The 112870-nt window shown below is 73.8% G+C and carries 100 protein-coding genes and 1 pseudogene (2 of these 101 only partly in view); 48 read left to right on the top strand and 53 right to left on the bottom strand.

Translation table 11 applies throughout. The features are described from left to right. Positions 1–10 carry the 5' portion of an aldo/keto reductase gene (locus JAO84_RS34040; RefSeq protein ID WP_370416306.1) on the bottom strand. It extends 986 nt beyond the left edge of the window, so only the first 10 of its 996 coding nucleotides appear in the window; its start codon is at positions 8–10; its stop codon lies off the left edge, out of view. A 252-nt stretch (positions 11–262) separates the two neighbouring features. Here JAO84_RS34040 and JAO84_RS34035 point away from each other — a divergent pair, with 252 nt between their 5' ends. Further along, entirely contained in the window at positions 263–3097 is a 2835-nt protein-coding gene (locus JAO84_RS34035; protein ID WP_370416305.1) for a hypothetical protein, read from the top strand. Between the two features lie 102 nt (positions 3098–3199). Beyond that, positions 3200–3451 (top strand): EF-hand domain-containing protein, encoded by a 252-nt coding sequence (locus JAO84_RS34030; protein WP_265863527.1) that lies wholly within the window; start codon positions 3200–3202, stop codon positions 3449–3451. Between the two features lie 8 nt (positions 3452–3459). On the opposite strand, the gene JAO84_RS34025 is transcribed toward JAO84_RS34030, so the two are convergent. The 3 genes from JAO84_RS34025 to JAO84_RS34015 form a co-directional block, all read right to left on the bottom strand. Continuing rightward, positions 3460–3741 carry a hypothetical protein gene (locus tag JAO84_RS34025; RefSeq protein WP_370416304.1) on the bottom strand — a complete coding sequence of 94 codons (282 nt, stop codon included), beginning with the start codon at positions 3739–3741 and terminating at the stop codon, positions 3460–3462. 175 nt (positions 3742–3916) lie between these two features. Continuing rightward, complete coding sequence (locus tag JAO84_RS34020) at positions 3917–4858, bottom strand: SigB/SigF/SigG family RNA polymerase sigma factor (RefSeq protein WP_370416303.1); 942 nt, start codon at positions 4856–4858, stop codon at positions 3917–3919. Between the two features lie 208 nt (positions 4859–5066). Next, entirely contained in the window at positions 5067–5270 is a 204-nt protein-coding gene (locus JAO84_RS34015; RefSeq protein WP_370416302.1) for an antitoxin, read from the bottom strand. 179 nt (positions 5271–5449) lie between these two features. On the opposite strand from JAO84_RS34015, the gene JAO84_RS34010 reads away from it, so the two are divergent. Continuing rightward, the gene (locus JAO84_RS34010) at positions 5450–6646 is read left to right on the top strand and encodes an alpha/beta hydrolase family protein (RefSeq protein ID WP_370416301.1); all 1197 of its coding nucleotides are present in this window, start codon (positions 5450–5452) and stop codon (positions 6644–6646) included. Positions 6647–6686: 40 nt separating this feature from the next. Here the strand turns inward: JAO84_RS34010 and JAO84_RS34005 are convergent, their stop codons facing one another. The 4 genes from JAO84_RS34005 to JAO84_RS33990 form a co-directional block, all read right to left on the bottom strand. Then, on the bottom strand, positions 6687–7982 hold the full coding sequence (locus JAO84_RS34005) for a sugar ABC transporter permease (RefSeq protein ID WP_370416300.1): 1296 nt from the start codon (positions 7980–7982) through the stop codon (positions 6687–6689). Then, the gene (locus tag JAO84_RS34000; protein ID WP_370416299.1) at positions 7979–8779 is read right to left on the bottom strand and encodes an ATP-binding cassette domain-containing protein; all 801 of its coding nucleotides are present in this window, start codon (positions 8777–8779) and stop codon (positions 7979–7981) included. The genes JAO84_RS34005 and JAO84_RS34000 overlap by 4 nt, the downstream gene beginning before the upstream one ends. A gap of 42 nt (positions 8780–8821) precedes the next feature. Then, positions 8822–9925, bottom strand: coding sequence for a substrate-binding domain-containing protein (locus JAO84_RS33995; protein ID WP_370416298.1), 1104 nt, complete (start codon positions 9923–9925; stop codon positions 8822–8824). A 188-nt stretch (positions 9926–10113) separates the two neighbouring features. Next, positions 10114–11535 carry an aminopeptidase P family protein gene (locus JAO84_RS33990; RefSeq protein WP_370416297.1) on the bottom strand — a complete coding sequence of 474 codons (1422 nt, stop codon included), beginning with the start codon at positions 11533–11535 and terminating at the stop codon, positions 10114–10116. Between the two features lie 152 nt (positions 11536–11687). Here JAO84_RS33990 and JAO84_RS33985 point away from each other — a divergent pair, with 152 nt between their 5' ends. The 6 genes from JAO84_RS33985 to JAO84_RS33960 all read left to right on the top strand — a co-directional run bounded on the left by JAO84_RS33985 (position 11688) and on the right by JAO84_RS33960 (position 19424). Next, positions 11688–12671 carry a LuxR C-terminal-related transcriptional regulator gene (locus JAO84_RS33985; RefSeq protein WP_370416296.1) on the top strand — a complete coding sequence of 328 codons (984 nt, stop codon included), beginning with the start codon at positions 11688–11690 and terminating at the stop codon, positions 12669–12671. Between the two features lie 367 nt (positions 12672–13038). Next, positions 13039–13278: a hypothetical protein gene (locus tag JAO84_RS33980; RefSeq protein WP_370416295.1), complete on the top strand. Its 240-nt coding sequence runs from the start codon at positions 13039–13041 to the stop codon at positions 13276–13278. 169 nt (positions 13279–13447) lie between these two features. Further along, complete coding sequence (locus tag JAO84_RS33975) at positions 13448–14218, top strand: HlyD family efflux transporter periplasmic adaptor subunit (RefSeq protein WP_370416294.1); 771 nt, start codon at positions 13448–13450, stop codon at positions 14216–14218. A 62-nt stretch (positions 14219–14280) separates the two neighbouring features. After that, positions 14281–16449: an NHLP family bacteriocin export ABC transporter peptidase/permease/ATPase subunit gene (locus JAO84_RS33970; protein WP_370416945.1), complete on the top strand. Its 2169-nt coding sequence runs from the start codon at positions 14281–14283 to the stop codon at positions 16447–16449. A 1-nt stretch (position 16450) separates the two neighbouring features. Beyond that, positions 16451–17410, top strand: a complete 960-nt coding sequence (locus JAO84_RS33965; RefSeq protein ID WP_370416293.1) for a hypothetical protein — start codon at positions 16451–16453, stop codon at positions 17408–17410. Beyond that, positions 17397–19424, top strand: coding sequence for an NHLP bacteriocin export ABC transporter permease/ATPase subunit (locus JAO84_RS33960; RefSeq protein WP_370416292.1), 2028 nt, complete (start codon positions 17397–17399; stop codon positions 19422–19424). Before JAO84_RS33965 ends, JAO84_RS33960 begins: the two co-directional genes overlap by 14 nt. Positions 19425–19439: 15 nt before the next feature. Here JAO84_RS33960 and JAO84_RS33955 read toward each other — a convergent pair whose 3' ends face one another. The 6 genes from JAO84_RS33955 to JAO84_RS33930 form a co-directional block, all read right to left on the bottom strand. Beyond that, a complete protein-coding gene (locus JAO84_RS33955) occupies positions 19440–21026 on the bottom strand; it encodes a glycoside hydrolase family 13 protein (RefSeq protein WP_370416291.1) in 1587 nt (528 codons plus the stop codon). 32 nt (positions 21027–21058) lie between these two features. Further along, the gene (locus JAO84_RS33950; protein ID WP_370416290.1) at positions 21059–21934 is read right to left on the bottom strand and encodes a carbohydrate ABC transporter permease; all 876 of its coding nucleotides are present in this window, start codon (positions 21932–21934) and stop codon (positions 21059–21061) included. A 19-nt stretch (positions 21935–21953) separates the two neighbouring features. Further along, on the bottom strand, positions 21954–22910 hold the full coding sequence (locus tag JAO84_RS33945) for a carbohydrate ABC transporter permease (protein WP_370416289.1): 957 nt from the start codon (positions 22908–22910) through the stop codon (positions 21954–21956). 110 nt (positions 22911–23020) lie between these two features. Next, complete coding sequence (locus JAO84_RS33940) at positions 23021–24433, bottom strand: extracellular solute-binding protein (RefSeq protein ID WP_370416288.1); 1413 nt, start codon at positions 24431–24433, stop codon at positions 23021–23023. Between the two features lie 197 nt (positions 24434–24630). Then, on the bottom strand, positions 24631–28923 hold the full coding sequence (locus JAO84_RS33935) for a discoidin domain-containing protein (RefSeq protein ID WP_370416944.1): 4293 nt from the start codon (positions 28921–28923) through the stop codon (positions 24631–24633). A gap of 177 nt (positions 28924–29100) precedes the next feature. Next, complete coding sequence (locus JAO84_RS33930) at positions 29101–30111, bottom strand: LacI family DNA-binding transcriptional regulator (RefSeq protein ID WP_370416287.1); 1011 nt, start codon at positions 30109–30111, stop codon at positions 29101–29103. A gap of 86 nt (positions 30112–30197) precedes the next feature. On the opposite strand from JAO84_RS33930, the gene JAO84_RS33925 reads away from it, so the two are divergent. After that, a complete protein-coding gene (locus tag JAO84_RS33925; RefSeq protein ID WP_370416286.1) occupies positions 30198–30623 on the top strand; it encodes a hypothetical protein in 426 nt (141 codons plus the stop codon). Between the two features lie 61 nt (positions 30624–30684). Here JAO84_RS33925 and JAO84_RS33920 read toward each other — a convergent pair whose 3' ends face one another. From JAO84_RS33920 to JAO84_RS33910, 3 genes are all read right to left on the bottom strand, one after another. Then, on the bottom strand, positions 30685–31332 hold the full coding sequence (locus JAO84_RS33920; protein WP_265863546.1) for an alpha-ketoglutarate-dependent dioxygenase AlkB: 648 nt from the start codon (positions 31330–31332) through the stop codon (positions 30685–30687). A 61-nt stretch (positions 31333–31393) separates the two neighbouring features. Then, positions 31394–32266, bottom strand: coding sequence for an NAD(P)H-binding protein (locus JAO84_RS33915; RefSeq protein ID WP_370416285.1), 873 nt, complete (start codon positions 32264–32266; stop codon positions 31394–31396). A 108-nt stretch (positions 32267–32374) separates the two neighbouring features. Beyond that, positions 32375–33733, bottom strand: a complete 1359-nt coding sequence (locus JAO84_RS33910) for an aldehyde dehydrogenase (RefSeq protein WP_370416284.1) — start codon at positions 33731–33733, stop codon at positions 32375–32377. Positions 33734–33857: 124 nt separating this feature from the next. Here JAO84_RS33910 and JAO84_RS33905 point away from each other — a divergent pair, with 124 nt between their 5' ends. Genes JAO84_RS33905 through JAO84_RS33885 form a run of 5 tightly spaced genes read left to right on the top strand, consistent with a single transcriptional unit; the run spans position 33858 to position 39515 of the window. Next, positions 33858–35621 carry an ABC transporter substrate-binding protein gene (locus tag JAO84_RS33905; protein ID WP_370416283.1) on the top strand — a complete coding sequence of 588 codons (1764 nt, stop codon included), beginning with the start codon at positions 33858–33860 and terminating at the stop codon, positions 35619–35621. A gap of 6 nt (positions 35622–35627) precedes the next feature. Beyond that, positions 35628–36578 (top strand): ABC transporter permease, encoded by a 951-nt coding sequence (locus tag JAO84_RS33900; protein WP_370416282.1) that lies wholly within the window; start codon positions 35628–35630, stop codon positions 36576–36578. Between the two features lie 5 nt (positions 36579–36583). Then, complete coding sequence (locus JAO84_RS33895) at positions 36584–37570, top strand: ABC transporter permease (protein ID WP_265863698.1); 987 nt, start codon at positions 36584–36586, stop codon at positions 37568–37570. Continuing rightward, positions 37570–38544 (top strand): ABC transporter ATP-binding protein, encoded by a 975-nt coding sequence (locus tag JAO84_RS33890; protein ID WP_370416281.1) that lies wholly within the window; start codon positions 37570–37572, stop codon positions 38542–38544. The genes JAO84_RS33895 and JAO84_RS33890 overlap by 1 nt, the downstream gene beginning before the upstream one ends. Then, entirely contained in the window at positions 38541–39515 is a 975-nt protein-coding gene (locus JAO84_RS33885) for an ABC transporter ATP-binding protein (RefSeq protein WP_370416280.1), read from the top strand. Before JAO84_RS33890 ends, JAO84_RS33885 begins: the two co-directional genes overlap by 4 nt. A gap of 52 nt (positions 39516–39567) precedes the next feature. Here JAO84_RS33885 and JAO84_RS33880 read toward each other — a convergent pair whose 3' ends face one another. The 3 genes from JAO84_RS33880 to JAO84_RS33870 form a co-directional block, all read right to left on the bottom strand. Continuing rightward, positions 39568–41244, bottom strand: coding sequence for a carbohydrate binding domain-containing protein (locus JAO84_RS33880; protein ID WP_370416279.1), 1677 nt, complete (start codon positions 41242–41244; stop codon positions 39568–39570). A gap of 171 nt (positions 41245–41415) precedes the next feature. After that, entirely contained in the window at positions 41416–42516 is a 1101-nt protein-coding gene (locus tag JAO84_RS33875) for an LCP family protein (protein ID WP_370416278.1), read from the bottom strand. A 141-nt stretch (positions 42517–42657) separates the two neighbouring features. Further along, on the bottom strand, positions 42658–43317 hold the full coding sequence (locus JAO84_RS33870) for a hypothetical protein (RefSeq protein ID WP_370416277.1): 660 nt from the start codon (positions 43315–43317) through the stop codon (positions 42658–42660). 580 nt (positions 43318–43897) lie between these two features. Between JAO84_RS33870 and JAO84_RS33865 the strand changes: the two genes are divergently transcribed. Further along, positions 43898–44677, top strand: coding sequence for an NPP1 family protein (locus tag JAO84_RS33865; RefSeq protein WP_370416276.1), 780 nt, complete (start codon positions 43898–43900; stop codon positions 44675–44677). A gap of 102 nt (positions 44678–44779) precedes the next feature. After that, on the top strand, positions 44780–47692 hold the full coding sequence (locus JAO84_RS33860) for a BTAD domain-containing putative transcriptional regulator (protein ID WP_370416275.1): 2913 nt from the start codon (positions 44780–44782) through the stop codon (positions 47690–47692). Positions 47693–47766: 74 nt separating this feature from the next. On the opposite strand, the gene JAO84_RS33855 is transcribed toward JAO84_RS33860, so the two are convergent. Beyond that, complete coding sequence (locus tag JAO84_RS33855) at positions 47767–48702, bottom strand: MerR family transcriptional regulator (RefSeq protein WP_370416274.1); 936 nt, start codon at positions 48700–48702, stop codon at positions 47767–47769. A 98-nt stretch (positions 48703–48800) separates the two neighbouring features. Between JAO84_RS33855 and JAO84_RS33850 the strand changes: the two genes are divergently transcribed. The 5 genes from JAO84_RS33850 to JAO84_RS33830 all read left to right on the top strand — a co-directional run bounded on the left by JAO84_RS33850 (position 48801) and on the right by JAO84_RS33830 (position 53661). After that, positions 48801–50306: an alpha/beta hydrolase gene (locus JAO84_RS33850; protein WP_370416272.1), complete on the top strand. Its 1506-nt coding sequence runs from the start codon at positions 48801–48803 to the stop codon at positions 50304–50306. A gap of 78 nt (positions 50307–50384) precedes the next feature. Then, positions 50385–51071 carry a hypothetical protein gene (locus JAO84_RS33845; RefSeq protein WP_370416271.1) on the top strand — a complete coding sequence of 229 codons (687 nt, stop codon included), beginning with the start codon at positions 50385–50387 and terminating at the stop codon, positions 51069–51071. Between the two features lie 90 nt (positions 51072–51161). After that, a complete protein-coding gene (locus tag JAO84_RS33840; protein WP_370416270.1) occupies positions 51162–51875 on the top strand; it encodes a molybdopterin-dependent oxidoreductase in 714 nt (237 codons plus the stop codon). Further along, positions 51859–52557, top strand: a complete 699-nt coding sequence (locus JAO84_RS33835) for a cytochrome b/b6 domain-containing protein (protein ID WP_370416269.1) — start codon at positions 51859–51861, stop codon at positions 52555–52557. Before JAO84_RS33840 ends, JAO84_RS33835 begins: the two co-directional genes overlap by 17 nt. A gap of 54 nt (positions 52558–52611) precedes the next feature. Beyond that, the gene (locus JAO84_RS33830) at positions 52612–53661 is read left to right on the top strand and encodes an NAD-dependent epimerase/dehydratase family protein (protein WP_370416268.1); all 1050 of its coding nucleotides are present in this window, start codon (positions 52612–52614) and stop codon (positions 53659–53661) included. Positions 53662–54656: 995 nt separating this feature from the next. Here the strand turns inward: JAO84_RS33830 and JAO84_RS33825 are convergent. Both JAO84_RS33825 and JAO84_RS33820 read right to left on the bottom strand, forming a co-directional pair. Further along, positions 54657–55769, bottom strand: coding sequence for a sensor histidine kinase (locus JAO84_RS33825; RefSeq protein ID WP_370416267.1), 1113 nt, complete (start codon positions 55767–55769; stop codon positions 54657–54659). Next, positions 55766–56458 (bottom strand): response regulator, encoded by a 693-nt coding sequence (locus tag JAO84_RS33820; protein ID WP_370416266.1) that lies wholly within the window; start codon positions 56456–56458, stop codon positions 55766–55768. Before JAO84_RS33820 ends, JAO84_RS33825 begins: the two co-directional genes overlap by 4 nt. Positions 56459–56870: 412 nt before the next feature. Between JAO84_RS33820 and JAO84_RS33815 the strand changes: the two genes are divergently transcribed. Genes JAO84_RS33815 through JAO84_RS33805 form a run of 3 tightly spaced genes read left to right on the top strand, consistent with a single transcriptional unit; the run spans position 56871 to position 58881 of the window. Then, entirely contained in the window at positions 56871–57563 is a 693-nt protein-coding gene (locus tag JAO84_RS33815) for a glycosyltransferase family 2 protein (RefSeq protein WP_370416943.1), read from the top strand. Further along, positions 57560–58192: a DUF2064 domain-containing protein gene (locus JAO84_RS33810; RefSeq protein WP_370416265.1), complete on the top strand. Its 633-nt coding sequence runs from the start codon at positions 57560–57562 to the stop codon at positions 58190–58192. Before JAO84_RS33815 ends, JAO84_RS33810 begins: the two co-directional genes overlap by 4 nt. Beyond that, positions 58189–58881, top strand: coding sequence for a class I SAM-dependent methyltransferase (locus JAO84_RS33805; RefSeq protein WP_370416264.1), 693 nt, complete (start codon positions 58189–58191; stop codon positions 58879–58881). Before JAO84_RS33810 ends, JAO84_RS33805 begins: the two co-directional genes overlap by 4 nt. Here the strand turns inward: JAO84_RS33805 and JAO84_RS33800 are convergent. Both JAO84_RS33800 and JAO84_RS33795 read right to left on the bottom strand, forming a co-directional pair. Further along, positions 58842–59276 carry a hypothetical protein gene (locus JAO84_RS33800; RefSeq protein WP_370416263.1) on the bottom strand — a complete coding sequence of 145 codons (435 nt, stop codon included), beginning with the start codon at positions 59274–59276 and terminating at the stop codon, positions 58842–58844. The genes JAO84_RS33805 and JAO84_RS33800 overlap by 40 nt on opposite strands. Next, the gene (locus tag JAO84_RS33795) at positions 59273–60493 is read right to left on the bottom strand and encodes a molybdopterin-dependent oxidoreductase (RefSeq protein WP_370416262.1); all 1221 of its coding nucleotides are present in this window, start codon (positions 60491–60493) and stop codon (positions 59273–59275) included. The genes JAO84_RS33800 and JAO84_RS33795 overlap by 4 nt, the downstream gene beginning before the upstream one ends. Positions 60494–60606: 113 nt before the next feature. Between JAO84_RS33795 and JAO84_RS33790 the strand changes: the two genes are divergently transcribed. Next, positions 60607–62097 (top strand): glycosyltransferase 87 family protein, encoded by a 1491-nt coding sequence (locus tag JAO84_RS33790; RefSeq protein ID WP_370416261.1) that lies wholly within the window; start codon positions 60607–60609, stop codon positions 62095–62097. On the opposite strand, the pseudogene JAO84_RS33785 reads toward JAO84_RS33790, so the two are convergent. Further along, positions 62034–62951, bottom strand: a pseudogene (locus JAO84_RS33785) (AraC family transcriptional regulator ligand-binding domain-containing protein); the annotation flags it as partial. The gene JAO84_RS33790 and the pseudogene JAO84_RS33785 overlap by 64 nt on opposite strands. 208 nt (positions 62952–63159) lie before the next feature. Between JAO84_RS33785 and JAO84_RS33780 the strand changes: the two are divergent. The 6 genes from JAO84_RS33780 to JAO84_RS33755 all read left to right on the top strand — a co-directional run bounded on the left by JAO84_RS33780 (position 63160) and on the right by JAO84_RS33755 (position 70470). After that, positions 63160–64542 carry a DUF1254 domain-containing protein gene (locus JAO84_RS33780; protein WP_370416260.1) on the top strand — a complete coding sequence of 461 codons (1383 nt, stop codon included), beginning with the start codon at positions 63160–63162 and terminating at the stop codon, positions 64540–64542. Positions 64543–64621: 79 nt separating this feature from the next. Further along, complete coding sequence (locus JAO84_RS33775) at positions 64622–65995, top strand: MFS transporter (RefSeq protein ID WP_370416259.1); 1374 nt, start codon at positions 64622–64624, stop codon at positions 65993–65995. An 80-nt stretch (positions 65996–66075) separates the two neighbouring features. Next, positions 66076–67662, top strand: a complete 1587-nt coding sequence (locus JAO84_RS33770; RefSeq protein ID WP_370416258.1) for a long-chain fatty acid--CoA ligase — start codon at positions 66076–66078, stop codon at positions 67660–67662. An 81-nt stretch (positions 67663–67743) separates the two neighbouring features. Further along, positions 67744–68631, top strand: coding sequence for a M24 family metallopeptidase (locus JAO84_RS33765; protein WP_370416257.1), 888 nt, complete (start codon positions 67744–67746; stop codon positions 68629–68631). A 145-nt stretch (positions 68632–68776) separates the two neighbouring features. Continuing rightward, positions 68777–70135 carry an ammonium transporter gene (locus JAO84_RS33760; protein WP_370416256.1) on the top strand — a complete coding sequence of 453 codons (1359 nt, stop codon included), beginning with the start codon at positions 68777–68779 and terminating at the stop codon, positions 70133–70135. Continuing rightward, positions 70132–70470, top strand: coding sequence for a P-II family nitrogen regulator (locus JAO84_RS33755; RefSeq protein WP_265863578.1), 339 nt, complete (start codon positions 70132–70134; stop codon positions 70468–70470). Before JAO84_RS33760 ends, JAO84_RS33755 begins: the two co-directional genes overlap by 4 nt. 77 nt (positions 70471–70547) lie before the next feature. Here JAO84_RS33755 and JAO84_RS33750 read toward each other — a convergent pair whose 3' ends face one another. Continuing rightward, positions 70548–71213 carry a Tat pathway signal sequence domain protein gene (locus JAO84_RS33750; RefSeq protein WP_265863579.1) on the bottom strand — a complete coding sequence of 222 codons (666 nt, stop codon included), beginning with the start codon at positions 71211–71213 and terminating at the stop codon, positions 70548–70550. A gap of 423 nt (positions 71214–71636) precedes the next feature. Between JAO84_RS33750 and JAO84_RS33745 the strand changes: the two genes are divergently transcribed. The 3 genes from JAO84_RS33745 (at position 71637) to JAO84_RS33735 (ending at position 73702) form a co-directional block, all read left to right on the top strand. After that, a complete protein-coding gene (locus tag JAO84_RS33745; protein ID WP_370416255.1) occupies positions 71637–72380 on the top strand; it encodes a TetR/AcrR family transcriptional regulator in 744 nt (247 codons plus the stop codon). 180 nt (positions 72381–72560) lie between these two features. Next, positions 72561–73217 carry a DUF6230 family protein gene (locus JAO84_RS33740; protein ID WP_370416254.1) on the top strand — a complete coding sequence of 219 codons (657 nt, stop codon included), beginning with the start codon at positions 72561–72563 and terminating at the stop codon, positions 73215–73217. Between the two features lie 2 nt (positions 73218–73219). Beyond that, positions 73220–73702, top strand: a complete 483-nt coding sequence (locus tag JAO84_RS33735) for a DUF6114 domain-containing protein (protein ID WP_370416253.1) — start codon at positions 73220–73222, stop codon at positions 73700–73702. Between the two features lie 144 nt (positions 73703–73846). Here JAO84_RS33735 and JAO84_RS33730 read toward each other — a convergent pair whose 3' ends face one another. Continuing rightward, positions 73847–74200 (bottom strand): winged helix-turn-helix transcriptional regulator, encoded by a 354-nt coding sequence (locus JAO84_RS33730; RefSeq protein ID WP_370416252.1) that lies wholly within the window; start codon positions 74198–74200, stop codon positions 73847–73849. Positions 74201–74270: 70 nt separating this feature from the next. On the opposite strand from JAO84_RS33730, the gene JAO84_RS33725 reads away from it, so the two are divergent. After that, positions 74271–75161: an NAD(P)-dependent oxidoreductase gene (locus JAO84_RS33725; RefSeq protein WP_370416251.1), complete on the top strand. Its 891-nt coding sequence runs from the start codon at positions 74271–74273 to the stop codon at positions 75159–75161. A gap of 8 nt (positions 75162–75169) precedes the next feature. Here JAO84_RS33725 and JAO84_RS33720 read toward each other — a convergent pair whose 3' ends face one another. Continuing rightward, complete coding sequence (locus JAO84_RS33720) at positions 75170–76342, bottom strand: alpha-hydroxy-acid oxidizing protein (protein ID WP_370416250.1); 1173 nt, start codon at positions 76340–76342, stop codon at positions 75170–75172. 126 nt (positions 76343–76468) lie between these two features. Then, on the bottom strand, positions 76469–77050 hold the full coding sequence (locus JAO84_RS33715; protein WP_370416249.1) for a Type-2Aa cytolytic delta-endotoxin: 582 nt from the start codon (positions 77048–77050) through the stop codon (positions 76469–76471). Positions 77051–77297: 247 nt separating this feature from the next. Here JAO84_RS33715 and JAO84_RS33710 point away from each other — a divergent pair, with 247 nt between their 5' ends. From JAO84_RS33710 to JAO84_RS33690, 5 genes are all read left to right on the top strand, one after another. Then, positions 77298–78425, top strand: coding sequence for a beta-propeller fold lactonase family protein (locus JAO84_RS33710; protein WP_370416248.1), 1128 nt, complete (start codon positions 77298–77300; stop codon positions 78423–78425). 76 nt (positions 78426–78501) lie between these two features. Further along, positions 78502–78987, top strand: a complete 486-nt coding sequence (locus tag JAO84_RS33705; protein ID WP_370416247.1) for an NUDIX hydrolase — start codon at positions 78502–78504, stop codon at positions 78985–78987. 25 nt (positions 78988–79012) lie between these two features. Continuing rightward, positions 79013–79879, top strand: a complete 867-nt coding sequence (locus JAO84_RS33700) for a DUF6585 family protein (RefSeq protein ID WP_370416246.1) — start codon at positions 79013–79015, stop codon at positions 79877–79879. Then, entirely contained in the window at positions 79876–81027 is a 1152-nt protein-coding gene (locus JAO84_RS33695) for a phosphodiester glycosidase family protein (protein ID WP_370416942.1), read from the top strand. Before JAO84_RS33700 ends, JAO84_RS33695 begins: the two co-directional genes overlap by 4 nt. Before the next feature lie 111 nt (positions 81028–81138). Next, the gene (locus JAO84_RS33690) at positions 81139–81936 is read left to right on the top strand and encodes a VOC family protein (protein WP_265863590.1); all 798 of its coding nucleotides are present in this window, start codon (positions 81139–81141) and stop codon (positions 81934–81936) included. 79 nt (positions 81937–82015) lie between these two features. On the opposite strand, the gene JAO84_RS33685 is transcribed toward JAO84_RS33690, so the two are convergent. The 11 genes from JAO84_RS33685 to JAO84_RS33635 form a co-directional block, all read right to left on the bottom strand. Beyond that, positions 82016–83608: a hypothetical protein gene (locus tag JAO84_RS33685; RefSeq protein WP_370416245.1), complete on the bottom strand. Its 1593-nt coding sequence runs from the start codon at positions 83606–83608 to the stop codon at positions 82016–82018. 119 nt (positions 83609–83727) lie between these two features. Next, positions 83728–83922 carry a hypothetical protein gene (locus JAO84_RS33680; protein ID WP_370416244.1) on the bottom strand — a complete coding sequence of 65 codons (195 nt, stop codon included), beginning with the start codon at positions 83920–83922 and terminating at the stop codon, positions 83728–83730. 125 nt (positions 83923–84047) lie between these two features. Beyond that, positions 84048–84719, bottom strand: coding sequence for an ABC transporter ATP-binding protein (locus JAO84_RS33675; RefSeq protein WP_370416243.1), 672 nt, complete (start codon positions 84717–84719; stop codon positions 84048–84050). Further along, positions 84712–85704: an ABC transporter ATP-binding protein gene (locus tag JAO84_RS33670; RefSeq protein ID WP_370416941.1), complete on the bottom strand. Its 993-nt coding sequence runs from the start codon at positions 85702–85704 to the stop codon at positions 84712–84714. Before JAO84_RS33670 ends, JAO84_RS33675 begins: the two co-directional genes overlap by 8 nt. A gap of 11 nt (positions 85705–85715) precedes the next feature. Further along, complete coding sequence (locus tag JAO84_RS33665) at positions 85716–86552, bottom strand: ABC transporter permease (protein WP_370416242.1); 837 nt, start codon at positions 86550–86552, stop codon at positions 85716–85718. Continuing rightward, positions 86545–87510 (bottom strand): ABC transporter permease, encoded by a 966-nt coding sequence (locus tag JAO84_RS33660; protein WP_370416241.1) that lies wholly within the window; start codon positions 87508–87510, stop codon positions 86545–86547. The genes JAO84_RS33665 and JAO84_RS33660 overlap by 8 nt, the downstream gene beginning before the upstream one ends. A 23-nt stretch (positions 87511–87533) precedes the next feature. Next, positions 87534–89144, bottom strand: coding sequence for an ABC transporter substrate-binding protein (locus JAO84_RS33655; RefSeq protein WP_370416240.1), 1611 nt, complete (start codon positions 89142–89144; stop codon positions 87534–87536). A gap of 88 nt (positions 89145–89232) precedes the next feature. Further along, the gene (locus JAO84_RS33650; RefSeq protein ID WP_370416239.1) at positions 89233–90342 is read right to left on the bottom strand and encodes an acyl-CoA dehydrogenase family protein; all 1110 of its coding nucleotides are present in this window, start codon (positions 90340–90342) and stop codon (positions 89233–89235) included. Further along, positions 90339–91541 carry an acyl-CoA dehydrogenase family protein gene (locus tag JAO84_RS33645; protein WP_370416238.1) on the bottom strand — a complete coding sequence of 401 codons (1203 nt, stop codon included), beginning with the start codon at positions 91539–91541 and terminating at the stop codon, positions 90339–90341. Before JAO84_RS33645 ends, JAO84_RS33650 begins: the two co-directional genes overlap by 4 nt. After that, positions 91538–92506 carry an NADPH:quinone oxidoreductase family protein gene (locus tag JAO84_RS33640; RefSeq protein ID WP_370416237.1) on the bottom strand — a complete coding sequence of 323 codons (969 nt, stop codon included), beginning with the start codon at positions 92504–92506 and terminating at the stop codon, positions 91538–91540. Before JAO84_RS33640 ends, JAO84_RS33645 begins: the two co-directional genes overlap by 4 nt. Positions 92507–92587: 81 nt before the next feature. Further along, positions 92588–93202 (bottom strand): helix-turn-helix domain-containing protein, encoded by a 615-nt coding sequence (locus JAO84_RS33635; RefSeq protein ID WP_370416236.1) that lies wholly within the window; start codon positions 93200–93202, stop codon positions 92588–92590. 65 nt (positions 93203–93267) lie between these two features. Here JAO84_RS33635 and JAO84_RS33630 point away from each other — a divergent pair, with 65 nt between their 5' ends. Both JAO84_RS33630 and JAO84_RS33625 read left to right on the top strand, forming a co-directional pair. Continuing rightward, positions 93268–94263 (top strand): NAD(P)/FAD-dependent oxidoreductase, encoded by a 996-nt coding sequence (locus JAO84_RS33630; RefSeq protein ID WP_370416235.1) that lies wholly within the window; start codon positions 93268–93270, stop codon positions 94261–94263. 234 nt (positions 94264–94497) lie between these two features. Continuing rightward, positions 94498–95277, top strand: coding sequence for a VOC family protein (locus JAO84_RS33625; RefSeq protein ID WP_370416234.1), 780 nt, complete (start codon positions 94498–94500; stop codon positions 95275–95277). Between the two features lie 33 nt (positions 95278–95310). Here JAO84_RS33625 and JAO84_RS33620 read toward each other — a convergent pair whose 3' ends face one another. The 12 genes from JAO84_RS33620 to JAO84_RS33565 form a co-directional block, all read right to left on the bottom strand. Next, positions 95311–96030, bottom strand: coding sequence for a PIG-L deacetylase family protein (locus JAO84_RS33620; protein ID WP_370416940.1), 720 nt, complete (start codon positions 96028–96030; stop codon positions 95311–95313). A 122-nt stretch (positions 96031–96152) separates the two neighbouring features. Next, entirely contained in the window at positions 96153–97046 is an 894-nt protein-coding gene (locus JAO84_RS33615; RefSeq protein WP_370416233.1) for an SIS domain-containing protein, read from the bottom strand. Between the two features lie 94 nt (positions 97047–97140). Beyond that, positions 97141–98289, bottom strand: coding sequence for a substrate-binding domain-containing protein (locus JAO84_RS33610; protein ID WP_370416232.1), 1149 nt, complete (start codon positions 98287–98289; stop codon positions 97141–97143). 181 nt (positions 98290–98470) lie between these two features. Further along, the gene (locus JAO84_RS33605) at positions 98471–99784 is read right to left on the bottom strand and encodes an alpha/beta fold hydrolase (protein WP_370416231.1); all 1314 of its coding nucleotides are present in this window, start codon (positions 99782–99784) and stop codon (positions 98471–98473) included. 105 nt (positions 99785–99889) lie between these two features. Beyond that, a complete protein-coding gene (locus tag JAO84_RS33600; protein WP_265863704.1) occupies positions 99890–100276 on the bottom strand; it encodes a VOC family protein in 387 nt (128 codons plus the stop codon). A gap of 156 nt (positions 100277–100432) precedes the next feature. After that, on the bottom strand, positions 100433–101266 hold the full coding sequence (gene nadE, locus JAO84_RS33595; RefSeq protein WP_370416230.1) for an ammonia-dependent NAD(+) synthetase: 834 nt from the start codon (positions 101264–101266) through the stop codon (positions 100433–100435). 120 nt (positions 101267–101386) lie between these two features. Next, positions 101387–102532 carry a sulfite oxidase gene (locus JAO84_RS33590; protein WP_370416229.1) on the bottom strand — a complete coding sequence of 382 codons (1146 nt, stop codon included), beginning with the start codon at positions 102530–102532 and terminating at the stop codon, positions 101387–101389. Positions 102533–102867: 335 nt separating this feature from the next. Then, positions 102868–104448, bottom strand: a complete 1581-nt coding sequence (locus tag JAO84_RS33585) for a molybdopterin-dependent oxidoreductase (protein WP_370416228.1) — start codon at positions 104446–104448, stop codon at positions 102868–102870. A 66-nt stretch (positions 104449–104514) separates the two neighbouring features. Continuing rightward, a complete protein-coding gene (locus JAO84_RS33580) occupies positions 104515–105429 on the bottom strand; it encodes an amino acid ABC transporter permease (RefSeq protein ID WP_370416227.1) in 915 nt (304 codons plus the stop codon). Then, positions 105426–106091: an amino acid ABC transporter permease gene (locus JAO84_RS33575; RefSeq protein ID WP_370416226.1), complete on the bottom strand. Its 666-nt coding sequence runs from the start codon at positions 106089–106091 to the stop codon at positions 105426–105428. The genes JAO84_RS33580 and JAO84_RS33575 overlap by 4 nt, the downstream gene beginning before the upstream one ends. 10 nt (positions 106092–106101) lie before the next feature. Next, positions 106102–106941, bottom strand: coding sequence for a glutamate ABC transporter substrate-binding protein (locus JAO84_RS33570; RefSeq protein ID WP_370416225.1), 840 nt, complete (start codon positions 106939–106941; stop codon positions 106102–106104). A 61-nt stretch (positions 106942–107002) separates the two neighbouring features. Further along, the gene (locus JAO84_RS33565) at positions 107003–107758 is read right to left on the bottom strand and encodes an amino acid ABC transporter ATP-binding protein (RefSeq protein ID WP_265863612.1); all 756 of its coding nucleotides are present in this window, start codon (positions 107756–107758) and stop codon (positions 107003–107005) included. A gap of 317 nt (positions 107759–108075) precedes the next feature. Between JAO84_RS33565 and JAO84_RS33560 the strand changes: the two genes are divergently transcribed. The 5 genes in view from JAO84_RS33560 to JAO84_RS33540 are tightly spaced (each overlapping or abutting the next) and all read left to right on the top strand, a layout consistent with a single transcriptional unit that may run on beyond the window. After that, complete coding sequence (locus tag JAO84_RS33560; RefSeq protein ID WP_370416224.1) at positions 108076–108687, top strand: bacilysin biosynthesis protein BacA; 612 nt, start codon at positions 108076–108078, stop codon at positions 108685–108687. Then, positions 108684–110006 carry a DUF6421 family protein gene (locus JAO84_RS33555; protein ID WP_370416223.1) on the top strand — a complete coding sequence of 441 codons (1323 nt, stop codon included), beginning with the start codon at positions 108684–108686 and terminating at the stop codon, positions 110004–110006. The genes JAO84_RS33560 and JAO84_RS33555 overlap by 4 nt, the downstream gene beginning before the upstream one ends. Further along, on the top strand, positions 110003–111070 hold the full coding sequence (locus JAO84_RS33550) for a DMT family transporter (protein ID WP_370416222.1): 1068 nt from the start codon (positions 110003–110005) through the stop codon (positions 111068–111070). The genes JAO84_RS33555 and JAO84_RS33550 overlap by 4 nt, the downstream gene beginning before the upstream one ends. Next, a complete protein-coding gene (locus tag JAO84_RS33545) occupies positions 111067–112344 on the top strand; it encodes an ATP-grasp domain-containing protein (RefSeq protein ID WP_370416221.1) in 1278 nt (425 codons plus the stop codon). Before JAO84_RS33550 ends, JAO84_RS33545 begins: the two co-directional genes overlap by 4 nt. Then, positions 112341–112870, top strand: the 5' portion of a protein-coding gene (locus JAO84_RS33540; RefSeq protein ID WP_370416220.1) for a branched-chain amino acid aminotransferase. It continues 349 nt past the right edge of the window; only the first 530 of its 879 coding nucleotides appear in the window; its start codon is at positions 112341–112343; the stop codon falls past the right edge of the window. The genes JAO84_RS33545 and JAO84_RS33540 overlap by 4 nt, the downstream gene beginning before the upstream one ends.

Raw genomic sequence — 112870 nt, 5'->3', positions numbered from 1 at the left:
CGGCCGGCATGACGGTGTCCCTTCGCTGGTCCGCGGACGACGGCGGCGCGCCGACCCGTATCCCCGACCCTAACCGCGCCGCGGGAACCGGCCGGTGAGCGACCCCGCCTCCGCCACCAGGCACCAGAACCGGCCACCCCTCCCCCGCCGGGCAACCCCGTCTCTCCCTCCCCCGTCCTCCGGGGTCAAGAGGGGTGCCCCGGGGGAACGCAGGGCGCCCGTAGGCGTGCTGGACGAGAACGAGATCGTGAGGAAGAGCGCTTTGATACGTGTCACACGCGGCGTGACCACCGCCGTGACGCTGGTGGCCCTGGCGGGCGTGTCGCCGGGGCTCGCGTACGCACAACCGGATCCCGCCAAGACCGGGGTCGCGGGATCCGCCGCGGCGGGGCTGCCCGAGGGGTGGCGGGTCGTCGGGTCCGGCGCCGGGCGGGAGTTGGTGTGGAGGACGGCCGGGGAGGCCGTGCCGATGGGCGATGCCCGGGTGGAGTTCCGGGCCGACGGAAGGCTGCTCGGGTATCCGGAGGCCGCTGCGGACGGGCGGTCGTTCCGGCTGCGGCACGGGGATCAACGGGTCGACGGCGGGGCGCGGTTGAGCGTGACGGCGGGCGGGCGGCGGCTGGACGCCGCCGGGGCGCCGTCCCTCGCGCCCCGCCTGCGGCCGCCGAAGGCGCCCGCAGTTCCCCCGGCTCCGGAGGCACCGCTGCCGGCCAACCCGGTGGATCCCGGCGTACCCGGCCCGTACCGCACCGTGTCCGGCGAGTACGCGCTGAAGGACGTCCGGCTGCCCGGCTTCCCCGAGCCCGTCGAGATGCGCGCCGCCGTGACGGCGCCGGCCGGTGCGCCGGGGAAGCGGCCGGTGGCGCTGTTCCTGCACGGCCGGCACGGCACCTGCTACAAGCCGGGCACGGAGGAGGACTCGGGCGCGTGGCCTTGCCCGGCGGGGATGCGGCCGATACCGAGTCATCAGGGGTACGGGGCGGCGCAGCGGCTGCTCGCCTCGCAGGGGTACGTGACGGTGTCGGTGTCCGCGAACGGCGTCAACGGGCAGGACCACGCGGCGGACGACGGCGGTGCGCAGGCCCGTTCCTCCCTCGTCCGGCAGCATCTCGCCCGCTGGGCGGAGTGGGGCGCGCACCCGGACAAGGCACCGGCGGTGGTACGGAAGGCGGCGGCGGCCGCCGATCTGTCCCGGGTCCTGCTCGTCGGGCACTCGCGGGGCGGCGAGGGCGTCAACCGGGCCGCGCTCGACAGTCTCTCCGCGCCGCCCGCGAGCCAGGACGGGTACCGGGGGCCGGTGCGGTGGAAGATCCGCGGCAACGTCCTCATCGGGCCGACGATCTTCGGCCAGAACCCGGTTCCGGACGTGCCGTCGATGACGATCCTGCCCGGCTGCGACGGCGATGTGTCCGACCTGCAGGGGCAGATGTATCTGGACGCCACGCGCGGCGTCGGCCGGGGCGCGGCGCTGCACAGCGCGGTGTACGTGGTGGGCGCCAACCACAACTTCTTCAACAGCGAGTGGACGCCGGGCCAGGCGAAGGCGCCGGCCGTGGACGACTTCTGGTCCGACGGGGAGCAGCCCGACCCGGTCTGTTCCCCCGGCACCCCGACGCGTCTGACCGCCCCGCGGCAGCAGACCGCGGGCGCCGCCTACATCGCGGCCGCCGCCCGGCTGTTCGTGGCGGGCGACGACCGGGTGCGGCCGCTGCTCGACGGCACCGGCCGGCGGGCGCCGTCGGCGGGCCCGGCGCGGGTGCTCGCGCACGCCGTCGGGGCCGGCCGCACCCCGGCGTTCGTCCCGGGTTCGCCCGACACCGGCGCGGCGCTGACCGTGTCCGGCGCGGGTCGGCTGTGCGCGCAGATCGACCCCGACGCCGCGCGCTCGTGCCTGTCGCCCGACGAGGGCGGGCAGTCACCGCACTTCGCCTCCTGGGAGACCTCGCCCGAGCCGGGCCGCGACGCCGTCGCGCTGCGCTGGACCCGTACCGGCACGCCGGTCACGGTGCGTACGGCACGGCCGGTGTCCCTCGCGGGCGCCGAGTCGCTCGCCCTGCGTCTGGTCGTGCCGCCGAACACCAAGGGCACGGAGCTCGACGTGACCGTGGCCGACGCCTCGGGCCGCCGCGCGGCGCTCGGGCGGGTGCGGGTGGACGGGCTGCCGGGCAGTGAACGCACCGCCTCGTACTGGGCGCGGGAGGTCCGGGTCCCGCTGTCCCCGGCGGTCCGGGCGCGCCTCGACCTGAGGAAGGTCGCCGCGCTCGAACTCACCCCGCGCACCGCCGGGGGCCGGGCCTGGCTGGTGGACTCCTGGGGCTTCCGCCCGGGTCTGCCGGCGGTGCGTCCGGCCCCGCTGCCGCGCGTGGATGTCGGGCGGCTCACGGTCGACGAGGGCGACTCGGGGGTGCGGACCTACCGCGTCCCGGTCACGGTGTCCGGCTCCGGCAGTGGTCAGGTGCGCCTGTTCACCCCGACGCCCGGGGCCGACGGGAATGACGGGTTCACCTCCCGCGTGGTCACGGTCCGCCCGGGGCGCCAGGACATCGACGTGCGGGTGCCGGTGGAGGGGAACACGCGGTACGGCTGGGAGGTGAGCCACGACGCGTTCGTGAAGGCCGTGCGCGGCACCGTCGTCGGCGCGCACCGCGGCGGTGTGACGGTGCGCAACGACGACCCGATGCCCGAGGTGCGGGTGACGCCCGTCGCCGACGCCGTCACCGAGGGGCAGGCGCTGGTGTGGCGGGTCACGCTGTCGCAGCCCGCCGACGCCGATGTCCTCGGCGGCGTCTCCTTCCTGGCCCCGGCCGGCGGGGCGCCGGAGCTGTCCACGGCCGACGTCGACCCGGAGTGGGTGCGGGACACCTTCGGCTCCGTGCCCGATCCGGCCCGGCCGTTGTCCCGGCCGGAGTATCCGGACGCGTACGCGGGGTTCGCCGTGCCGGCCGGGGAGACGGTCACGGAGGTGCGGGTGCCGACCGTGCGGGACGGGGCCGCCGAGCCGGTGGAGACGTTGCGGGGCGTGCCCTTCACGTACGACGCCGAGTGGCGGCAGGTGCCGGGCGCGGAGTTCACGGGGACCGTACGCGACGCCTCGTAGCGTGGTGTGAGGGGCGTACGGACGCCGGGACGCCGGGGGCAACTCGCGAGGTGCCCCCGGCGTCCTTCCGTACGACGGCAGGTACGACAGGACGGACACGCGATGAGCGACAAGGCCCGGGTTCTCTTCGACGCGCTCGATCTCGACCACGACGGCACCCTGACGCGCGCCGAGGTCATCGCCGCGCTGCACGCCAAGGGGCCGACGCTGGTCGCGCAGGGGGTGGTTCCGGCGTGGGGCGTCGGGGACGCCGACGCCTCCTCGGCGCTGTTCGACGAGGCCGACGCGAACGGCGACAAGGTGCTCAGCTTCGAGGAGTTCGCCGCGATCGTGAACCGCCGCTTCGGCTGGTGAGGGGGCCGCTAGGCGGCCGTGGGGTGCGGGGGTGCGGGGGCGACGCGGACCGGGCCCACGACGGTCAGCGGGATCCCGAGGTGCTCGCAGAGGCGGCGGGCGCGGGAGAGGGCGCTGAGGGAGGCCGGGGAGGGGTCCGCGGTGGGCAGCTGGACGCGGACGAGCCGTGGCCGGTGGGACAGCAGGAGGGCCTCGGTCTCCAGGAAGGCCGCGGCCCTGCTGGTGACGTCGAGGTCGCGCAGGAACGACAGGTGCAGGACGCCGTCCTCGAAGGCGTGGCTGATGAGCATTGACGATCTCCTTCCGCCGCCCGGTGGCCGCCCCCGCCTCGCGGCATGCCGGACGGCATGAGCGGGGCGGACGACGGCTCACCCAGTATGCGGAGAAGCATGCCGGATGCACCCTTTCGTGCGTCGTGTCGGAGGACGGCCGCACGAAAGCCACGCGGACCGGCCGAGCGGCCGGTCAGGCGTGGCGGGGCGGGACGGCGGCGCCGTCGTCGGCGAGCAGGCCGGCCCTGAGTTCGTCCAGGATCCGGGTGAGCAGCCGGGAGATGTGCATCTGCGAGAGCCCGAGGCGTTCGCCGATCTGGGCCTGGGTGAGTTCCTGGCCGAAGCGCAGGGAGAGGATGCGCCGGTCGCGTTCGCCCATTCGGGCGATGAGCGGCTTCAGCGCGGTGAGGTCCTCGATGAGGTCGTACGACGGTTCCGGCGCGGCCAGCCGGCGGCTGACGAGGGGCGGGGTGTCGTCGTCCTCGGAGAACGCGACGTCCAGGGAACGGGCGGTGTAGCCGCGGGCCGCGAGCTCGCCCTCGGCGACCGCCGCCACGCCGATGTGGAGGTGGTCGGCGACCTCGGCCCGGCTGGGCCGGTGGCCGTGCCGCTGCTCCAGGAGGTCGCTCGTCCTGGCCAGGTCGATGCGGAGCTCCTGGAGGCGCCGGGGCACCCGTACGGCCCAGCTGGTGTCCCGGAAGAAGCGCTTCATCTCGCCGACGACGGTGGGCAGCGCGAAGGCCGAGAACTCGATGCCGCGGTCGGGGTCGAAGCGGTCGATGGCCTTGATCAGGCCGATGGTGCCGACCTGGACGATGTCCTCGCGCTGCTCGGGCCGGTTGCGGAAGCGGCGGGCGGCGAAGCGCACCAGGCTCAGGTTGAGCTCGACCAGGGTGTTGCGGACGTACGCGTGGGCGGGCGTGCCGGGTTCCAGTTCGCGCAGCCGGACGAGGAGGGCGGCGGAGAGGGTCTGCGCCTCGTCGGTGGAGACCCGGGTGGGCCGGTCGACCTCGGGCAGCCCGGCGAGGGCTGCGCGCCGGGTCTCGGCGGCGGAGGCGGGGGCGGGAGCCGGGGCGGATGCGGGGGCCCGGGCGGATGCGGGGGCCCGGGCGGAAGCGGAGGCGGTGGCGGACATGAGGCTCCTTCGACGGTGGCGGTGGGCCTGCGCCGCCGGCCGGTGGGGGCGGCGGCGGGGGTCCGTCGGTCGAGCGTCCTGTCAGAAGGATTCCCTGTTTGGTCCGGTTTGACACGAATGGAGCAGCAGGGAGGGGTGGCCGGCATCCGGGTACACGTGCGTCCGGCCGGGCGATGGGGCCCGGCCGGACGCATGGGGGCGCGGCTCGCTACTGCGGCGGGGGCTGGTCCCGGCGCTCGGTGCCGGTGTCGCCGCCCAGTTGCTCCTTGAGCTTGTCCTGGGCCGTGTCGACCTGGCTGCTGTACTTGCCCTGGGTCTTGTCGTCGACGAAATCGCCGGCCTTGTCGATGCCCTTGCCGGCCTGGTCCTCGTGCCCCTTGAGCATCTGCTTGAGCTTGTCCATCACGGACATCGCGGCCCTCCTCGGACGGCCCCCCTGGTCCGTCCCAGCATCCCGGACCTGTCCGGGGTGCGCATCCGCTGGCCGCCGTGAGACGGAGGGAACGGTCCGACCGGGGGTCTACGACCGGCCGTAGGACTCCGCCCGTGGTCTGACGCGGGGCGGGTACGGGGCGCCGTAGCGTCCTGGGCATGATCGCATTCAGCCGGGCGGCCGCGGCCGCCCTTCTCGCCTGTGCCGTCGCGTTACCCGCGACCACCCTGCCCGCCCACGCCGCGACGCCCGCCGCGCCCGCGGCATCCCTCCGCGCCGCCGCCCCCGCCGTACCGGCGCTGGAACTGCCCGCCCCGACCGGCCGGTTCGCGGTCGGCAGCTCCGTGCTCCATCTCGTCGACCGGTCCCGGCCCGACCCGTGGGTGCCCACGGCGGACGGCCGGGAACTGATGGTGACGATGCACTACCCGGCCGCGCGCGGGACACAGGGTCCGCCCGCTCCGTACGTCTCCGAGGAGGTCGCCCGGACCGTCCTGTCGGGCGTCGGGGTGACGGATCCGGCCTCGGTGAAGGCCGTGGCCGGGATGACGGCGTACAGCAGTCTCGACGTGCGCCCGGCACCCGGCCGGCATCCGCTGGTGGTGCTGTCGCCGGGCTTCGGGATGCCGCGCTTCACGCTGACGAGCCTGGCGACGGAGCTGGCATCGCGGGGTTACGCGGTGGCGTCCGTCGACCACGCCTACGAGGCCTCGGCGATCGTCGTCCCGGACGGGCGGATGCTCGGCTGCGTGGCCTGTGAGGCGTTGGAGGCGGGCCGGATCAAGGGGGCCGACGTGACGGCCGCGCGGGCGGCGGACGTGCGCTTCCTGCTCGACCGGCTGACCGGGCCGCGGGCCGCCGCCACCTGGCCGTACGCGCGGACCATCGACCAAAGCCGGGTCGGCATGGCCGGGCACTCGATCGGCGGGGCGGCCGCCGAGGCGGCGATGCTGGCCGACCGGCGGGTGGACGCCGGGGTGAACATGGACGGCTCGTTCTGGGACAAGCTGCCGGCCGGCGGGCTGGGCGGGCGTCCGTTCCTGATGCTGGGCACCGACGACGAGATGCACCGGCCCGGTGGCGTCGACAAGAGCTGGGACACCACCTGGCGGGCGCTCGACGGCTGGAAGCGCTGGCTGACGGTGTCCGGCGCCGACCACTTCACCTTCACCGACGCGCCGGTGATCCAGCAGCACTTCGGGCTGCCCGCCGGGGACATCCCGGCCGACCGGGCGCTCGCGGTGACCCGCGCGTATGTCACGGCCTTCTTCGACCGGCAGTTGCGCGGACTGCCGCAGCCGCTGCTCGCGGGGCCGAGCCCGCTGCATCCGGAGGTGCACTTCCAGCAGCCGTAGGACGCTGCCCGGGCGGTCGGGGGTCGCGGGGCGGTGCCGGTCAGGCGCGGCCCGCGGCCTTCTGGCTGCGCCGGGAGAGGGAGTCGACGACCACGGCGGCGAGCAGCACCGAACCGGTGATCATGAACTGGACGGCGTTGCTGACGCCCATGATGTTCATGCCGGACTGGATCGAGCCGATGACCAGCGCGCCGAGCAGCGCGGACCACACGGAGCCGCGTCCGCCGAACAGGCTGGTGCCGCCGATGACGGCGGCGGCGATGACGTTCATCAGGAGGTTGCCGCCGCCGGAGGTCTGGCTCGCCGACTGGATCTGCCCGGCGAGGAAGAGGCCGCCGACCGCGGCCATGGTGCCGGCGATGGTGAAGACGCTCATCCGTACGAAGGGCACGCTGATGCCGGCCCGCCGGGCGCCCTCGATGTTGCCGCCGACCGCGAAGATCTGCCGCCCGTAGCGGGTGCGGCGCAGCACGAAGTCCAGCACGACCAGCAGGATCAGGAAGATCAGCAGGGCGAGCGGCAGGCCCTGGTACTGGTTGAGGATGTACGCGGCGACGAAGGCGATGGCCGCGATGACGACCGTGCGGAGCACGATCTCGGCGATCGGCCGGAACGGCACCCGCGCGGCCTGCCGGCGCCGGGCGTCGAGCAGCGAGGCGAGCAGGAAGAGGCCCACGCCGACGGCGGCCGTGATGTAGGCGGTGGCCGGGCTGTGGAAGATCGTCGAGTACATCTCGGCGACGATGGTGTCGCTGGGGATGTTGACGGTGCCGGTGCTGCCGAGCACCTGGAGCATGAGTCCGTTCCAGGCGAGGTTGCCGGCCAGGGTGACGACGAAGGCGGGCACGCCGACCTTGGCGAAGAAGAAGCCCTGGATGAGGCCGACCGCCGCGCCGCCGGCGACGGCGACGAGCACCGCCAGCCATTGGTTCATGCCGTTGTTGACGTTGAGCACGGCGAAGATGGCCGCGCACAGGCCGCTGACGGAGCCGACGGACAGGTCGATCTCGCCGAGCAGCAGCACGAAGACGATGCCGACGGCGATCATGCCGGTGCCGACGATCTGCTGGCTGAGGTCGGAGAGGTTCTGCGCGGACAGGAAGGTGCTGTCGAGGCTGCCGAAGACGGTCCAGATGATGATCACGGCGATGACGACGGGCAGGGAGCCGAGTTCGCCGCTGCGCATCTTGCGCCGGAACTCGTTGAGGTAGCCGCGGACGCCCTCCTCCCGGGCGATCAGCCGGCTGTCGACGGCGGGAACGGCCTCGGGCGCGGGGGCCGGGGTCGTGTCGTTCTGGGGGCGCTCGTTCCCGCCCGCCTTCCGGTCGCGGCTCATGGCAACTCCTCCCCGCGGGCCTCCCGCTCCTCGCGTATGCGGGCCTGACGCCGGGTCACGGCGCTCTCGGTGGCTCCGGTGATGGCGGAGATGATCTCCTCGGTGGTGGTGGAGCGTTTGTCGAAGACGCCGTTGTTGCGGCCGAGCCGAAGGACCGCGATCCGGTCCGCGACGGCCATCACGTCGACCATGTTGTGGCTGATGAGGATGGTCCCCAGGCCGTGCCCGCGGAGCCGTTCGACGAGGTCGAGGACCTCAGCGGTCTGTTCGACGCCGAGCGCGGCGGTGGGCTCGTCGAGCAGGACCACCTTGGGGTCGCCGATCAGCGAGCGGGCGATGGCCACGGTCTGGCGCTGGCCGCCGGAGAGGGAGGCGACCGGGATGCGGACCGAGGGGATGCGGATGGACAGGGTGTGCAGCAGCTCGCGGGAGCGCTGCTCCATGCGGACCTCGTCGAGCACCCCGAAGCGGCGCAGTTCCCGCCCGAGGAACAGGTTGCCGACCACGTCGAGGTTGTCGCACAGCGCGAGGTCCTGGTAGACGGTGGCGATGCCGAGGTGCTGGGCGTCGTGGGGACGGCCGATGGAGACCCGCCGGCCCTCCCACTCGATGACGCCCTCGTCGGGCGGGTTGACCCCGGCGATCGCCTTGATGGCGGTCGACTTGCCGGCGCCGTTGTCGCCCACGAGGGCGACGACCTCTCCGGCGTGCACCTCCAGGTCGAAGCCCGACAGGGCCTGGACCGCGCCGAACCGCTTGGAGATCCCCCGTAGTGACAGCACAGGTGCTTCCGGCACGCCGACCGCCTCCGACCCCTGCCAGGCCCGTTTCCCGGGCGGTTACTTCAGACCGGCCTGCTGGCACGCGGCCTCGTACGTCGGCGTGCAGATCTCGTTCACCGTGTAGAGGCCCTGCTTGACGACGGTGTCACCGATGTTGCTCTTGTCGACCACGATCGGAGTCAGCAGGTTGGCCGGGACCTTGTTGCCGCTGCCGCTGGTGACGGTGGTCGGCACCAGGTCCTTGGTGAGCGGCTTGCCCTGCGCGAAGTCGACGGCCATCGTGGCGGCGATGTCGGCCTCGGGCTTGTACGGCTTCATCACCGTGATGGTCTGCGTACCGATCAGAATCCGCTGGATGGCGTCGAGTTGGGCATCCTGACCGGTGAGCGGCACGCTCAGGCCGGCCGCCTTGAGGGCGGTGGAGATGCCCGCGGCCAGTCCGTCGTTGGCCGAGTAGACACCGACGATGTTGTCCTTGCCGAGTGCCGCGATGGCGCCGGACATCTGCTGGTTGGCGTTGTTCGGGTCCCAGTTGGGGGTGTCGTACTCCTTGCCGATCTTCACCTTGCCGTCCAGGACGGAGTGCGCGCCGGCCTTGAACTCGGCCGCGTTGGGGTCGGTGGGCGACCCGTTGTGCATCACGATCACGCCGCTCTGGGCCTTGCCGCCGAGCGCGTCGAGGAGTGCCTGGCCCTGGAGCTGGCCGACCTTCTTGTTGTCGTACGAGACATAGGAGTCAACCGGGCCCTGCGCGAGCCGGTCGTAGGCGACGACCTTGACGCCCGCGGCGTTGGCCTTCTGCACGGAGGACTGGATCGACTTGGAGTCCACCGCGTCCAGGATGAGTACCTTGTCACCCTTCGCGAGCGCGGTGTTGACCTGCTGCTGCTGGGTGGTGGGGCTCTCGGCCGCGTTGTAGTAGTCGATCTGGGCGCCGGGCGCCAGTTCCTTGATCTTGGCCTCGATGTAGGGGCGGTCGAACTTCTCGTACCGCGTGGTCTTGCTCTCCGGGAGCAGCAGGCCGATCTTCACCTGCCCGGCCTGCGCCGCGCTCGTCCCCGAGTTCGTCGCCTGGTCGGCGTCGGAGCTGCAGGCGCCCAGGCTCAGGGACAGCGCCACGGCTCCCGCGACGCTGATCGCCGCTCGCAATGTACGGGTCATGGTCGGCTCCTTCCGCGCGCCCTCCGTCCCTTCACCGCGGGACTGTGGGGCTGCGGAATCCGCCCGACCGCGGGAGCGTCGGCGCACTTATGGCCTACGTATCGACATTAGCCCCAACCCGTAGTGCCTTCCATTCGCGGCGCCGCGCCCCCGTGACGCGGCGCCGCGAGCGGGACCGGCCGGGCGGGTCAGCCGGCGACGCGGGCCATCCAGGCCTCGACCTCGGCGGAGGAGCGGGGCAGGGCGGCGGACAGGTTCTCGTGGCCGTCCTCGGTCACGAGCAGGTCGTCCTCGATGCGGACGCCAATACCGCGCCACTCGTCGGGAACGGTGAGGTCGTCCGGCTGGAAGTACAGGCCGGGTTCGACGGTGAGCACCATGCCGGGCTCCAGGACGCCGTCGACGTACTCCTCGTTGCGGGCGTGGGCGCAGTCGTGGACGTCGAGGCCGAGCATGTGGCCGGTGCCGGCCATGGTGAAGCGGCGCTGCAGGCCGAGTTCGTAGGCGCGGTCGGCGGGGCCCTCGATGAAGCCCCACTCGACGAGCCGGGCGGCGAGGTGGCGCTGCGCGGCCTCGTGGAAGTCGCGGTAGGCGGCGCCGGGCTTCACGGTGGCCATCCCGGCCTCCTGGGCCTCGTACACCGCGTCGTACACCCGGCGCTGCACGTCGCTGAAGGTGCCGCTGATGGGGAGGGTGCGGGTGACGTCGGCGGTGTAGAGGGAGGTGGTCTCCACGCCCGCGTCGAAGAGCAGCAGCTCGCCGGGGCGGACCGGGCCGTCGTTGGTGGTCCAGTGCATGATCGTGGCGTGGTCGCCGGCCGCGCAGATGGAGCCGTAGCCGACGGAGTTGCCCTCCAGTCGGGCGCGGCGGTAGAAGGTGCCGTCGATCCAGCGCTCGGAGGTCTCGACGGCCCGGGACAGCTCACCGATGGCGTCGGTGAAGCCGCGGACCGTGGAGTCGACGGCCCGGCGCATCTCGCCGATCTCCCACTCGTCCTTGACCAGGCGCAGCTCGCTGAGCGCCTCCTCCAGCTCGTCGTCGCGGTCCTCGTCGGTGGTGACGGCGGCCTCCAGGGCCGGGTCGACGCCGCGGACGATCCGGGTGGGGACGGTGCCGGCCGAGGTGGCGGCGGCGAGGTCGGCGGCGGCGCTGCGGACGTCGCGGCAGGGCAGTCCGAGGACGGTCTCGGCCTCGGCGAGGGAGTGGCGGCGGCCCATCCAGAGCTCGGCGGTGTAGCCGCTCCAGAACTCGTCGTTGTCGCGGGCGTCGCGCGGCAGCTGGTAGCAGTAGGCGTCGTGGCCGCCGTCGGCGCGGGGTTCGAGCACCAGGGCGCCGTCGCGGGCCTGGTCGCCGGTCATGTGCACATAGCCGGAGTACGGGCGGAACGGGTAGGTGTCGTCGTTGGAGCGGGCCTTGAGGTTGCCCGAGGGGATCACCAGGCGCTCGCCGGGGAACCGGGCGGACAGCGCGGCCCGGCGGCGCGCCGCGTACGGGGCCTGCGGGTCGGGCGTCAGGTCGTGCCGCTCGGTGTCCGCCCAGCCGCTGCGCATGAGCGCGGACAGCTCCTCGGAGATGCCCGTGTAGAGACCGTTCTTGCGGGCCTTGGCCACGTCGTACCCCTTCGTCCGGGTGGAGGGGACCGCTCCGGTCGGTGTGCGGTCCGACCCGGACGGTAGTGGGCGCGGCGGCCCGTGGGTGCACGGAAGTGCCAGTGGCACGGATCGGACACCAGCGGTGCCCGCGGCGTCCGAGAATGGGGGGCATGACGAACGCGAGACTGGGTGAGGCCCTGCGACTGCTCGGGCTCGGGGCGGCGGCCGGGCGGGTGTACGCGGCGCTGCTCGACGAGGCGCCGGCCCCGCTCGGGGCGATCGGGCGGGCGGCGGGGCTCTCCGGTGCGGAGCTCGCCGCCGCGTACGAGGAGCTCGTCGACGCGGGTCTGGCCAGCGCCGGCGGCGGCGAGGGCGAGCCGGTCGCGCCGGTGCCGCCCGCGGCGGGCCTCGAGGTGCTCGCCCGGCACCGGGCGGCGGCCGTCGAGGAGTCGCGGATCGCGGTGGGCGGCGCCTTCGAGTCGTTCCGGCGGCACCGGCTGGCCGCGTACAACGACGACCTGGTGGAGGTGGTGACCGGCGACGCGATCGGGCCGCGGATGCGGCAGGCGTGGGCGAGCGCGCGGGAGCAGATCCGGCAGTTCGAGTCCCCGCCGTACGTGAAGCTGCCGGGCGCCACCGAGGACGCCCTCGCGACGCTCGCGCGCGGGGTGCGGCAGCGGGTCGTCTACTCGCGGGAGTCCCTGGAGCACCCCGGGCATCTGCGGGACTCCATCGAGCCGACGGTCGCGGCGGGCGAGCAGGCCCGGGTGCTGCCCTCGGTGCCGGTGAAGCTGCTGATCATCGACGAGGCGTACGCGCTGGTGTCGCTGTCGATCCGGGAGGCGGACGTCGTCAACTCGATGCTCGTGGTGCAGCCGTGCGGGCTGCTGTCTGCGCTCGTCGCGCTGTTCGAGCAGAGCTGGAACGCCGCCCTGCCCCTGCACGGCGGCGCGGCCCGCCCGGCCGGCCTCGCGCCCGCCGACCGGCGGCTGCTGCGGCTGCTCGCGGGCGGTGCGAGCGACGAGGCCATCGCCCGCGAACTGGGCGTCAGCCGCCGCACCCTGTTCCGCCGCCTGCAGATCCTGATGGCGCGTCTGGGCGCGGCGAACCGCTTCCAGCTGGCGCTGCAGGCGCAGCGGGCCGGGTGGTTGTAGGGCGCCGCTTCCGGCACCCGCCCAGGTGCGCGGGGCGCGCGGCGGGGTCTGCCGAGAACCTGCACATTGTGTACGTGACCTGGACCGGGGCTCCCCCGCCGTCTCCCGGTCCGGCACAAGGCGGCGACCGTACTGTCGGAATTCACCCCGGTTCGTCCTGCCCCTTCCGCGAGGCGCCCGACTTTGTTACTCGTTCCTGCGGAGAAGGTGTCGGTGTTCCGTGAAAAACGCTGCACGCGGGGCCTCTCCCGGTGTTGTTCCGGTACCGACGAGGCGTCAAGGAAATTGGCTCGCATAGGCGTTCGCGTGCTTTGATCTGGCCCGCCGCGGCAGTGGATTCCCCCCATCAGATGAAAGGTGCGCTTTCATGCGTAACAACCTCGAGACCCGTGAGATCGCCGACACCGAGCTCGACGCCGTCTCCGGCGGCCTCGTCAGCATCCAGGGCGGTCTCGTCGGCGCCGTGGCCGGCGACGTCACCAACATCCTCGGCACCGTCGGCAACCTGCAGACCGTGCAGAACGTCGAGGGCCTCGTGCAGGGTGTCCCCGGCCTGGTGCAGGGTGTCACCGGTGTCTCGGTGCACGCCGGTGTCGCCGGTCTCTGAGCGGACCGAGCGGACTGACCGGTCCGGCCGGGCGCTTTCGGGGCGTTGACCGCCCCGGGGTGCCCGGCCGGCCGGGACGCCCGCCGCGGAAGGACCGTCCGGGCCCGCCGGAGCGGTCCTTTCGCGGCGGGCGGAGAAATGCGGTCGAAGGCAGTCGAAGGAATAGTCCATGCAGTTTCGCCAAAAGGCTCTTTCCAAGCTGCAATCGCCCGAAGAACTTGATCTGCCGGTGCGTTTCGCGCGCCCGCAGGGGCGGCTCGTGCTCGCCGTCACGGTGCTCGTGACGGCTGCGGCCGCGTTCTGGGCGTTCACCGGGACGGTGACGTCCAAGGTGCCCGCCACCGGCATCCTCAGCCGCGCCGAGGGGCGCTATCTGCTGCAGAGTCCGGTCGCGGGCCAGGTGACCGAGGTCCTGGCCGCCGAGGGCAGGCCGGTCGCGGCGGGCGATCCGCTGATCGTGGTCCGTACGGCCGACGGCGACCGCCAGGTGCGGGCCGTGGCCGCCGGGCGGCTCGCCGTCCTGTACGCCCGGACCGGCGCCGTCGTGACGGCCGGCGCCGATGTCGCCGCCGTCGAGCGCGGCACGGACCCCGACGAGCCGCTGGTGGCGGTGCTCTACGTGCCGGCCGGCGCCGTCGCCGGGATCCGCCCGGGCGCCACGGTCGACGTCACCGTCCGCACCGCCGGCCAGGGCCGGGGCGGGGCGCTGCGCGGCCGGGTCGCCGCCGTGGGCCGGGCGCCGCAGTCGCGGGCGCAGATCGGCGGCTTCCTCGGCGACGACGGACTGGCCGCCGAGTTCACCCGGCAGGGCAACCCGGTCGCGGTCCTGGTCCGGCTCCCCGCTCCCCCGGCGGGCCCCGAGGCCGCCGACTCCGGCACGCCGGTCACGGCCGCCGTCCATCTCTCCGCGCAGCGCCCGATCGACTGGCTTCTCCCGTGAACCCGCGCAAGAAGAACGCCCGTTCCGCCCGTGCCCGGCGTGGCTCGGCCCGCCCCCTGGCGCTGCCGAAGGGCCGCCGGCCGCGCCCCGTCCGTACCCCCACCGTGCTTCAGATGGAGGCGGTGGAGTGCGGCGCGGCGGCGCTCGCCACCGTGCTCGGGCACCACGGCCGGTTCGTGCCGCTCGAAGAGCTGCGGATCGCCTGCGGGGTGTCCCGCGACGGCTCGCGGGCCAGCAACCTCCTGAAGGCGGCGCGGAGTTACGGTCTGACGGCCAAGGGCATGCAGATGGACCTGGCGGCGCTCGCCGAGGTCCGGGGTCCCGCGGTGCTGTTCTGGGAGTTCAACCACTACGTCGTGTACGAGGGCATGGGCCGGCGCCTCGGACGCCCCGGCGTGTACGTCAACGACCCCGCGAAGGGGCGCCGGTTCGTACCGATGGAGGAGTTCGACGGGGCCTTCACCGGGATCGTCCTGGTCATGGAGCCCGGCCCCGGGTTCCGGCGCGGCGGGCAGCGCCCCGGCGTGCTCGGCGGGGTGTCGGGGCGGCTGCGCGGCACCTCGGGCACGATGGCGGCGGCGATCCTGGCGAGCGTGCTGCTCGTGGCGGTCGGCGCGTGGGTGCCGGCGCTGAGCCGCACGTACATCGACACCTTCCTCATCGGCGGCCAGCCCTCGCTGCTCGGCGTGCTGTTCGCGGCGATGGCCTGCGCCCTTGTCCTCACGGCGGTGCTCACCGCGCTCCAGCAGGGCAATCTGCTGCGCGGCCGGATCGTCTCCTCGACCCTGGGCGGGGCCCGGTTCCTGCGACATCTGCTGCGGCTGCCCGTGGCCTTCTTCGCCCAGCGCAGCCCGGCCGACCTGGTGCAGCGGCTGCGCTCCAACGACCAGGTGGCCGAGACGCTGGCCCGTGACCTGTCGGCGGCGGGCGTGGACGCGGTCGTGGTGCTGCTGTACGCGGCGCTGCTGTGGACGTACGACCCCCAGCTGACCCTCGTCGGCGTCGGGGTCGCGCTGCTCAATGTGGCGGCGCTGCGGATCACGGTGCGGGTCCGGGCCACCGGGGCGCACAAGCTGCGCGCCGAGAGCGCCCGGCTCACCAACACCTCGTACGGCGGCCTCCAGACGATCGAGACGATCAAGGCGACCGGCGGCGAGGACGGCTTCTTCCGGCGCTGGTCGGGGCAGCACGCGGTCACCCTCGACGTGCAGCAGCGGCTCGGCGTGCCCGGCGCGTGGCTGGCGATCGTCGCGCCCACCCTGGCCGCCCTGAACAGCGCGCTGATCCTGCTGGTCGGCGGGTTGCGGGCGGTGGAGGGGCATCTGACGGTGGGTCTCCTGGTCGCCTTCCAGTCCCTGGTGACCGGCTTCACCGCGCCGGTGGCGCGGCTCGGCGGGGTCGCGGGCCGGATCCAGGACCTCACCGCGGACGTGGCACGGCTCAAGGACGTGGAGAACTTCCCCGTCGACCCCGTGCACACCCGGCGCGAGCCGGCCACCGGCGCGCGCCGGCTCACCGGCCATGTCGAGCTCGACGGTGTCACCTTCGGCTACAACCCGCTGGACGCGCCGCTGCTCGCCGACTTCTCGCTCACGGTGGGTCCGGGCCGGCAGGTGGCCCTGGTCGGCGGCTCGGGCAGCGGCAAGTCCACCGTCTCGCGGCTGATCGCGGGCCTGTACGCGCCGGGGGAGGGCACGGTCCGGATCGACGGGATGCGGATCGCGGACGTGCCGCGCGGTGCGCTCGCCGCCTCGGTCGCCTTCGTCGACCAGGACGTCTTCCTCTTCGAGGGCACGGTGCGCGACAACGTGGCGCTGTGGGACCCGTCGGTGCCGGACGAGGCGGTGCGCGCCGCGCTCGCGGACGCCGCCGTCCTCGACGTGGTGTCACGGCGTCCCGGCGGCATCCACAGCCGGGTCGAGCAGGACGGCCGGAACTTCTCCGGCGGACAGCGCCAGCGGCTCGAACTGGCCCGGGCCCTGGTCCGCGACCCCAGCGTCCTCGTGCTCGACGAGGTGACCAGCGCGCTCGACGCGGTCACCGAGCGGGAGGTCATCGACAATCTGCGGCGGCGCGGCTGCGCGTGCGTGGTCATCGCCCACCGGCTGAGCACCGTGCGCGACAGCGACGAGATCCTCGTCCTGGACCGGGGCACGGTCGTGGAGCGCGGACGGCACGCCGCACTGGTGGCGGCGGGCGGCCCGTACGCCGAACTGGTCAAGGAGCACTGACATGACCACCCCCGCCACCCCCTCCCCCTACGCGGCGGAAGCCACGGCGCCCGCGCCGGTCGGCCCGGCCGATCCGGTGCTCACCGCGCTCGGCGGCCTCGGCGCCCCGCTGGACTGCTCGGGTCTGCGCAGCCTGTCCCTGGAGGGGCCGTCGGTGCTCTGGCTGGTCGTGCACGGCAGCCTCGACCTGTTCGCGGTGGACGCCGGGCAGGCCGGTGCCTGGCATTTCCTCGGGAGGGTGGAGAGCGGCGCGCTGCTCCTCGGTCCCGCGGAGGGCCCCCGGCACACCCTGGTCGGCCGCCCGTCCCGGGAGTGCCTGCTGCGCCGGGTCGAACTGCGCGAGCTGCACCGGCCGGAGACGTACGCCCAGGGGTACGAGGGCCAGGGGTATGAGGGCCATGGGTTCGACGGCCAGGGGTACGGGAGTTACGGCTACGCGGGCGGCTGGGACGCGTACGGCACCCCGCAGGCCCCGGTCGCGAGCCCGCTGGAGGACGCCTTCGCGCTCGGCATCGGCCGCGGTCTGCGGGTCCTTTACGAGGCGCCGCTCGACGCCCGGCCCGGCGACGGGCGGGCGGCCGGCGACGACGAGGTCATGTGGATGCAGGTGCCGCCGGGCAGCGTGGCGTACGGCGCCGCGTACGAGGCGGGCGCGGCCGGCGGGCTGCTCGTCGACGCGGCTCTGTGGCAGGGCATGGTGGAGCAGCAGTACCGGCTGCTCTACGCCCTCGACGACTGGATCGAGGAGCGCGAGCGCGCGCAGGAGGACCGGACGGCCGCCGGTCTCGCGGCCGGCCGGGCGGCCGGCAGCGAGGCGGACCGGACACTGCTCTCGCCGCCCTCGGGCGGTCCGGCGGCGGGGGGGCGGCCGGCGCGGGGCCGCGGGCACCGCCGCCGGGGTCGACGCGACACTCGCGGTGTGCCGGCTCGTCGCCGCGGACGCCGGGGTGGTGCTCGCTGAGTCGGCGGCCGGCGTGGAGGCGGGCGCCGGCGTGGACGGCGAGCGGCTCGACCCGGTCGAGCGGATCGCGCTGGCCGCGCGGGTCCGCACCCGTGAGGTGGGGCTGCACGGCCGCTGGTGGCGCGAGGACTGCGGGCCGCTGGTCGGGCGGCGGGAGGCCGACGGGGCTCCGGTGGCGCTGCTGTGGCGGCGCGGCGGCTATGTGGCCGTCGACCGGGCGGGCGCCCGCCGGGAGCGGGTCGGCGCCGACAACGCGGCGGAGTTCGAGCCGCGGGCGGTGATGTTCTACCGGCCGCTGCCGGAGGGCCGGCCGACCCTGCTCCGGCTGCTTCGCTTCAGCGCCGGCGGCACCCGCCGTGAGCTGCGGGCGCTGCTGCTCGGCGGTCTGGTGTCGGTGGTGCTCGGGGCGACGGTGCCGCTGGCGACGGGCCGGATCCTCGGTGCGTACGTGCCGGCGGGCGAGCGCGGTCTGATCGTGCAGACGGCGGTGGCGCTCGGCGCGGCGGCGGTGCTGCAGGCGGCGTTCATGCTGCTGCAGAACGTGGCGCTGCTGCGCATGGAGGGCCGGATCGAGGCCACCCTGCAGCCGGCGGTGTGGGACCGGCTGCTGCGGCTGCCGGCGCCCTTCTTCGCCGGCCGGTCCACCGGCGAGCTCGCCAACGCGGCGCTCGGCATCGGGGTGATCCGGCGGATGCTGTCCGGGATCGCGCCGGTGTGTCTCCAGTCGACCGCGGTCGGCGCCGTGAACCTCGTGCTGCTGCTCGCGCACAGCGTCGCGCTCGGGCTGCTCGCCCTGGCGATGCTGCTCGTGGTCGGGGCGGTGCTGCTCGGCCTGGGGCTGTGGCAGCTGCGCTTTCAGCGGCGCCTCGTCGAGCTGGGCAACCGGCTCGACAACCAGGCCTTCCAGACCCTGCGCGGGCTGCCCAAGCTGCGGGTCGCGGCGGCGGAGAGCTTCGCCTACGCGGCCTGGGCGCGGGAGTTCGCCCGCACCCGGGTGCTCCAGCAGCGCGTCGGCCGGATCCAGAACACGGTCACGGTGATCGGCGCGGTCTGTCTGCCGCTGTGCACCCTGGTGATGTTCGCGCTGCTGGCCGGCCCGGCCCGGGGTGCGATGTCGGCGGCCGGCTTCCTCACCTTCTCCACCGCGCTCACCCTGCTGCTCTCCTCGGTGACCCAGCTGACCGGTGCGCTGCTCTCGGTGGCGGCGGTGCTGCCGGTGTACGAGCAGGTCGAGCCGATTCTGGCGGCGGAGCCCGAGGTGCGGGCCGGGACGGTCCGGCCGGGTGTGCTCAGCGGGGCGATCGAGGCCCGCCAGGTGTCGTACCGCTACACCGAGGACGGGCCGCTGGTCCTCGACGGGGTCGATCTGTCCGTCCGGCCCGGGGAGTTCGTGGCGATCGTCGGCGCGAGCGGCTGCGGCAAGTCGACCCTGCTCCGGCTCCTCATCGGCTTCGACCGGCCCACCGAGGGCAGTGTGCTCTACGACGGGCAGGACCTGGCGGCGCTCGACCGGGCGGCCGTGCGCCGCCAGTGCGGTGTGGTGCTGCAGGACGCCCGCCCGCTGACCGGCTCGATCCTGGACTGTGTGCGCGGGGCGGAGGCGTACACCCTGGAGGAGGTGTCGGAGGCGATCACCCTGGCCGGGCTCGCCGAGGACGTGCAGGCCATGCCGATGGGGCTGCACACGATGCTCTCCGACGGCGGCGGCACCATCTCGGGCGGCCAGCGCCAGCGGCTGATGATCGCCCAGGCGCTCATCCGCAAGCCCCGCGTCCTCTTCCTCGACGAGGCCACCAGCGCCCTCGACAACGAGGCGCAGCGCGTGGTCATCGAGTCCACCCGGGCGCTGCGCACCACCCGGGTGGTGATCGCCCACCGGCTGTCCACGGTGATGGGCGCCGACCGGGTGATCGCCATGGCGGACGGCCGCGTGGTGCAGCACGGCTCGCCCGCCGAGCTGCTGGCGGACCCGACGGGCCTGTTCCATGAGCTGGTCCGGCGTCAGCTGACGTGAACGCCGCCCCGGTTCTCAGTCCTCGCGGAGCCAGACCGAGGTGTCCGGCGGGAGTTCCCCGGCCTCGGTGAGCGGGCCGCTGGCCAGGAGCAGCAGCGCGTGCGGGGGCAGCGGGACGGGCTCGGCCGACAGGTTGGTGACATGCAGCAGGCCGTACGGGCGGTGGAAGGCGAGCACACCGGGGGCGGCCGGCAGCCAGTCCATGGGGCCGTCGCCGAAGCCGGGTTCGGTGCGGCGCAGGGCGAGGGCGGTGCGGTAGAGGGTGAGGAGCGAGCCGGGGTCGGCGCTCTGCCGGTCGACGGCGTAGTCGGGCCAGTCGGCGGGCTGCGGCAGCCAGGGTTCGGTGGTGGAGCCGAAGCCGGCCCAGGGGGCGTCGGCGGTCCAGGGCAGCGGGACGCGGCAGCCGTCGCGGCCCGGGTCGGTGCCGCCGGAGCGGAAGTGCATGGGGTCCCGGACGCGGCCGGGCGGGATGTCGGCCTCGGGCAGGCCGAGTTCCTCGCCCTGGTACACGTACACGGAGCCGGGCAGGGCGAGGGTGAGCAGGGCGGCGGCGCGGGCGCGGCGGGTGCCGAGGGCGAGGTCGGTGGGGGTGCCGTAGGCCTTGGTGGCGAAGTCGAAGGCGGTGTCGGCGCGGCCGTAGCGGGTGACCGTACGGGTCACGTCGTGGTTGCAGAGGACCCAGGTGGCGGGGGCGCCGACGGGGGCGTGTTCGGCGAGGGTGGCGTCGATGCCGGCGCGCAGCCGCTCGGGTTCCCAGGGGCAGGCGAGGAAGGAGAAGTTGAAGGCGGTGTGGAGTTCGTCGGGGCGGAGGTAGCGGGCGAAGCGTTCGGCGTCGGGGAGCCAGACCTCGCCGACGAAGACGGCGCCGTAGCCGTCGGCGACGGTCCGCCAGGAGCGGTAGATGTCGTGGAGTTCGTCCAGGTCGATGTACGGGTGGGGGTCGACGCCCTCCTCGAAGTCGGCGAGCGCGGGGTCCTTGGCGAGGAGCGCGGCGGAGTCGATGCGGACGCCGGCGACGCCGCGGTCGAACCAGAAGCGGAGCACGTCCTCGTGTTCGCGGCGGACGGCGGGGTGGGCCCAGTTGAGGTCGGGCTGTTGGGGGGTGAAGAGGTGGAGGTACCACTCGCCGTCGGGGACCCGGGTCCAGGTGGGTCCGGAGAACTGGGAGGGCCAGTTGTTGGGCGGGAGTTCGCCGTGCGGGCCGCGGCCGGGCCGGAAGTGGAAGAGCTCGCGTTCGGGGCTGCCGGGTCCGGCGGCGAGGGCGGCCCGGAACCAGGCGTGCTGGTCGGAGACGTGGTTGGGGACGATGTCGACGATGACCCGCAGGCCGAGGGCGGCGGCCTCCTCGATGAGCTTCTCGGCCTCGTCGAGGGTGCCGAAGGCGGGGTCGACGGTGCGGTAGTCGGCGACGTCGTAGCCGCCGTCGACCAGGGGCGAGACGTACCAGGGGGTGAACCAGACGGCGTCGACGCCGAGTTGCGCGAGGTAGGGCAGTCTCGCCCGGACGCCCGCGAGGTCGCCGGTGCCGTCGCCGTCGCCGTCGGCGAAGCTGCGGGGGTAGACCTGGTAGATGACGGCGTCGCGCCACCAGTCGGCTGACACGTGAGGTCCTTTCCGTCGGGTGCGGGGTTTGTTCAGCCCTTGAGGGAGCCGGCGGTGAGGCCGCTCATGATGTTGCGCTGGAAGATCAGGAAGAGGATCAGCGTCGGCACGGAGGCGATGGTGAGCGCGGCGATCAGGACGTTGACCGGGACTCCGTTGGACAGTGAGTAGATGCCGACGTTGAGCGTCTGTTTCGCCGGGTCGGGCAGGGTGAGCATCGGCCAGAGGAAGTCCTTCCAGACCCCGACGACGGCGAAGATGGACACGACGCCGAGGATCGGGCGGGAGATCGGCAGCACGACCGACCACAGGACGCGCATCGGGGAGGCGCCGTCCAGGCCGGCGGCGTCGAGGAGCTCCCGGGGGATCGAGTCGAAGAAGCGCTTCAGCAGGAAGATGTTGAAGGCGTTGGTGACGGACGGCAGCCAGATCGCCCAGGGCGTGTTGAGCAGATTGCGTTCGACGATCGGCACGTCGAGCACGGTGAGGTATTGCGGGACGACGAGGACGGTCGCCGGGATCATCAGGGTGGCGAGCATCATGCCGAGGATCGCCTTGCCGAGGACCGGCCGGAGCTTGGAGAGCGAGTAGGCGGCGGCGACGTCCAGGACGAGCTGGAAGAGCAGTGCGCCGGCCGCGTAGTAGAGCGTGTTGAGGAGCAGCGAGGAGAGGTCCATGACCTCCCAGGCGCGGCGGTAGTTCTCCGGCTCGAAGCTGCCGGGGACGAGGGTGGGCGGGGTGGCGACGGCTTCCTGGGTGTCCTTGAGTCCGCTGGAGGCCATCCAGTAGAGCGGGCCGAGGAAGACGAGGGTGAAGCCGGCGAGTACGAGGGTGAGGGCGGCCCGGTAGAGGGCCTTGCCGCGGGGCCGGTTGAGCCGGGCGGGTGCGATGAGGGTGCGGGTGGTCATGCCGGTCTCCCCCGGGTTCCTAGGCGTCCTCGGCGCGGCTGAGCTTCACGTACACCGCCGAGAATCCGGCGAGGAGTACGAGCAGGAGCAGGCCGAGGGCGGCCGCCGCGCCGTAGTCGTTGAAGTTGAAGGCGTACTGGTAGATCAGGTAGACGACGGTCGTGGTGGAGCCCTCGGGGCCGGCGCCGCCGGTGAGCAGGAAGGGTTCGACGAAGACCTGCATGGTGGCGATGACCTGCATGAGCAGCATCAGCGAGAGCACCAGCCGGGTCTGCGGGATGGTGACGTGCCAGATCTTGCGGAGGAGGCCCGCGCCGTCGAGTTCGGCGGCCTCGTAGAGCTCGCCGGGGATGCCCTGGAGGGCGGCGAGGTAGACGAGGGTGGCGCCGCCCATGTTCATCCAGGTGGCGGCGATGACGACGGAGAGCAGGGAGAGGGCGGGGTCCTGGAGCCACTGCTGTTCGGGCAGGTGGAGCAGGCGGAAGAGTTCGTTGAGGAGTCCGTAGCCGGGGTCGTAGAGGTATTTGAAGAGGAGGACGGAGGCGACCGGCGGGAGCATCACGGGCAGGTAGACGAGGAGCCGGAGGTAGCCCTGGCCGTGCCGGAACTCGTTGATGACGAGGGCGGTGACGAAGGGGACGGCGAAGCCGAGGACCAGGGCGAGCAGGGTGAAGAGGAGGGTGTTGCGCCAGGCCTGCCAGAAGGCGGGGTCGGCGGCGACGGTGGCGAGGTTGTCGAGGCCGGTCCAGGTGCTGTGGCCGTGTTCGGTCTTCTGGAAGGCGAGGAGGACCTCGCGGACCATCGGGTACCAGGAGAAGAGCGCGAAGCAGACGACGGCACCGATGAGGAAGCCGTGGGCGGTGAGGTTGCGGCGCAGGCTCCGGGCGAACCGGCCGGCGGGCGCGGCCGCGGTGCGGGGCGGCGGGGCGGGTCGGGGGGATCCCTTGGTGCGCGGGGTCAGGCCGGTGACCGACATCGGCGCTCCTTGTTCCTCGGTACGGGTCGGGGTTCCTCGGTGCGGGTGGGGTGGGGCGTGGTGCGGGGCCGGCGGGGCGGTCCGGCGGGCGGCCGGACCGCCCGGGCGGGTCACCCGTGGGCGAGGACCTGGTCGACCTGGGCCGCGGCGGTGGCGAGCAGCTTGTCGATGTCGGCGTCCTTGTTGGTGAGGATTCCGGACATCACGTTGTCGAGGACCTTGTAGATCTCCTGGGCCTGCGGCGGCTCGGCCTTGCCGGGGACCGGGTTGTCCATGAAGGTCTTGAAGTTGGCGACCGGCATGGTGGCGTTCTGCACGCGGGCGGCGTCGTCCTCGGTCTTGGACCGGCCGCGCCAGAAGTTGGGCTGCGGGACGCCGACCGGGAGGCCGTCGGCCTTGGTGCGGGACCAGTCGAACTGGCCCTTGCCGACGGTGAGGTTCTTGAAGTTCAGCCAGGCGACGGCGGCCTTGATCTTGTCGCCGGAGATGCCCTGCTTGATCATGTAGTTGTTGCCGCCGGCCAGGGTGTTCTTGCCGCCGGGGATCGGGCCCATGCCGAAGTTCTCGTACTTCGCGCCGAGTTGCTGGACCATGTACGCGATGTCGTCGGGCGCGGCGAGGAACATGCCGAGCTTGTCGGTGGCGATCTGCTTCTGCAGGTCGCCCCACTTGAGCAGCTGGGTCTTGCCCATGCTGTCGTCCTCCCAGCGCATGGCGTGGAGGTTCTTGGCGACCTGCTTGCCGAGCTCGTTGTCGAAGGCGGCCTTCTTGCCGCTCGCGTCGACGACGTCGCCGCCGAGGCTGTACATCTGGGCGGTGAAGTGCCAGCCGCCGGTGTTGCCGGCGCTGTACTCGCCGTAGCCGGCGATGCCGCCGCCGAGGCCGGCGATCTTCTTGGCGGCGGCGCGGACCTCGTCCCAGGTGCGCGGCGGGTTGTCGGGGTCGAGACCGGCCTGGGTGAAGAGCTTGCGGTTGATGAGCAGGCCCATCGTGTAGTTGCTGGTGGGCAGCCCGTAGAGCTTGCCGTCCTGCTTGAGCGAGCCGAGGACGTCGGTGTCGATGTCGGCGAGGGCCGGAACGGTCTTGTCGTTGACGTAGGCGCTGATGTCGGCGGCGCCGTCCTCGGCGAGGACCTGGGGCAGGTCGGTGAAGTAGGTGTAGAAGACGTCGGGCTGGGACTTGGCCTTGAGCATCGCGGTGAAGCGCGGGGGCTCCAGGCACTGGCCGGGGGTGGAGCGGCCCTCGATGGTGACGTTCGGGTAGAGCTTGTTGAACGCGGCGACGTCCTCCTTCCACTCCTTGAGCTCGGCCGCCTTCGCCGCCGGGGGCATGCAGTCGATGGTGAGGGTCACCTTCGTCCTGGGGTCCAGCGGCGCGGACGGGTCGGTCGATCCGCTCCCCTCGGATCCGCCGTCGTCGCTGCTGCTGCTCGTGCCGCAGGCGGCGAGCGCGGTGAGCGCGAGGGCGGAGACGAGGGCGGCCGCGCCGGCGCGGCGGCTGCGGCGGAACCGGGCAACTCTCATGGGGGTCCCCTTCGGGCTGGGCGTGCGTGGCGTGCGGGGTGCGGCACACTCAACCACCGCCGACAGATGGACGCAAGATATCGCGCTGATTTCGTAAATGCTCGACAGAGCCATGCAACTCCCCATGCACGCAAGGCCGGTGCGCGTCGCGCGAGCGGCGTGCACCGGCCTGCGAGAGCCCCCTTCGGGTACGGGGCTTACGGGTTGCGGTGGATGGTGAAGGTGGAGGTGGTGTTGCGGATGTCGACCGCGTTTCCGCTCAACTCAAGGCCGTTGAACGTCACTTCGCCGACCGCCGGGCCCTGGCCCGCCTCCGGCAGCTCGTTGGCCCACAGTCCGAAGCCGGACTTCGCGTCGTACGCGTCACCGCTCTTGCGGGCGCCCGTCACCGACACGTCGGTGAACACCGTGTCCTTGATGGGGAATTGCGGCTGCCCGCCGACATAGTTCGTCTGGAACATCACGCCGCTGTAGGTCGGGTCGACGATGTCGACATGGTTGACCCGGATCCCCTGGAAGACCTTCGAGGCGGAGAACAGCCAGATCCCGGGGAAGGTCTGCCCGCCCCAGAAGTGGCCGCCGGCCCGGACCACCGAGATGTTCTCGAAGGTCGTCGGTCCGGTCCCGAAGCCGTTCATCGGATAGCCGAAGTCCAGCGAGGAGATGGTGATCCCCGAGTAGACCAGGGTGTCGGCGATGTGGATGTTGCGGAAGGTGTTGTCGTAGCCGCCGTAGACGGCGACGCCCGCCGCCCGCCAGGTCAGGGTCGTCGTCAGGTTCTCGTAGACGTTGTTCTTCTCGTCCGCACCGCCCGCGTCGATCGCCGAGAACAGCGCGAAGCTGTCGTCGCCGGTGGCCCGGGCGTCGTTGTTGGTCACCAGGTTGTCCGTGGAGCCGTTGGTCATGTTGACGCCGTCGGCGAACATGTCACGGATCCGCGAGTTCTTGATGGTCATCCGGTCGGTGTTGGCGCCCCAGTAGAGGCACACCATGTGCTCGTTCCAGATGTCGTCGATGACGATGTCGGAGACGTTCGAGAAGTCGAAGACCTTCCCGGGGCCGTCGATGCGCGAGGTGTAGTTGCCGAAATAGGCGAAGCCCTTGAAGAGCGAGCCCTTCGCGGTCGCCTCGGCGCGGAAGCCGACGTCGGTGTTCTCCTGCCCGGCGGGGGCGTGGAACACGGTGTACCAGGGCCCGGCGCCGACGACCTGGACGGCCTTGCCGTACACCTGGAACTTGTTCGACGTCTGGTAGTCGCCGGGCGGCAGATAGACGCCGGTGAGCTTGCCGGTGGTGTCCATGCGCACCTTGTCGAGCGCGTTCTGCACGTCCTGGTGGGTGAATCCGGCCGGCACCGTGTACGTGGCGGGGTCCGGGTTCGCGGCCGGGGCGACCTGCTCCAGGTTGACGAAGTCGATGGCGTACGGATGCGGGTTGGCGGCGTCCTTCTGGAGCCGGATCCGGCTGCCGGCGGGGATCGTCTCGCCGAACATCAGATGCGCCTCGTCGTAGATGTGGCGGGGCGCCCCGGCGCTCGGGGAGTTGCCGGGCGCGGTCTCCGCCCCGTACAGCCAGGCGTACTTCGAGGTGACGGGCAGCGCCTTCTTGAGGACACCGTCGACATAGACGTCGATGGTGGAGTCGATTCCGCCGCCGCCCGGTGCGTCGGGCAGCGAGACGCGCGCGACCAGGGTGTTGGTGGCGGCCCGGGTGGTGAACTCGACGTACTCGCCGGTCGCGTCGAGGCTGACGGCCTTGCGGCCCGAGGCCTCGCCCGCGATGTCGCCGACGGTCCGGTTGGGGCCGACGACGGTGGCGCCGCCGCCCGTGGCACCGTCCTCGGCCTCGTACATGTCGTACGGCATGTGGGCACCGCGTCCGACGAACAGGCCTTGCACGGCGGTGTTGTTGGCGCGCTTGACGGCGGGTTCGTTGGCGTCGTCGGCGAGCACGGTCTTCACCGTGTACGAGCCGTTGACGGCGGTCCACGGGCCGAGGGTGACGTCGGCGGAGGCGCCGGGCGCGAGGGCGCCGGAGTGGGCGCCGGTCAGGGTCTTGACCACGGTGCCGCGGTCGTCGGCGAGGGTGAGGGTGACGCCGTGGCTGCCGGAGGCGCTGGCGTCGGTGCCCTGGTTGCGCACGGTGACCTTGAAGGTGACGTTGTCGCCGGCGGCCGGGCTGGACGGTGTGGTGGTGACGGTGGCGGGGAGCAGGTCGGAGCCGGCGATCGGCTTGACGACGAGGCCGGTGGGGCTGGTGTAGGTGTTGTTGGTCTCGTTCTGTTCGATGACGGCGCCGGGCTCGTCGGCGACGGCGCTCAGCGCGTACGTACCGGCCTCGCGGGTCCCGATGGCGGCGCTGACGGTGGTCTGGGCGCCGGCCGCGAGGACGCCGACCTGGGCGGTGGCGACCTTGCCGCCGCCGAGGCGGACGGCGAGCGTGCTGGCCGGGGCGGCGACCGGGCCGCTGTTGCGGACGGTCGCGGTGACGGTGACGGGGTCGGACTCGACGGGTGCGGCGGGGCTGACGGTGAGTCCGGTGACCTCCAGGTCGGGGTTGGGGGCGGGGGTGCCGATCGCCTGGAGTTCGGCCAACTGGCCTGCCGGGGCACCGGAGTTGGCGGTGAACTTCAGCTGCACGTCGGCGACCCGGGCGGTCAGCGGGACGGTGACGGAGTTGCCGCCGCTCGCCGGGTCGAAGGAGTAGCTCCTGGCGGCGACCAGGCTGGTGTAGCCGGTGGCGTTCTGCTCGCGGCCGAGGACCTCGACGGTCTGGGTGCGGGCGGACCAGGCGGCGTCGGGGTTGAGCTTGAGGACGAGCCGGGTGAGGTCGGCGTTGGCGCCGAGCTTCACGGTGAGGGTCTGCGGATAGCTGCCGCCCGCGCCCTCCCAGTAGGTGGCGGGGTTGTTGTCGTTGGCGTTCTCCGCCGCGTAGATGTGCACGGTGGAGCTGGCGGTGATGGGCTTGCCGACGGCGAGGTCGGAGCCGGTGCCGCCGGTGCCGTCGCGGGTGACGGCGTTGCTGGGCACGGACCGGTTCCCGGCGGCGTCCTTGGCGCGGACGGTGTAGGTGACGGTGGCGGTGGTGGGCTGGGTGTCGGTGTAGGTGGTGACGGTGCCGCCGACGGTGGCGCGCAGCGTGTTGTTCGCGTAGATCTCGTAGCCGGTGACGCCGGTGTTGTCGGTGGCGGCGTTCCAGGTCAGCTGGATCTGGCCGGCGGCGGGTTCGGTGAGGGCGAGGTTCGCGGGCGCGGTGGGCGCCTGGGTGTCGCCGGCGTCGCCGATCCGGGTGACGGTGTTGCTGTCGCCGGACTGGTTGCCGGCGGCGTCGCGGGCGCGGACGGTGTAGGAGACGGTCTGTCCGGCGGGCCGGTTGTCGGTGTAGGTCGTGGTGTCACCGGCGACGGTGGTGAGCAGGGCTCCGTTGGCGTACACGTCGTAGCCGGTGACGGCGGTGTCGTCGGTGGCGGCGTTCCAGGTGAGCCGGATCTGGCCGGTGGTGGGCTCGGTGTAGGCGAGGCCGGTGGGGGCGGTGGGAGCCCGGGTGTCACCGCCGGCCGGGCCGTAGATCTCCAGCTCGGAGATCTGGGCGGCGTTCTGGACGCTGTTGGCGGTGACCAGGACCCGGACGTGGCGGGTGGTGACGGCGTCGAAGGTGATCGTGGCCGTGTTCCCGGTGCCGGGGTCGAAGGCGTAGGCGCGGGCAGCGGTGAGGTCGGTGTAGGTGGAGCCGTCGGTGCTGCCCTGGATCTTCAGGGTCTGGCTGCGGGCCTCCCAGCCGGCGGGCAGCGCGAGCACCACGCGGTCGACCCGGACGGCGGAGCCGAGGTCGGCGTTCAGCCACTGCGGGAAGGCGCCGCCGGCGCTCTCCCAGTAGGTGGCGCGGTTGCCGTCGTTGGCGCCCGGCGCGGTGTACGTCTGGGTGTGGCTGCTGGCGGTGAGGGTGCGGCCGGCGGCGAGGTTCCCGGAGGAGCCGTCGGCGGCGTGCACCTCCAGTTCGGCGAGCTGGGCGGCCGGCCAGCCGGTGTTGGCGGTGACGTCGATCCGTACGAAGCGGGTGAGGGCGGCGGGGAAGCCGACGGTGACGGTGTTCCCGTTGCCGGGGCCGAAGGTGTGGGCGGCGGAGCTCTTGAGGGTGGTGAAGGCGATGCCGTCGGCGCTGCCCTGCACGGAGAGGGTCTGGCTGCGGCTCTCCCAGCCCGCGGGGAGCTTCAGGACCACCTCGTCGATGCGCTGGGTGGTGCCGAGGTCGGTCTGCACCCATTGCGGCAGTGCGCTGCCGGGGGCGCTCTCCCAGTACGTGCCCTGGTTGCCGTCGGTGATGGCGCCGGCGCCGTACCCGGACTGGGAGCTGCTCGCCGCGGCCGGGTCGCCGAGGGCGACGTTCGGTCCGCCGGCGGCACCGGCCGGTGCGAGCGGGCCGCCGAGCATCAGGAGGCAGGTGGCGACGAGCGCGCCCGTGGTGCGGGCCCATAGTGTGCGTAGTCTCATCAGTTCCTCGATCTCGTCTACGGGAAACACGATGCTGTTCATTCCTTGCAATGAACGCTCAGAGAGTTCCAGAGGACTGTCGAGTCGTCTACGCCCCCGGACAAGACCGGGACAAGAAAAAAGACGCCCCGCTCCGGAAGGGAGCGGGGCGCCGGGCGAGCGGCCGGGGACGGCGGATCAGCCGAGCGGCGGCGGCGCGGTCGAGCCGCGCACCACCAGCTCCGGCTCGAAGAGCAGCTCGCCGGAGTGGGTCTGGCTGCCCTGGATCTGGGCGCACAGCAGCTCGACGGCGGCCCGGCCCATCGCCTCGATGGGCTGGCGGACCGTGGAGAGCGGCGGCTCGGTGCAGTTCATGAAGGCGGAGTCGTCGAAGCCGACGACCGAGACCTCGCCGGGGACGGCGAGCCCGCGCCGGCGCGCGGCCCGGATCGCGCCGAGCGCGAGCGGGTCGCTCGCGCACACGATCCCGGTCACGCCGCGCTCCAACAGACGTCCGGCGGCGGCCTGTCCGCCCTCCAGGGAGAACATCGAGCGCTCGACGAACTCCTCGGCGAGCTCACGGCCCGCCGCCCGCGAAGCGCCGTACGCCGCTTCGAGCTTGCGCCGGGAGGGCACGTGGTCGGCCGGGCCGAGCACCAGGCCGATCCGCTCGTGCCCGAGCGAGGCGAGATGGCGCCAGGCCTGCTCGACCGCGACGGCGTCGTCGCAGGACACACAGGGGAAGTCGAGCCCCTCGATGGGGGCGTTGACCAGGACCACCGGGATCTTGCGCTCGGCCAGCCGCCGGTAGTGCTCGTGCGGGGCGTCGGCCTGGGCGAAGAGACCGCCGGCGAACACCACGCCGGAGACCTGCTGCTGGAGCAGCAGGTCCACGTAGTCGGCCTCCGAGACGCCGCCCTTGGTCTGGGTGCAGAGCACCGGGGTGAGGCCCTGCTGGGCCAGGGCCCCGCCGATGACCTCGGCGAAGGCCGGGAAGATCGGGTTCTGCAGCTCGGGCAGGACCAGGCCGACGAGCCGGGCGCGCTCGCCGCGCAGCTGGGTGGGCCGCTCGTAGCCGAGCACGTCGAGCGCGGTGAGGACGGACTGCCGTGTCGCCTCGGAGACCCCGGGCTTGCCGTTGAGCACCCGGCTGACGGTGGCCTCGCTGACCCCCACCTTCTTGGCAACCTGAGCAAGTCGTCGCGTCATGAGCGCAAGGCTAGCGCAAATCCCGCAAAAGAATTGCGTTGCTGCGTCAGGACCGCTCGGGCGTTCGAAATGAGAGGATCTTGGTCATGTCGCTTCCCGAACCCGCCGATCTGACCTCGCTCGTGCTGCGTACGGACTTCGCCGACGAGCCGACCTGGGAGGCGGTCCGCGCCGCGCTCGACGCCGTGGACGCGTACCCGCACGCCACCTGCGTGGCCGAACGGCGGTTCGCCGACGCGCGCGTGGCGGAGCTGGTCGCCTGGGACTCGGCCGCGCCGGAGGGAGAGCGGATCCACTACGTGTTCCTCGCGGACGCGGCCGCGCTGGCCGATCCGGAACACCCGCTGCTCGCGGTGGACCTAGCCGACGAGCCGGGGCGGACCTTCCGGGTGCCGGTGCGCTGGTTCCCCGACGTCTCGGCGAACCTCTCGCTCGCCAACATGGACTTCGCCGAGTTCGCGGACACGGCCGACGAGGGCGACGGGACCTACCGCGGCTTCGGCGAGGACTGACGACCGAGGACCGAGGACCGGGGCTGAGGTCCCCGCGAGCCCCGCCCCGCCGGGCGCGGGGTCAGCGCACTCCGCGCGGCCGGAACTGCACGCTGATCCGGGGGCCGACGGCCCGCGTGGTCTTCGGTACGGCGTGCTCCCAGGTGCGCTGGCAGGAACCGCCCATGACGAGCAGGTCGCCGTGCCCGGACGGCAGCCGCAGGGCCACCGGCCCTCCGCCGCGCGGGCGGAACACCAGGTCGCGCGGGTCGCCGAGGGCGAGGATGGCCACCATCGTGTCCTGGGTGGCGGACCGTCCGGTGCGGTCGCCGTGCCAGGCGACGCTGTCCCGGCCGTCGCGGTAGAGACAGAGCCCGGCGGTGGCGAAGGGCTCCCCCAGCTCGCGGGCGTAGTGGGCGCCGAGCGCGTCGCGGGCCTCGGCCAGCGCGGGGTGCGGCAGCGGGGCGCCCTCCCGGTAGTGGGCCAGCAGGCGCGGGACAGCGACCACGTTCTCGTACATCCGGCGCTCCTCGGCCTGCCAGGGCACTCCGGCGGCCAGCTCCTCGAAGAGCGCGTCGGCGCCGTGCAGCCAGCCGGGCAGATGGTCGACCCAGGCGCCGGCGCCGAGCACGGTGCGCCGGAGGCCCGTGAGGGGGCCGGGTCCGATCTCGGCGCCCTGGTCGAAGAGGGAGCCCTGGAGTCCGGGGATGTCGGGTCGTGCCGTGGTCATGGCTACAGCCTAGACCAGAAACCGAACACATGAGCGAATCTCTTCGGTCACGGCCTCGCCGTCAGTGCGGGAGCAGATGCCGGTAGCACTCCGGGTGGGTCGCGAGGAAGTCGGCGAAGGCCTGCGGCGAGTGCCCGGTCAGGGTGCGCACGTCGTCGGAGACGTCGGCCATCTCGCCCGCCGCCACCGCCTCGTACGAGGTGACCCAGCCCTCGACCTCCCAGTCGGGCGCCTCGTAGACCGCCCGCGAGGCGTAGGCCTCCTCCCGGGTCTCGGGCACATAGGTGACCGGGCGTCCACTGGCCAGGGTGAGCGCGGCGGCGATCTCCGCGAAGCTCAGCGCCTCGGGGCCGGTCATGTCGTACGTGGCGCCGTCATGGCCGCCGCCGGAGTCGAGCAGCACCGCGGCGGCCGAGTCGGCGATGTCGTCATGGGCGACGGCACCCACCCGGCCGCCCCCGGCGGGTCCGCGCAGCACGCCCTCGGGCGAGGTCATCGCGGCCAGGTCGGCCTGGTAGGTGCTGTCGCGCAGGAAGGTGAAGGCAAGGCCGGTGGAGCGGATGTGCTGTTCGGTGTGCCAGTGGTCGCGGGCGTAGGTGAAGGTCGCGTGGGGTGCGGCGTTGAGGTACGAGAGGTAGACGATCCGCCGCACCCCGGCGGCCACGGCGGCGTCCACGGCGCCGGCGTGCAGCCGGACCCGGCCCGGCGCCTCGTGGGCGGAGACCAGGAAGAGCGTGGCCGCGCCGTCCAGCGCGGCCTCCATCGCGCCGGCGTCGGCGTAGGACGCGGCCCGGGTGTCGCCGGTGGCCAGGGCGGCCAGCTTCTCCGGGTCGCGCCCCAGGGCGCGGACGGTCGCCCCCGCCTCGGCCAGCCGGCGCACCACCCGCCGGCCGATCCGCCCGGTGGCCCCGGTCACCGCGATGAGCTCGCTCATGTCCTGCCCTTCCGCCGTGGGTCCCGCCGCGGGGCCCGCACCCCATTCGACCGCGTGGACCCCCGCCGCGCACGCCCGCGCGCCCGCGCACCCCCGGAGTCGGTCCGGTCAGCCGGGCGTGAGGGTGTAGGTCCGGGAGGAGGTGTAGAAGTCGAGCGCGGCCCTGCCCTGTTCGCGCGGGCCGGAGCCGGAGGCCTTGGCGCCGCCGAACGGCAGGTGGAAGTCGACGCCGGTGGTGGGGGCGTTGATCCGGATCATGCCGGTGTCGAGCCGGTCGAGGGAGTCCAGGGCGGCGCCGAGGCCGGCGGTGTGCACGGAGGTGACCAGGCCGTAGCGGGTGCCGTTGCCGATCCGCACCGCCTCGTCGAGGTCACGGGCCGGCAGCAGGGCGGCGACCGGGCCGAAGACCTCCTCGGTGAGCAGCCAGTGGCCGGGCGGGGCCTTCTCCACGAGGGTGGGCGCCGCGTACCAGCCGGGCCGGTCGGGGACGGTGCCGCCGGCGAGCACGGAGAGGCCCTGCCAGGCGTCGGTGACGGCCTCGCGGGCGGCTTCGCCGATCAGCGGGCCGCAGACGGTGGTCTCCTCTGCGGGGTCGCCGACCGGGAGGGCCCGCAGGGCCTCGGCGAGGGCCTCGCGCAGCGGGTCCAGGGCCGCGCCGACGGCGATGACCCGGCTGGTGGCGGTGCACTTCTGGCCGGCGTATCCGGCGACGGCGGCGGCGATGTGCGCGGCGGCCCGCTCGGTGTCGGCGTCGGGCAGCACGATCGCCGCGTTGAGTCCGCCGGTCTCGGCCTGCACCGGGACGCCCCGGGCGGTGGCGGCGCGGACGACCTCGCGGCCGACGCCGGTGGAGCCGGTGAAGGAGACCGCGTCGGCCGCGCCGACCAGGGCCCCGCCCTCGGCGGCCCCGCCGGGCAGGACGGTGAACACCCCTTCCGGCAGGGCGCCTTGGACGAGTTCGGCGAGGCGGAGGGCGCAGGCGGTGGCCTCGGGAGCGGGCTTGAGGACCACCGCGTTGCCGGCGGCGAGGGCCGGGGCGGCCTTCCAACTGGGGATGGCGAAGGGGAAGTTCCAGGGGGTGATCAGGCCGGCGACGCCGTGCGGGCGGCGGCGGGTGAGCAGCAGTCCGGGGCCGGTGGCGGTCTCGTGGACGGCGCCGGTGGGCTCGTAGGGCGCCTGCGCGTAGTAGCGCCAGACGGCGACGGTACGGGCGAGTTCGGCGCGCGCCTCGGCGGCCGGCTTGCCCACCTCCCGTACGGCGAGCGCGGCGAGTTCGGCACTCGCGGCCTCGACGGCGGCGGCGACGGCGGTGAGGGCGGCGGAGCGGGCGGCGGCCCCGCCGAGCAGCCATCCGGGCTGTGCGGCGCGGGCCCGTTCGACCGCCTCGGCGGTGAACCGGGCGCCGGGGGCGGGGAGTTCGACGAGGACGTCGGACGGGTCTGCGGGATTGCGCGAGATGACGCTCATGCGGCGAACCTTCTCCGGGGGTGCGAGGGCTTGGTCATGTCCAAGGGCTTGCGCAGTACAATTTCACATTACTATTTTACGGGTCACATTTTCTGCTTGAACTCCCCACCCGGAAGTGACCCTGATGGACAAGCACCCTCGCATCACCCTCGCCGCGGCCCTGTTGACGGCCCTCGCGCTCGGCACCACCGCCACCGCCTGTTCCGGCTCCGGCACCGGCGGCGCCTCGGACCGGGGCCGGTCCGGCACCAACCCCGCGACCGGCAACCTCGGCCGGGTCGTCGGCGGCACCCCGGCGAAGGGCGGCACCCTGAACGTGCTGTCCAACCAGGACTTCACCCACCTCGACCCGGCCCGCAACTGGGTCATGGGCGACATGGACTTCGGCACCCGGCTGCTCTACCGCACCCTGCTCACCTACAAGGCCGAACCCGGCGCCAAGGGCAGCGAGCTGGCCCCCGACCTCGCCGAGGACCTGGGCACCTCGTCCAACGGGGCCAAGACCTGGACCTTCCGTCTCAAGCAGGGCCTGAAGTACGAGGACGGCTCCCCCGTCACCGCGCAGGACGTCAAGTACAACGTCGAGCGGTCCTTCTCCCCCGACCTGCCCGGCGGCCCCGACTACGCGGCCCGCTACCTCGCCGGCGCCGAGGGCTACAAGGGCCCGGCCGGCGGCAAGCACCTCGCGTCGATCAAGACGCCCGACGCCCGCACCATCGTCTTCGAACTCCGCGCGCCCTTCGCCGAGTTCCGCTACGCCACGGTGCTGCCCACCTTCGCCCCGGTGCCGGCCGCCCAGGACAAGGGCCCGCAGTACGACAACCGCCCGTTCTCCTCGGGGCCGTACAAGATCGAGTCGTACGCCCGGGACAAGCGGCTGGTCCTGGTCCGCAACCCGCACTGGGACGCCGCCACCGACCCGGTGCGCAAGGCCTACCCCGACCGGATCGTCGTGACCATGGGCCTCAAGGGCGGCCAGGTGGACGACCGGCTCGTCGCGGGCGCGGGCGCCGACGCCTCCGCCGTCCCCTGGGCCGGGCTCCGCCCCGAGTCCACCCCCAAGGTGCTCACCAAGCCCGACATCCGCGCCCGGCTGCTCGCCGAGTCCAAGAACTGCACCGAGATGGTGCAGATGCACACCGGCCGCGCGCCGTTCGACGACGTGCGGGTGAGGCAGGCCGTGCAGTACGCCCTCGACCGCGAGGCCATCCTCACCGCCTCCGGCGGCCCGGCCCTCAACGACCCGGCCACCGCGCTCATGCCCGGCTCCCTCTTCACCGGCGGCAAGCAGCCCGACACCCTGAAGATCCCGCTCACCGGCGACGTGACCAAGGCCAAGCAGCTGCTCAAGGAGGCCGGGAAGGCCGACGGCCTCACCACCCGGCTCACCGTCGCCACCGGCGACAAGGGCGTCGCCGAGGCGATACAGGAGTCCCTCGGCCGCGCCGGGATCAAGGTCGTCATCGAGACCGTCGACCCCTCCGCCTTCTACGACACCATCGGCGACACCAAGAACCGCACCGACCTCGTCTACACCGGCTGGTGCCCCGACTACCCCTCCGGCTCCACCTTCCTGCCCTTCGTCTTCGACGGCCGCTACATCAAGGAGAAGGGCAACTCCGGCAACCACTCCCTCTTCCGCGACCAGCCCACGATGCGGCGGATGGACGAGATCGCCGCGATGACCGACGCCACGCAGGCCAGCAAGGCCTGGCAGGAGCTCGACGGACAGATCCTCGCCAAGGCCCCGACCGCGCCCGTCGTCATCGAGCGCATGCCGCTCCTGGTCGGCCCCAACATCGCCGGCGCCTTCGGCCACACCTCCTTCGGCGGGCAGATCGACTACGCGACGATCGGCCTCAAGGACCCCGCGAAGAGCGGGAGCTGAGCCGCCGTGACCACCACCGACACCCGCCCCGAAGCCACCGCGGCGCCGCCACCGGCTGCCGCCGGCAGCCCCTGGCGGCTCGCCCTGGCCGAGCTGCGCCGCCGTCCCTCCGCCCTCGCCGGGCTCGCCGTCGTCGTCCTCTTCGCCGTGCTCGCCGCCGGCGCCCCGCTGATCGGCGGGCTCGGCGGCTGGCGCCCCGACGAGTTCGACAAGGCGGCCGTCGACCCGTACCTCGGCGGACTGCCGATCGGGCCGCTCGGCGGGGTGTCCGCCGACCACTGGCTCGGCGTCGAACCCGTCACCGGCCGCGATCTGTTCGCCCGGGTCGTGCACGGCGCGCAGGTCTCGCTGCTCATCGCCTTCGCCGCCACCGCCATCGTGGTCGTCGTCGGGGTCGCCGCGGGCGTCGTCGCCGGCTACTTCGGCGGCCGCACCGACACCGTGCTCTCCCGGCTCATGGACCTCACCATGTCCTTCCCCTCCCTCATCTTCATGATCGCGGCGATGTCGGTGGCCAGGGACGTCAACCGGATCCTGCTGATGGTCCTGGTCATCGGCCTCTTCGGCTGGCCCGGCATCGCCCGGATCGTGCGCGGCCAGACCCTCTCGCTCAAGCACCGCGAGTACGTCGACGCGGCCCGCGTCGGCGGCGCCTCCACCTGGCGGGTGCTCACCCGGGACGTGCTGCCCGGGGTCGCCGGGCCGGTCATCGCCTACACCACCCTGATCGTGCCGGGCATGATCGCCACCGAGGCCGCGCTCAGCTATCTCGGCGTCGGGGTGCGCCCGCCGACCCCGTCCTGGGGGCAGATGATCGCCGAGAGCGTCGCCTTCTACGACACCGACCCGATGTACTTCATGGTGCCGAGCCTCTGCCTCTTCCTCACCGTCCTCGCCTTCACCCTGCTCGGGGACGCGCTGCGGGACGTCTTCGACCCGCGCGGAGGCCGCGCGTGAGACAGCTGATCCCCTATGTCGGCCGCCGGCTCCTCGGGATGCTCGGCGTGCTCCTCGCCGTCGCCGCCATCACCTTCCTCATCTTCTACGTGCTGCCCTCGGACCCGGCCGCCGCGGCCTGCGGCAAGTCCTGCAGCACCGAACGGCTCGCCGCGATCCGCGCCCACATGGGCCTGGACCAGCCGCTGTGGCGCCAGTTCGGCGACTTCGTCACCGGCATCTTCACCGGACGCACGGTCGGCAGCGGCCCGTACGCGCTGCGCTGCGACTTCCCGTGCCTGGGCTACTCGTACGAGAACAGCCAGCCCGTCTGGGACCTGCTCGTCGACCGGATGCCGGTGTCCGCCTCGCTCGCCGTGGGCGCGGCCGTGATCTGGCTGGCGCTCGGCCTGGGCGCGGGGGTCACCGCGGCCCTGCGCAAGGACACCCTGACCGACCGGACGCTGATGGTCGGGGCGGTCGCCGCCGCCTCGCTGCCGGTCTACTTCACCTCGGTGATGCTGATCTACGGCTTCATCCGGGTGGCGGGGCTGCTGCCCTATCCGCAGTACGTGCCGTTCGGCGCCGACCCGCTCGACTGGGGGCGGAACCTGCTGCTTCCCTGGCTGGCCCTCGCCCTGCTGTACGCCGCCATGTACGCCCGGCAGAGCCGGAGTTCGATGATCGAGTCGATGGCGGAGCCGTACATCCGCACCGCCCGCGCCAAGGGTCTGCCGCGCCGGACCGTGGTGGTCAAGCACGGGCTGCGGGCCGGGATGACGCCGATCCTCACCCTGTTCGGCATGGACCTCGGCGGGCTGCTCGCCGGCGCGGTGATCACCGAGTCGCTGTTCGGGCTGCCGGGCGTGGGGCGGCTCTTCTACGGGGCCCTTTCCACCGGCGACCAGCCGGTGATCCTCGGGGTGACGCTGCTGGCCGCCGCCTTCATCGTCGTCGCCAATCTGTGCGTCGACCTGCTCTACGCCGTCGTCGACCCGCGAGTGAGGTTCTGATGCCGCCGCTGCTGTCCGTGCGCGACCTGTCGGTCGTGTTCCCGACCCGGCGCGGGCCGGTGCGCGCCGTGGACGGTCTCTCCTTCGACGTGCCGCGCGGAGGGACCCTCGGGATCGTCGGCGAGTCGGGCTCCGGCAAGTCCGTGACCTCGATGGCGGTGATGGGTCTGCACACCGGCGCCGAGGTGTCCGGCTCGGTCGTCCTCGACGGCCAGGAGCTGACCCGGTTGCGCGAGCGGGAGCTGAACCGGCTGCGCGGCCGGCGGATGGCGATGGTCTTCCAGGACCCGCTGTCCAGCCTCCATCCGTACTACACCGTCGGCGAGCAGATCGCCGAGCACCACCGGGTGCACTTCGGGTCACGGCGGCGGGTGGCCCGCGAGCGGGCCGTCGAGGCGCTCGCCGAGGTCGGCATCCCCGAGCCGCGGCGGCGGGCCGGCGAGTATCCGCACCAGTTCTCCGGCGGGATGCGGCAGCGCGTGATGATCGCGACGGCGCTTGTGTGCGAGCCGGACCTGCTGATCGCGGACGAGCCGACCACCGCGCTCGACGTCACCGTGCAGGCGCAGATCCTGGACCTGATCGCCCGGGTGCAGCAGGACCGGGGGCTCGGCGTCGTGCTCATCACCCACGATCTGGGCGTGGTGGCCCGGGTCGCCCACGAGGTCCTGGTGATGTACGGCGGGCGGGCGGTCGAACAGGCCCCGGTGGACGCCCTGTTCGCCGCCCCCGCGCACCCCTACACCCAGGGGCTGCTCGACTCGCTGCCCCGGCTCGACGACCCGGCCGACACCCCGCTGCGGGCGATCCCCGGTTCGCCTCCGTCCCTGCTCGCCCCCGCGCCGGGCTGCGCCTTCGCGCCGCGCTGCGCGCGGGCCCGGGACCGCTGCCGGGAGGAACGCCCGGTGCTCAGCGGTCCGGCGGACCATCCGACGGCCTGTCACTTCCCCGCGTACGAAGGCGTCGCCTCATGAGCACACCTCCCCTCCTCTCCGTCCGCGACCTGACGATGACCTTTCCCGGGCGCGGGTCCCGCTCCGCCCGGGTGCGGGCCGTGGACGGCGTCTCCTTCGACATCGCCCAGGGCGAGACCCTGGGCCTGGTCGGGGAGTCCGGCTGCGGCAAGTCGACCACCGGACGGATGATCGTCCGGCTGCTCGAACCCACCTCCGGCACCGTCACGTACGACGGGCGGGACATCAGCCGGCTGTCCGCGCGGGCGCTCAAGCCGCTGCGCCGCGAGATCCAGATGGTCTTCCAGGACCCGCACTCCTCGCTCAACCCGCGCCGTACGGTGTCCCGGATCATCGCCGATCCCCTGCTGGTGCAGGGGAGTTCGGCCGCCGAGGCCCGGGCGCGGGCGGCCGAGCTCCTGGAGCTCGTGGGGCTGCTCCCGGAGCATCTGGACCGGTTCCCGCACGAGTTCTCCGGCGGTCAGGCGCAGCGGATCGGCATCGCGCGCGCCCTGGCGACCGGGCCGCGCCTGGTGGTCGCCGACGAGCCGGTGTCGGCCCTGGACGTGTCCGTACAGGCGCAGATCGTCAATCTGATGGGGCGGCTGCAGCGGGAGCTCGGTCTCTCGTACCTCTTCGTCGCCCACGATCTGTCGGTGGTGCGGCGGGTCTGCGACCGGGTGGCGGTGATGTATCTGGGGCGGATCGTGGAGATCGGCCCGAAGGAGCGGGTGTACGGGGCGCCCGCGCACCCCTACACCCGGGCGCTGCTCTCGGCGGTGCCGCTGCCGGACCCGGCGGCCGAGCGGGCCCGGGAGCGGATCACCCTGCTCGGCGACCCCCCGAGCCCGGCGGCGCCGCCCCCGGGCTGCACCTTCCATCCGCGCTGTCCGAAGGCGCAGGCACTGTGCCGGACGGAGTCTCCCCCGCTGCGGCGGACCGCGGCGGGGGAGGCGAGGGAGGTGGCCTGCCACTTCCCGGAGACGGGCTGAGTCCTGGGGCCCGGCCGGTCACGGGGGGCCGGCCGGGCCCCGGGGACTCGGGTCAGCCGGTGAAACCGGCGGTGATCCGGGTGAACTCCCAGTCGCTCTGGGCGATGCCGGAGCAGGTCTCGGTCACGCCGCCGCCCGCGCAGCCGCGGTCGCGGTTGACGGACCAGAAGGCGAGCCGGGCGATGTGGTTGGCGTTGGCCCAGTCGCGGATCTGCGTCCAGATCTGCTGCGTGGTGACCTCCTGCTGGTCGGAGAGGCCGTTCATGCCGGAGATGCCGACGTGGGCGTAGGCGGTGGCGTCGTCCCAGCCGTAGACCGACTTCAGCTTGTTCTTCAGGCCGTTGGCGGCGTTGACGGTGTTGCCGTACATGTCGGCGCCGCCGCCGAAGTCGAAGGGCATGATGGTGAAGACGTCGATGTTCGCGTTGAGCGCCTTGGACTGCTCGATCAGCCGGTTGCCGTAGTAGGTGGGGCCGGTGGTCGAGGTGCCGAAGGTGAGGATGGTCCGCAGGCCGGGGTTGTTGGCCTTGACGATCTTCAGGGCGCCGAGGATGCGGTCCTGGACGGCCGCGTTCTCGAACTCGTCGGTGTTCTCGATGTCGACGTCGATCGACTTCAGGCCGTAGGCGTCGATGACCTTCTGGTAGGCGCCGGCCAGGGCCTCGGGGGTCGAGCAGTTGGGGCCGAGCTTGTTGCCGGACCAGCCGCCGATGGACGGGACGATGTCACCGCCGGCCGCGCGGACGGCGGCGATGGTGGACTGGTCGACGCCGCCGGTCAGCGGGCGCTGCCCGTCCCAGGCCGGGTTGCAGCCGCCGGAGGAGAGGATGAAGGCCATGGTGAAGGTCTTGATGCCGGTGGCGTTCATGACGGTGGCGGGCGCCGGCGGGTTGCCCCAGCCGAGGTAGAGGTAGGGCGCGGCCTGCTTGAAGCCGGTGCCGCCGCCCCCGCCGCCGGCCTCGGTGGTGACGGTGGCGGTGTTGGAGGCGGGCGAGACGTTGCCCGCGGCGTCGCGGGCCTTCACGGTGAAGGTGTACGAGGTGCTCGCGGCGAGCCCGCCGACGGTGGCCGAGGTGCCGGTGACCGTGCTGACCTTGGTGGCGCCCTGGTAGACGTCGTAGCCGGTGACGCCGACGTTGTCGGTGGCCGCGGCCCAGGTGAGGGTCACCGCGGAGGCGGTCTTGGACGCCACCTGGAGGCCGGTGGGCGCGCTCGGCGCCTGGGTGTCGGTGCCGCCGCCTCCGCCGCCGGGGCCGTCGAGGCTGATGTCGTCGGCGTAGTAGGTGCCCTGGCCGTACCAGCCGTGGGTGTAGACGGTGGCGCTGGTCTGGCTCGCGCCGGTGGTGAAGCTGAGCGACAGGCGCTGGTACGAGGGCGCGGACGCGGTCCAGGTCGAGGTTCCGCCGTCGACGCCGAGGTACACGTAGTTGCCGCGCACCCAACCGGACAGCGTGTAGGTGGTGTTGGGCTGCACGGCGACGGTCTGGGCGCAGCGGGCGTTGTCGGACGCGCTCGCGGCACCGGCGAGGGCCTTGGTGCCGCTGTGCACGGGGCTGGTGACGACGGAGCCGGTGCCGCCGGAACAGCTCCAGCCGGACAGGGTGCCGGACTCGAAGCCCGGGTTGCTCAGCAGTTCGGCGGCCTGAGCGGGGGCGGGCAGGGCGACCAGGGCCGCCGCGCCGAGGAGCGACGCGCCGAGCGTCGCCACCAGGCGGTTGCGGACAAGCACCGTACCTCCAGGGGGAGTTGTGGGGGCGGGGGCGTGCGGGGACTGCCGGGGAATGCGGGAGGACAAGCGCGTCACAGATTGGACTGGACCAATGCGTCCGTCAAGCCCCCGTCTCACTCCCCGCCCGTTTTCCGCACCCCACCGGGGGCCACAACTCCCCCTCTGACCTGCCTAGTTGGTGGCGGGGCGAAGGCGGTCGATCGGGTGGGTGTCGACGTACTCCCCGACCTCGTCGTCCTTGTACGCCTGCCAGAGCGCCGTGCAGCGCGCCCGGTCGAGGTAGACCACCGACTGCCCCTTCTCCATACCGGTGCCCTTCACCGGAGCGTTCATGAAGGTCATGTCTCCGGACCGCACCTCCCGCATGTTCCAGACCAGTTCGCGCATCTCGTCGTCGCCGAAGCGCTCGTCGACCGAGACCGTCTCGGTGAAGATGTCGAGAGTCTCCTTCAGTCGCAGCGGGTCCTTGAGGGAGGCGGAGTCCATCACCTTCTCCAGGACCGTGCGCAGATAGTTCTGCTGCCGGTGGGTGCGGTCGAAGTCGCCGTTGGGGAGATCCTTGCGCTCCCCCACGTAGTCCAGGGCCTGTTCGCCGTTCAGGTGCCGGCGCTCGCCGTCCGACATGATGATGTCCACGCCGCCGACGGCGTCGGTCAGCTTGCGGAAGCCGTTCCAGTCGATGACGGCGAAGTGGTCGACCCGGACGTCGGTGAGCCGCTGCACGGTGTCGATGAGCAGCGGCGGGCCGCCCCAGGAGAAGGCCGCGTTGAGCTTGGCCCGGCCCCGGCCGGGGATGTCCACCCAGGAGTCGCGGGGCAGCGAGACGACATAGGCGGCGGAGTGGTCGGCCGGGATGTGCACCAGCATCATCGCGTCGCTGCGCTGGTCGCCGTACTTCCACAGCCTGCCCTTGGCGTCGCTGCCGGTGGTGGGCACCTCGGAGCGCGAGTCGAGGCCCATGAGCAGGAAGTTCTGTCCGCCCTTGGACGCGGCGGGCACCGGCGCGTTGGTCGGGAAGGTCTGCGGGATGCGCTGCACCCGGTCGGTGTAGTGCTGGTACGCCCAGTAGCCCGCCCCGGCGGTCAGGAGCACCGCCGCGACGAAGAGCGCGAGGGCGCTCAGGAGGACGGTCCGCCCCTTGGGGCGGCGCCGCTTCCTGGGCGCGGGGCCCTGCGGGGCGCCGTCCTGTTCGGCACCGTCCTGCTCTGTGACGTCCTGCTCGGCGGCGGGCTCCCGCTCTTCCGCCTGCTCCTGCATGTCGTGCGCGCTCATGGTCGCGCCTCCCCCCTCCGCGGCCCCCGCCGCGGATCACCCCACCGGGCCCCCAACGCACCCTGCCGGGGGCGTACTTCAAGCCACCAGGATGCCGAAGATCGGCGGGGTGCGCATCGGGTCGGGGGAACCGGGCGGTTGTTACCCGGTCACGGTGATCTGCTGGGCGGGGTCGGTGGTGTCGGTGATCTGGTACGTGGCGCTGAAGGTCGCGGACTGGTTGCCGGTCGGGCAGAGGAAGCCGCCGGTGACGGTGGCGGGGACGGGAGCGCCGCTGATGGCGAGGGCGGACGGGGCGCCGTTGGTCCAGGTGCCGTTGACGGCGGTGGGGCCGGCGGGCGAGGCGGTGATGGTGCAGGTGGCGAAGCCGCTGGTCTTGAGGACGACACCGCCCTTGGGGATGGTGAAGCCGCCGGTGGCCGGGGCGCCGTTCTGCGCGGACAGCGTCCAGGCGCCGTTGGTGGCGTTGGCGGTGACGCTCACGCTGACGCCGAAGACGCTGGTGGTGCAGCCGCTGAAGGTGGGCGGATTGATGGTGGCGCTGACCGGCCCGGCGTCGTTGTGGTTGGCGGGTGCGGCCGGGACCTGGTTGTTGGCGCCGGTGCCGGACACGGACGCGGAGACCGTGCAGGTCATGGTGGTGGACCCGGCCACGAAGGTGGCCTTGCCGGTCAGCTTGGCGGCGAAGGAGTGGCCGGCCGGCAGCAGCGTGGTGGAGGCGGCGGCCTGGGTGCCGGCGCCGCCGAAGGCGAGGGCGGCGGCCGCGGCGAGTCCGGTCGCGGAGACGAGCAGCTTGGACATGGGGATCTCCTCGGTTGCGGTGTGTGGGGAGCGAGGAGGTGCGGATGCGCGTGGGGTGGGGGGACACGCGCAGTGGCTCAAGAGAAGTGACTTGAGAGTAGAACCGACCGGTAGTGACGTCCAGGCAGGTTTTCCGCCATGGCTGACGACTTGTCAGAAAGTTGGCGCAGCTGCGCACTTGACCGGGATCCCGTGCGCCGGATTCGACTCGGACACGCCACCGCCCCCGGAGCGGAGCCTCGTCCCGGGGGCGGCGATGAGCGGCGATGTCGGCGCACGACGCTCGGCACGGGATCCGAGAGCCCCCACGGCTCTCGTTCGGAAACGACCCCGGCACGTCCGATCCTGCCGTGTCCCGGCGCCCGGTTCGATGATCGACGGGCCCCTCCCACACGATCCGGGGAAGCCGGGGGCGCGCCTTGACGGCTCACGCGCCCCGCCGCGCGCCTGTCGTACCGGCGAGGCACCGACGTTCCGGGTGGCGGTTCCGGAGTCGTAACTCCCTGTTCCCTTCAGGGTGGTTGACGCTCCGTGCGGGCGGCTGCGAAGGTCTGGCACCACCCCCACCCAAGGAGTTGACGTGCACCTGACCTCCACGCCGAGGCGGCGCCGCCGTACGGCGCTCGCCGCCCTGCTGTGCGCCCTCGGACTCGTCGTCGGCGTCCCTGCGACCGCCCAGGCGGCCGTGCTCCCGCCGCTCCCGCAGAACGCCGACGGCCTCGACCAGACCTTCGCCCCGGCGTACGACTTCGACACCGACGGCTGCTACATGACCGCCGCCATCGGCTCCGACGGAACGCTCAACCCCGGTCTGAAGCTCGGCGGCACGGTCAACGGCAAGTGCCACGACCCGGCCCAGCTGGCCGCCGCGAACAGCTACTCCCGCGCCAAGTGCAACAACGGCTGGTGCGCCGTGGTCTACGCCGGCTACTACGAGAAGGACCAGGCGACCTGGGGCCCGCTGGCGATCGGCCACACCCACGACTGGGAGCACATCGTCGTCTGGATCAGCGACAACCAGGTGAAGTACGTGTCGGCCTCGCAGCACAGCGGCTACCAGATCGCCGACCGCTCGACCATCCGCTTCGACGGCACCCACCCCAAGATCGTCTACCACAAGGACGGTCTGTCCACCCATTGCTACCGCTTCGCCAACTCCTCCGACGACCAGATCGAGAACTCCACCGGCGGCTGGTTCTACCCGCGCCTCGTCGGCTGGAACGGCTACCCGGCCGGACTGCGGGACCGGCTGACGGCGGCGAACTTCGGTTCGGCCACCCTCAAGATCGACGACGCCGACTTCTCGTACACCCTGTCGAACGCCAAGCCGGCGGGCATCCCCTTCGACCCGAACGCCTAGACACGCCCGGAAGGGGCCGAAACCGGCCGCTTGTCGAACGACCCGGTCCCGGCATTGGGGATACTGGAAGGCCCACGGGATCGAGGCGACAGGGAGGGCTGGGTGGAGTTCCGCCTGCTCGGGACGGTGTCCATCACGGCCGAGGCGGGTGAGCTGCCGCTCGGCCCCGCCAAGCGGAGAAGCGTGCTCGCGGCGTTGCTGCTGCGCGCCAACTCCGTCGTACCCGTCGACCGGCTGATCGACACGGTGTGGGCGGAGGACCCGCCGGCCCGGGCCCGCACCGTGGTCCAGGGGCATGTCTCCCGGCTGCGCGCGCTGTTCGAGCAGGGCGGCGCGGACGACTACGGGGTGGAGCTTGCCACCCGTTCCCAGGCCTACGAGCTGCGCATGCCGGACCAGCTCCTCGACACCCACCGCTTCGAGGAGCTGGTCCAGCTCGCCGGGCACCAGAAGCACCCGGGCGACGCCGTCCTGATGCTGCGGGAGGCGCTCGCGCTGTGGCGCGGCCCGGCGCTGACCGGGACGGTGGCCAGCGAGCCGCTGCTCGTCGCCGCGCAGGCCCTGGAGGAGACCCGGCTGGTCACGGTCGAGCAGCTCGCGGCGGCGTACGGGCGGCTGGGCGAGCACACCCGGGCCGCGGCCGTCCTGCGCGCCGAGGCCTCGGCGAACCCGCTGCGCGAGTCCCTGACGGCGGCCCTGATGCTGTCGCTGTACCGCGCGGGCCACCAGTCGGACGCGCTCGACTGCTACCACCGCACCCGGGGCCTGCTCGCCGACGAGCTCGGCGTGGACCCGGGCCCGGCGCTGCGCGCCGCGTACGAGGCGGTGCTGCGCGGCCTGACGACCACGCCCCCGCAGACGGTCGCCGTCGCCACCGTCGCCGACGGGCCGGGGCCGGCCGAGCACCCGCCGCGGCCCGCCGCGACCGACGAGATCACGCCCTCCTCGGCGGCGGTACGGGACGCGGACGCCGGGCCCGGGACGCGCCCTGGTGCGGGTACTGGTGCCGGCGCCGTCCCCGGCCCGGCCGGTCATCACGCCTGGGCGGAGATGCCGGTCGACGGTGCGGCCACGCGTACGGGAACGGGTCCGGGTCCGGTCGCCGGTGCCGGGGCCCCGCAGTGGCCCGCGCCCGATCTGCTGCCCCGTACCCCGCGCGGCTTCCTCGGGCGCGAGCGCGAACTGGAGGAGCTGGACGCGGCCGTGGACGCCGCCCGCGTCGCGATCGTCACCGGGCCCGCCGGGGTCGGGAAGACGGCGCTCGCCCTCCAGTGGGCGCACCGGCGGGCGCCGCGCTTCCCCGACGGTGTGCTCTACGCCGACCTGCGCGGTTTCAGCCCCGACGAGGGTCTGGACGCGGGCGATGTCCTGCGGGAGTTCCTGCTCGCGCTCGGCGTGCCGCCGCGCCGGGTGCCGGAGTCGCCGACGGCCGCCGCCGCGCTGTACCGCTCGCTGACCGAGGACCGGGCGCTGCTGGTCGTCCTCGACAACGTGCGCGGCGCCGACACCGCCGGCCCGCTGCTGCCGGCCGGCGCGCGCAGCGCCGCCGTGGTGACCTCCCGGCTGCGGCTCGGCGGGCTCGTCGTCTCCGAACTGGCCCGGCCGGTGCCCCTTGGCGTGCTCGGAGTCGACGAGTCGGCGGCGCTGCTCGCGGCGGCCGTCGGCGCCGACCGGGTGGCCGCCGAGCCGGCCGCCGCGCGGCTGCTCGCCTCGCTCTGCGACGGGCTGCCGCTCGCGCTGCGGGTCACGGCGGCGCAGCTGGCCGCACGCCCGCACTGGCGCCTGTCCGATCTGGCCGCCGAACTCGCCGACGAACAGCGGCGGCTCGCCCTGCTTTCGGTGGACGGCTGCGCGGGCCCCGACGGGCAGGGCGTGGCCGCCGCGCTGCACCTCACCGTGCAGGGGCTGCCGGAGGAGGCGGCCCGGCTGTTCCGGCAGATCGGCGCGCTGCCCGGCCCCGATCTGGACCGGAATGCGGCGGCGGCGCTCCTCGAACGGCCGCCGGCGGTCGCCGCCGAGGCCCTGGACCGGCTCTGCGACGCGCACCTGCTCACCGAGTACGCGCCGGGCCGGCACACCCTGCACGATCTGGTCCGGCTCTACGCGCGGCGACTGCGCCCCGACGACGCGGCGCTGCTGCGGCTGCTCGACCACTACATGTACACGGCGATGGCGGCGACGAAGACGGCCGAGCCCGACGACCTGCCGTGCTGCACGCTGCCCGGGGACGCCCACCGGCCGCCCGCCACGCCGCACTTCGCGGGCCGGGACGCGGCGCTGCTCTGGTACGCGGCCGAGCGCGACAACCTCGCCGCGGCGGTCGCCGCCGCCCGGGCGGCCGGGCACCACGACCGGGCCTGGCGGCTCGCCCTGCTCCAGTGGCCGTACATGCTGTGGAACAGCCACGACGGCTGGGTGCCGCTCCTGGAGGCGGCGGTCGACTCGACCGCCCGCGAGCACGACCCGGACGCCGAGTCCCGGGCCCGCGCGCTGCTCGGCTGGCTCCTCACCCAGGAGGAGCGCCTTCCCGAGGCCCTGGTCCACCTCCGCCTCGCCCCCGGCCTCGCGGCCCGCGCCGGCGAGCCGTCCAGCGAGGCGACCGCCCTGGTCAACCTGGCGGTCGCGCTCGACGCCTCCGGCGTCACCGAGGAGTCCCTCGCGCACACCGCCCGCGCGATCGCCCTCGTCCGGGACGGCGACGACGTCATCACCGAACTCCTCGCCCTGGAGCACCGCGCCCAGCAGCTCCTCGCCGCGGGTGACCCCGCCGGCGCCCTCGCCTGCGCCCGCCGCGGCCTCACCCTCGACGGCGACACCGTCAACGGCCTCCTCGGCGTCCGCCACAGCATGCTCACCGCCACCATGGGCGCCGCCCTCCTCGACCTCGGCGACCCCACCGCCGCCGCACCCGCTCTCACCCGCGCCCGCGAACTGGGCCTGGCCCACGGCTACAAGGAAACGGTTCAGCGCGCGGAGAAGGAGCTCAGGCGCCTGCGAGAGACGGTCGAGGGCTGACGGGCGGGGGCTGACGGGCGGGGGCTGACGGGCGACGGATGGCGGGCGGCGGAGGACGGGAGGGGCGGGGGGGGCTACTCGCCCCACACCCCGGCCGACGGATCCGGCCATGGTTCCGTCCCCGCGCCCGCCTCCGCCGTGACGTCCCGTTTGAGGGCCAGGCACATGCGGCCGTGCAGGGCGCCCGCCGTGGGGCCGTGTTCCGGGGCGCGGAGTTCGCCGACGAGGTGCCAGTAGCGGCCGATCAGGGGGTCCGCGCCCGTGGCGAGGAGACGGGCGAGGCGGCGCCGGAAGGCGGGGGTGTCGCGGGTAGTGAGGGCGTCGGCGTAGGCGGCGACGAAGCGGTCCAGGGCCTCGGTCCGGTGCGCCGCCGCCAGGTCGTACGCCTCGGCGAGGCCCTCGTAGAGCGCGCTCGGGCGGTGCGGTACGCCGGCGAGGTGGACGGCCGGGGCGGGTACCGCGGCGACGAGGGCGTGGAGCCGGGCGTACGCCAGGACCTGCGCGGGGGTGGGGTCGGCGGGCGGTTCCGGGACCGCGACGTCCACGACGGCGGCCGCGAGCCGCGCCGGGAACCGTACGGGCAGGGTGCGCCGCCAGAACCGGGCCAGCGCGGTCGTGTCCGGCGGCGTCGCCAACCCGCCGAGCAGCCGCAGGCGTTCGGCCCGTTCGGCCGCTGGGGCGTCGCGGAGCAGCCGCAGCGAGGCCTCGTGCCAGCGCAGCGCCGTCATCCGCCGTTCCACCTCGCGCAGCCGGCCCGCGACGACGTCCTCCCAGGCGGCCCCCTGGTCGAGCACTCGGCCCACGTCCGTCACCGGGAGCTCCAGGGCGCGCAGCGCCCGGATCGAGCGCAGCCGCTCCAACGCCCCCGGCCCGTACCGCCGGTGTCCGCCGCCGGTCCGTCCGCCCTCCGGCAGCAGCCCGCGCTCGGAGTAGTAGCGCACGGTCTTGACGGAGACGCCCGCCCGTTCGGCGAGCTCCCCGATGCTCCACACCTCGTTCTCGGCCCCCACGCTCCCGACCCTAACGGCGCTCGCCTTGAACCTCCCCCTGGGGGAGTTCCTACGGTTCCCCGCGAACGGAACGAACGACGCGAGGAGAGGAGAGGGCGATGACCGCTTTCGTGTTGGTGTCCGGGCCCTTCACCGGCGGCTGGGTCTGGGACGAGGTGGCGGAGCGGCTGCGGAGGGCCGGGGCCGCCGCGTACCCGGTGACGCTCACCGGCATGGCGGGCGACGAGCGCGCCGGTACGCAGACGGAGACGGACCTGGAGACGCACATCGGGGACGTGCTGCGGGCGATCGACGAGGCGGGGACCGGCCCGGACGCGGGCGAGGTCGTCCTCGTCGGGCACGACTACGGCATCCACCCCGTCCTCGGCGCCGCCGACCGGCGGGCCGGGCGGATCGCGCGGGTGGTCTACCTGGACGCGGGGCTGCCGGGCGACGGGGATCCGGCCAGCGCCTTCGTCCCGGACCCGACCGCCGTCGGGCGGGCCGGCGCGGACGGGCTCGTACCCCCGCCGTCGGGGGCGGAGTGGGCACGGTGGGGCAGTACGGAGGGCCTGTCGGCGGCGGATCTGGCCCGGCTCGACCGGCTGGCCGCGCCGCAGCCGGTGCGCACCCTGACCCAGCCGCTGCGGCTGACCGGCAGCCCGTTCGACCGGCCGACGACGGGCGTGCTGTGCACCGCGAACGGCCCGGGGATCTCGGGCGTGGAGATGCTGCTCGCCGCGGGCCCGCCGCGGTTCCGGGTGCTGGCCTCCCCCACGGTGACCTTCTTCGAGCTGGAGACCGGTCACTGGCCGATGCTGTCCGCGCCCGGCCCGCTCGCCGAGGCACTGCTGGGGGCGGCGGCGGACGAGGGCGTGCGGCTCTCCGTACCGGAGACGGCGTCCCCCTTCGAGGGCGGGGGCTTCCTGCTCGACGTACCGGAGCGGCCGTCCGAGCGGCACGGACCGATCGACCTGTACCTCCCGGAGGCCGAGGGGCCGCGCCCGGCCGTGCTGTTCGTGCACGGCGGGCCGGTGTCGCCGGACCAGAAGCCGACGCCGCGGGACAGCGCCTTCTTCCAGGGGTACGGGCGTTACGTGGCGGGTCTCGGCGTCGTGGGCGTCACGCTCGACCACCGGCTGTACGGCCTCGCGGACTATCCGCACGCCGCCGGGGACCTGGCGCGGGCCCTTGAGCTGCTCCGGACGGACCCGCGGGTGGACCCGGACCGGATCGCGCTGTGGATCTTCTCCGGCGGCGGCCTGCTCGCGGCGGACTGGCTCGCGGCCCCGCCGCCGTGGCTGCGCTGCGTGGCGCTGAACTATCCGGTGCTCGCGCCGCTGTCCGACTGGCGCCAGGTGGACGCCCGCTTCCGTCCGGCGGAGGCGCTGACGGCGGCGAGCCCGCCGGTCGTGCTGACCCGGGCGGGCCTGGAGCATCCGCCGTTCCAGGAGACGGTCGACGCGTTCCTGGCGGTCGCGGAGCGCACGGGCGCGGAGGTGGAGCTGATCGACGTGCCGCTCGCCCACCACGGTTTCGAGGCGATCGACCACCTTCCCGAGACCCGGGAGGCGGTGACCAGGGCCGCCGCCTCGGTCGTACGGCATCTGACGGCGGGTCGCTGAACCCCGGGCCACGTCCGGGCCGCCCCGCGCGGCCCGGACGTGGCCGCCACCAAGATCACCAGTCGATAGTGTGTGTCCATGTCACGCATACGTCTCACCCTCGCCACCGCCCTCGTCGGGATGGCCGCGCTCACCGCCTGTTCCTCCGGCGGCGACGGGTCCGCCCCGGCCGACGGCACGCAGAAGAAGAAGGAGGACAAGCCGGCGGCCGCTCCGCGGCCGATCACCGAGGAACTCAGCCAGGCCCACCTCTCGCAGGCCCTGCTCGGCGACGGCGAGACCCTTCCCGGCTGGACCCTGCACGACGACAAGTCGGTGACGGACGGGCAGTACTGCAACGGCACGAAGGGCGCCGACTCCGCCCCGGCGGGCTGGCTCCGCGGCAGTGACGCCTCGTACGAGTACAACGGCTCCACGATCGACATGACGCACATACACATCTGTCTGTTCAAGACGGCCGAGGACGCCCACCGCCAGTACGTGGCCTGGAAGGGCACCGAGACGAGCAAGCAGCAGAGCCCGAAGGTCCCCGTGGGCGACGAGAACACGCTCGTCGTCAACCCCGGTCTCAGCGAGGACTCCGTCTACGGGTACGTGCGTTCGGGCAAGGTCAACATCCGGGTGCGCACCGAGGGCGGAACCGCGGGCGACCCGTCGGGCACCCAGGCCGTGCTCGCCGCGACGCTCAAGCGCCTTCAGGAACTCCAGGAAGGCAAGGCGGCGACCGTGACGGCTCCCGACGAGCAGGCCGCCGCCCGGCAGTAGTGGCAGCAGCCGCGAGGGACTGATGACGAAAGTCTGACGGAACGGCGCCGGCCCTGTTCCCGGGCGGGGAGAGCTGGTCGTATCGGGGGCGTGAACAGCACAGACGAACACCCCCGAGGCACCCCCGTGGGCCGCCGCGTCGTCCTCGGTCTGCTCGGGCTCGGCGCCGCCGGCGTCGCGGCGGGACCGTACCTCCAGCAGGCCCAGAGCGCCGTCGCCGCCAAGGATCCGACCGGGCTGACCGCGCTGCTGCCGGGCGGCGGCGGCTTCCGCTACTACTCCGTGGTCTCCTCGGTGCCGGCCCGCACCGAGCGGACCTACGCGCTGACGGTGGACGGCCTGGTCGACCGGCCGGCCCGCTACCGCCTGGCCGACCTGCGGGCCATGCCGCAGCGCCGCATCGTGCGGGACGTGCAGTGTGTGACCGGCTGGCGGGTGCCGGACACACCGTTCGAGGGCGTCTCCCTCGCGCACCTCCTGGACGTCGCGGGGGTCCGGGCGGGGGCCGGCGCGGTGCGGTTCACCTGCTTCGACGGCACGTACACCGAGAGCCTCACGCTCGATCAGGCGCGCCGTGACGACGTCCTGCTGGCGCTGCGGATGCAGGACGCCCCGGTCTCCCATGCCCACGGCGGGCCGGTACGGCTGTATGTGGCGCCGATGTACTTCTACAAGTCCGCCAAGTGGCTGTCGGGCATCACCGTCACCCCGACGGTGCGGCCGGGCTACTGGGAGCGGTACGGCTACGACGTCGACGCCTGGGTCGGCCGGTCGAACGGGCGGGACGATGCGCCGACTGCCTGACTCCGCCTCCGACTTCGAATCCGGCTCCGACCCCGAATCCGGCTCCGAATCCCGCTCTGGCCCCGGCCCCGGCCCCGGCCGTCTGCTGCGCTTCGCCCGCCCCGTGCGCTGGGCGCATCGCACCACCGCGGCGCTGATGCTGACCTGCCTGGCCACCGCCGCCTGTCTGTACGTGACGCCCCTGGCCGAACTGGTCGGGCGCCGCCGGCTTGTCGTGACCGTGCACGTGTGGTGCGGTCTCGCCCTGCCCGTACCCCTGCTGCTCGGACTGCTCTTCCGGGCGCTGCGCGCGGACGCGGCCCGGCTCAGCCGGTTCACCCCGCTCGACCGGGCGTGGCTGCGGGCGGTGCGGTCCCGTGATCCGTACCGCCCGGCGGGGAAGTTCAACGCCGGGCAGAAGCTGTATGCGCAGTGGACGCTCGGGACGATGCTCGTGCTCGTCGGTACCGGGCTGCTGATGTGGCTCACCCACCTCGCGCCGCCGTCGGTGCGGACGGGTGCGACGTTCGTCCACGACTGGCTCGCCGCGGCCGTCGCCGTGGTGGCGGCCGGGCACATCCGGATGGCGGCGCGGGATCCGGAGGCCCGGCTCGGGATGCGCACCGGTCTGGTGGACCGCGACTGGGCCGCGCGGGAGCACCCGTACTGGAGACGGGAACGGCGAGCTCTTACGGAAAAGTGACGGGTGGTCGTGGTGCGGCCGGACCGGGGCCTCGGCCCTCTAGCGTGGGGCGGTATGCGGGTATTGGTCACCGGCGGAGCCGGATTCATCGGAACCCAGATCGTCGACGCGCTCCTCGCGCGCGGCCATGACGTCGTCTCCTACGACGTCCTGCTGCCGTCCGCGCACTCCGGTCCGCCGCGCGCGGCGCGCCCCGGTGAGGAGCTGGTCGTCGCGGACGTCCGGGACGGCACGGCCGTCGCGGAGGCCCTGCGGGGCGTGGACGCGGTGTGCCACCAGGCGGCGATGGTGGGCCTGGGCAAGGACTTCGCGGACGCGCCGGAGTACGTCGGGTGCAACGATCTCGGCACGGCGGTGCTGCTCGCCGCGATGGCCGGGGCCGGGGTGCGGGAGCTGGTCCTCGCCGGCTCGATGGTGGTCTACGGCGAGGGCCGCTACGAGTGCGCCCGGCACGGTGTGGTCCGGCCGGCCCCGCGCCACGAGGCGGATCTGGCCGCGGGCCGCTTCGAGCCCGGCTGCCCCCTGTGCGGGGCCGCGCTCACGCCGGGCCTCGTGACCGAGGACGCGCCGGCGGACCCGCGCAACGTCTACGCGGCGACGAAGCTCGCACAGGAACACCTCGGCGCCGCCTGGTCCCGCGCGACCGGCGGCCGGACGGTGTCGCTGCGCTACCACAACGTCTACGGCCCCGGCATGCCCCGGGACACCCCCTACGCCGGAGTGGCCTCCCTGTTCCGCTCCGCGCTCGCCCGCGGCGAGGCCCCCCGCGTCTTCGAGGACGGCGGCCAGCGCCGCGACTTCGTCCACGTCCGCGACGTCGCCGAGGCGGCGGCCCTGGCCCTGGAGGCCGCGCACGGCCTGGCCGCCGGCTCGTTCACCGCGTACAACACCGGCAGCGGCGATCCCCGCACGGTCGGGGACATGGCCCGCGCGCTCGCCCACGCGTACGGCGGGCCGCCGCCGATCACCACGGGCGAGTACCGGCTGGGCGACGTCCGCCACGTGACGGCGGACTCGTCCCGGCTCCGCCGGGAGCTCGGCTGGAAGCCGCAGGTCGAATTCGAGGCGGGAATGCGGGAGTTCGCGCGCGCGGAGCTGCGCTAGCGGGTGCCTTGTCGATCAGGCCGGATCGGGGAGCGGCTCCCCCGGAGCCCCGCCTGGGTGGGGGCACCGTCGGGCCCGCAGGGCCCAGGGGCGCGCCCCGGTCCGGTGCGCCGCAAGGCGTCGGAGCGTCGCGACAGCGGAGCTGTCGGGGCGGCTTCGGCGCGGGGTCTCCCCGGGCCCGCCGGGGTCTAGGGCCTGTCCGGCGGATCAGGGTCGGACAGGCCTCGGCGTCTGGTGCATAGGGTCTCCCCAGGCCCGCCAGGGCCGAGGGGAAGCATGGCAAGGCGCCGGAGCGTGTGGAAAGCGGAGCTATCGGGGCGTTTCGGCTTGGGGTCTCCCCAGGCCCGCCAGGGCATGGGGGAAGCAGCCTGGGGGTCCGCCCCCTGGCTTCGCCGGAGGTACCCCCACCGGGCCCGCAGGGCCCAGGGGGAGTGCCGTGCTGGGGGCACCACCCAGGCGAAGCTCTGGGGGAGTCGCGGACCCGGCCATGATCCGCCGGACAGGCCCTGGGGGAAGCGGCGGCGGGGCCGCCCCTGGCTTCGCCGGGGGTACCCCACCCAGGCGAAGCCCTTGGGGAGTCGCGAGCCCGACCAGGTCGACGAGACACCCCCTAGCGGCCCGGTCGCCGGAGCAGCACGAGCCCCTCCGGCCCTGGCGGGCCTGGCCGAGGCCGAGCGCTAGGCGGAGGAGGGCGAGGCCGGCCGGGCCAGGGGTCGGCCAGGCCCGGCGTCGGGTACAGGGCTGCCCGGCCCCGGCGACGGGCGCGGGCCGGCCGGGCCTCGGCGGAGGACGGGGCAGCCGGAGGCCGGCGGGGCGCGGGCCGGCCGGCCCGGCAGAGGGCTCGGGGCAGCCGGGCCCTGGCGGCAGGCGCGGGGCAGCCGGATGGCCGGCGGCGGGGCTCGGGGCAGCCGGGCCCTGGCGGCAGGCGCGGGGCAGCCGGCGGCGGGGTGCGGGGCGGGCCGACCGTCTGCCCGCGGCAGCGGGGTCGGCGGCGGTCAGTGCGGCGCGGCCGGGAGGGTGACCTCGAAGCGGCAGCCGCCGGGGACGTTGTGGACCTCGGTGCGGCCCGCGTGGGCCTCGACGATGCCGCGGACGATGGCGAGGCCGAGGCCGGCGCCGCCCGGTGGGGTGCGGGCCTCGGTGCCGCGCCAGCCGGTGTCGAAGACGCGGGGCAGGTCGTCGTCGGCGATGCCGCCGCAGCCGTCGGTGACGGACAGGACGACGGCGCCGGCACGCCGTTCGGCCGCCACCGCGACCGTGCCGTCGGCCGGTGTGTGGCGGATGGCGTTGACGAGCAGGTTCGCGAGGACCCGGGTCATCTCCTTGCCGTCCACCTCGACGGGCACCGCTTCGACCTCCTCCCCCACCAGACGCACCCCGTGCTCGCGGGCGAGCGGGTCGGCGCCGCTCAGGGCGTCGCCCACGAGGTCGTACACGGACATGCGGCTCGGGCTGATGGCCAGCGCGCCGGCGTGGATGCGGGAGAGCTCGAAGAGGTCGGTGACCATGGTCGTGAGGCGCTCGACCTCGGTGCGGATCTGCCGGTGGTAGCGGGCGGGGTCGGCGGCCATGCCGTCCTCCAGGGCCTCGGCCATGGCCCGCAGTCCCGCCAGCGGGGTGCGCAGGTCGTGGGAGATCCACGCGACGAGTTCCCGGCGGGAGGCCTCGAGCGAGCGCTCACGGCGCCGGGAGGCGTCCAGCTTCGCGCTGGTGGCGGCCAGTTCCCGGGTGAGCGCGGCGAGTTCGGCGGTGGCGGCGCCGTCCGGGGCAGCGAAGCTGCCGCCGTCGCCGAAGTCGCGCGCGGCGCGGGCGAGGGCCCGGCTGCGGGCCACCACCCAGCGGCCCAAGACCAGGGCGGTGCCGAGCGAGACGAGCGCCGCCATGGCCACGACGACGGTCACCACCCACAGGTCGTGCGCGGACAGGAACATCGCCTGGGCGACCGCGAGCGTCCCGGCGAGCATCGCGGTCACCGTGACGGCCGCGACCACGGTCAGGGAGACCGCGACCGAGCGGCGCCGTACGAGGCGGAGCACCAGCGCTCCGCCGAGCCCGGCGCACACGGCCCCGGCCAGGGCGAACACCGCGATCAGCAGGAGGTCCTTCATGACACCACGCCCCCGTCCGTGCCCTCCGGCTCGAAGCGGTAGCCGACGCCCCACACCGTCCGGATCAGCCGGGGCCTGGCCGGGTCGTCCTCGATCTTGGCGCGCAGGCGCCGGACGTGGACCGTGACCGTGGACAGGTCGCCGAAGTCCCAGCCCCACACCTGCCGCATCAGTTCCTCCCTGGTGTGCGCGGCTCCGGGGTGCTCCAGAAGATACGCGAGGAGGTCGAACTCCCTGAGGGTGAGAGCGAGTTCATGCCCCTCCCGGGTGGCCCGGCGGGTGACCGGGTCGACGGTGAGGCCGGCGGCGCGCAGGACCGGCCGGGGAGCCGCCGGTCCGGTGGCCGCGCGGCTGCGGCGCAGCACGGACTCGACCCGCAGCACCAGCTCGCGCGGGCTGAACGGCTTGGTGACGTAGTCGTCCGCGCCGACCTCCAGGCCGGTGATCCGGTCCTCCTCGTCGCCGCGCGCGGTCAGCATGATCACCGGAACAGGCCCGGTCTCCCGCAGCCTGCGGCACACCTCCAGGCCGTCCAGGCCCGGCAGCATGAGGTCGAGGAGCACGAGGTCCGGCCACCGCTCACCGGCACGCAGCAGGGCCTCGGGGCCGTCGGCCGCGTGCTCCACCGCGAACCCGGACCGGTCGAGGTAGCCGGTCACCACCTCGGCCACGGTCGGATCGTCGTCCACGACCAGGATCCGGGCCGCGGGCCGGGTCTCAGGCCGGACCTCGGGCCCGGGCTCGGACCGGGCCCCAGACCGGGGCGCTGCCTGGGGCCCGGACCCGAACTCGGCCCGGGGCTCGGCCCGGCTCGCGGGCCCGGGCTCGGCCCGGGAGTCAGGCCGGAAGTCGGACCAGGACCCCGGCCGGCTCGCGGCCCGGGACTCCGGCCGGGCCTCGGACCAGGTCGCGGGCCCGGGCCCGGGCCCGGGCCGGGCCGCGGACCCGGGGGTGCTGTGCTCGTTCATGCCGCCCAGCGTCGCATCCGCCCCGCACGGGGTCACCGCCACCCGGGCGTACGAGGGCCGACGTCCGCGTTTCGTAAGGACTTCCGCGCCCCCGATCCACCGGCTGCTTCCTACGGTGGGAGCCGTGACACTCATGACCGTAGATGTCGTCCTTCCCTGTCTGGACGAGGCCGAGGCGCTGCCCTGGGTGCTCTCCCGCATCCCGGCCGGCTGGCGGGCGATCGTCGTCGACAACGGCTCCAGCGACGGCTCCGCCGGCATCGCGGCCGGCCTCGGGGCCACCGTGGTGACCGAGCCCCGGCGCGGTTTCGGTGCCGCCTGCCACGCCGGGCTGCTCGCCTCCGACGCCGAGTACGTCTGCTTCTGCGACTGCGACGCCTCCCTCGACCCCGGCCTGCTGCCGGGCCTCGTCGCCGCGGTGGCCGACGGCTCCGCCGATCTCCTGCTCGGCCGCCGCCGGCCCACCGCGCGCGGCGCCTGGCCGGTCCACGCCCGGGCGGGCAACCTGGCGCTTTCCTGGCTGCTGCGCCGCCGCACCGGCCTCCGGCTGCACGACCTCGGCCCGCTGCGGGCCGCCCGCCGCGAGGCGCTCCTCGGGCTCGGGCTCACCGACCGGCGCAGCGGCTACCCGCTCCAGATGGTCGTGCGGGCGGCCGACGCGGGCTGGCGGGTGCGGGAGGTCGACGTGCCGTATCTGCCCCGGGCCGGACGGTCGAAGGTGACCGGCACCTGGCGGGGCACCTGGCAGGCGGTCCATGACATGCGCAGGGTGCTCGACGAGCCGGCGCCGACGCGCGGGACCACGACGGCCGGAGTGCGCCCGTGACCACCCTTCTCGTCATCGCGAAGCAGCCCCTGCCGGGCCGGGTGAAGACCCGGCTCACTCCCCCGTTCACGCCCGACCAGGCCGCGGCGCTCGCCGAGGCGGCCCTCGCCGACACGCTGACCGCGGCCGCCCGCGTACCGGCGGACCGGCATGTCCTCGTGCTCGACGGGGAGCCCGGCCCCTGGCTGCCGCCGGGGTTCCAGGTCGTCCCCCAGGTCGCGGGCGGGCTCGACGCACGGCTGGCGGCCGCGTTCGCCGCCTGCGCCGGGCCGGCCCTGCTCATCGGCATGGACACCCCACAGGTCACCCCCGCACGGCTCGCCCCGGCCCTGAGCTGGGACGCGTACGACGCCTGGTTCGGTCCGGCGGCCGACGGCGGCTTCTGGGCCCTCGGCCTCGCCCGCCCCGACCCTTCCCTGCTGCTCGGCGTGCCCATGTCCCGGCCGGACACCGGCGCCGTGCAGTACGCCCGGCTGCGGAAGGCCGGGCTGCGCGTCGGCCGGCTGCCGGTGCTGCGGGACGTGGACACCGCGTCGGACGCCCGGCAGGTGGCGGCCGCCGCGCCCGGCACCCGTTTCGCCGCCCGGTACGCCGAGTCGACCGCCGCGACGGCGGGAGCCGTCCGTTGACCACCACGACCACGGCGACGACCACGGCGTGGCGGGCCGATCCGTACACCGACGCCCTGCGCACCGGCCGGGGGCCCCTCTTCCTCCGCCGCCACGACGGCTGGCTGCTGCCCCTGGAGGTCGAGCGCTGGTGCGAGGCGCCCGATGCCGCCGACCGCTCCGTGCTCGACCGCTGCCGCGGCACGGTCCTCGACATCGGCTGCGGGCCGGGACGGCTCGTCGCCGCACTGGCCGCCGAGGGCCGGCGGGCCCTCGGCATCGACATCAGCCCGGCGGCGGTGGCCCGCACCGCGCGGCTCGGCGCCGCGGCGCTGTGCCGGTCGGTCTTCGACCCGCTGCCCGCAGAGGGGCGCTGGGACACGGCGCTGCTGATCGACGGCAACATGGGCATCGGCGGCGACCCGGCCGCGCTGCTGCGCAGACTGCGCCAGGTCGTGTCGCGCTCCGGGCACGTCATCGCCGAGTGCGCGCCCGTCGACGTCGACGAGTGCTGCGACGTACGCGTCGACGACGGCCGGGGCGGACGGGGAACGCCGTTCCCCTGGGCCCGGGTGGGCGTCCGCGCCCTGGCCGCGCACGCGCGGAACGCGGGCTGGGCCGTCCACGAACAGTGGACCGTGGACGGGCGCCCCTTCCTGTCCCTCGCGCTTCAGTCCTCCGCTCGGTCCTCGACGGCGGGACCCCGCTGAGGACGCGCCCGCCATCGTCGTACGAGATGCACCACTCCCGCCGCCACGGCGACACCCGCCAGCACGAGCGCGAGATTCCGGCCGTACGGGAGGGGCAGCGCCGACGGGTTGGGCGGGGCTCCCGGCCGTACGAGCAGGGGCAGGGCGATCAGGATCACGCAGCCCGCCACCAGCAACGCCCCGCGCCACAGGCCCCGTTGGCGCCGGCCCACGAGCAGCAGCCCCACGCCGAACACCAGCGGGGCCAGGATCCCGTCGTGCAGCACGAGCGCGCCGGCCAGCCACACCAGCACCCCGAGCGGATCCGGCTCGGCCACCACCAGCCAGGCGCCGAGCCCGATCAGGGCGAGACCGAGCCCGCCGACCGCGTACCGGAACACATTCCCCGTACTCACAACACCTCCAGCCGGTGCACCCACTTGGTCTGCAGGACCCCGGGCCGGCCGGGGGCGATGATCCGGGCCGGGAAGCCGTGGTCGAGCGAGAGGGGCTGCCCGTTCAGGGTCAGGGCGAGCAGGGTGAGCGGGTCGTCCGCGTACTCCGCGCCCATCTCCATCACCCGGTAGGCGCCGCTCACTTCGAGCGAGGTCACCCGAACCCCGTCCCGGCCCGGCCGCCCGCCGGCCCGCTCGACCAGGTCCCGTACCCGTACCCCGCCCCAGTCCGCGTCGACGCTCCAGCCCTCGACACATGCGATCGGCAGCCGGGCCCTGTCCCGCGCCATCGCCCGCAGGGCGTCGAGCGTGAGGACGTACGGGCGGGGCCCGGCGACTTCGAGGCGCCACCCGGCCAGTCCGCGCGCCGTGACACCGGCCGCGGTGGCGGTCCGGTTGACGGGCAGCCCCTGCGGGCCGTGGTCGGGGTGCCGGGGCGCGAGCAGGTCGAGCGCCTTCAGCGGGGTGAAGGACTGGCCGACCGTCGTCAGCGTGATCACGCCGACGGCCGCGCCCGTGGCGAGCAGCAGCGAGCGTCGGTCGACCGCGTCCTCGGCCGGCAGGGCGCGCGTCCCGGCCGAGCGGCGGCCCCAATGGTCCCTGATCTCGGGGGCCTTGACCGCGATGTGCAGCAGGAGCGCGCCGGTGACCACCCAGGCGACGGCGAAGTGGACGGGGACGAAGCCGAAGGGCCACGGATACCACTCGACGATGTTGAGCAGTCCGGTGAGCACCTCGAAGACGGCGGCGGCCACCAGGACGGCGACGGACAGGCGCTCCAGGGCGTGCCGCACGGACCGCACCGGCGGCCATGCGAACAGCCGGGGGTACACCGCCCACAGCTTGACGAGGAGCAGCACGATCGCCGCGAGTCCGGTGCCGACGTGCAGGCCCTGGGTGAGCGCGTAGCCCCACACCGGCCGGGCGGGCAGCCGGTCGGCGAGCCAGTCGGGCGGCTGCTGGAGGTAGTGGCTGACCAGGCCGGTCGCGAAGCAGACGGCGAAGGCCGCGCCGAGCCACCGGCCGACGGCCGTCGCGGTCCTGGCGTCGTGCAGCCGCCCGGTGAAGGCGGGCGGCCGGACGGCCGGGAGCCGGAACGCGGGGCGCGGCAGGTGAGGCAGGCGCGGCAGGTGCGGCAGGCCGGGCGAGCGCGGCAGCCTGGGCTTGCGGAAGGTCATGCCGTCCATGACACCGCCGCGAGCGGCCGCGCGGAGCGCCCGACACCTTACGAAACCCGAACGCCTCGCCGGGTCTCCTCCTCGTCCGCCGCCCGCACTGCCAGTCTGCGCCCATGACCCGCGCCCGCCGTCTCCCGCTCCCCGGCCCCCTCGCGGCCCCCGTCGCCGCCCCCGTCCTCGTCACTCTGTTTCTGCTCTGGCTCCTGGCCGTCTCGCTGGTCCTGCTGCTCCGCGGGGACGCCCACGGGCCCGCCTTCCTGGCCGGGTACGCGGGCGCGTGGGCGGTGTTCGCGGCGGCGGTGGGCGCCCTGCGCCGGGTCCCGCGCCGGCAGGTCGTACCGCTGCTGCTCGCGGGGGCGGTCGCGGTGACGGCGACGGGGCTCGCGGCGGCCCCGCGGACGAGCACCGACTCGTACCGTTACGCGTGGGACGGGCGCGTGCAGGCCGCCGGCATCTCCCCGTACGACCACGCGCCCGCGGACCCGGCGCTCGACGGGCTGCGCGACGACTGGCTCTTCCCCGGGGCCGCGGCCTGCGGGCGGGGCGACTCCGACCTGGCACCGCTCGACGCCGGCGGATGCACGCGGATCAACCGGCCGGCCGTGCACACGATCTATCCGCCCGTGGCGGAGGGCTGGTTCCTGCTCGTCCACGAGCTGTCCCCGGAGGGCGTGCGCCACAAGGGGCTGCAGGCGGGCGCGGCGCTGCTCTCGCTGGCCGTGAGCGGTCTCCTGATCGGCGTGTTGCGCCGGCGGGGCGATCCGCGCGGGGCCGCGCTGTGGGCGTGGTGCCCCGCGGTCCCCGTGGAGGCCGTCGACAACGCCCACGTCGACGTCCTCGCCGTGCTGCTCTCGGTCGGCGCGCTCGCGCTCGTGGCCCGCCGCCGTCATCTCACGGGCGGGGTGCTGCTGGGTCTGGCGGTCGCGGCCAAGCTGCTGCCCGCCGTGCTGCTGCCGGGCGCGCTGTCCGGCGTCCGGCGGCCCCGTACGATCGCGGCCGTCACGCTGTCCGCAGCGGCGGCCGTGGCGCTGGCCTACCTGCCGTACGTGCTGCTCTCCGACGGTTCCGTCCTCGGCTATCTGGGCGGCTACGCGCGGGAGGAGGGCTACGACGACGCGGGCGCGGGCGGGCGGTACGCCCTGCTGCGGCTGGTGCTGCCCGACGCGTGGGCGCTGCCCGCGGCGATGCTCGGGACGGCGGTGGTGTCGGTGGCGGTGTGGTGGCGCGGCGACCCCGAACGCCCCTGGCACGGAGCCCTGCTGACCATCGGCACCGCGTTCCTGCTGCTGACGCCGGGCTATTCCTGGTACGCACTGCTGCTCGTCGCCCTGGTCGCCCTGGACGGGCGCTGGGAGTGGCTCGGCGTCGCCTTCGCCGGCGCGGTGGCGTATCTCGCGGGCCCGGTCACCGGCCCGGTGGGCGGCACCCTCGCGTACGGGGCGGCGGCGGCCGCGGTGACGGCTCAGCCCCTGACCGCCTGGGTGCGCCAGATGCTGGGGCTGGTGTCGAAGCGGGTGCGGAACCAGCGGGAGAAGGTGGCGAGGGAGGAGAAGCCGAGCAGGCCGGCGATCTCGGTGAGCGGGCGGTCGGAGCCTCCCACGTAGCGGCGTCCCAGTGCCGTACGGACCGAGTCGACGATCGAGGAGTAGCCCTCCCCGCTCTCCGCGAGGCGTCGCTGGAGGGTTCTCGGGTCGATGTCGAAGGTGCGGGCGACCTGTTCCAGGGAGCAGCGGCCGGTGGGCAGGAGCGCCTCGACGACCTCCTGCACGCGGTCGGTGAAGGCGCTGGCGGGCGAGGGCGCGATGTTCTCCAGGAACTGGCGGGCGTAGGGCCGCAGCCGGGGGTCGGCGAGGGTGTTGGGCGCGTCGAGGTCCGAGGGGTACAGGATGATGCCGGAGCGCGGCTGCCCGAAGGTGACGGCGGGGCCCAGGACCCGGTGATGGGGGCCGGGGTCGTCAGGGGCGGTGTGGCCGATCGGGACGCCGACCGGTGTCCAATCGGCGCCGAGCAGTCGGCCGATGAGCGCGTGGCAGACCCCGACCAGCATGTCCGTCGCCTGGGGGCGGCTGTCGGGCGGTGAGTCCAGGGCCAGGTCCAGCCAGAGCCCGGCCAGGCCGTTGCTGAGGGTGATCTCGGCGCGCAGGGCCTCGTTGTAGAGGTGGAGGTGCTGGATCAGCAGCTCCAGGGCACTGCGCACGGAGGGCTCCTCGCGGGCGACGAAGCCGATGGGGCCGAGGTTCGAGAAGCGGGCGAGCTCGGCGAGCCGCAGGCCGAAGTCGGGGCATCCGGTGGCGGCGGCGGTGTCCTCCAGGAGCCGGGCGACCGCGGCCACGGGGAGCCAGCGGTCGGCGGCGGCCAGCGCGGCCGGGTCCAGGCCCACGCCGCGCATCAGCGCCGACGGGTCCGCCCCCAGGGAGCGGGTGAGGTCGACGTAGTTGGCCAGGCCGGTGGTGCGCATCCGCAATTCCACGGTGGTCTCCCGAGTGGTCTCCAGAGCGCCGACGGGTGTCGCGAAATGCTAAACGATTCGTCGTCTGGCGCAAAGCACGTCGTCTTTCGGCCGGGTAGCGTCCGGATCCAGGCGCTCCGGCGTCCGAGCCGCCCCTCGATCCGGGGCGCGCCGGCCGGGCCACTGCCCACGCCACCCATCCACCCGAGGAGATCCCGTGACCACGACCGAGACCCAGGCCACCGGGGAGTCCGCCGCGCTGACGGCGCTGGCCGCCGAGGCGTACGTCTTCGCCTATCCGCTGGTCACCATGGAGCTGACCAGGCGCCAGATGACCGCTCCGGGTGCCGTCGTCCCCGGCAGTGCCGCGCCGAACACCTTCGCGCACCTGCCGGTCACCCCGGACGCGTCGTTCGAGGGCGTGGTCAGCCCGAACGCGGACACGCTGTACTCGCTGGCCTGGCTGGACCTGTCGGCGGGGCCGGTGCGGCTCTCCGTGCCGGACACCCGCGGGCGGTACTTCCTGCTCCCGCTGTACGACGCCTGGACCAACGTCTTCGCCTGCCCCGGCTCCCGTACGACGGGAAGCACCGCCGGTGAGTTCGCCCTGGTCGGTCCGGGCTGGGCGGGCGAGCTGCCGCCCGGGGTGGAGCGGATCGACGCCCCCACCTCGATGGTCGCGATCATCGGCCGGACCCAGGTCAACGGTGTGGCGGACCACCCGGCGGTGCACGCCGTCCAGGCCGGCTACCGGCTGACTCCGCTCACCGGCACCTGCCCCACCACCTGCGCCGACTCCGCCAGGGCCACGGCCTCTCCCGCTACCTCGGCCGTGGCGGCGGGCCCCGGCCCGGTCGACCTGGTGACCGCTCCGGTCGACCAGGTGGCCGCGCTGGATCCCGCCACGTTCTTCGCGATGACCGCCCACCTGATGGCGGCCAACCCGGCGAAGCCCGACGACGCCCCCATGGTCGAGCGGCTGGCACGGCTCGGTGTCGTCCCCGGCCGGCCCTTCGACTGGGACTCCCTGAGCCCCGAGGACCGGCAGGCGATCGCCGAGGGTGCCGCCGAGGGCATCGCCCGGGTGGAGGCGGCCGGCCGCAGCCCGCGGGCGCGGGTCCGCGACGGCTGGATGACCCCGGTCGAGATCGGCGCCTACGGGACGGACTACCTGCAGCGGGCCGCGGTCACGCTGATCGGCCTGGGCGCCAACCTCCCGCAGGACGCGGTCTATCCGGTCTGCCGGGTCGACGGCGACGGCGAGCCGCTGCACGGCCGCCACCGCTACCAGCTGCACTTCGCCGCCGACGGCCTGCCGCCGGTCAACGCGTTCTGGTCGCTGACGATGTACAACGACCGCCAGTTCTTCGTCGACAACCCGATCGACCGGTACGCCATCGGCGACCGCGACGCGCTGAGGTTCAACGCCGACGGCTCGCTCACGCTGCTGATCCAGCACACGGCGCCGGCCGAGGGCCTGGAGTCCAACTGGCTGCCCGCGCCGGAGGGTTCCTTCAACCTCATGATGCGCCTGTTCTGGCCCCGGCCCGCGGTCCTGGGCGGCACCTGGCACGCACCGGCCGTCCGCCGCGTCGGCTGACCCGGCCACCCGACGCCCGCCACCCACCACCCGACGCCGCACAGCCCCCTGCCCCCTGCTCCTGCCCCGGAGGTCTTCCATGGACAGCCCCTCGCCCCACCCGGCGGTGCTCCCGGCGCCCGGCTCGCCGGACGCACCGGGTTCGCCGGGCTCGGAGAAGCTGCCGGTGTCCAGGCGCTATGCCTGGACCGTGTTCGCGCTCGCCTTCGCGCTGATGCTCACGGACTTCGTCGACCGGCAGATCATCGTCGCCACCTTCCCTCTCCTCAAGGAGGAGTGGGGACTGTCGGACACCCGGCTCGGGGCCCTGGTCTCGGTCGTCTCCGTGACCGTGGCGCTCGGTGCGCTGCCCTTCGCGCTGGTGGCCGACCGCTGGAGCCGGGCGAAGTCCATCGCCGTGATGGGCACGGTCTGGAGCCTGGCGGCCATGGCCTGTGCCATGGTGGGCAACTACGCCCAGCTCCTGGCGGCGCGGGCGGCCATCGGGCTCGGCGAGGCCGGGTACGGGCCGGCCGGCGGCGCCCTGATGGCCGGTCTCTTCCCGCAGCGGCTGCGGGCGACGGTGGTGGGCGCGCTGCAGGCGGCCGGACCGCTCGGTGTCGTCCTGGGCGTCTTCCTGGGCGGGCTGATGGTGCCCTCGCTCGGCTGGCGCACGACGCTCGCGGTGTTCGCCGCGCCCGGTCTGCTCCTGGCCCTGCTGTTCCTGAAGGTACGGGAGGGGCGTGAGGTACGGGAGGGGCGTACGCCGGTGGCGGGCCCGGCCGCCGCGGCCGCCCCCGCCGACGCGGCGCCGATCCGTACCCGGGGCGCCCTGGCCGAGCTCTTCCGCAGCCGTACCGCCGTCGCCTCGTACCTGGGGGGCGCCATGCAGCTGGTGGTGCTCTCCACGCTCTACGCGTGGCTGCCGAGCTACCTCACCCGTACCCACGACCACACCAGCGCCGAGGCCGGCGCGGTGTCGGCGGCCGCGGTCGTCGCCAGCGCGGTCGGCACCGTCGTCCTGGGCTACGCGGCCGACCGGGCCGGAGCGGCCCGGGCCCGGCGCAAGCTGACCCTGCCGGCGGGGCTCGCGCTGCTCGCGCTCGTCCTGCTGACCTCCGCCTTCGCGTGGGCACCGGCCGGCCCCGTGCAGCTGGTCCTGATCGTGGCCGGTGCCTTCACGGTGACGGCCGCGGTGGGCCCGGTCCCCGCGGTCGTGATGGACGTGGTCGACCCGGAGCTCCGCGCCACCGCGCTCGGCATGGTCACGCTGATCCAGAACCTCTTCGGCCTGGCGGTGGGCCCGCTGCTCACCGGTTGGCTCTCCGACACCCTGGGCATCGCCGCCGCGCTCGCCCTGATGCCGCTGTTCTGCGCCGGTGCCGCCGCCGCGCTGTGGACCGCCTCGCGCAGCTACGAGCGCGAACTGCGCACGGACGCCGACGGCGCCACCCCGCAGGCCGCCGCCCTCTGACCCCCGGTCCCAGGACCCCCTCGATCCCCCGGCCCCGCCGTCTCCGCCCACCCGCACCCTCGCACCCGTACGGAGTTCCCATGTACAACCTCGCCGTGATGCTGGAGGACAGCGCTCGCGCCGTCCCCGACCGTGCCGCCGTCGTCCTGGGCGAGCAGCGGCTCAGTTACGCCGAACTGGACACCGAGGCACGCCGGGTGGCCGGCCTGCTGCGGGCCCGCGGCATCCGGCCGGGCGACAAGGTCGCCCTGTCCTGCCCCAACCTGCCGTGGTTCCCGATCGTCTACTACGGCATCCTCAAGGCCGGTGCCGTGGTCGTCCCGCTCAACGTGCTGCTCAAGGGCCGCGAGATCGCCTACCATCTGGCCGACTCCGGGGCCAAGGCCTACTTCTGCTTCGAGGGCTCCGCCGAACTGCCCCTCGGACAGGAAGGATTCTCCGGCTTCGAGCAGACCCCGGGCTGCGAGCACTTCTTCCTGATAATGGCCGACGCCGCGAGCTCCGAATCGCCCGTCCCCGGCGCCGAGTCGCTCGGCGCGGCGCTCGCCGACCAGCGCGGCGACGTCGACACCGTACCCACCGAGGCCGACGACACCGCCGTCATCCTCTACACCTCCGGCACCACCGGCCGCCCCAAGGGCGCCGAGCTCAGCCACGCCAACATGGCGTTCAACGCCCTGGCCTGCCACAAGCTCTTCGGCGAGGCCGAGCACGACGTCCATCTCGTCACGCTGCCGCTCTTCCACTCCTTCGGCCAGACCGTGCAGATGAACGCCGGACTGTCCGCCCGCGCCACCCTGGTCCTGCTGCCCCGCTTCCAGGCCGCCGACGCCCTGGCCCTCATGCGGCGCCACTCCGTCACGTTCTTCGCCGGCGTGCCCACCATGTACTGGGCCCTGCTCGGCGAGGACTCCAGCGCCGACACCGACACCGACACCGCAAGCGCCGACGCGGAGCGGATCGCCGCGCACCTGCGCACGGCCGTCTCCGGCGGCGCCGCCCTGCCGGTGGAGATCCACCGGCGCTTCGGCGAGCGGTTCGGCGTGACCGTCCGGGAGGGGTACGGCCTGTCGGAGACCAGCCCGGTCGCCACCTTCTCGCCCCGTGGCGAGGCCGTCCGCCCCGGCTCCATCGGGCGGCCGATCTGGGGAGTCGAGGTGGCCCTGATCGCCGAGGACTGGTCCCCCGTCGGGGGCCCCGACGCCGTCGGCGAGATCGCCGTCCGCGGCCACAACGTCATGAAGGGGTACCACGGCCGGCCCGACGCGACCGCCGAGGTGATCCGCGACGGCTGGTTCCGCACCGGCGACCTGGCCCGCCGGGACGCCGACGGCTGGTACTACATCGTCGACCGCGCCAAGGACCTGATCATCCGCGGCGGGTTCAACGTCTACCCGCGGGAGATCGAGGAGGTCCTGCACACCCACCCCGCGGTGAGCACGGCCGCGGTCATCGGCGTCCCGCACGAGCGGCACGGCGAGGAGATCAAGGCCTGCGTCGTACGGGCTCCCGGTGCGGCGCTCACCGAGGACGAACTCGTCGCCTGGTGCAAGGAGACCATGGCGAGCTACAAGTACCCGCGCCTGGTGGAGTTCCGCGACGCCCTGCCCACCAACGCCACCGGCAAGATCCTCAAGCGCGCGCTCCGGGACGCCCCCGCCTCGTAACCCCCCGCGTCGTCCTCCCTCGTAGCCCCCGCTTCCCGCAGACCCCACCCACCCGTCACTCCTCCGAGAGGCTCCCCTCCCATGGCCAAGGAACACTTCACCCCGCAGGAACTCGCCGACTTCAAGGCGGCCCAACGACTCGCCTACGAGGCGGTGGCGGCCGTCGAGGCGCAGCTGTACGAGGGGATCACCGAGAAGCAGGCCGCGCGGGCCGTCGAGGACTGGCTCCGGGACCACGGGGTGAAGCGCTTCTTCCACTACGGCTTCGCGTGGTTCGGGGAGCGCACCCGGTTCCGGGACTTCGCCAAGCCCAAGGGCGGCGCGCTCGGCAGCCTGCTCAACCCGAAGATGGCCCACTTCGGCAAGCAGTTCCAGCCGACCGACCGTCCCCTGCGGCACGGCGAGGCCGTCATCCTCGACGTCGGTCCGGTGGTCGGCGACATCGCCTGCGACATGGGGTACTCGTGCACGCTCGGCGGCGAGGACAGCGAGGAGTTCCACGAGGCGCGCATGGCGCTCGAGCCGCACCGCGCCCTGATCCTGGACCTGGTCAGGAGCGGCGCCACGCAGGCCCGGATCTATAGGGAGGTCGACGAACTGATCGCCGACCAGGGCTTCGAGAACATCCACAGCTACTACCCCGGCTCGGTCATCGCCCACCGGGTCGGCAAGGTCCCGGGCACCCGCCTGCCCACCTTCCGGATCAACGGCTTCAGCCCGCAGGCCCTCGCCTATCTCAGCGGCCATCTCCTCTCCTCCGCGATCCGTCCGCGCCTGAACCGGACGCCGCTGTGGAACGAGGGCTCCGACCGGCCGTGCGAGCCCGGTCTGTGGGCCGTCGAGCCGCACATCGGCAAGGGCGAGATCGGGGTGAAGTGGGAGGAGTTGTTGGTGGTCACCGAGGACGACGCCTACTGGCTGGACGACGACCTGCCGCACACGCGCTACTGGGCCCGGCACAACGCCTGATCGTCTCGCCTGCGCCGGTCCGCCGCCGCCCCCGGTGAGGGTCCGGTAACCCCCGTGCAATGAAACACGGCGGAAACTCCGGCGTAGGCAACGCGAAACGCGCGGCCGTGAGGCTCTCCCCCGACCCCGTAGGAGGAGACCGTTGATGCCCCTCGCCGCCGCACCCCGGCTCGACACCGGCGACACCGCCTGGCTGCTCGCCGCCACCGCGCTCGTACTGCTGATGACCCCGGGCCTGGCCCTGTTCTACGGGGGCATGGTCCGCACGAAGAGCGTCCTCAACATGCTGATGATGAGCTTCGTGTCCATCGCCCTGGTCACGGTGGTCTGGCTGGTCGCGGGCTACTCGCTCGCGTTCGGCGACGACGCCTTCGCCGGCCTGGTCGGGGGTCTGGGCCACCTCGGTCTGGCGGGCATCGGTCCGGGCACGCTCACCGGCACGGTGCCCACGTTCCTCTTCAGCACCTTCCAGCTCACCTTCGCGATCATCACGGCGGCGCTGATCAGCGGCGCGGTCGCGGACCGCACCAGGTTCGCGGGCTGGCTGGTCTTCGTACCGGTGTGGACGCTGCTCGTATACGTTCCGGTGGCGCACTGGGTGTGGGGTCCCGGCGGCTGGATCTCGCACTCGCTGGGCGCGCTCGACTTCGCGGGCGGGCTCGTCGTCGAGATCGCGTCGGGCGCGTCCGGTCTCGCGCTGTGTCTGGTGCTCGGCCCGCGCATCGGCTTCAAGAAGGACGCGATGCGGCCGCACAACCTGCCGATGGTGCTGCTCGGCGCGGGTCTGCTGTGGTTCGGCTGGCTCGGCTTCAACGGCGGTTCGGCGCTCGGCGCCAACGGTCTGGCCGCCGCCTCCCTCCTCAACACGCTCGTCGCCGGGTGCACCGGCCTGCTCGGCTGGCTCTTCGTCGAGCAGCGGCGCGACGGGCATCCGACCACCTTCGGCGCGGCGTCCGGCGCGGTGGCCGGGCTCGTGGCGATCACTCCGGCCTGCGGGGTCGTGGGGATGCCGGGCGCGGCCGCGGTCGGTCTGGCAGCGGGCGTCGTCTGCTCGTACGCGGTCGCCTGGAAGTTCCGCCTCGGCTACGACGACTCCCTCGACGTGGTGGGCGTGCACTTCGCCGGCGGGGTCGTCGGCACGCTGCTCATCGGCCTGTTCGCGACCCCGGTGATGACCGGTGGCGCGGCGGGGCTGTTCTACGGCGGCGGGCTCGGCCAGCTCGGCCGGCAGGCCCTCGCGGTGGTGGCCGTGGCGGCGTACACCTTCCTCGTCACGTACGGGATCGGCAAGGCGCTCGACCGGGTGATGGGGCTGCGGGCCTCCGCCGAGGAGGAGCTGACGGGACTCGACCAGACGGTGCACGCGGAGACCGCCTACGATCACGGCGTGCTCGGGCACGGCGGCGCGCCGCTGCACACGGCGTCCTCCGTCGTCTCGTCCGTCACGTCGCCCGTCGCCCCGCCCGCCAGCTCCCCCGTCAAGGACAGGAAGCCCTCCGCATGAAGCTGATCACCGCGATCGTCAAGCCGTTCCGCCTCGACGAGGTGAAGACCGCGCTCCAGGCGCTCGGCGTCCACGGGCTCACGGTCACCGAGGCCAGCGGTTACGGGCGCCAGCGCGGCCACACCGAGGTGTACCGGGGCGCCGAGTACCGGGTGGACCTGGTGCCGAAGGCCCGGATCGAGGTCGTCGTCGAGGACGCCGACGCGGAGCCCGTCATCGACGCCATCGTCCGCGCCGCCCACACGGGCAAGATCGGCGACGGCAAGGTGTGGGCGGTGCCGGTGGAGACGGTGGTCCGGGTGCGCACGGGTCAGCGGGGCCCGGACGCGCTCTGACCGGGTGCCGTGCCGGTGCCGTGTCCAGGGGGCGGCCCCGGAGCCCGCGGGCTCCGGGGCCGCCCTTCGCCGTGGCGTCAGTTCACGAACACCGCGGGGCTGCCGGCCTGGCTGGTGTCGAGGACCGGGCCGTACTTCGCGCTGAAGTAGCCGCTGCCCGGACAGGTGCCCGGGCCGCTGTACTTGGTGAAGAGCTGGTTGGAGAAGGTGAGCGAGTTGTCGGCGTTGTTCGGGGTGGCGGTGAGGCTGCCGGCCCGGTAGACGCAGGTGGACGTGCCGAGGATGGTGCTGACCTTGAGGGTGGTCTGGATCGGACCGGCGGCGCCGGCCGTGACGGTGAGGCTGCCGCCGGAGCTGACCGCCGCGTTGAACGGCAGGTTGTTGACGGTGATGCTCTGCACACCGGTGGCGCCGATGATGTTGGTGGTGCAGTTGCTCAGGGTGTGCGCGGTGACGGACTCGGTGGCGGTGCCGGGCGCGGCGGGGTTGGCGGTGGCCGTGGCGGTGAAGGCCGAGGTGTTGCAGGTGATGCCGGTGCTGCCGCCCGAGGTGGTGGCGATCCGCGCCTGGGTACCGGTGGCGAGGGAGGCCGACAGGACGTCGCCGACGGCCACGGCGGGGCCGCCGGAGCTTCCGGTGGTGAGGACCTCGCCGGCCGCGGCGGTCGCGGAGGCGGAGGCGGTCACCGCGAGCACGGCGGCGACGGCGGCACCTAAGGCAGCGGAGAGAGCACGCTTGTCCATGGGGGTTCCTTTCGCACGATGGCGGAGGGTGAGAGAGAACTCGGCGGATCGCGTGGCTGCGCGGGCCCGTGCGCACGGGGGACGTGGGCACGGGGGGAGGTACGAAGGGGCGCGCCGCGCGGGGGATCACGTCAGGCCCGTCCGCCCGGCCGTGGCGGGGCGTTGATGCGGGTGACATGGTGACGCGGCGGCGCCGTGCGGCGACGGCCACCGCCGGAACGATCCGGCGCCACGGATCTCCGGCAGCGGTGTCGCGATACGGGGTGGAGCGTAATACTCGGTGTGCGGTGCGCGGCGGCGCCGCATCCCGTCCCACGGGGGTGCGGTTCCACCGGTGTTCGCCCGGAGCACCGAGAGGAAAACCCATGAGGGTTGTAATCCTGCCGGGTATGTGACGTCAACAACCGCCGAAGGATGTGGCCGATGACGAGCGTTCGGGGCGCCGAGGAGGAACTGGTCCTGCCGGGGGCCCGCACGGGCCGCGAGCCCGAGCGCTCGCTGCGGCCCGGGCCGCGCCGGATGACGCCCGAGGAGGTGGCCTCGCGGCAGCGGGAGCGGCTGCTCGACGGGGTGGCGCGCACGGTCGCCGCCAACGGCTACACGGGCGCGCGGATCAGCGACATCTGCCGGGCCGCCGGAGTGACCCGTCCGGTCTTCTACGAGCTGTTCTCCGGCAAGGAGGACGCGGTGCTCGCGGCCTTCCGGGGCGGCACCGAGACGGTGCTGCGGGCCATGCAGCGGGCGTACGAGGAGACCGGCGGCGCGGTCGACTGGCCGGGGGCGGTACGGGGCGGGCTCGGGGTGCTCCTCGGTCTGCTCGCGCGCAATCCGGCCTTCGCCACGATGGTCGCGGAGATCGAGTCGGTGGGCCCGGCCGGGCGCCGGGCGCGCGCCGAACTCTTGGCCAGTTTTCGACTGTTCTTCGCGGACGCGCCGGCGGGTCCGCCGGGGGTGCCGCGGGGCGAGCTGGTGGACACGGTGGTGGGCGCGGTGCACGCGGCACTGCTGCGGGCGGTGGACGAGGGGCGGTTCGGGGAAGACCGGATCACGGAGGGGGCCGAACCGGCACCGGGCGAGGGACTCGGGGCGCTCCTGGACGTGCTCGTGCATGTGGTCGTGGCGCCCTTCGGATGGCCCGGCGGGACCGCGCCCTCGATTCCTGAGTGATCGTCAACAGGCATTTGTTACTGGGTAGTTGACGCGCCTTATAACGGCGCGTACGGTCCGTTTCGGTTCCCTGCGGCACCGCCGCCTCCGCACGATCCCGGGAAGACCCAGGTGGATGGGGAACCGTCCGCGCCAGGACGTCGCCGCGCTCCGTTTCCTCATCCATGTCAGGAGCAACGCATGGCCCTGTCCGAAGGCACCATCGACCCCGGCGCGAAGCCCGCACGCGCCGCCGCATCCGACAGACGGGGCGGGGTGCGCTACCGCCGCGCCGCCCTGATGGGCGTCCCCGCATTCCTCGCCGCGTCGACCCTGGTGGTGCTCACCGCCCAGGGCGCGCTCGCCGCCCAGTTCGCCATCTCCGGCATGCCGTTCGTGGTCTCCGCGGACTCCCTGGAGGGCACCGGATTCGGGCAGTTCGGCGCGCTCGACAACATGGCCGAGGGCAGCCCCAACGCGGGCGACACCGGCGGCCAGGTCCTGGTCATCGTGACCGCGATCCGCGAGGCGAAGCTGACCAACCTGTGCCAGAGCGTGGAGCTCGGCGGCACCTATCTGCACATCACCGCCGGCAACAAGGGCACCCCGGTCAAGGCCTCCGGGCTGACCACCGACTCGACCGACATCACCGGCAAGCTCGCCGACTTCGACAACATCGAGATCGGCGGCGACGCCAGCACCTTCGAGAAGCCGCCGGTCAAGGGCCCGCTCGGCTCTTTCGGGCAGCAGGCGGACACGGTCCGGCTGAATGATCTGCGGCAGACCAACTACGCCACCACGGCGGTCCGCTTCACCCTGCCCGACCTGCACATGAACTTCAGCTCGGAGGGCTGCTGACCATGGCACCGGGCACGGACGAGGCCGTCGCCGAGGCCCCCGGGACCCCGAGCGGCGAGCCGGCCGGCAGCCGCCGCCGGCATCCCTGGCGGGCCTTCCGGCGCTGGCGGCACCGGCGGCCCTTCGGGGCCGGCCTCGCCCTGGCGCTCGGCGGCGCGGAGATCCTGCTGACCCAGCGGGCCAGCATCTCGGTGGTCCTCGCCGCCGGCGCCGACAGCCTGGCGGGCTATGTGCTGCCGATCGTGATGACGGTCTGCGGACTGCTCATCGTGTTCAACCCCCGCCAGCGGCTTTTCTATTCGGTGATCGGCGTGCTCGCCTCGCTGGCCAGCTGGGTCACGTCCAACCTGGGCGGCTTCTTCGTCGGCATGCTGCTCGGCCTCGTCGGCAGCTCGCTGGCCTTCGGCTGGCTCCCGGACCGGCCCCGGCGCCGCCGGTGGCTGCGCCGGAGCCGTACCCGTACGGAGGCGGTGCAGGCGGAGTAGTACGGCGGCAGGTACCCACAAATAAGTGGGTACTTGTCGCCCCTCCGCCCCCGGGAGAGGCTGAGCACGACCGAGGGAACGGACCGAAGGAAGAACGAAGGGACGAACGAAGGAACCACCGCACCACCAGAAGCCGCAGAAATATCAGGACGGTACGACGTGCTCCGCGACCAGCCGGTCGATCCGGCGGTGGCCCCACGCGGCAACCGGGGCGAGCGCCACCGAGAGCGCGCGACCCTCCTCGGTCAGCGAGTAGACGGTCTTCGGCGGCACCACGTCATGCACCTCACGGTGCACCAGCTCGTCGGACTCCATCTCGCGCAGCGCCTGGGTCAGCACCTTCTCGCTGATGTCCGGGATCTTCCGGCGCAGTTCGCCGGGCCGGTGCGGGCCGGCCTCCAGGAGCCACAGCAGCAGGGTCTTCCACTTGCCGTCGATCACCGCGACGGCCGCGGTCACTCCGCACACGTCGGTGTCCCTGGCCCGCTTGCGCGTCATCCGTCCCGTCCTTCGTCTTCCTCTGTCATGCCCTGAACCCAGTCTTTCCTCGTTACAAGGGAGTTCCGCCATGTCTTCTTCCCCGCTGTCCGCCTCCGCCGTCACTGTTCTCGGGCTCGGCCCGATGGGCCGCGCCCTCGCCGGCGCGTTCGTCGCCGCCGGGGTGCGGACGACGGTGTGGAACCGTACGCCGGGCCGCGACCGCGAGCTTGTCGAGCGCGGCGCCGTCGGGGCGGCGAGCGCCGCCGAGGCGGTCGCCGCGAGCCCGCTGACCGTGATCTGCCTGGTCAACTACGACGCCACGGACGCGGTACTGCGCCAGGACGCGGTCACCGCGGCGCTCAAGGGGCGCACCCTGGTCAATCTGAGCGCCGACGTCCCCGAGCGGGCCCGGGACACCGGGCGCTGGGCCGGCGAGCACGGCATCGGCTATCTCGACGGCGCCATCATGACCCCGACGCCCACCATCGGCACCCCGCACGCGGTGTTCCTGCACAGCGGCCCGGAGGAGCTGCACCGCGCGCACCGTCCGGTGCTCGACGCCCTCGGCGGCACCCACAGCCACCTCGGCGAGGACGTCGGCCGGGCCGCCGCGTACGACATCGCGCTGCTCGACGTCTTCTGGACGGCGATGGCCGGCTATGTGCACGCCCTCGCGGTGGCGCGCGCGGAGGGCATCACGCCGCGCGAACTCGCCCCGTACGCCCAGGGCATCGGCGCGATCCTGCCGTCGCTGTTCGAGGAGCTGGCCGGGGATGTGCAGGACGGCGGTTTCTCCGGCGAGGGCAATCCGCTGACCTCGGCGGTCTCCACGATGGCGCACATCGTGCATGCCGCCGAGGCGCACGGCATCGACACGGGCGTGATGCGGGCGGCCGAGGGCCTGGCCCGCCGTACAGTCGCCCTCGGGCACGGCGCGGACGGCTTCTCCCGGATCGCCGAGGTCCTCGGCCGCCGCTGAGGGATCCGCTATGACCGGAGCCGCCGCAGGGCGCCCTCCGCGCGCAGGTCGGCGAGGGCCGGGTAGCCGTCCACCGCCATGATCAGATCGGTCTCGGCGAGCAGCGAGCGCAGCACGTGGACGATGCCGTCGGTGCCGTCGAGGGCGAGCCCGTAGGCGTACGGGCGGCCGACGGCGACGGCGGTGGCGCCGAGGGCGAGGGCCTTGACGACGTCGGCGCCGCTGCGGACGCCCGAGTCGAAGAGCACGGGCAGTCCGTCGGCGGCGGCGACCACGTCGGGCAGCGCGTCGAGGGCGGGCAGTCCGCCGTTGGCCTGGCGGCCGCCGTGGTTGGAGCAGTAGACGCCGTCGACGCCGCCGTCCCGGGCGCGGCGCACGTCCTCGGGGTGGCAGATGCCCTTGAGGAGGAGCGGAAGCCTGGTGAGGGACCGCAGCCAGGGCAGGTCGTCCCAGGTCAGCGGGTTGCCGAAGATGCCGGTCCACTCCAGGACGGCGGCCTGCGGGTCCTCCTCGGGCGCCTTGGCGAGCCGGGCCCGGAAGACCGGGTCGGAGGTGTAGTTGGCGAGGCAGTGGCCGCGCAGCTGGGGGAAGTTGCCGGTGGCGAGGTCGCGCGGGCGCCAGCCGGTGACCCAGGTGTCGAGGGTGACGACGATGCCGCGGTAGCCGGCCTCCTCGGCACGCCGCACCAGGCTCTCGGCGAGGGCGCGGTCGGTCGGGGTGTAGAGCTGGAAGAGGCCCGGGGTGTCGCCGAGGGAGTCGGCGACCTCCTCCAGGGGGTCGACGCTCAGGGTGGAGGCGATCATGGGGACGCCGGTACGGGCGGCGGCGCGCGCGGTGGCGAGGTCGCCGTGGCCGTCCTGGGCGCACAGGCCGATGACGCCGACCGGGGCCATGAGCAGTGGGGTGGGCAGCCGCATCCCGAACAGGTCGACGGAGAGGTCGCGTTGCGCGGCGCCGACCATCATCCGGGGCACCAGGCCCCACTGGTGGAAGGCCTCGGTGTTGGCGCGCTGGGTGCGTTCGTCGCCCGCGCCGCCGGCGACGTAGGACCGGATCGAGGGCGGGAGCGCGGCCTGGGCGCGCCGTTCGAGTTCGGCGAAGTCCATGGGGAGCTTCGGCAGGGTGCCGAAGAGTCCGTTCAGGTAGATCTCGTTCTGGTAGTCGCCGAACCGCTGGTTCATCGTGCCCTTCGCCCTTCGCCTGCCGACCGGGTCTCCCTGGGGCACGGACGCTACCGTCCGGTACGGCGGTTGGCCATGGCCCGGGACGGCGGGCCGGGACCTGTGGCGTACGGCGACTCCGTGCCGTCAGGCGGCGGCGAGGGCGAGGTCCTGGCGGACGACGATCGCGTTGAGGCGGAGCGCGAAGGGCACGGTGTCGGTCATGGCGAGCGCGCCGACCCGGGCCTTGTCGAGGCCGACGGTGACGTCGGCGCAGAAGGCGATGGCGTAGAGGTAAGCGCCGGTCTCCGCGTCCTGGAGGGCGAAGAAGAGGTCGCGGTAGTAGCGGGTGCGGTCGGGGCCCTCCTCGTAGTAGGAGAGGCCGGGCCGGCCCTCCTGCCCGGCGAGGCCGGTGAAGGCGGACACCAGCTCGCGTTCGATGGTGTCCCAGAACCCGGCCTCGGCCGCCTCGGGCGGCAGCGCCTGGCGGACGGCCTCCTTGAGGGAGAGCACCATCACCAGGACGGGCGCCTCCTCCTGGAGGCCCCAGCCGCGGACCATCCGGACGACGGTGCTGTCGGGGAGCGCCGCGGCGGCGGTGTGGATGTGCTCGAAGTCGAATTTGACGGTGGCGGGGGCGATCGCGTCCTGGAAGGCGCGGGCCAGGCCCTCGGCCTGGGCGCGGTGGGCGGCGCCCACCTCGATGACGGTCTTGAAGCTGGCGGCCAAGACTTCTCCTTAAACAATCTGTTGATCAAGGCGGCGTCAGTATGCCGCAGGGGTGGTGTACGGGCGGGCGCGGGGCCGACAGGTGGACGGCCGGGCGCCCGACGGCTGACGGCCGGGTCGGCCGATCGGTTGACCCGGGTGGGGCGGGAGCGGACGGAGCATGGGTGGCGGGGGCGGACCTGCCGCCCGTCACCCCGTCCGCCCGTCCGCCGCCTGTCCGTCCGCCCGTGCCCCTGGGAGCCCGCCGATGAACCGATCCCGCGCCCTCGCCGTGCTCGCCGCCTCCGTCGCGCTGCTCGCCGGCTGCGCGCGGGGCGGCGGCGAGCCCGCCCGGTCCGCCGCCCCCGCCATCACGGCTCCCACCACGACGGCCCCGGTCCCGGCCCCCGCCACGGGCGGCACCCCGCCCGGCACCCTGCTCGTCGCCGACTTCGGTGCGGACACCGTGAGCTTCGTCGACCCGGCCCGGGGCGCCTTCGCCGCGGTCGAGGTCGGCACCGCCCCGTACGGCCTGGCCGTCGGCGCGGACGGGCGGGCCTGGGTCGCCACCGCCGAGGGCGTCGCCGTCGTGGACACCGAGTCCCGCACGCGCCTCGCGCTCATCCCGTACCGCACCGCGAGCGGCCCGGCGACCACCGGCGAGTACCGGGGCGGCGGCATGGGCATCGCGCTCTCCCCCGACGGGCGCCGGGTGTACGTCGGCGTCAACGTGCCCGGCGGCAACGGCACCCTGGAGGTCGTCGACACCGCGTCCCTGAAGGTCGTCGACCGTGTCCCGGTCGGCCGGCGCCCGTTCGACGTGGACGTGTCGCGCGACGGCTCCGAGGTGTACGCGACGAACCACGACTCCTTCGACGTGACCGTGGTGCGGGCCGACGACCTGACCACCCGGCGGATCGAGGTGGCGCCGTACGGCACGGAGGGCGGCCTCGGTTCCTGGCTGAAGCCGCACTACGCGGCCGTACGCCCGTCGGACGGGCGGCTGCTGCTGCCGTTCGAGGGCGAACGCCTGGTGGTGGTCGACCCGCGCACCGGCCGCTCCGAGATCCAGAAGATGACCGCCAACACCCACCAGCACGGCACCACGATCACCCCCGACGGCACCCTGCTCACCGTCGGCACCGGCCCCATCGACCCGGCCACCGACCGCGGCCCCTCCCTCACCGTCCGCGCCCCCGACGGCACCGAGCGGGTCTTCCCGCTGGACGGCCCGCACGAGGACGTTGCGGTGTCGAAGGACGGCCGCACCGCGTACGTCACGGGCGGCTTCACCCGCGACGGCTCCTGGGACGGCCTCACGGTCGTCGACCTGCGGACCGGCGCGACCCACCGCCTGCCGGCCGGCTCGCGCCCGCTGGGCATCGCCGTCCTGTGACGTCCCGCGGGAGGGGGCTGTCAGTGGCCTGGTGTTGGGTGGGGGCGTACGTGTACGTCCCCGGCCGAGGAGTCCGATGAGCATCGCCGACCGCAACGCCACCCCGCCGCCCGCCCACGCCTCGCTCGGCGCGGGCGTCGTCGTGACCGACCCGGAGGGCCGGGTGCTGCTCGGGCTGCACCACTCCGGGGTGTGGGAGCTGCCGGGCGGGAAGGTGGAGCCGGGCGAGTCCCTGGAGGCGGCGGCGGTCCGTGAACTCGCCGAGGAGACCGGCCTGGTGGCCGACCCCGCCGACGTCTCCGTGCTCGGTCTGATCCTCGACACCGCGAGCTTCGCCGCACTGACCTGCGTGACGGCGGCGACGGCGGTCCGCGCCCACACCGGCACCCCGACGGTCACCGAACCGGACAAGATCGCCCGCTGGTCCTGGTTCCCCCCGACCGGCCTGCCCGCCCCGCTCTTCCACCCCTCGGCGCAGACCCTCGCCTTCGCCTATCCCGAACTCCCGCTCGCGCAGGGTTCGTTCCACCGCTACCCGATGGCGCCGGCCGCGGGGCGCTGACATCATGGCGTCGGGGGGATGCGCGATGGAGCGGATCGACCGGGTGACGGTGCCGCCGCCGGACGAGGCGGCGACACGGGCCGCGCGCGAGGCGGGGCTCGGGGTGTATCTGCGCGGCTTCCGGGCGCGGCACGGGGACGGTGCGCAGGAGTTACGGGGGCGGGGGCGCCGTTGTCTGCCGGTGCTGCTGCTCGCGGCGGCCGGTCTGGCGCTGCCCGCGCTCGCCACCCGGTGGGCGGGGCCCTGGCTGGGGATCCCGCTGCTGCTCGTACCGTTCGGGGCGCTCGGCTGGTTCCTGTGGCGCGCCTTCCGCCCGCCGGCGCCGCCCGCGCTGCGGCCCGGCGAGTACGTGTACCTGTACGAGCGGGGTCTGGTGTGTCCGGGCGAGGCGGGCGAGGCGCGGGCGGTGCCCTGGCGGTCCGTCACGGCGATGCACCAGGACGTGACCCGCACCTACGTCAACGGCGGCTACACCGGCACCCACTACGCCTACCGGCTGCTGACCGACGGGCGGGCGGGGGTCACCGTCGGCGGGTTCCTCAACGAGGAGGTCGTGGCGCGGCCGGCGGACTCGCAGATCCGCGAGCTGGCCCAGATCGTCCTCGACGAGACGGTGCGCCGTGCGCTGCAGCCGGCGGTGACCGCCCTGGAGGCGGGCGAGCGGGTCCCGTTCGGCGAGGTCGCGCTCGCCGGCGAGGGCATCGCGCTGCCGTCGGGGACAGCGCCGTGGGAGCGGGTGCGGGGCTGCGAGTGGCGCGGGGACGGCCTGGTGGTGGTGCGCACGGCGGGCGCGGGCCGCTGGGCACGGGAGGCGAAGGACATCCCCGATTTCCCGGTGTTCTGGACGCTGGTGAAGGAACTGTTCCCGCAGGCCCGGGAGTTCCGCCGCTGACGGTTCACCCGATCGGGTGCCTGGTCAGCCCTCAGGAGCTGGCGCCGAGGGTCGCGTACCGCACGTACGCGACGAGCGCCGCGCACGGCCCGGTCCGGGTGCATCTGCTCTCCGTGGATCTGCGGGCCGAGGGCGTGGAGGTGGACCTGCTGCATCCGGGGGCGGTGGCGGCGCGGGCGCCGCTGTCGGAGCTGGCGGACGCGCGCGGGGCGATCGCCGGGGTGAACGGGGACTTCTTCCACATCTCGGAGGCGCAGCACCCGGGCGTGGACGCCACCGGCGCGCCGGTCGGCCCGGCGATCGGCGGGGGCCGGGAGCTGAAGGCGGCCGTCCCGGCGGGGCAGCGGTTCGGTCCGGCGCTGCCGCCGGGGACCGACACGCGTGAGGTGTTCGGGGTGGGTGCGGACCACCGGGCGCGGATGGGCCGGCTCGCCCTGGACGGCGCGGTCACCGACCCGGCGGGCTCGTTCCCGCTGGGCGGGCTGAACCAGTACGCGCTGCCGGTGGGCTCGGTCGGTGTCTTCACCGCCGACTGGGGCGCCGCCTCGCGGGCGCGGGCGGTGTGCGGGACGGACAGCGACCGGGCGGCGGCGTGCTCGGCGGAGACGTACGAGGTGACGGTGCGCGCCGGACGGGTGGTCGCGGTCGCGGACGCCCCGGGGCGCGGCCAGGTCGCCGAGGGCACCGAGGTCCTGGTGGGCCGGGAGGAGGGTGCCCGGCGGTTACGGGCGCTGGCAGTCGGCGACCGGGTGCGGGTGCGGCACCGCCTTGTCGCGGAGAGCGCGGGCGTGCCGTACCGCTTCGCGGTGGGCGGCTTTCCGCTGCTGCGGGACGGGACACCGCTGCCCGGCCTGGACGCGGTGACGGCGGCCGTGCGGACCGCGGCGGGGATCACCCACGGCGGGCGCGGGCTGCTCCTGATGGCCCTGGACGGCGCGCCGGGCCTCCGGGCGGGCATGACGCAGGCCGAGGTGGCGGCGCTGTTCGCCGGGTCCGGGGCGAGCGAGGCGTTCGGCCTGGACGGCGGGGGCTCGTCGACGCTGGTCGGGCGGGCGGCGGGCGAGCCCGCGGTGACGGTGCGCAACCATCCCAGCGGGGGCGCCGAGCGGCCGGTGCCGAACGGCATCGGAGTCTTCTCCGGCGGCTGAGGTGCCGGGACTCCGGCCCGGCTACCGTGCGTCACCGAGCGGGCCGGGACGGACCTGGCTAGCGTGGCAGGCGAGACAAGGACGTCATCGAGCGGAAGAGAGAGTCTCGTCATGGCCTCACGACCTGAAGGCACGCCGGTCTGGACCGACGCGATGTTCACCGACCTCGAGGGTGCCAAGGAGTTCTACGGCGACGTGCTGGGCTGGACCTTCGGCGAAGCCTCCTCGGAGTTCGGCAACTACACGCAGGCCCTCAAGAACGGCAAGGCGGTCGCGGCGGTGGTGCCGCCGATGCCCGGGCAGGACGGCGAGGCGCAGTCGGCCTGGTGTCTGTACTTCGCCTCGCCCGACGTCGCCGCCACCGCCGAGAAGATCAAGGGCGCGGGCGGCACGCTGCTGATGGAGCCCATGCAGGTCGGCGACTTCGGCTCCATGTGCCTCGCGCAGGACCCGACGGGCACGGTGTTCGGCGTCTGGCAGGCCGGTCAGCACGAGGGCTTCGAGCTGCAGGGCGAGACGGGCAGCTTCGTGTGGGCCGAGGTGTTCACGCGGGAGCCGGCGAAGGCGGACGCCTTCTACACGACGGTGTTCGGCTACGGCTCGAAGAAGATGAAGGACGACCAGATCGACTACCGGATCTTCGATCTGGGCGCCGATCCGTTGCTCGGCCGGATGGTGATGACGGCGGACGACTTCCCGCCGGAGATCCCCTCGTACATCCAGATCTACTTCGGCGTGGACAACTGCGACAAGGCCGTCGAGAAGGCGGAGGCGGCCGGCGGCCGCAAGGTCTTCGGCCCGATGGACAGCCCCTTCGGGCGCTTCGCGGCGCTGCTCGATCCGCAGGGCGCGGCGTTCGCGGTGATCGACGTGCGGACGACGGTCGGCGAGATGCCCGAGATGGAGTGACCTCGCCCTCCGCCACGCGAGGGTGCCCGGGACCGCGGGGTCCCGGGCACCCCTGTGCATGAAGGGTGGGGCGGCCGCATCAGGTGCCGTCGTGGACGGCGACGATGCCGTTGAAGACGCCGGCGTACGCGGTGCCGTCGGGGCCGATCGTGATCGGCGCCCAGTTGTTGTCGTAGGCGGGGCCGGTGCCGGTCAGCCGCGACCAGGCCCGGGCGCCGGTGCGGAAGTCGACGGCGGTCAGGTACCAGGCGTCGATGCCGAGGGGGTGGGGCCGCTTCTCGTAGAAGTAGAGCAGCCCGTTGGCGGTGGAGAGCTTGGGGACGGTGGACGGCGAGCGGACGTCGCTCTCCCAGACGGTGTCGCAGCCGCTGCCGTCGGGGCGCACGTCGACGCGGGTGACGCCGCCGACGACGCTGCGGCCGAAGGTCAGGGTGGTGGGGTTCTCGTAGCCGTAGTTGTTCTCGACGACGAGGCTGTTCCCCCAGCTGATCAGGGAGTTGTCGGTGGTGGAGGCGCCGGCGCCGAAGACCGGGACCTTGCAGACCAGCCGGTCGGCGGGGGCGACGTCGGTGCCGCGCCGGTAGACGAGGACGTTCATGCGGTCGTCGGCGTTGTCGGTGATGGCGACGTACCGGGCGCCGTGCTGGCCGAACAGGTCGGGTGTGGTGCCCGAACCCTGGTTCACGGAGCCGGGCTTGGTGCCGGTGCCCCGGTCGTAGCTCTGCCGCCACTGGACGCGCGGGGTGCCGTCGGCGTCGGCGCGGAAGCTGTAGAGGGCGTGGTCGGAGACGATCGACACGCCGTCCTCGGCGACGGAGAAGGAGTTCTGGATCTCCTCGCCGTCCAGCCGGATCGCCCGCAGGGCGCCGGTGCCGGGGTCGACGGTGCCGACCCGGCCGAGGCGGGTGACCCACCAGATGCGGCCCTGCCAGTCGGGCATCACCGAGGTGACCGGGTCGCAGACGCCACTGGGGAAGAGGTTGGTCCAGCTGACGCAGTCGTGCGGGACGAGCGGGGTGAGGTCCCAGTCGTCCTCGACGGCGAACTCCCAGGTGCCGTCCGGCTTCTGGCGGTGCGCGATGCGCAGCACGTGCTGGCGGGAGTCGGCGAGGACGACCCGGTCGCGGTCGTCGAGGTAGAAGTAGGCGCCGCCGGAGGTGTCCTTGAAGATCTTCCCGAAGTCGAGCCGGGTGACGGCCTCGACGGTCGAGGAGCGCTGCGGCAGCTTGTACTCGGCGAGGGTGTCGAGGGTGTGCGGGTCGAGCAGTTTGAGCAGGAAGCCGCTGAAGGTGCCGCACACGGTGACGAGCCGGCCGCCGGCGTCGAAGGTGGCGGTGGCGCACTCGCCGCCGAGCGGGGCGATCTTCTCGCTGGTCACCTGCGGGTTGCGCCCGAGCGGGCCCGGGTAGGGGTGGGTGCCGCTGCCGGCGGCGTCGGCGTGCATGCCGCTGCGCCCGTTGGGTGCGAGGTACGGGTGCTGGGGCGGGGCCTCGGCGGGGACCGGCCGCGCGGTGGCGGGGGCGCCGAGGTAGGAGTCGACGAGGCGGTGTCCCGGGGCGAGCGGGATCTCGTCGGCGAGGGCGACGGGGGTGGAGAGCGCGAGCACGGTCGCGCTCAGCGCGGCGACCAGCGCGAGGGTGCGGGCCCGCAGGTCGGGGGGTCGGGTGGTCAATGCGGCTCCTCGGGTCCGTGCGTACGAAGGTCGCGCCGGTCGACGAAGCTAGGCCCGAGTGCGTGAGATGTACATGGAAGTGCCCGCCGTTTCATGGGCACTTCACGCGTGCGCAACGGTCAGGGTTTGAGGTTGGAGACCACGTTGGCGGTCGCGGCGACCCCGTTCTGGATGGTCGGCGCCATGCTGGTGCTGGCCAGGAAGAAGCCGAGCAGGGCGCAGACGATGGCGTGCGAGACCTTCAGGCCGCCGTTGCGGAGAAAGATCACGGCCAGGATCAGCAGCAGCAGGACGACGGATACGGAAATGGCCACCGGGCTCACCCTCCTTGCGCCGCACCGGAATTGCGGCGTTCGGCGGACAGTGTGACGGAAGGGACGATCCGGACGGCGGTATGGCGTGGCGGCCATCCGGGTGACGTTCCGGAGCAGGCCGTTCCCTAGCCGTTGGCCAGGGCTTTCGTGAGCTGGTCCCAGTCGGCGGTGCGGTCGGTCCAGCGTTCGAGGAGGACCCGGTCGTGGCCGACGGCGAGCAGTCCGGCGCCGGTCTCCGCCCGGTAGTTCTCGACGGCGGCGACGAGCGCCGCCGTGGTCGAGGCGTCGAGCATCGCGGTCATCTCGTCGCAGATCAGCCAGCGGGGCCGGAGCACCAGGGCGCGGGCCAGGCAGGCGCGTTGCAGTTGTCCGTCGCTGACCTCGTGCGGGCGTCGGGCGAGCAGGTCGGGGGTGAGGCCGACGGCGGGGACGAGCGCGTCGAGGCGTTCGGGGATCTCGTCGCGGCGCCCGGTGGCGCGCAGCGGCTCGGCGATCAGGTCGGCGAGCCGCAGGCGCGGGTCGGCGGAGAGCCGCGGCTGCTGGAACACCACGCCGATGGCGGTGCGCAGGGCGCGCGGGGCGCGGTGGCGCCAGCCGCGTACCTCGGTGCCGTCGACCACGACCCGCCCGGCGTCGGGTTGGTGCAGCAGGGCGGCGACCCGGGCGAGGGTGGACTTGCCGCAGCCGCTGGGGCCGAGCAGGCCGACGGACTCGCCGGCGGCGACGGTGAGCGAGACTTCGCGGACGACGGGCGCGCGCCGCTCGTAGCCGGCGGTGACGGAGTGGAGTTCAAGCACGGACGGCTCCCGGAGCTCCGTGGGGGTGGTGGCAGGCGACGCCGGCCCGGAACGCGGGCCGCTGCGCGCACGCCTCGGTGGCGCGGGCGCAGCGCGGGGCGAAGGCGCAGCCCTCGGGCAGGTCCGACAGCTCGGGCGGGAACCCGGGGATCGGGGTGAACTCCCGTTCCGGGAGGGCGTCGAGCAGACCGCGGGCGTACGGGTGGCGGGGGCCGGGCGCGCCGAAGAAGCGGTCGGCGGGGGCGAGTTCGACCATCCGTCCGGCGTACATGACGGCGACCCGGTCGGCGACCCGGCGGGCCGCCGCGAGGTCGTGGGTGATGAGCAGCAGCGCCTTGCCGCGGTCGGCGTGCCGGCGCAGTTCGTCGGCGGTGCGGTCGACGAGGGCGCGGTCGAGTCCGGTGGTGGGTTCGTCGGCGAGCAGCAGCGGCGCGTCGCCGATCAGCGCGAGCGCGGTGGCGGCGCGCTGCGCGAGCCCGCCGGACAGCTCGTGCGGGTGCCGGTCGAGATGCCCGGCCGGGAACGCGGCCCGCTCGGCCGCGGCCTCGGCCGCCGCGCGCCGCTCGCCCCGCCGGGTGCCGGTGAGCGCCCGTACCGTCTCCTCCAGATGCGCCCGTACCGTACGCACCGGTGTGAGGTGGGCGGCGGGGCTCTGCGGTACGAGCCCGATGCGCCGGCCCCGTACGGTGCGGGCGAGGGTCTTCTCGTCGGCGGCGAGCAGATCCGTACCGTCGAGGAGGGCGCTGCCGGAGGTCTCGGCGTTCCCGGGCAGCAGCCCGAGCAGGGCGGAGGCGAGGACAGACTTGCCGCAGCCGCTCTCGCCGACCAGGGCGAGGCACTCCCCCGCCGCGAGGTCGAAGTCGGCGTCGGTGACGGCGGCGACCTCGCGTCCGCCGCGCAGCCGGAAGCGGACGGTGAGGCCGCGCACGCTGAGCAGGGCGTCCTCGGCCCGCTCGGCGGAGACGGCCCGGAGGGCGCGGAGCACATGGTCGGCGGTCACAGCATCAGCTCCGATCGGCGGCGCGGGTTCAGCCGGTCGCGCCAGACGCCGGCGAGGCCCGCGACGGCGAGGGTGGGGGCGATGAGGAGGAGGCCGGGGAAGAGGGTGGGCCACCAGTGGCCGGTGAGGAGAGAGGAGCGGGCGGTCTGGACGAGGTTGCCGAGGCTGGCCTGGTGGCTGGGGAGGCCCAGGCCGAGGAAGGACAGGGCGGACTCGTGCCACATGGCGTGCGGGATCATCAGCACGGCGGCGAGGCCGGCCTGCGGGAGGACGGCGGGGAGCAGATGGCGGACGGCGATCCGCCATCGGGTGGCGCCGCCGGAGATCGCCGCGTCGACGAACGGCCGGGAGCGCAGGGACAGCACCTCGGAGCGGACGATGCGGGCGGTGGAGAGCCAGTGGGTGAGGGCCACGGAGACGATCACCGGCCAGACCCCGGGTCGGAACATGGCCACGACGAAGATCCCGAGCAGCAGGTGCGGCACGGAGGAGAAGGCGTCGACGATCCGCATGAGGAGGCGGTCGGCGCGGCCGCCGAGCGCGCCGGCCGTCGCGCCGACGGCGGTGCCGATGACGGTGGCGACGAGGGCGGCGACCAGTCCGACGAGGAGCGAGACGCGCAGTCCGTAGACGCAGCGGAGCAGCAGGTCGCGGCCGACGTCGTCGGTGCCGAAGGGGTGTGCCCAGGAGGGCGGGAGGAGTTTGGCGCCGAGGTCGACGGCCTGCTGGTCGAGGGGGACGAGCGGCGGGACCAGGAGGACGGCGAGGACGACGGTGCCGGTGACGAGGGCGGAGCTCCAGAGCCGGAGGCGCCGGGTGCGGGGGTCAGCCATCGAAGCCCACCCTGGGGTCGGCGAGCCCGTACAGGAGGTCGGAGAGCAGGTTGCCGAGCAGGACGGCGGCGGTGGCGAGCACGGTGAGCGCGGCGAGCAGCGGGAAGTCGGCGGAGACGGCGGCCTGCACGGTGGCGGCGGCGATGCCGGGCCAGCTGAAGACGGTCTCCACGAGGAGGGCGCCGGTGATGAGTTCGGGGATCCGGGAGCCGACGAGGGTGAGCATGGGGAGCATTCCGGAGCGCAGGGCGTGGCCGGTGAGGACGGTGCGTTCGGCGAGGCCGCGCGCGCGGGCGCCGCGTACCGGGTCCTCGTCGAGGGCGTCGCCGACGCCCTGGCGTACGTACAGGAAGAACCAGGGCAGTTGGGAGAGGCCGAGGACGAGGGCCGGCAGCACCAGGTGGGTGGCGACCTGTCCGGCGGTGACGGTGTCGCCCGCGGTGTCGGTGAGGCCGCCGGGCGGCAGCGCGCCGAGTTCGAGGGCGAAGAACCAGACGGCGAGGAGGCCGAGCCAGAAGGCGGGGGCGGCTTCCAGGGTGTACGCGAGCGAGGACACGGCCCGGTCGAGCAGGCCGCCGCGGCGGCGGGCGGCCAGGACGCCGAGGAGGGTGCCGAGCAGGATCGCGACGAGGAAGGCCGTGCCGGCGAGGAGCGCGGACCAGCCGATGCGTTCGGCGACGACGTCGGCGACCGGCTGGCGCATGACGCCGGAGTCGCCGAGGTCGCCGCGCAGGGCGTGGCCGAGCCACTCCCACCAGCGGGTGTACCAGGGGCGGTCGGCGCCGAGGTTGGCGCGCAGCTGGTCGAGGTTCTCCTGCGAGGCGGTGAGTCCGGCGGTGCCGGCGTAGGCCTTCACGGGGTCGAAGGGGGAGGCGGCGGCGACGGCGAAGACCGCGAGGGTGACGCCGAGGAGGACGGGGACGGCGGCGAGCGCGCGCCGTGCCGCCATCCGGGCCATGGGCCGGAGCGGGAGAGCGCAGGTCACTGCTTCGGCGTCCAGTCCTCGACGTTCCACCAGGGGCCGGAGCCGAGTCCGTGCTCGTGGGGTTCGACCTGGGTGGTGAGGCGGCCGGCGGCGGTGGTCCAGCGGTCGGCGACGACGTAGACGTGGGCGACGTGGGTGAGGAAGGTGTAGCCGGGGTTCTTCACCAGTTCGCGCTGGACGGTGTCGTAGGCGGCGCGGCGGCGCGCTGGGTCACTGGTGCGGCGGCCGTCCTCCAGGGCGCGGTCGACGGCCGGACTGGCGTACGAGGCCATGTTGTTGAAGCCGTCGCCCGCGAGCTCGGACTTGAGCAGGAGGTACTGGTCGAAGTCGGGGTCGCCGGGCGCGCCGCCGCCGGCGAGGACGGCGTCGGTCTTCATCCGGGGTTCGATGACCTCCCAGGTGCCGGCCTGGGTGGCGATCTCGATGCCGGCCTTCTTGGCGTCGGAGGCGTAGGCGAGGGCGTGGTCCTGGCGGAGCTTGTCGCCGGAGAGGTACCAGAGGGGGAAGGCGGCGCGGACGCCGTTCTTGACGCGGACGCCGTCGGGGCCGGGCTTCCAGCCGGCCTCGTCGAGGATCTTCCGGGCGCCGGCGAGGTCGTGGCGGCGTTCGGTGCCCTTCGCGAACCAGGGGCTGTCGGTGGGCACCGGGCCGTAGGCGGGTTTGCCGGCGCCTTCGAGGATCTTGTCGACCATGGTCTGCCGGTCGACCGCGAGGTCGAGGGCGCGGCGGACGGCCACGTCGCCGGCGACCCGGTTGCGGCTGGGCAGGGTCACGGTGCGGTAGTCGAAGGTGGTGGCGGTGTGCGCCTTCCGGGTCTTGTCGGCCCTGAATCCGGCGGCGAGGTTCGGCGGCAGGATCGCGGCGTCGAGGTCGCCGGCGCGCAGCCGGGTGGCGCGCACGTCGTCGTCCTTGACGACGGCCATGGTGAACTTCTCGACCGCCGGTGCGCCGCCCCAGTAGTGGGGGTTGGCGCGGAAGGTGAGCTTCTCGCCCCTGGTCCAGCCGGTGAGGATGTATGGACCGGTGCCGATGGGGCGGGTGGTGAAGGGGCCGCTGTTGACGTCCTGCTTGCCGGCGATGTGTTCGGGGGCGATGGCGAGGACGGTGCGCCGGGCGAAGGGCGCGTAGGGGTACTTCAAGGTGAAGACGACGGTGTCGTCGCCGGTGGCGCGCACGTCCTTGAGGGCGTCGAGTTCGCTGCGGGACGGGTTGTTGGTCTTCGGGTCGAGCACCGCCCGGTAGGTGAAGACGACGTCGCGGGCGGTGAAGGGCGTGCCGTCGCTGAAGGTGACGCCCTTGCGCAGCGTGTACGTGTAGGTGAGGCCGTCGGCGCTGACCGTGGGCAGTGCGGTGGCGAGGGCGGGCCGCAGCCGCATGCCGGCGTCGAGGGCGAGCAGCCCGTCGAAGATCTTGGAGTTGCCGTCCTTGCCGTAGCCGAGGAGCGGGCTGAGGGTGTCGGGTTCGGCGGCGATGCCGACGACCGCGGAGTCACGGGGGCCGCCCGCGCCGTTGCCGGCGCCGTCGGGGTTCGCGCAGGCCGCCGCGGTGAGGGCCGTCACCCCCGTGAGGATCGCGGCGGTCGCACGGCGGACGGGTCGGGCGGCCATGAAGTCCACACCCCTCTTGAAGATCAACTGCTATTGCGAATACCTCGCAATTAAACAGTATATAGAGGGGTGTGGACTCCGGCGCCCCTTACCCCGGGGCGGGCAGGTCGACCAGGGCGGCGATCACGTCCCGGTGCCGGCCGGCCGAACCGAGCGCGGTCTGCGCGGACTTGGCCCGCTTCAGCGCCAGGTGCGCCGGGTGCTCCCAGGTCATGCCGATGCCGCCGTGCAGCTGGACGCACTCCTCGGCGGCGTGCACGGCGACCTTCGCGCAGTACGCCTGGGCGACGGCGACGGTCAGCTCGGTGTCCGGAGCGCCGGTGGCCAGCGCGTCGGCGGCGGCGCGGGCCACCGCCCTGGCCCCCACCAGCTCCAGCCACAGCTGCGCCATCCGGTGCTTGAGCGCCTGGAAGGAGCCGATCGGCCGGTTGAACTGGTGGCGCTCCTTGGTGTGCCGGACGGTCTCCTCCAGGCACCAGGCGGCGAGCCCGAGTTGCTCGGAGGCGAGCAGCCCGGCACCGGCGAGCAGCCCGCGCCGGACCGCCGCCCCGCCGGTCTCCGGTCCGGCGAGCCGGGTCCCGGCGACGCCCGTGGTGTCGACGACGGCCAGCGGACGGGTCAGGTCGAGCGGCACCTGCGGAGTGATCCGGGCCTCGGCGGCCGGCACGGCGTACAGCCCGTCGGCGCGCGGCACGAGCAGCACGTCGGCGGCGGCCGCGTCGGCGACGGCCGGCACCGGACCGTCGGTCACCGGGTCGGCGCCCGGCGCGGTGGACAGCGGCACGGCGAGCACGGCGGTCTTCTCGCCGGCCGCGAGCGCGCCGAGGAGTTCCGCGACCGGGCCGCCCTCGTCGGCGCCGAGCGCGAGCAGCGTCTCGGTCGCCACGACGGCACTGGTGAGGTACGGGGCGGGGGTCACGGCCCGGCCCAGCTCCTCCAGGACCACGGCGGCCTCGCGGTGGCTCGCGCCCTGGCCGCCCAGCTTCTCGGGCACGAGCAGTCCGGCGGCGCCGATGCCGCCGGCGAGGGCGTCCCAGAGACCGGGGAGGTACGGGGCCTCGCCCTCGATCCGGGCGAGCAGCGTCTGCGGGTCCGCCCGGTCGGCGAGCAGCGAGCGGACGGCGGCGCGCAGGTCCTCCTCGGCCTCGGAGTAGAGCAGATCGAGCTGGGCGGCCACCGGCTTCGGCGTCTCGGTCATCGGGCGAGGTCCTTCCAGGCGACGTCCTTGTCGTTGCGGGGCTCGGGCGGCAGTCCGAGGACCCGCTCGGCCACGATGTTGAGCAGCACCTCGGTGGTGCCGCCCTCGATCGAGTTGCCCTTGGCGCGCAGATAGCGGTAGCCCGCGTCGCGGCCGGTGAAGTCGACGAGATCGGGCCGGACCATCGTCCAGTCGCCGTACAACAGGCCCTCGTCGCCGAGGAGTTCGACCTCCAGGGCGCTGATGGCCTGGTTGAGCCGGGCGAAGCCGAGCTTCATCGCGCTGCCCTCGGGTCCGGGCTGGCCGGCCACCAGCTGCTGGCGGAGGCGTTCGCCGGTGAGCCGGGCGACCTCGGCGTCCACCCACAGGTCGAGCAGCCGCCGGTGCAGGTCGTGGGTGCGCAGCTCGGGGCGGGCCCGCCAGGTGGCGGCGGCCTTGCCGATCATGCCGCCCTCGCGGGGGATGCGGGCGCCGCCGATGGAGACCCGCTCGTTCATGAGGGTGGTCTGGGCGACCCGCCAGCCGTCGCCGACCTCGCCGAGGCGGTGGGCGTCGGGGATGCGCACGTTCGTGAGGAAGACCTCGTTGAACTCGGCCTCGCCGGTGATCTGGCGCAGCGGCCGGACCTCTACGCCGGGGTCGGTCATGTCGCAGACGAAGTACGTGATGCCGCGGTGCTTGGGCAGGTCGGGGTCGGTGCGGGCGATGAGGATCGCCCAGCGGGCCACATGGGCGCTGGAGGTCCACACCTTCTGCCCGTTGATCACCCAGTCCTCGCCGTCGCGGACGGCGCGGGTGCCGAGCGCGGCGAGGTCGGAGCCGGCGCCGGGCTCGCTGAAGAGCTGGCACCAGACCTCCTCGCCGACCCAGAGCGGCTTCAGGAAGCGCTCCTTGACGGCGTCGGAGCCGAATTCGAGGAGGGTGGGGGCGGCCATGCCGAGGCCGATGCCGATCCGGCGGGGGTCGTTGTCGGGGGCGCCTGCGGCGGCGAGTTCGGCGTCGACGACGGCCTGCAGGGAGCGCGGGGCGCCGAGTCCGCCGAGGCCCACCGGGTAGTGCACCCAGGCGAGGCCGGCGTCGAAGCGGGCACGCAGGAAGTCGGTGCGGTCGGTGGTGGCGGGCGGGTGCTCGGCGAGCAACCGGCGGGTGCGGTCGAGGAGTTCGGCGGCGTCGGGGGCCAGGGCCTTGTCTCCGCTCATGCGCGGGCTCCTTCCGGGAGGACGACGAGCCGGCCGGTGGTGACGCCCTCGGAGAGCCGCTGCACGGCGTCGGCGGCGCCCGCGAAGGGCACCCGCTCGCTCACGTACGGCTTGATCCGGCCCTTGGCGGCGAGCTCGGTCAGGGTCTCGTGGCAGCGCAGGACGGCGGCCGGGTCCTTGAGGTTGTACAAGCCCCAGTGCAGGCCCAGGATCGAGTAGTTCTTCACCAGGGCGTGGTTGAGGGCGGGGGCGGGCACGGTGCCGCTGGCGAAGCCGACGACGACGATCCGGCCCTCGAAGGCGACCAGCTTGGCGGACTGCTGGTAGGCCGCGCCGCCGACCGGGTCGTAGATCACGTCGGCGCCGCGGCCGCCGGTGGCCTCCTTGACGGCCGCGACGACGTCCTCGGCGTGCCGGTCGACGACCGTGTCGCAGCCCAGCTCGCGGGCCACGGCGGCCTTGTCGGCGCCGCCGACGACGCCGATGACGGTGGCGCCGGCCGCCTTGCCGAGCTGGACGGCGGCGCTGCCCACGCCGCCCGCGGCGGCGTGCACGAGCAGCGTCTCGCCCTCCTTCAGGGCGGCCCTGCGGTGCAGCCCGAACCACCCGGTCTGGTAGCCGATGTGCAGGGCGGCGGCCTCGGCGTCGTCCAGGGCCTCCGGCGCGGGGAGCAGCGCGGCGGCGTCGGCGACGGCGTACCCGGCGAGACCGCCGTACGGGAGGGCGGGGGTGGCGATGACCCGGCGGCCGTCCTCGGTCTCGGCGCAGATCTCCACGCCGGGGGTGAAGGGCAGCGGGGGCCGCACCTGGTACTGGCCGCGGCAGAGCAGCGCGTCGGGGAAGTTGAGGCCGGTGGCCCGGACCTTCAGGAGCACCTGCCCCGGCCCGGGCTCGGGCGCCGCGACCTCGTCGAGCTGCATCACCTCGCCCGGCTCGCCGTTCTCGTGCACTCGCCATGCCTGCATCGGGGGCCTCCACGTGCCGTCGTGCGTCCTGCGCGGTCGACCGCATACTAAGCGGTCGCTTGGGCCGTGGGGAACAGGCTCTCAGGACTTCTTCGGCCGGGCCCGTACATGCATCCGCTCGCCCTGCGGGCCGAACAGGCTCAGGAACTCCACCGGCCGGTCCCCCGCCGGGCCGAACCAGTGCGGCACCCGGGTGTCGAACTCCGCCGCCTCGCCGGCGCCCAGCTCCACGTCGTGGTCGCCGAGCACCAGGCGCAGCCGCCCGGAGAGCACGTACAGCCACTCGTAGCCCTCGTGCACCCGGGGATCGGGCTGCTCGGCACCGGGCTCCTGGAGCACCTTGTACGCCTGGAGGCCGCCGGGCTGGCGGGTGAGCGGGTACAGGGTGCGGCCGTGGCGGCGGATCGGCTTGGCCTTCACCCGGGGGTCGCCGACCGGGGGCGCGCCGACGAGCTCGTCGAGCGGGACCTGGTGGGCGCGGGCGATCGGGAGCAGCAGCTCCAGGCTGGGCTTGCGCTGCCCCGACTCCAGGCGGGAGAGGGTGCTCACGGAGATGCCGGTGGAGGCGGAGAGGTCGGCCAGGGTGGCGTCGCGCTCGCGGCGGATGCGGCGCAGGCGGGGGCCGACCTCGGTGAGGACGTCGTCGATGCGGTCGTCGCCGGTGCGGTCGTCAGCGGTGTGGTCGTCAGCGGTCATGCTCTTCATTGCAGAAACGGCAACTTTGTTTGTCAAGCGGGTGCGGGCCCGGCGATCCTCGCGGCATGAACGCACACAGCTCGCAGCACGAGAACGGATTCGCGTACGAGGACGAGTACGACGTGGTGGTGGTCGGCGGCGGCGCGGCCGGCCTGAGCGCGGCCCTGGTCCTGGGCCGGGCCCGCCGCCGCACCCTGGTCGTCGACGCGGGAGAGCCGCGCAACGCTCCCGCCGCCCATATGCAGGGCTATCTCGGCCTCGACGGCACGAGCCCGGCCGAGCTCCTGGCGACCGGACGCGAGGAGATCGCCGCGTACGGGGTGGAGTGGACGAAGGGCCTGGTCACCGCCGCGACGCCGACGCCGGCGCCCGGCGAGGGCTTCGCGGTGGACCTGGCGGACGGGCGCCGGGTGCGGGCGCGGCGGCTCGTCGTCACCACGGGCCTGGTGGACGAGCTGCCCGACCTGGCCGGGGTGGCCGAGCGCTGGGGCCGGGACGTCATCCACTGCCCGTACTGCCACGGCTGGGAGGTGCGCGACCGGGCCTTCGGTGTGCTCGCCCACCCCGTGATGCCGGCCCACCAGGCCCTGATGGTCTCCCAGTGGTCCCCCGACGTCACGCTCTTCCTCCACACCGCCCCCGAGCCCTCCCCCGAGGACACGGCCCGGCTCGCGGCGGCCGGGGTCACGGTGGTGACCGGCGAGGTCGCCGGGATCGTCGTCGAGGACGACCGGCTGACCGGCGTGCGGATGGCCGACGGCCGGATCGTCCCCCGCGAGATCCTCTTCGTCGGCACCCGCACCGTCCCCCGCGACGGCCTTCTCACCGCCCTCGGCGCCGACACCCACGAGACCCCTCTCGGCCGCTTCGTCACCATCGACGACTCCGGCCGCACCTCCGTCCCGGGCGTCTGGGCCGCCGGAAACGCGATCGGCCCCTTCGAACAGGTCGTGAACGCGGCCAGTGGCGGCTACCGCGCGGCGGCCGCGATCAACGCCGACCTCCTGATGACGGACCTGGACCGGCGGGTGGCGGAGGGCGCGGGCGCGCGGGGCGCCTGAGGGGCGTCGGGTCGGCGCCGGGTCGGGACCTGGCGCCGACCCGAGGGAACCCGCACCCCCTTCCGGGCGTGCACCCGGGGCCGGTGCGCTGCGCCGTGCGGATGAAACCCGGCGGGCGGGGCTGCGCCCGCCCCGGCCGAGGGCGAGGATCGGCCATGGTGGCCGGAAACCCCGGCCCCGTACGGCGCCCACGGCACCGCGCGGCCTCCCACCCGGAAGGACGGGACCCACCCCATGCTCGGTACGGACTTCATCACCGGCTCCCCCGACTGGCTCGACCTCGGCAGCCCGGACACGGCCGCCGCCGCCCAGTTCTACGGCCGGGTCTTCGGCTGGGACTTCGCCTCGGCGGGACCCGACGCCGGTGGCTACGGCTTCTTCCAGCAGGACGGCAAGACCGTCGCGGCGCTCGGCCCGCTGACGGAGGAGGGCGCGAGCAGCGCCTGGACGGTCTACTTCCAGACCCCGGACGCGGAGGCGACCGCGCAGGCGGCGGAGAAGGCGGGCGGGACGGTGCGCGCGGCGGCGTTCGACGTGATGGACGCGGGGCGGATGGCCTCGCTGACCGACCCGGCGGGCGCCCAGTTCGCGGTGTGGCAGCCGAACACCGTCAAGGGCCTGGAGCGCACCTCGCAGAACGACACCCTGGTCTGGGTCGAGCTGCACGTGCCCGACCCGGAGACCACCCTCGGCTTCTACCAGGGCCTGTTCGGCTGGCGCTGGCAGGAGATGGAGTCCTCGGGCATGACGTACCGGGTGCTGCTGACCGCCGAGGGCGAGCCCCAGGACGCCTCGTTCGGAGGGGCGGCGCCGCGCCAGGAGGGCATGGACAAGTCGATGTGGGTGCCGTACTTCATGGTGGCGGACGCGGACCGCACCTCGGTGACGGTGCAGGAGAACGGCGGCTCGGTGCTGCTGCCGCCCTCGGACGTCCCGGACGTCGGCCGGCTCGCCTGGTTCACGGACCCGTTCGGCGCGCCGTTCGCGGTGCTGCGGCCCGACCCGAACATGTAGGCGCGGCCGGGCCGCGTTCGCCGCGTGACCGCCCTAGCGGGGGAACACCTCGAACGCGACGGCCGGACGGCCGCCGAAGCGGGCCGCGGCCCGTCCGGTGGACTCCGCGACGAACGAGCGGCAGTACGTGTCGACGTCCTGGTCGGTCAGCGCCTCGATGTAGGTGCGGTGGGCGCGCAGCGAGCGGGTGGCACGCTCCAGGCCGGGGCCGGCGTCGACGGCGTGGGTGGGCAGGTTCGAACCGGCGACGGCGACCCAGCGGACCCCGTTCCAGGGGTCCAGGCCCTGCTCGGTGAGTTCGGGGAAGATCCAGCGGTTGCCCGCGTCGGCGGCCGCGTCGAGGACGGCGCGGCCGACGGCCTTGTGGTCGGGGGTGTTCCAGAAGCCGCCGGGCTCGGGGCCCCACGTGTCGCGGTGGTTGAGGGTGATGACCAGTTCCGGCCGGTGCCGGCGGATCGCGGCGGCGATGTCACGGCGCAGCCCGAGCCCGTACTCGACGACGCCGTCGCGGTGGTCGAGGAACTCCACGCTCGTCACGCCCACGATCGCGGCGCTCTCGCGCTGCTCGCGTTCGCGCAGCGGGGCGCAGGTGGCCGGGTCGAGGGTGTCGATGCCGGCCTCGCCGCGGGTGACCAGGAGGTAGCCGACCTCCTTGCCCTGGTCGGTCCAGCCGGCGACGGCGGCGGCGCAGCCGTACTCCAGGTCGTCGGGGTGGGCGACGACGGCGAGCGCGCGCTGCCAGTCGGCGGGCATCTCGGCCAGCGGCTGGGCCTGTTCGGTGTTCTGGCTGTTCTCGCCGTTCTCGCTGTTCTCGCTGTTCTCGCTCATGGGGGCAGGATACGAGCCGGGCCCCGCCGTGATCCGTAGAACAGGCGCTACCGGGCGCCGGCGAGGATCACCGAGCGGGTCAGGTTGCGCGGGCGGTCGGGGTTGAGGCCGCGGCGGGCGGCGAGGGCGACGGCGAGGCGCTGGGCGCGCACCAGGCCGGCCACCGGGTCGACGGCGTCGGCGACGAACTGGGCGCCGGTGGCGTCGACTTCGTCGGCGAGGCCGGGCGGGACCGGGCCGAGGCACCAGACCAGGCTGCCGGGGTCGCTGATGCTGATGGGGCCGTGGCGGTACTCCATCGCCGGGTACGACTCGGTCCAGGCGCGGGCCGCCTCGCGCAGCTTGAGCGCGGCCTCGTCGGCGAGGCCGACGGTCCAGCCGGTGCCGAGGAAGGTGAACTGGCCGTGCTTCTCCCAGGCGGTGGGCAGCGGCTCGTACAGGGCGAGTTCGGCGTCGGCGATGGAGGGGCCGAGGTCGACGCCGAGCGCGGCGCGCAGGAGTTGCAGCGCGGTGGTGGCGAACCGGGTCTGGACGACGGAGCGTTCGTCGGCGAAGCCGAGGTCGACGACGGCGTCGGCGTGGTGGCCGGCCGGGCTGTCGGGGACACCGGTGAGGGCGACGGTGGGGATCAGGCCGGCGGCGCGGGCGAGGAGTCCGGCGACCTCGGTGGTGGTGCCGGAGCGGGTGAGGGCGACGATCCGGTCGTAGCCGCGGCCGAGCGGGGTCGGGTCGGAAGCCGGGAAGGCATCGGTCTCGCCGGCGCCGAGGGACTCGCGCAGCGCGGCGTAGGCGCGGGCGATGAAGTACGAGGTGCCGCAGCCGACGACGGCGATCCGCTCGCCCGTCCGGGGCAGCGGGTCGGCCCGCTCGGCGGCGAGTTCGGCGGCCCGCCGCCAGCAGTCGGGCTGGCTCGCGATCTCGTTCTCGACGTGGGTGGTCATGTCCGTCCTCTCTCGGCGCGGTGAGCCGCCCGTCGAGGGGCCGGGGGCTCGGACGGATTTCTATCCCGGCGGACCGCAGCGCAGCCATGAGCAATCAGTGAGCACCGCTTGGACTTTTGTGCGCACCGGCGGCGAGTCCGGCAGCGGATACGGCGGCGGGCGCGGCGCCGCAGGAGGCGCGGACCACGAGCCGGGGCCGCAGCTGCACCTGGTGCAGCGGGGAGGCGTCGCCCTCGGCGAGGCGGCGCAGCAGGATCTGCGCGGCGAGCCGGCCGACCTGGAACTTGGGCGGGGAGACGGCGGTCAGCGGGGTCTCGGCGACATCGGCGAGCTCGTTGTCGTACGAGATCAGGGCGAGGTCGTCGGGGACCCTGAGCCCGGCGCGGCGGGCGGCGGCGAGCACGAGCGCGGCCTCGCGGTCGCCGAAGCAGAGCGCGGCGGTGACCCGGGCGGCGCGCAGCGCGGCGACGGCGGCGTCGGCGCGGTCGGCGTGCCACTCGCCCATGGTCGCGCGCTCGCAGTGCGGTGCGGGCAGGTGCAGGTCGGCGACGGCGCGGGCGAAGCCGGACTCGAGGGGTGCGGTGGTGGGGGCGTCGGAGCGGACCAGGAGGCCGAGCCGGCGGTGGCCGAGGCCGCGCAGGTGCCGCACGGCGTCGTAGGCGCCGCCCTCGTGGTCGGTGCAGACGTGTTCGGTGGGGTCGCCGGGTCCGTGGGCGGCGAGCCGCCGTTCGACGAGGACGGCGGGCACGGGCAGAGCGAGCAGTTCCTCGGCGCGCCGGCCCGGGTCGGTGGCGGTGTGCAGGGTGGGCACGAGGAGCAGTCCGTGGACGCCGGAGCCGAGCAGCCGGGCGACGGCGGCGTCCTCCTCGGCAGGGTCGTAGTGGGAGCAGGCGAGGACCAACCGGGCTCCGGCGGCGGTGAGTTCCTGCTCGATGCCGTGCAGCACCCGGGGGTAGTAGAAGGCGGTGTCGGGGACGAGGACGCCGACCACGGTGCGGCCGCCGCGCGGTTCCTCGGGGTGCGCGGCGGCGAAGGTGCCCGCGCCCTGGCGGCGTTCGACCAGGCCGAGGGCGACCAGCTCCTCGTACGCGCGGCGGACCGTCGTCACGGAGACGCCGGTGTCGGCGGCGAGGGCGCGCTCGGTGGGCAGTTTGCTGCCCGGCGGCCAGGTGCCGTCCAGCATGCCCTGGCGCAGCCGGGCCGTCAGGGCGCGGAACTTCAGCTCGCGTCCGGACGACGGCACGGGGATCCCGCCGGGTGTCACCGGTCCCCCTGCGGCCAACGGTCCCCCAGGTGCTCGAACGGGCGGCGGGCGATCGCCGATTGCTCACCGATTGCGCGCGCATCCTATCCCCGGGCGCGGGCGGCGGACCCCGGCGCGGAGCGACCGGTTCCGCCACCCGCGCCCGGGGCCGTCGCCGCGCTCAGACCTCGTCGCGGACCAGGGCGAGGAGCCGGTCGAGGACGCGCGGGCCGCCGGCCCGGACGCCGTCGTGCTCGAACTCGTCGGTGACCCAGGTGCGCAGGCCCCGGATGGTCCGGGCGGTGCGCAGGGAGTGGGCGGTGTCCACGTACATGTCGTCGTGGTAGACGGCGGCGGCGACCGGCACCTCGTTGGCGGCGAGCCGGGCCGGGTCGTAGAGCGGCGCCCAGTCGGCGCGGGCGGCCAGGTGCTCGGCGGTCTCGCGCAGCGGGGCGAGCGCCGGGTCGGTGGCGAAGTGCCAGGGGTGGATGCTCTCGCCGGTGAGCATGACCGGTCCGTCGCCGGTGAGCGCCTTGGCCGCGTCGAAGGCGGGGAACTCGGCGCGGACCCGCTCGGCGGCCCAGTCCGTGGCGCCGTGGCCGTGGCCCGGACCCTGGGCGTAGATGGCCTCGTGGAGCACGGCGTAGAGCGGGTGTCCGGCGAAGGAGAGCTGGGCCCGGACGGCTTCCAGGAAGGCGTCGGAGAGCGCGGGGCCGGCGGGGGTGGGGACGAAGGCGTCCTCCAGGAGCAGATGGAGCTGGTGGGTGCCCTGGCCGGTACCGAGGAGGATGCCGAGGGACTGGAAGGCCTCGGGGGTGAGGGTGCCGCCGCCGGGCAGGGCGGCGGGCCGTTCCTGCAGGTGCGCGACGATCGCCCGGACCCGCTCGACGTCGTCGGGGTAACGGGCGTAGTGCGCCTCGTTCTTGCGCAGGATCCTGGGGTACGCGGCCCGGTAGACCTCGTCGGCGGTGGCGCCGAGCGAGGGCAGGCCTCCGGTGATGAGGACGGTGGCGAGGCCCTCGGGCGCGGTGGAGAGGTAGTGGGTGGCGCAGAAACCGCCGAAGCTCTGGCCGAGGACGGTCCACGGGGCGCCGCCGGTCAGCTCGCGGCGGATCAGTTCGCAGTCCTTGACGATGGAGTCGGCGCGGAAGTGGGCCAGATAGGCGGCCTGCCCGCGCGGAGTGCCGCGGAGCGGCAGGGTCTGCCGGTTGGCGGGGGTGGAGCGGCCGGTGCCGCGCTGGTCCAGGAGCAGCACGCGGAACTCGCGCACGGCGCGCCCGAGCCAGGCCTGCGGGCCGATGAAGCGGCGGGCGCCGAAGCCGGGGCCGCCCTCCAGGTACAGCAGCCAGGGCAGGTCGTTGCGGTCGGCCTTGTCCCTCGCGACGACCTCGCGTCCGTACAGCTCGATCGTCTCGCCGTCGGGGCGGGCGTGGTCGAGGGGGACGGTGTAGTGGCGGTCGGTGAGGACGAGTTCCGGCTGACGGTACGTGGACACGGCGTACGGCTCCTGTTCGTGTGCGCCCCCGCCAGGACAGTGGATCACATGACGGGGGCGCACGCCGCCCAAGGTCCGGAAGGCCGTGGGGCCGGAAGCGGCGGATCAGCGCTGGAGCACCGCGATGACGTTCTTCGCGGAGTCGGTGAACCAGGCGATGGCGGGCCCGCGCTCGTCCCGGCAGATGCCCTTCGCGTCGAACTCGAAGCCCTCGTAGCGCTGGAACTCGACGCCCTTGTCGGCGAGGGCGTCGACGGCGACGTCGATGTCGTCGACCTGGAAGTTCAGGACGGTGAAGCTCGCCGGGCTGTGCGCGTCGCCCTTCGGGTAGACCATGACCCTCGCGCCGCCGGCGAGGGTGAGGAACAGCATCCGCATCTCCCCGGTGCCCTCCACGTCGGCCTGGAGGCCGAGGGTGTCGCCGTAGAAGGCGCGGGCCGCGTCGAGGTCGTCGACCGAGAAGCTGCTGAATGCCGTGGTGCTGCCGAACAACACGGGTGATCTCCCTTCGGTGGGGCGTCTGCTGACGTCCCCACAGGGCACCACGGCCCGGGCGCCCGGCCGCCCCCGCCACGCGGAAACGGCCGGATGGTCCCCCGGCTGTCACCCTCGGGTGACCGTGCCCGGAGGGGCGGGGGCCCAGGGGCCTCAGGGCGCGATCGGCAGGCTGCGCTTGTGGTCGGTGAGCCGGTAGCGGCGCACGATCGCGTCGAAGGCGGCCTCGCCGACCGGCTTGCCCTCCAGGAAGTCGTCGATCTCGTCGTACGTCACGCCGAGCGCGTCCTCGTCGGGCTTGCCCGGGTCCAGGGTCTCCAGGTCGGCCGTCGGGGTCTTCCACACCAGCTCGGCGGGGGCGCCGAGCTCGGCCGCGACCGCGCGCACCCGGCGCTTGGTGAGACCGGTGAGCGGGACGAGGTCGGCGGCGCCGTCGCCGTACTTGGTGAAGAAGCCGGAGACCGCCTCGGCGGCGTGGTCGGTGCCGACCACGAGGCCGTCGTGCGCGCCGGCCACCGCGTACTGGGCGATCATCCGCTGGCGGGCCTTGATGTTGCCCTGGACGAAGTCCTGGTGGTGCGCGTCGCGGAAGGAGACGCCGGCGGCCAGGGCCGCGTCGAGGGCGGCGTCGCTGGCGGGCTTCACGTCCACGGTGAGGACCTGGTCGGCCTCGATGAAGCCGAGGGCGAGCTGGGCGTCGTGCTCGTCGGCCTGGACGCCGTAGGGCAGCCGCATCGCGTAGAACACGGCCTCGTGGCCGGCAGCCCGGGCCCGCTCGACGGCCAGCTGGCAGAGCCGGCCCGCGGTGGTGGAGTCGACGCCGCCGCTGATGCCGAGGACCAGGGAGCGCAGACCGGTGGAGGTGAGGCGCTCGGCGAGGAAGGCCACCCGGCGCTCGATCTCCGCATTCGGGTCGAAGGTCTCGCCGACCTCCAGCTCCCGGGCGATCTGCTGCTGCAGGGCGGCGGTGGTCTCCGGGTCGGTCACGGAATGCTCCTCGGTGCTGCGGTGTCTGGCCTGCGGTGTCCGGCCCGCGGTGACGGTCGGTCCCGGTCGACTCTATCCGGCCGCACGGACACCCCCGCGGCGGCGACCGGGTGGGACGGGTCACTCCGCCAGGCAGTGCACCTCGACACGCTGCACCAGGTTGTTCCCGAAGCCGCCGCGGTTCCAGGGGGCGGTGAGCGGCTGGGTGCGGCCGGTGGCGTCGGTGGCGCGGACGCTGAGGAGGTACGTGCCCGGGGTCGCCGTCCAGCCCGCCCGCCAGGCCGCCCAGGCCCAGGGCCGGTCCGGGTCGGCGGTGACCTCGGCGTCCGTCCAGCTCTGCTCGCCGTCGGCGCTGAGCTCGACCCGGACCACGGGGCCGTGCCCGGACCAGGCGCGGCCGGCCAGCGGCACCGGGCCGGGGCGGACGACGCGGGCCCGGGTCATGAAGTCGGGGAAGCCGGGCGGGATCATCAGGGCGCGCGGGGCGATCAGGGTCACCGGCTCGCCCGGGTCGTCCGGATCCTCGGTGACGCCCCGGTAGCGGTACGCGACGGCCTGCTGGAAGCCGGTGAAGGGGGTGTCGGTGACGGTGACCGAGCGGAGCCACTTCACCGAGGCCATGCCGTACCAGCCGGGCACGACCAGGCGCAGCGGGTGCCCGTGCTGGGGCGGCAGCGGGGCGCCGTTCATGGCGTACGCGACGAGGACGCCGCGGTCCGGGTCGGCGGCCTGGCCGAGCGGGAGGCTGCGCCGGTAGTCCTGCTCGACACCGCGTTCCACGCCGTGGTCGGCGCCGGTGAAGACCGCCTCGACCGCGCCGGCCCGCGGGCCCGCCTCGGCGAGCAGGGCGGCCAGCGGGACGCCGGTCCAGTCGGCGGTGCCGACGGCCTCGGCCAGCCAGGGCTGGCTGACCGGGCGGGGCGTGAGGCGGGCCCGGCCGTTGCCCGCGCACTCCAGGGTGACCCGGTGGGTGACGGCGGGGCGGGCGCGGAGCGCCGCGAGGTCGAGCGAGAGCGGGTGGTCGACGTGGCCGTCGAGGTCGAGCCGCCAGACGTCGGGGTCGGTGGCGGGGATGTCGTAGTGCACCAGGACGTAGTGCAGGCCGGGCGGGCTGGTGTCGTGGGCGAGCGCTTCGAGCGGCAGGCCGTGGTTGCGGGTGGCGAGGGCCAGTTCGGCGGTGCTGATGCCCTCGTCGGGCCCGGCGACGCGGCCCGGCGCGCTGACCTCCCCGAGGCTGACCTCGCCGAGTCCGGGTGTGCCGTCCATAGTCCTCATGGTGCGCCGTCCGGGCCGGGGCGGCATCCTTCGGAGCGGGGCAGCAGGGGGTCGCGGCCGGGGTACCGCGCCGGGGGGGGGCGCCGGGCGCGGCCCGGCCGGGCACCGCGGGCCGGTGTTCCCCGGACGCCCGCCGTCGACGAGTCGCGCCGGTGCCGTGCCACCGGCGGTGGGCCCGGGGCCGCCGGTTCGGTGGTGGGCGGGGCGTACCGCTGCCGCCAGGCCAGTGCGAGGCGCTCACGCGCCGGGGCCGCCGGGCGCGGCCCGGCACCGGCGGGCAGCCCGCCGTGGGCGGGGGCGCTTCGGCCACCAGGTGCCGGCGCCGCTCAGTCCTCCGTGACGGTGACCTTCACGGAGTGCAGGCCGGTCGCCCCGTCCGGCATGACGTCGGCGCGGCGGTCGGTCTGCACGGCGCCGGTGCCGTCGGTGGCGCGCACCGTGAGGGTGTGCTTGCCGGGGGTGGCGGGCCAGCGGTGGACCCACTGGCGCCAGGTGTCGCGGCCGTCCTCGGCGCCGAGCTCGGCGTCCTGCCAGGGCCCGTCGTCGACCCGTACCTGGACCCGGGAGACGCCCCGGTGCTGGGCCCAGGCGACGCCGGCGACGGCGACCGGCCGGGTGCCCGCGGTGATCCTGGCGAGGGGCCGGGGGGTGTCGATGCGGGACTGGGTCTTGATCGGGGCCTGTGCGGACCAGCCGCGCGGCACCCAGTAGGCGTCGTACGCGGCGAAGGTGGTGAGCTCCAGGGAGCTCAGCCACTTGCAGGCGGAGACGTAGCCGTACAGGCCGGGGACGACCATGCGGACGGGGAAGCCGTGCGCGAAGGGCAGCGGCTCGCCGTTCATGCCGAAGGCGAGGAGCGCGTCGCGGCCGTCCATGACGTCCTCGACGGGGGTGCCGATGGTCATGCCGTCGACGGAGCGGGCGACGAGCTGGTCGGCGGGTCCGCCCCGCGAGGGCGGGCGGACCCCGCACTCGCGGAGCAGGCCGTCGAGGCGGACACCGAGCCAGCGGGCGTTGCCGACGAGGGAGCCGCCGACCTCGTTGGAGACGCAGGCGAGGGTGATGTCGCGTTCGACGACCTCGCGGCGCAGCAGCTCGGGCAGGGTGAAGACCCGCACCTGCGGTACGCCGCTGCCGTGGATGCGCAGCTTCCAGGTGTCGGCGTCGACGCGCGGGACGACGAGCGCGGTGTCGACCCGGTAGAAGTCCTTGTTCGGGGTGACGAAGGGGCTGATGCCCTCGACCGGGAGCTGGGCGCCGGGCGGTACGGCGGGGGCGGGCGAGGCGGGCCGGGGCAGCCGCAGCGCGCTGCGGGAGGCGGCGGCGTGCTCGGAGCGGGTGGAGCCCAGGCTGCGGGCCAGGAAGGTGGCCGCGGTGGCGCCGGCGGCCACGCCGGCCCCGGCGAGCAGGAAGCCGCGCCGGTCGGTGCGGGGCGCCGCGGCGGGGCGCGGCCGGGTGAGCCGGGCGATCAGGACGTACAGCAGGGCGGCGGCGGTGGCCGCGCCGGCCAGCGAGGGCAGCGCGTCGCCGGCGGAGGTGGAGTCGGGCCGGGTGACGGCGGCGAGCACCCCGAGCGCGCCGAGCAGCCCCACGCCGGCGAGGGCGGCGGCCCGGCGGCGCAGGGCGAGCAGACCGAGACCGGCGGCGATCAGCGCGAGCAGCACCAGGATGCCGAATTCCAGGACCGCCTTGTCGCTCTCGCCGAAGGTGCGGATCGCCCAGTCCTTGACCCCGGCCGGGGTGCGGTCGACGACGGCGTCGCCGACGGCGGGCACCGGCCCGGCCTCGGGCCGCACCACGACGGCCACGAGCGCGGCGACCGCGAGCCCGCCGTATCCGGCGAGGATCCCGGCGAGGGCGGCGAGCAGCCGGTCGGTACGGGTGGGCGGCGGGGGCGCAGCGGTCATGCCCCGATTCTGGGCGCGGGAGCGCCCCGGGGCGAGCATCCGGGGCGCGGCGTCGTTCGTACGGACTCAGGGCCGTTCCCCGCCGCCCGGCGGGTGTTCGCCGGGTACGGCGAGCTCCTCCACCGCCTCCACTCCGACGACGGCTCCGGTGGAGCGCTTGCCGCGGCGCAGCCGGCCCTCCAGCCAGGAGGCGAAGGTGGTGAGGAGGAAGTTGAGGATCACGAAGACGACGGCCACGATGGTGAACGAGGCGATCGTGTTCGCGCCGTAGTTCGCGCTCATCGGGCGCACGGAGGCGAGGAGTTCCGAGAAGCCGAGCATCGCGCCGCCGAGCGCGGTGTCCTTGACGATGACGACGAGCTGGCTGACCAGTGCGGGCAGCATCGCGGTGACGGACTGCGGGAGCAGCACGTACGCCATGGTCTGGCCCTTGCGCATGCCGATCGCCTTGGCGGCGTCGGTCTGGCCGCCGGGCAGGGCGAGGATGCCGGCCCGGACGACCTCGGCGAGGACCGAGGAGTTGTAGAGCACGAGGCCGGTGACGACCGCGTACAGCGGCCGGTTCTCGGGGCTGACGTCGGTGAACTCCGAGTAGGCGGCGTTGGCGAAGAGCATCAGGATCAGTACGGGGATGGCGCGGAAGAACTCCACGACGGTGCCGGCCGTCGCCCGTACCCAGGTGTGGTCGGAGAGCCGGGCGATGCCGAACAGCGCGCCGAGCGGCAGCGCGATCACCATGGCGAGGGCGGCGGCGATGACGGTGTTCTGCAGGGCCGGGAGGAGGTAGGTGCTCCAGACCCGGGAGTCGGTGAAGAAGGGCTTCCACTTGTCCCAGGTGAGCTGGTCCTTGTCGGCGAGGCTCTGCACCACCCACCAGACCACGGCGGCCAGGGCCACCAGGAAGAGCGCGGTGTAGAGCACGTTGCGCCGGCGTGAGCGCGGCCCGGGGGCGTCGTAGAGGACGGTGGGCTTCTCCTTCATCGCTTCACCGCCACCTTCTTGGCGACCCAGCCGAGGAACAGTCCGGTGGGCAGGGTGAGGCAGATGAAGCCGAAGGCGAAGATCGCGGAGATGAGCAGCAGCTGCGCCTCGTTCTCGATCATCTCGCGCATCAGGAGCGCGGCTTCGGCGACGCCGATGGCGGCGGCGACGGTGGTGTTCTTGGTGAGGGCGATGAGGACGTTGGTGAGGGGGCCGACGACCGAGCGGAAGGCCTGCGGCAGCACGATGAGGCGCAGGGTCTGGGTGAAGTTCAGGCCGATGGCGCGGGCGGCCTCGACCTGGCCCAGGGGCACGGTGTTGATGCCGGAGCGCAGGGCCTCGCAGACGAAGGCGGAGGTGTAGGCGGTGAGGCCGAGGACGGCGAGCCGGAAGTTGATGGCCGTGAAGTCCTTGGCGCCGAGGCTGACTCCGAGGGTCTGGAAGAGGCCGAGCGAGGTGAAGACGATGATGACGGTGAGCGGGATGTTGCGGACGATGTTGACGTAGACGGTGCCGAAGCCCCGCATGAGGGGAACGGGGCTGACGCGCATGGCGGCCAGCAGCGTTCCCCAGATGAGGGAGCCTATGGCGGAGTAGAACGTCAGCTGGATGGTGGTCCAGAAGGCGCCCAGGATGTCGTAGCCCTCGAGGAAGTCGAACACGGCGGCCTGCTCACTGGACGATGACGCCGATCTTGGGGGCGGGTTCGTTCTGGTAACCGGCGGGGCCGAGGTTCTTGTCCACGGCGGCCTGCCAGGATCCGTCGGCGACCATCTTCTCCAGGGCCTTGTTGATCTGGTCCTTGAGTTCGCTGCCCTTCTGGACGCCGATGCCGTAGTTCTCGTTGCTCAGCTTGAAGCCGCCGAGCTTGAACTTGCCCTTGAACTCGGGCTGCGCGGCAAAGCCGGCCAGGATCGAGTCGTCGGTGGTCAGGGCGTCGATCACGCCGTTCTCCAGGCCGGTGAGGCACTCGGAGTAGCCGCCGTACTCCTGGAGCTGGGCGTTCGGGGCGATCTTCGTCTTGACGTTCTGGGCGGAGGTCGAGCCGGTGACCGAGCAGAGCTTCTTGTTGTTGAGGTCGGTGGGCTTGGTGATGGTGTTGTCGTCCGCGCGGATCAGCACGTCCTGGTGGGCGAGGAGGTAGGGACCGGCGAAGTCGACCTTCTCCTGCCGCTTCTCGTTGATCGAGTAGGTGGCCGCGATGAAGTCCACGTCGCCGCGCTGGAGCAGCGTCTCGCGGTCGGCGCTCTTCGCCTCCTTCCAGACGATGTCGGACGGATCGTGGCCGAGTTCCTTCGCGACGTACGTCGCGACGTCGACATCGAAGCCCGTGTACTTGCCGTCAGGCGTCTTCAGGCCGAGGCCGGGCTGGTCGAACTTGATCCCGACGGTGATCTTGTCGTCGCCGCCCCCGCCGCCGCCACCGTCGTCGCTGCACGCGGCGCCGGTGAAGGCGAGGACGACCGCGGCGGCCGCGGCGACGGTGATCCTGCGGTTCCTGTGCGGGTTCATGGTCTTCACTCCACGGTGGTGCGGGTACGGGTACGGGTTTCGGGTGGGGGTACGGTGCGGGTCAGTGCTTGAGGATCTTCGACAGGAAGTCCTTGGCGCGCTCGCTGCGCGGGTTGCTGAAGAACTCGTCGGGCGTGGTCTCCTCGACGATCCGGCCGTCGGACATGAAGACCACACGATTGGCCGCCGAGCGGGCGAAGCCCATCTCGTGGGTGACGACCACCATCGTCATGCCGTCCTTGGCCAGCTGCCGCATGACCTCCAGGACCTCGTTGATCATCTCCGGGTCGAGCGCCGAGGTCGGCTCGTCGAACAGCATCACCTTGGGGTCCATGGCGAGCGCGCGGGCGATCGCGACGCGCTGCTGCTGTCCGCCGGAGAGCTGCGCCGGGTACTTGTCCGCCTGGTTGGCCACGCCGACCCGCTCAAGCAGGGCGCGGGCGCGTTCCTCGGCCTTCTTGCGGTCCTTCTTGCGGACCTTGATCTGGCCGAGGGTGACATTGGCGAGGACGGTCTTGTGGGCGAAGAGGTTGAACGACTGGAAGACCATGCCGACGTCGGCGCGCAGCGCGGCCAGCGCCTTGCCCTCGGCGGGCAGCGGCCGGCCGTCGATGGTGATGGTGCCGGAGTCGATCGTCTCCAGCCGGTTGATGGCACGGCACAGCGTGGACTTGCCGGACCCGGAGGGCCCGATGACGACCACGACCTCCCCACGGTGGATGGTGAGGTCGATGGACTGGAGCACGTGGAGCGCGCCGAAGTGTTTGTCGACGTCGCTCAGGACGACGAGTGCGTCGCCACCGTCCGGGACGGCCATGACACCCTCCTGGGTCACCGCCCCCGTATCGCCGCTTCCTCCCCACGTTCATGCTCCGCCCTCCGCCCGGGAGGCGCACGCCGGGCCGGGGCGCGCGGACACGGAGCGTGGCGGGGCGGCCGTACGGCGCGAGAGGAACGGCGCGGGTGAACGGCGGGCGGCGGAGGCGCAACGTCCGTATTTCACCATCCGGGACGCGCCCGAAAGGCCTTGCCCTCGCTCGCCCGCACTTGCTTGGATCTTGTCCGCTCGCAGAACCAGGAACAGCGCACGACCTGCCGGTGCCACACGCAGCCCACGGAAAGGCCCCCACACCGATGCACGCGCGACCGGACGACGTCCGTCATCTGCACACGTTAGGTCCGCACGGGACGAACCTGGAGGCCGCCTCTCACGAGTGGCTGCGCCGCCGCGGCGTCACCGACGGCTCCGTCACCCTGCACGCCTCGATCGAGGAGGCCCTGGAGGCCGTCCCCGACGACGGCCGGCACGCGCTCACCGCGTGCGCCGTCTACCCCGCCCTGCACACGCTGGTCTTCGCCAATCTGCACCGGCTGCACATGATCGACAGCTTCGTGATGCCGACCCACAACATGGTGCTCGCCAGCCGCGGTACGGACACCCCGGCCGTGGTCGCCTCGCACCCGGCGCCCCAGGGCCTGGTCCGGCCGGCCCTCGCCCCGGCCGGCGTCGAGGTACTCGAGGTGCTGAGCAACTCGCAGGCCGCGATCGACTGCGCCGAGGGCCGGGTGGACGGCTGCATCACCACCATCGTGGCCGCCGAGCGCCACGGACTGCGCGTGATACGCGACTTCGGGCCGGTGCCCATGGTCTTCACGGTGCACCAGGTGCTCGCCGTCGACCTCTCGTCCGACCCCTCCGCCATCGCGTCCGACGCCGCCGCACCGCTCGCCGGGGCCGCCCGATGAGCCTTCGTACGACGCCTGCCGCGGGACGGCCCGCCACCGCGCCCGTGCCGGAGTATCTGCTCGCCGAGGCGACCGTGCTCCAGGACTCGCTGATCCCGCTGGTGAACCGCTTCCGGGCGCGCCAGGCCGACGACGGCACGGTGCCGGCGCCCACGGCCGACGACCGGGAGCTGCTGGCACGGATACGGGACGAGGGCGCGGCCTGGTACCGGCGGCACGCGCTCGACGGGCAGGCCGAGGCCCTGGAGGCCGACGTCGACGGCTGGCTGGCTGCCGGGCTCGACGCCCGCCCGCACTTCGGGCGCTCCCGGGACGCGCTCGCCGCGCCCGCCGACGGCGAGACCACGTTCTTCCTGGCGCCGGTCCAGACGACCAACAGCGCGCCGCCGGTCGGCAAGCGGCTCGACTGCTTCTTCGCCCTGCGCAAGGAGCCGGACGCGCTGCCGGTGCTCGCCGAGAGCTTTCCGCACCCGAAGAACAACTGCCAGTCGCTGATCCTGCTCACCGGCAGCGCGGGCTTCGCGCACGGCTCGTGCATCGTGTTCTTCCCGGAGAACGTGGCCGCGCACGACAAGGTCACCGAGCAGCCGTACGCGATGTTCTTCTTCAACAAGATGCGCAAGATCCACGAGACGTACGCGCTGCCGGCCGCCGCCGCGGTGCTCACCGCGGACTCGCTGCCCCGCGCGTCCGGCGGGCTCGCGGCCGACGTGTGTTTCGAGGCCCGCGCGATCTGGGGCTATCTCCACGACGCGATGCACTACCAGGGCCTGTGGCCGTTCGACGAGCACATCGCGCTCAAGATGAACTGGTTCGTGGGGCTCCTTGAGGAGATCAAGGTCGACGCGAAGACGGTGCTCGCCTGCGCGGACAGCGGGCTCGTGCCGTACGCCGAGGAACAGATCGCGATGATCCTCCTGGAGCGGGTCTTCCGCTATCCGCAGGCCGACGACGCCACCGGCAACTTCGACTCCGGCACCGGGGTCTTCCTCTACTCCTGGTTCCGCGAGCACGGCGCGCTCACCGGCGATCCGGCCGGCGGCGGACTGCTCCGGCTCGACCTCGAACGGGCCGTCGAGGCGCTGCGCGCCTATGTCGCCACCATGGAGACGCTGGAGGCGGAGGTCACCGAGGACGCCGAGTACCGCTCCCGCGCACGCGAGCTGGTACGGGCGTACCTGCCGGCGCCGGAGTCGGACCGGGACGCCTCGGGGCGCCGGCTGCGGTACGCCTTCACCGCCGACCAGGAGGTCCTGCGGCGCGCCAAGGGCGGGCTCGACCGGCTGCCGCCGCTGGAGTTCGCGCGGGCGGAGTGGTGACGGACCACGACACGGAGCACGACACGGAGCACGGTGGGGCGGGGCACGGGCAGCGGGGCGGACGCCTCGCCGTGCCAGGGCTCGCGGCCCTGATGGTGCTGCTGCTCGCGACCGGCTGGCTGCTCTCCGGGCATCTGGTGAGCGGCGCGCCGGCGCTCGCCGTCGCCGCCGGCCGGACCGCGGCGAGCTTCGTGGTGATCACGGCGGTCGCGGCCGTGCTGCCGCGCACCTGGGCCGGGGTGCGCACCGCGACGGCCCGCCCGGGCGCGGTCGCGGTCCTCGCGTTCCTCGGCTTCTTCGCGTACTACTCGGGCACGCTGCTCGGGACCAGCCGGATCGGGGCGTCCCGGGTCGGTCTGATCGTGTCCCTGCTGCCCTGTCTCACCTTCCTGATCGGCATCGCCGCCTTCCGCGAGCCGTCCACCCGCCGCAAGCTGCTCGGCACGCTCCTCGCGGTGGCCGCCGCCTGCGGTTACGCGGTCGCCGACGGCCGGGCGGGCGGCGACACCGTCGGCACGGGCGCGCTGCTCACCGGCGGTCTGATGGCGCTCGGCGGCACCTTCACGTACGCGCTGTACGGCTATGTGTACCGGCAGCGCATGGCCGACGTGCCGCCGCTCGCCGCGCTGCCCGCGATCACCGGCGCGGGCACCGTGATGCTGGGCGCGGCGACGCTGCTCTTCGTGCCGCTGGGCTCCGTGGACGCGGCCGACTGGGCGGGGATCGGGGTGCTCGGCGCGGTGCTGACCGCGCCGGTGTTCGTGATCTCGCACGAGCTGATCCTGCGCAAGGGCCCGCTGTTCACCTCGGCGGTGGCGCTGGTCGTGCCGTTCCTGGTGCGGCTCGGCGAGTGGGCGCTCGGCACGGCGGGCCCGCCCGGGCCGCTGGTCGTGGCGCTCATCGCGGTCTGCGCGGCGGGCGTCTGGCTGACCGTCGGCGGGCGTACCGCGCCGCCCCGGTCCGTACCGGCGCCGCAGCAGCCCGGCGACCGGGACACGGAGACCCAGGACGCCGGCGACCAGGACGCCGAAACCACCGCACCGAGGCAAGGAAACCGTTCATGACCGAAGCCCGTCCCACCGTCGTCCTGCTCTACCAGCGCGTCTCGCTCCCCTGGATCTTCGAGGGCGCCGCGCGGGCCGGCGTCGACGTGGTGCTCGTCCCCCGGCCCGACGAGGAGGTGCGGGCCGACCGGCTGCCGCCCGCCGTCGTCGAGGTGCTGCCGCTGGACGTGGAGGGCGACCCGGCGGGGGCGCTCGACGCGCTGCGCAAGCGGCACGAGGCCCGTCCGTTCCATGGCGTCGCCACCCTGTACGACCCGCTGGTGCCGTTCGTCGCGGAGGCCGCCGAGCTGCTCGGCCTGCCCGGCATCGGCCGGGACACCGCGCTCGGCGCCCAGGACAAGCGGGTGATGCGGGAGCGCCTTTCGGCGGCCGCGCTCAACGTGCCACGGTTCGCGCGGGTCGACGGCCCGGACCCGGAGCCGGGCCTCGCGGCCGCCGGCGACCTCGACTTCCCGGTCGTGGTGAAGCCAGCGCACGGCTTCTCCAGCCTGGGCGTGACCCGCGCCGACACGCCCGAGGCCCTGCGCGGGACGGTCGCCGAGGTGCGCCGGGTGTGCGCCGCGAAGCTGGGCGTCGCGGACGCGGCCCTGGTGGTCGAGGAGTATCTGGACGGGCCCGAGTTCGCCGTGGAGTCCCTGGTGTCCGGGGGCAGGGTCCGGATCCTGTCGATCGGCTACAAGGGGGAGCCGGAAGGCCCCTACTTCGAGGAGAGCGTCTACCGGGCGCCCGCCGTCCTTCCGGCCGCGGTCCGCGACGCGGTGGTGCGCGAGGTGACCGCCGCCCACGCGGCGCTCGGCATCGCCGACGGCCCCACCCACACCGAACTGCGGCTGCGCGGCGGCACGAAGCCGTACCTCCTGGAGATGGGGGCGCGGATCGGCGGCTCCGGCGTCTCGCACTATGTGGCCTCGCACGTCAGCGGGGTCGACCTGGCCGCCGAGGCGCTGCGGATCGCGGTGGGCGGTGCGCCGGCCGGCGGGTACGGGGAGGGGCTCGCCGAGCCGGTCGGGGCCGCCGCCAACTACATCGTGCCGTGCGGCGGGCACGGCCGGATCAGCGCCGTGCACGGCCTGGACGCGCTGCGGGACGACCCGCGCGTCGACCACGTGGTGCAGATGCTGTTCCCGGGCGACGAGGTGCGCCCCTACCCGGACTTCACCGGCTATCCGGCCTTCGTGATCTCCCGGCACGGCAGCACGGCGGAGGCCGAGGAGTTCCACGCCCTGCTTGAGCGGGCGATCCGTATCGACTACGCCGAGGAGGCCACCGCGTGAGCCCCGAACCCTTCGACGACCGGGACGGCACCGTCTGGCTGGACGGCGCCTTCGTGCCGTGGCGGGAGGCCCGGCTGCACGTCCTCTCGCACGGACTGCACTACGGCGGCGCGGTGTTCGAGGGCGTGCGGGTGTACGGCGGGCGTCCGTTCAAGTCCGTGGAGCACGCGGAGCGGCTGCGCGCCTCGGCCCGAGAGCTGAACTTCGCGCTCCCGTACACGGCGGCCGAACTCGACGCCGTCACCCGGGAGATCGTGTCCCGCGAGGGCATCACCGACGGCTATGTACGGCCGGTGGCCTGGCGCGGAGCCGAGCAGATCAGCGTCTCCGGGGCCGGCAACAGCGTCCATGTCGCGGTCGCCGCCTGGGAGTGGCCGCATGTCTTCGCGGACGGGGCGCAGGAGCGGGGCATCCGGCTCAAGACCTCGCGCTGGCGGCGCCCTTCGCCGGACACCGCCCCCGTCCGGGCGAAGGCGGCCTCGCTGTACGCGATCGGCACCCTGGCCCGCGACGAGGCGGAGGCGGC

Source organism: Streptomyces fradiae (assembly GCF_041270065.1).
GTDB lineage: Bacteria > Actinomycetota > Actinomycetes > Streptomycetales > Streptomycetaceae > Streptomyces.
The sequence above is the reverse complement of the archived record's forward strand: the minus strand, read 5'-3'. Positions and strand labels throughout refer to the sequence as shown.

Excerpts from the sequence above, each read along its gene's own strand:
- JAO84_RS34030 (WP_265863527.1), top strand. The coding sequence starts at position 3,200 with ATGAGCGACAAGGCCCGGGTTCTCTTCGACGCGCTCGATCTCGACCAC.
- JAO84_RS33845 (WP_370416271.1), top strand. The coding sequence starts at position 50,385 with ATGTCACGCATACGTCTCACCCTCGCCACCGCCCTCGTCGGGATGGCC.
- JAO84_RS33830 (WP_370416268.1), top strand. The coding sequence starts at position 52,612 with ATGCGGGTATTGGTCACCGGCGGAGCCGGATTCATCGGAACCCAGATC.
- JAO84_RS33935 (WP_370416944.1), bottom strand. The coding sequence starts at position 28,923 with ATGAGACTACGCACACTATGGGCCCGCACCACGGGCGCGCTCGTCGCC.
- JAO84_RS33745 (WP_370416255.1), top strand. The coding sequence starts at position 71,637 with ATGACGAGCGTTCGGGGCGCCGAGGAGGAACTGGTCCTGCCGGGGGCC.
- JAO84_RS33770 (WP_370416258.1), top strand. The coding sequence starts at position 66,076 with ATGTACAACCTCGCCGTGATGCTGGAGGACAGCGCTCGCGCCGTCCCC.
- JAO84_RS33560 (WP_370416224.1), top strand. The coding sequence starts at position 108,076 with ATGCACGCGCGACCGGACGACGTCCGTCATCTGCACACGTTAGGTCCG.
- JAO84_RS33585 (WP_370416228.1), bottom strand. The coding sequence starts at position 104,448 with ATGACCGCTGCGCCCCCGCCGCCCACCCGTACCGACCGGCTGCTCGCC.
- JAO84_RS33565 (WP_265863612.1), bottom strand. The coding sequence starts at position 107,758 with ATGGCCGTCCCGGACGGTGGCGACGCACTCGTCGTCCTGAGCGACGTC.
- JAO84_RS33615 (WP_370416233.1), bottom strand. The coding sequence starts at position 97,046 with ATGACCACCCACGTCGAGAACGAGATCGCGAGCCAGCCCGACTGCTGG.
- JAO84_RS33740 (WP_370416254.1), top strand. The coding sequence starts at position 72,561 with ATGGCCCTGTCCGAAGGCACCATCGACCCCGGCGCGAAGCCCGCACGC.
- JAO84_RS34025 (WP_370416304.1), bottom strand. The coding sequence starts at position 3,741 with ATGCTCATCAGCCACGCCTTCGAGGACGGCGTCCTGCACCTGTCGTTC.
- JAO84_RS34010 (WP_370416301.1), top strand. The coding sequence starts at position 5,450 with ATGATCGCATTCAGCCGGGCGGCCGCGGCCGCCCTTCTCGCCTGTGCC.
- JAO84_RS33945 (WP_370416289.1), bottom strand. The coding sequence starts at position 22,910 with ATGTCGGTCACCGGCCTGACCCCGCGCACCAAGGGATCCCCCCGACCC.
- JAO84_RS33655 (WP_370416240.1), bottom strand. The coding sequence starts at position 89,144 with ATGGCCGCCCGACCCGTCCGCCGTGCGACCGCCGCGATCCTCACGGGG.
- JAO84_RS33710 (WP_370416248.1), top strand. The coding sequence starts at position 77,298 with ATGAACCGATCCCGCGCCCTCGCCGTGCTCGCCGCCTCCGTCGCGCTG.
- JAO84_RS33920 (WP_265863546.1), bottom strand. The coding sequence starts at position 31,332 with ATGACCACGGCACGACCCGACATCCCCGGACTCCAGGGCTCCCTCTTC.
- JAO84_RS34005 (WP_370416300.1), bottom strand. The coding sequence starts at position 7,982 with ATGAGCCGCGACCGGAAGGCGGGCGGGAACGAGCGCCCCCAGAACGAC.
- JAO84_RS34015 (WP_370416302.1), bottom strand. The coding sequence starts at position 5,270 with ATGTCCGTGATGGACAAGCTCAAGCAGATGCTCAAGGGGCACGAGGAC.
- JAO84_RS33725 (WP_370416251.1), top strand. The coding sequence starts at position 74,271 with ATGTCTTCTTCCCCGCTGTCCGCCTCCGCCGTCACTGTTCTCGGGCTC.
- JAO84_RS33650 (WP_370416239.1), bottom strand. The coding sequence starts at position 90,342 with ATGACCGAGACGCCGAAGCCGGTGGCCGCCCAGCTCGATCTGCTCTAC.
- JAO84_RS33730 (WP_370416252.1), bottom strand. The coding sequence starts at position 74,200 with ATGACGCGCAAGCGGGCCAGGGACACCGACGTGTGCGGAGTGACCGCG.
- JAO84_RS33950 (WP_370416290.1), bottom strand. The coding sequence starts at position 21,934 with ATGACCACCCGCACCCTCATCGCACCCGCCCGGCTCAACCGGCCCCGC.
- JAO84_RS33625 (WP_370416234.1), top strand. The coding sequence starts at position 94,498 with ATGCTCGGTACGGACTTCATCACCGGCTCCCCCGACTGGCTCGACCTC.
- JAO84_RS33580 (WP_370416227.1), bottom strand. The coding sequence starts at position 105,429 with ATGAAGGAGAAGCCCACCGTCCTCTACGACGCCCCCGGGCCGCGCTCA.
- JAO84_RS33850 (WP_370416272.1), top strand. The coding sequence starts at position 48,801 with ATGACCGCTTTCGTGTTGGTGTCCGGGCCCTTCACCGGCGGCTGGGTC.
- JAO84_RS33720 (WP_370416250.1), bottom strand. The coding sequence starts at position 76,342 with ATGAACCAGCGGTTCGGCGACTACCAGAACGAGATCTACCTGAACGGA.
- JAO84_RS33570 (WP_370416225.1), bottom strand. The coding sequence starts at position 106,941 with ATGAACCCGCACAGGAACCGCAGGATCACCGTCGCCGCGGCCGCCGCG.
- JAO84_RS33590 (WP_370416229.1), bottom strand. The coding sequence starts at position 102,532 with ATGGACGGCACACCCGGACTCGGCGAGGTCAGCCTCGGGGAGGTCAGC.
- JAO84_RS33700 (WP_370416246.1), top strand. The coding sequence starts at position 79,013 with ATGGAGCGGATCGACCGGGTGACGGTGCCGCCGCCGGACGAGGCGGCG.
- JAO84_RS33645 (WP_370416238.1), bottom strand. The coding sequence starts at position 91,541 with ATGAGCGGAGACAAGGCCCTGGCCCCCGACGCCGCCGAACTCCTCGAC.
- JAO84_RS33980 (WP_370416295.1), top strand. The coding sequence starts at position 13,039 with ATGCGTAACAACCTCGAGACCCGTGAGATCGCCGACACCGAGCTCGAC.
- JAO84_RS33885 (WP_370416280.1), top strand. The coding sequence starts at position 38,541 with ATGAGCACACCTCCCCTCCTCTCCGTCCGCGACCTGACGATGACCTTT.
- JAO84_RS33765 (WP_370416257.1), top strand. The coding sequence starts at position 67,744 with ATGGCCAAGGAACACTTCACCCCGCAGGAACTCGCCGACTTCAAGGCG.
- JAO84_RS33660 (WP_370416241.1), bottom strand. The coding sequence starts at position 87,510 with ATGGCCCGGATGGCGGCACGGCGCGCGCTCGCCGCCGTCCCCGTCCTC.
- JAO84_RS33750 (WP_265863579.1), bottom strand. The coding sequence starts at position 71,213 with ATGGACAAGCGTGCTCTCTCCGCTGCCTTAGGTGCCGCCGTCGCCGCC.
- JAO84_RS33555 (WP_370416223.1), top strand. The coding sequence starts at position 108,684 with ATGAGCCTTCGTACGACGCCTGCCGCGGGACGGCCCGCCACCGCGCCC.
- JAO84_RS33940 (WP_370416288.1), bottom strand. The coding sequence starts at position 24,433 with ATGAGAGTTGCCCGGTTCCGCCGCAGCCGCCGCGCCGGCGCGGCCGCC.
- JAO84_RS33665 (WP_370416242.1), bottom strand. The coding sequence starts at position 86,552 with ATGGCTGACCCCCGCACCCGGCGCCTCCGGCTCTGGAGCTCCGCCCTC.
- JAO84_RS33815 (WP_370416943.1), top strand. The coding sequence starts at position 56,871 with ATGACCGTAGATGTCGTCCTTCCCTGTCTGGACGAGGCCGAGGCGCTG.
- JAO84_RS33630 (WP_370416235.1), top strand. The coding sequence starts at position 93,268 with ATGAACGCACACAGCTCGCAGCACGAGAACGGATTCGCGTACGAGGAC.
- JAO84_RS33735 (WP_370416253.1), top strand. The coding sequence starts at position 73,220 with ATGGCACCGGGCACGGACGAGGCCGTCGCCGAGGCCCCCGGGACCCCG.
- JAO84_RS33890 (WP_370416281.1), top strand. The coding sequence starts at position 37,570 with ATGCCGCCGCTGCTGTCCGTGCGCGACCTGTCGGTCGTGTTCCCGACC.
- JAO84_RS33620 (WP_370416940.1), bottom strand. The coding sequence starts at position 96,030 with ATGCCCGCCGACTGGCAGCGCGCGCTCGCCGTCGTCGCCCACCCCGAC.
- JAO84_RS33995 (WP_370416298.1), bottom strand. The coding sequence starts at position 9,925 with ATGACCCGTACATTGCGAGCGGCGATCAGCGTCGCGGGAGCCGTGGCG.
- JAO84_RS33975 (WP_370416294.1), top strand. The coding sequence starts at position 13,448 with ATGCAGTTTCGCCAAAAGGCTCTTTCCAAGCTGCAATCGCCCGAAGAA.
- JAO84_RS33635 (WP_370416236.1), bottom strand. The coding sequence starts at position 93,202 with ATGACCGCTGACGACCACACCGCTGACGACCGCACCGGCGACGACCGC.
- JAO84_RS33910 (WP_370416284.1), bottom strand. The coding sequence starts at position 33,733 with ATGAGCGTCATCTCGCGCAATCCCGCAGACCCGTCCGACGTCCTCGTC.
- JAO84_RS33930 (WP_370416287.1), bottom strand. The coding sequence starts at position 30,111 with ATGACGCGACGACTTGCTCAGGTTGCCAAGAAGGTGGGGGTCAGCGAG.
- JAO84_RS33790 (WP_370416261.1), top strand. The coding sequence starts at position 60,607 with ATGACCCGCGCCCGCCGTCTCCCGCTCCCCGGCCCCCTCGCGGCCCCC.
- JAO84_RS34020 (WP_370416303.1), bottom strand. The coding sequence starts at position 4,858 with ATGTCCGCCACCGCCTCCGCTTCCGCCCGGGCCCCCGCATCCGCCCGG.
- JAO84_RS33915 (WP_370416285.1), bottom strand. The coding sequence starts at position 32,266 with ATGAGCGAGCTCATCGCGGTGACCGGGGCCACCGGGCGGATCGGCCGG.
- JAO84_RS33545 (WP_370416221.1), top strand. The coding sequence starts at position 111,067 with ATGACCGAAGCCCGTCCCACCGTCGTCCTGCTCTACCAGCGCGTCTCG.
- JAO84_RS33985 (WP_370416296.1), top strand. The coding sequence starts at position 11,688 with ATGACGAACGCGAGACTGGGTGAGGCCCTGCGACTGCTCGGGCTCGGG.
- JAO84_RS33875 (WP_370416278.1), bottom strand. The coding sequence starts at position 42,516 with ATGAGCGCGCACGACATGCAGGAGCAGGCGGAAGAGCGGGAGCCCGCC.
- JAO84_RS33640 (WP_370416237.1), bottom strand. The coding sequence starts at position 92,506 with ATGCAGGCATGGCGAGTGCACGAGAACGGCGAGCCGGGCGAGGTGATG.
- JAO84_RS33905 (WP_370416283.1), top strand. The coding sequence starts at position 33,858 with ATGGACAAGCACCCTCGCATCACCCTCGCCGCGGCCCTGTTGACGGCC.
- JAO84_RS33795 (WP_370416262.1), bottom strand. The coding sequence starts at position 60,493 with ATGACCTTCCGCAAGCCCAGGCTGCCGCGCTCGCCCGGCCTGCCGCAC.
- JAO84_RS33925 (WP_370416286.1), top strand. The coding sequence starts at position 30,198 with ATGTCGCTTCCCGAACCCGCCGATCTGACCTCGCTCGTGCTGCGTACG.
- JAO84_RS33760 (WP_370416256.1), top strand. The coding sequence starts at position 68,777 with ATGCCCCTCGCCGCCGCACCCCGGCTCGACACCGGCGACACCGCCTGG.
- JAO84_RS33825 (WP_370416267.1), bottom strand. The coding sequence starts at position 55,769 with ATGAAGGACCTCCTGCTGATCGCGGTGTTCGCCCTGGCCGGGGCCGTG.
- JAO84_RS33690 (WP_265863590.1), top strand. The coding sequence starts at position 81,139 with ATGGCCTCACGACCTGAAGGCACGCCGGTCTGGACCGACGCGATGTTC.
- JAO84_RS33705 (WP_370416247.1), top strand. The coding sequence starts at position 78,502 with ATGAGCATCGCCGACCGCAACGCCACCCCGCCGCCCGCCCACGCCTCG.
- JAO84_RS33965 (WP_370416293.1), top strand. The coding sequence starts at position 16,451 with ATGACCACCCCCGCCACCCCCTCCCCCTACGCGGCGGAAGCCACGGCG.
- JAO84_RS33870 (WP_370416277.1), bottom strand. The coding sequence starts at position 43,317 with ATGTCCAAGCTGCTCGTCTCCGCGACCGGACTCGCCGCGGCCGCCGCC.
- JAO84_RS33755 (WP_265863578.1), top strand. The coding sequence starts at position 70,132 with ATGAAGCTGATCACCGCGATCGTCAAGCCGTTCCGCCTCGACGAGGTG.
- JAO84_RS33775 (WP_370416259.1), top strand. The coding sequence starts at position 64,622 with ATGGACAGCCCCTCGCCCCACCCGGCGGTGCTCCCGGCGCCCGGCTCG.
- JAO84_RS33835 (WP_370416269.1), top strand. The coding sequence starts at position 51,859 with ATGCGCCGACTGCCTGACTCCGCCTCCGACTTCGAATCCGGCTCCGAC.